Raw genomic sequence first — 115,343 nt, 5'->3', positions numbered from 1 at the left:
CGGGGGCTGGGAACTGGCGGCCGCCCGGGGCTGGATCGACCCGTTCTACGTCAGCCGGCCCAGTGCGATCGGCGGCCGGGTCCGCGAGTGGTTCGCCTCCGGCACGATCTGGCCGCACCTGCGGGTCACGGCGACCGAGGCACTGCTCGCGCTGGTGCTGGGGCTGGTCCTCGGGCTGGCGGCGGGCTTCCTGTGCGGCCGGTCCCGTACGGTCTCGGCGCTGGCGGGTCCGTACCTGAAGGTGCTCAACTCGCTGCCGCGCGTGGTGCTCGCGCCGCTGTTCCTCATCTGGTTCGGGCTGGGGATCTGGTCGAAGGTCGCCTTCGGCGTGACGCTCGTCTTCTTCGTGGTCTTCTTCAACGTCTACCAGGGCGTACGGGACGTGGACCCGGTGCTGGTGGAGCACGTGCGGATGCTGGGCGCGGGCCAGGCCGCGCTGCTGCGGCACGTGTATCTGCCCTCGGCGCTGACGTGGGTGTTCTCCAGCCTGCACGCGGGGGTGGGGTTCGCGCTGGTGGGCGCGGTGGTCGGCGAGTACCTGGGGGCGTCCGAGGGCGTCGGCTATCTCATCTCGCAGGCGGAGGGCGTCCTGGACACCACCGGCGTGTTCGCGGGGATGGCGGTCCTCGGGGCGCTGGTGATGGTGATCGACCTGGTGACGCGGGGCGCGGAACGGCGACTGCTGCGGTGGAAGCCGTCGCGATGAGGCCCCTCGTCCCTTCGGCGCCGTGCCCGCCGCCACGGCTTCCCCTTCTCCCGACTCCTCCGACATCCCCCCACACCTCAAGAAAGGCCGAAATCCCATGAGGCTCCTGCGACTTCCCCGCCTGCCGGTGCGACGTGCGCTCGCCGCCGGACTGGCCGTGACGACCGCGTTCGCGCTGGCCGCCTGCCAGGCGTCCTCCGCGGACAAGGCCGGCGGGCGGACCAAGGTCACGCTCGGCGTCGGCGGGCAGCCGCTGCTGCCGTACCTGCCGACGACGCTGGCCGAGCAGCTGGGCTACTACAAGGACGAGGGCCTCGACGTCCAGTTGCAGGACCTCAAGGGCGGGTCGAAGGCGCTGCAGGCGCTCCAGGGCGGCAGCGTCGACGTCGTCTCCGGCTACTACGACCACACCGTGCAGATGCAGGCCAAGGGCAAGGACGTCCGCGCCTTCGTCAATCTGCTGCGTACGCCCTCGCTGGTCCTCGCGGTCTCGCCGAAGGCGGGCCGGACGATCGAGTCGGTCAAGGACCTCAAGGGCGCCAAGGTCGGGATCACCGCGCCCGGTTCGTCCACCGACTTCTTCCTCAAGTACTTGCTGACGAAGAACGGCCTGCAGGCCGACGACGCCTCCGTGCAGGCGGTCGGCGGCGAGGCCGGCGCGGTGGCCGCGATGGAGTCGGGCCGCGTCGACGCCGCCGTGATGGTGGATCCGGCGGTCTCGCTGCTCCAGCAGAAGCTGGGCGGCAGCGAGAAGGTGCGGCTGCTCGCCGACACCCGCACCCCGGAGGGCGCCGAGCAGACCTTCGGGGTGAAGAGCTATCCGGCGGCGGTCTTCTACGCCGGCGGCTCCTGGCTGCAGCGCAACCCGGAGACCGCGCGGAAGCTGACGCGTGCGATGACGCGCACTCTGCGCTGGATCCAGGAGCACTCCGCCGCCGAGATCGCGCAGAAGATGCCCGCCGCGTACGCGGCCGGTTCGGTGGACGTCTACCGCGCCGCCGTGGATCACGCCAAGCCCGGTTTCTCCCCGGACGGGCTGACCGACGAGGCCGGGGCGCGGGCCGCGGCCGAGCTGCAGAAGTCGTTCTCGCCCGAGGTGTCCGGCAAGGACATCGACATCTCCCGTACCTACACCAACGAGTTCGTCGTTAGCGACTGATGCCGTTACCGACTCATGTCGTACCAACCGATGCCGTACCGACTGATGGGGAAACCGTGCTGATCGAAATCCTCCGGAAGGTCGCGCGATCCGTGGACTGGACGGCGCTGCGGTGGAGTCTGCCGTGTGTACCGGAGTTCGTGTTCGTGGAGCCGTGGGACGAGGAGTGGCCGGGGCCGGGCGGGGACGGTCAGCAACCAGAACGGCGCGCCGACGCCCGTGACCGGGCCGACGCGCGCGCACAGGAGAATCCGTGAATTTCGAGAGGAGTTGGCAGCAGTGAGAATCACACGCGGGCTCGGTCTGGTGGCGGCCGCGGCGGCCATCGTGATGACGGCCGGTTTCGTTCTGCCGTCGGATGCCGCGACCGCCTCGGAGCCGGAGGCCAAGGAGATCGCGGAGGGGCAGCAGCCGGGTCCGGTCGAGGTGAAGGTGGACGGGCCGGTCCAGGTCAATTTCCGGGAGATCACCATTCCGCCGGGCGGCTCCACGGGACAGCACTGCCACTACGGGCAGCTGGTCGGGGTCGTGAAGTCCGGCGAACTCACGCACAAGGCGCCGGACCACCCCGGCGGCGTCCATGTCTACAAGGCGGGCGATTCCCTCGTCGAGGGCAAGGGTTACATCCACGAGGGACGCAACGAGGGCAAGGAGCCCGTGGTGTTGTGGGTGACCTACATGACGCCGAAGGGGAAGCCGCTGGCGGAGTCGGACCTCACCAAGTGCGACAGCGGGAAGTGAACCCGCGCTGCCCGCTGGGGCGGTCAGCGCGGTGGGCCGGGGACGGCTGCGCGTCCCCGGCCCACCGGCCGTCCTTCAGGTCGAGCGGCGGCTTACCGCGTCACCGCTCGCCATGCATACGGATCCGAATACGGATCAGCCCTTGACCCACTGGCCGACCTTCGGGACGTTGGAGCCCTTCTTGTAGCCCCACTGCTGGGCCTTGGCGCCGTTCTTCGCCACGTCCTTGTTGTCGATCTCCAGGTTCTTGCCGTTCGCGGCATTCACAATGGAGTACGCGCCCTTGCCGAGGGCCTTCACGATCCACTGGCCGTTCTTCGGGACGTTGGAGCCCTTGTAGCCCCACTGCTGGACCTTGGCGCCGTCCTTGTTCACGTCCTTGTTGTCGATCTCCAGGTTCTTGCCGTTCGCGGCATTCACAATGGAGTACTTGCCGTTACCGAGACCCTTCAGGATCCACTTGCCCTGCTTCGGGGCGGGACTCCGCTTGTAGTCCCACTGCTGGACCTTCGCGCCGTCCTTCTGCAGCTCCTTGTTGTCGATCTCCAGGTTCTTGCCGCTGCCCGCGTTCTTGAACGTGACGGTGGAGGCGGCGCTGGCCGGGGCGGCCATGGCGGTGCTCACCGCGCACAGCACCGCAGCGGTCGCGACGGGGTAGGCAAAACGAGAGAGTTTCATTTTCCGCAAGGTCCTTTTTGTCTTGTGGACTGGGCTTGATCAAGCTACTGCGCTCAAGGTTCCCCCGCCTATCAGCAGTACGGCCGATCTTGTCGTGACCAAAAGAACTATCCGCGGCCCCAAAGAGGTTGAGCGCTGAATTGTCAGCGCACCCGGATTCCCTCGCGGAACACGGCTCTGACATCACGGAGTGCGGTGATGTCGGTGAGGAGACCGGGGCCGACCGCCAGCAGGTCGGCGTCCCGGCCCGGCGCGAGCATCCCCTTGCGGTCCTGCGCGCGGCAGGCGATCGCGGCCTCGGACGTGGCGGCGCGCAGCGCCTCGACGGGCGTCATGCCGATGCCGACGAGGGCCTCGATGCCGTGGGGGAGGACGTTGTGCGGCTTGTCGGGGGCTATGCCCGCGTCGCTCCCGGCGGTCATGCGGGCGCCTGCCGACAGCAGCCGTCTGCGGACCTCGCGGATACCGCTGCGGCGTGCCGCCGCGCCCGTGGACAGCGGCCGGGCTCCGGGGCGTTGGCCGACCGTGGTGCCGACGAAGACGCCGCTGCGCACGATCTTGTGGATCGCCCCGGCGTCCGCTGCGACGCCGTCCACGGTCATGAAGGTCACGTGCTCGATGCCGTCGAATCCGGCGTCCACGGCGTCGACGACGGCCTGTCCGCCGTGCACGTGCGCGACGGCGGGCAGCCCCAGCCGGTGGGCCTCCTCCACGGCGGCGCGCAGTTCCCGGGGCCCGTACTGGGAGAGGTGCGCGGCGCTGCCCGGTGTCATCACGCCGCCGCTGGCCATCACCTTCACCACGGAGCAGCCCCGCGCGTGGCGTTCGCGCACGGCGGCCCGTACGGCGTCGGCTCCCCGCGCCTCGCCGCCGAGGAAGTGGCAGTGGCCGCCGGGCACGGTGAGGGGCGGCCCGGAGGCGACGATGTGCGGGCCCGTCCCCGGGTGTGCCGCGATGTCGCGTGCCAGGGCCAGCGAGAGGTAGTTGCGGTCGCCCAGGTCCCGTACGGTGGTGACGCCGGCGTGCACGGCCGTACGGGCCGCGGCCCGCATGGCCGTGAGCAGGGTCGTGTCGTCGGTGTCCGGCAGTCGTCCCGCGACGTCGTCCTGGGCGTCGAAGCACAGGTGCACGTGCGTGTCGATGAGCCCGGGCAACAGCCAGGCCCCCGCGCCCAGATCGACGACCTCGGCGTGCGCGGGGGGCATGGATCCGCTGGTGTCGACGGCCGTGATGCGGCGGCCTTCGGTGAGTACCGTGCCCGGGCCGAGGGCGCGGCGGCCGTCGAAGAGGTTTCCGGCCCGGACGGCCAGGACGGCCGGGCGGGCCGGGCCTGTCCGCCCCCGGTCCGGGGGGCACGGCGCCCGGTCGTGCGGGGCGTTCTGCGGCTGGTCGCTGATCACTTGCGTCCTTCGGCGAGTGGAACGGCGGCGGCCCGGCCGCGGGACCGGCGTTCAACTACCGTTCGGTGTCGGCCAGTCCCGCGTCGTACGCGAGGATCGCCGCCTGTGTGCGGTTGTCGAGGGAGAGCTTGGCGAGCATGCGCGAGACGTACGTCTTCACGCTGGCCTGGGAGAGGTACAGGCGCTGTGCTATCTGAGAGTTCGTCAGTCCTGCGCCGATCAGCTCCAGTACGCGTCTCTCGCTGCCGCTGAGCTGCGCCAGGCGCTGCTGGAGGTCGGCACCGCAGGAGCGGTCGGGGGTGGTCGTCGCGCGGCGGACGAGGTTGTCGAGCACTTCCGGGGAGACGACGCGTCCCCCGGCGACGACGGTGCGCAGGGCGGCGGCCAGTTGCCGGGAGCAGAGGTCCTTCAGCAGGAAGCCGGAGGCGCCGGCCTCCAGGGCGTCGAGGACGCGGTCGTCGACGTCGAAGCTGGTGAGCATGAGGACCCTGGGCGGCCGGCTGAACCGCATGAGCTGCCGGGTCGCGGCGATCCCGTCGACGCCCGGCATGCGCACGTCCATGAGGACCACGTCGGGCCGGTGCGTGCGCGCTTTGCTCAGGGCCTCCGTGCCGTCGGCGGCCTCGGCGGTCACCTCGAACTCCGGTGTGGTGCCGACCAGCAGGCTCAGGCTGGAGCGGATCGACGCCTGGTCGTCGGCGATGAGTACGGACGCGGCCACGGGGGCTCCCTCGCTCGTCATCCCCCGTGAACGGCCTTGATCACGTCGAACACTGTCATGCCCCGGGAAGCGGGCATAAGGGACCTAAGACCCGGCCGTTCGCGCCGAAGGTCCCGGCGGTTCCACCGAACCGACCAGTAGGAATTTATTTGCGACTTTACGCAAGTGGTGAGCTAGGGTGGGAAATCCACCGGGCTTCCGAGGACATCGCGCTGACGGGTGTTCACATGTCCCGGGTGCGCGGGCTGTCCGTGCGGCGACCCCGCAACCCGGGGCGCCACGGCCAGAAGTCATGGGCCAGGGGCCATATCCGCCGTCTTCCGGCCGAGTTCATGACGCTTCGTGTTCGCACGGGCCGCAGGCCGACGTCCGGTTCGAAGAAACGCATCGCCATGACAACAGACCACCTTCGCCCTCCGGGCCGAGCCGTCGGCGTGTCCGACCGGCGGTCGCTGTGCGACCTCGGCATCGCGCTGCTCGTCGCCGTCGCCTCCTGTCTGCAGCTACACTCGCTGAGCGAGACGGGTCTGGTGCGCGGCTATCCCGCCTCCGCGGCCATCGCCGTCGCGGCCGCCGCCACCCTCGTGCTGCGCCGCCGGTGGCCCGAGATCTGTCTGCTCGCGGCACTGGGGGCGAGTCTGGCCTCCGACGAGCGCACCGCGCTGTTCGCCGCCGCGTACGCCGTGGCGCACTACGGCGGCCGGCTGCGGTTCGCGCTCGTCGCCGGGGCGGCCCTGTTCTATCTGCTGACCCGGCACGTCACGGGGATCGCCGACGCCGGTCAGGAGCGGCTGTACTACGGGGTCGTCGTCGAGATCGTCTTCCCGGCGGCGGCCGGCGCCCTCGTCCGGCACCAGCGTTCGCTGCGCGCCCTGCTGCACGAGCGGCTGGAGCGCGCGCAGAGCGCGGTGGACAGCGCGATCCGTTTCGCGCTGCTGGAGGAGCGCACCCGGCTGGCCTTCGACATCCACGACCACATCGGCCACCAGGCGACCTTCCTCGCGCTGCGCGCGGGCGCGCTCCAGCGGATGCCGGAGCTGCCGGAGGAAGCCCGCAAGGGCGCCCTCGCCGTACAGGAGTCGGCACACCAGGTGATGGCGGACCTGCGGCAGATGCTGGGAGTGCTGCGCGACGGCGACGGCCGGCAGGCCACCCTGAGCGGCCCCACCAGTTGCGCGGAGTTCCTGGCGGCGCTGGTGCGCAACATGTCCGCCGTGGGCATGGCCGCCCGCTGCCGGCTCAACGGCACGGCCCGCCCGCTGCCGCCCGCCACCGAGCAACTGCTGTTCCGGATCTGCCGCGAGGCGTTCACCAACGCCGCCAAGCACGCCCCGGGTGCGGAGGTACGGGCCGAGCTGTCCTTCGAGCACGAGCGGGTCGTCCTGGACGTGGGCAACGGACCGCCCGACGGGGCCGCCCTGCTGCGCAGCTCCGGCCGGATGGGGCTGACGGGGCTGCGGCTGCGGGTCGCGGACGCCGACGGGGAGCTGTCGGCCGGGCCGACGCCCGACGGCGGTTTCCGGGTGACGGCGGTCCTGCCCGTACCGCCGCCGGAGCCGGCGCCCGATCCCGCTCCCTGAAGACGTACGCACGCCGCCGCACCGACCGAGATCGAGAGGGAGCCATGCCCATCCGCGTAGCGATCGTGGACGACCAGGCCATCATCCGCATGGGGCTGACCATGCTGGTCGACTCCCACGAGGACTTCGAGGTCGTCTTCGAGGCGACGGACGGTGCCGAGGCCGTCGCCCAGGTCACCGCGCACCGGCCCGACATCGTGCTGATGGATCTGACCATGCCCCGTCTCGACGGCGTCGAGGCCACCCGCCGGCTCATGCGGCTGCCGGACCCGCCGACGGTGCTGATCCTCAGCGTCTTCGACACCGACGAGCGCGTCCTGGAGGCGCTCGACGCCGGAGCGGGCGGCTTCCTGCTGAAGGACCTGCGGCCGGAGGAGTTGTTCGCGGCGCTGCACACCGTCATCACCGGATGCCGGGTGATCGCGCCCGAGGTGCTCACGAGCCTGGTGCGCAAGGCCGCCGACCGTACTCCGGTGCGGGTGGGCGGTGCCGGGGAGAAGCTCGACCTGCTGAGCCCCGGCGAACGCCGGGTACTGGCACTGGTCGGGGCCGGCATGACCAACGCGCAGATCGCCCGCGCCCTGCAGCTGTCGGGGGCGAGCGTGAAGACGTACGTCTCGCGCACCCTGGCCAAGCTCGGTCTCGACAACCGCACCCAGGCCGCGCTGATCGCCTACGAGATGGGGCTGACCGCTCCCGTGCCCCGCGCGGGGTCCCCCGGAGGGTGACAGCCGGGTCGACCGTGGTCGACGACGACGTCACCAAGTGGTTGAAGATTGGCCCGCATCTTTCATCCTTTGCCCGACGCGCGCCCGCGCGCCGCATGTCAGCGTGGCGGGATGCGGATGCAGGCGACGAGGATGTGGCTGGCAGGCGGTGCGCACCGGTACGGGCACCCCTCGGACTTCGGCACGGCCGTGCTGGCGGCGGCGCTGACGTTTCTGGTCCTCTCCGACGAGGAGACGCTGGCCTCGGGGCTGGTGCACGACTACGGGACCTGCCTCGCGGTGGGGCTGGCCGGCTCGCTGTCCTTCCTGGTCCGCCGCCGGTGGCCGCTGCTGTGCGCGGCGACGGCCGTCGCCTCCACGCTCGTCACCGACGACCGCACGCTCATGGTCTTCGCCGTCTACGCCCTCGCGCTCTACGGCGGCCGCTTCCGCTATCCCGTCTGCGTGGCGATGGCCGTCGCCTATCAGGCTGTCCGGTACGGCACCGGGGCGCTGACGGGCTGGGAGGTACTGACCGACGTACGCGGCGTCGTCTCGATCGCCATCACGGCCGTGATCGGTGAACTCATGCGCCGCCGCAACGAGTTGATCGAGCTGCTGCGGCACAGGCTCGCGCAGGTGGAGCTGTCCGTGGAGCAGGCGGGCGAGCACACCGTGCTGCAGGAGCGTCACCGCATCTCCTCCGGCCTGCACGAGAACCTGGCCCACGAGGGGACGGCCCTCGTCCTGCACGCCGAGAACCTGCTGCGGCTGCCGGGCCTGCCGGAGGCGGCCCGGCCCTCGCTCCTGGCGGTGCAGGCGGGTGCCCGCCGGGTGATGGCGGACGTGCGGGAGTCCGCGAAGGTCCTGCAGGGCAGACGGGAGGAGCTCGACCCCGGTACCGTCGCGCGGATCTCCTACACCGAGCTGCTGGCGAGCATGGTCCGCAATATGGAGACCATCGGCGTCGACATGGCCTTCGAGTCCACCGGCACACCCCGGGAGCTGCCGGTGCGCGTGGAGCAGGCGATGTACCGGGTGGCGATGGAGGCTCTGGCCGGTGCGGCGAAGCACGCGCCGGACGCGCCGGTGGTGGTGCGGCTGCGATTCACCGACGACGTCACGGAGTTCGAGGTGGACAGCGGCGCTCTGCGCTCGCCCTGGCTGCCGGACGACCCTCTGGCCCGCGGCCTGGACGGGCTGCGGGAGGTGGTGACCGCGGCGGGCGGCACCCTCACCGCGTGCCGGGAGAACGGCGACAGGTACGTGCTGCGGGCACGGTTCGCGGTCGGGAGCCGGGCGTTCCCCGGCGCGGCGGTTCTCGACGCGCGGCAATGGGCGGCATCCGGTGCCGGGTGAGGCGGGGGCATGACGGACGGGCAATTCCCCTGTCCGGTTGAGGACTTTGGACCCGGTCCTTTACCGGGTGACCCCGTGCGAGACTTCCTGGTGAAGATCACCTCGCAGAGATGGGGCGGTATCCCATGCCCGGAAGCGAAGTCGTCACTGCACTGCGGAGAAATCTGCCGGGCCGGCAGCCCGTGCGATCCCGCGCCTACACCCCTCCACCGTCTCCCCTCCGGCACGCTCCGGCCCCCGCGGGCCAGGGGAAGGGCGGACTTTTCTCCTCGCACATGGCGAAGCTCCGCCAAGGCAACCATGAGGCGCGGTTCGCCGCGCTGAGCAGCAGAGCCGCGCAAGCGGTGGAAACCATGGACCGGCCGCTGCCGGCGGGCAGCCAGATAGTACGGCTGGGGGTCGTGCCCACCCTTTTCGAGATGGTGCACGCGGCGCTCCCGAAGGCCCTGCAAACGGACCAGAATTACGCCCTGTTGCAGCAGGAGCTGGACGGGGAACGCCTCGCGGAGAACGGCGCGCGTTTCATCGGCTCCGGGGAACACGTGCTGCCGCAGCTGGAGGGCAGCAGCACGACGTGGAACTACCGGTGCCGGGTACGGGTCTCGCTCAGCGTGGCGGAGCAGCCGGACCGGGTCACCGCGATGACGGGGGCGGGCATGGCGTACTCGCGCCGCGCGAACAGCGCGGTGACCCGGAACAAGGGGGTCACCAGCGGCCCCACCGTCTCCGCGTTGGCCGTGGCCGGCACCCAGCCGGGGATCGGCCAGCCCGGGGGCTCCGCGACCGCCAACGCCGCGTACAAGCGGGAGACCACGAAGGGCTTCAGCCAGACCCTGGGCCACGAGCGGTCCGACAACTTCACCTTCCCCGAAGGCGCCTCTCTCGTCGAGACGCAGGCCCGGCTGCGGGTGCGGATCGACTGGGACAAGCGGCCGCGGGCCCTCGCCACATGGGCCCGGGGCCAGGCTCACAAGGAGCTCACGATGGACGGGCTGGGCTGGTCCAGCTCCGACGGCACGAGGGCGCACGTCCTGGACTTCGAGAACATCTTCGCCAAGGTCCCGCTCACGTACGCCGCGCCGGGCGCGCCGAGTGTGGCGGAGGCGGGCACCAGCACGTCGGCCGAGGGAGAGATCTGGGTCTGAGCGGGCCCGGCCCGGGAAAGTCCGGTACCGCGTCGGCAGGTTCCTGCCGGACCTGCCGACGCGGCTCTCCGGCCGGTGCGTGCGGCCAGGTCCATTCTCCGCCGCTCCGGGGGCATTCACGGTCGGAGAAGGTTGACATGCACTGCCCACTGTTGATGGTCTCGAATTCAACGTATTCCGGCACGGATCCCGGGGTTTTGTAGGCCGAAAGTTGATCCCGGCTGAACCCTCGGTTGACAGATCTACGACTAACTGCCTCAGTTTCCGGATTCGTTTGACACGGCATCCGAACCTTGACCATGATCCAAGCAGAATCCACGGCCGGAACCGGCAATGAACCAGTCGTGCGGCAAGAGCAGTTGTGTCTCCAGCCCCGACGGATGACCGCCGCTGCCGCCCGTTTCCCGTGCGGGCGGTCGGCGTGGTCTGCGAATTGGATTCCCCCTCGGGACAACTCACGAGAAGGAGTGCTGGATGGCCACCTATTTGGCTCCCGGAGTGTTCGTCGAAGAGGCCGCGGGCGGCTCCCGGCCGGTGGAGGGCGTGGCCACGGCGGTCGCCGCCTTCGTCGGCTTCGCCGAGGAGGGCCCGCTCAACGAGCCGGTCCGTATCACCAACTGGAGCCAGTACACGAAGACGTTCGGCGACTTCGTCGAGGGCTCCTACCTCGCGCACTCCGTCTACGGCTACTTCGCCAACGGCGGCGGCACCGCCTACGTCGTACGCGTCGGCGGCAAGTCCGCGGACGCGGACGCCGTCGAGGGCACGCAGGCGGTGGGTTCCGCCGCCCCGGCGCAGGTGCTCGGCGGCTTCAAGGTCGCGGCCCTGCCCGCCGCCGCCGGCCGTGACATCGCGGTCGACGTGCAGCGCAAGCCGGCCGACCCCAAGGCCAAGCGCCCCGGCGCGGGCCCGGCCGACAAGACCAGGACGGGCAAGGACGGGTCGCCGGAGGCCGGCGCGGAGGACCTGTTCACCTTCACCGTGAAGGTGAACGGCGCCCCCACGGAGACCTTCGACGTCTCCACCGAGAAGTCCTCGGCCTCGTACGTCGTCACGCAGGTCAAGGAGCGCTCGAAGTTCGTGTTCGTGGAGGAGGCCACGACCGGTGCCGCGCTCGCGCTGCCGGAGTCCTCCACCCTGGCGCTGGCGGCCTCTCCCACCGCCGGCACCGCCGGGGACGCGACGACCGTCAAGGACGTCGTCGGCCGCTACGTCGGCAAGGTCAACGACCGCTCGGGCCTGTCGGGCCTGGAGGCCATCGACGACATCACCATGGTCGCCGCCCCCGACCTCATGGCCGCCTACCAGAGCGGCAACGTCAGCCGCGAGCAGGTCAAGGCCATTCAGCTGGCCATGATCAACCACTGCGAGAACATGGCCAACCGCATGGCCATCATCGACCCGCTGCCGGACATGAACCCCTCCGAGGTCTACGACTGGCGGCAGAACGAGGCGGGCTTCGACTCCAAGTACGCGGCCCTGTACTACCCGTGGATCCAGGTCGCCGACCCGACCAGCGGCAAGGGCTTCCTGATGCCGCCCTCCGGCCACGTCGCCGGCCTGTGGGCCCGCAGCGACGAGGCCCGCGGTGTGCACAAGGCGCCCGCCAACGAGGTGCTGCGCGGCGCCCTCGACCTGGGCGTGCAGGTCACCAAGGGCGAGCAGGAGCAGCTGAACCCGGCGGGCATCAACTGCATCCGCAGCTTCCCCGGCCGCGGCATCCGTATCTGGGGCGCCCGCACCCTTTCCAGCGACCCGGCGTGGCGCTACCTGAATGTCCGACGCCTCTTCAACTACCTGGAGGAGTCGGTCTATCTGGGCTCGCAGTGGGTGGTCTTCGAGCCCAACGACGAGCGGCTGTGGTCGACGGTCCGGCGCAACGTCAGTGCCTTCCTCCACAACGAGTGGCGCAAGGGTGCCCTGTTCGGGGCCGGCCCGGACGAGGCGTTCTACGTCAAGTGCGACGCGGAGACCAATCCGCCGGAGGTCATCGACGCCGGCCAGGTCGTCTGCGAGATCGGCGTCGCCCCGGTCAAGCCCGCCGAGTTCGTCGTCTTCCGCATCGCCCAGGAGTCCTTGGGTGGCGGTGGCGAGTAAGCCGTACCACCGTGCCCCAACCGATAACGAGTTCAAGGAGCAGTAATGGCTGATACGAAGACTCAGACTGGCGGCGCCTTCGCCGCCAACCGGTTCACCTTCCAGCTGGAGGGACTGCAGCTGGAGCAGCTCAAGAGCGTCAGTGGTGTGGAGATCGGCGTCGAGGTCCGCCAGGCCCCCGCGGTCGACGCCAAGACCGGCCTGTGGTCGATGCACAAGACCGCCGGTACGCCGAAGACTCCGAGCATCCGCATCACCCGGAGCATGGAGAAGAGCCCGACCGTCACCGACTGGATCAAGAAGGTCTACGGCCAGGGCAACGTCTCGGACGGTAAGAAGCAGGCCAGCATCGTCTTCATGACCGATGAGGGCGACAAGGGCCAGAAGATCACGGTCAACCTGATCAACGCCTGGGTCAGCTCGTGGAGCGCGAGCGACCTCAGCTCCGACAGCGCGAACGGCGTCGTCGAGGAGACGTTCGTCGTCGAGTGCGACCGAATCGAGATGGCGGCGTGAGGCGCGGGCGCGTTTCCGAGGCGGTGCCTCTCGCCTCCCATGGGCCCGCCGCGGACGACGCGCCCGCACCTTCGCGGGAGGCCGCGGGCCCGGAGACCGGGTCCGCGGCCCTCCGCACCGAGTTCTCCTTCACCCTGCCGCGAGGCTATGTCGACTCCGAGGGCAAAGTGCACCGGAACGGCACGATGCGACTGGCCACGGCCCGGGACGAGTTGGTGCCGCTGACGGACCTCCGGGTGCGGCAGAACCCGGCCTATCTTTCGGTCGTCCTGCTCGGCCGACTGATCACCCGGCTCGGCACCCTCAAACACGTGGACGCGGACGTCGTCGAGGGTCTCTTCGCCGCCGACCTGGCGTTCCTGCAGAAGTTCTACGAGAAGATCAACACGGATGGCTCCTCACTCGCCACGACCGTGTGCCCCAGCTGTGACCACGAGTTCGACGTCGACATGGGGAGCCGCCTGGGGGAATGAAAACGTACGCGGCCGAGGACCTGCGTTCTGAGCTCGCGTACATCGCCTACCACTTCCACTGGCCGCACGACCAGCTGCTCGACATGGAGCACATCGAGCGGCGTTCGTGGATCGGCCAGATCACCACCATCAACCAACGTCTTGCAGACGGGACCTGACAGACATGCTCGACCGGATCATCCGCACCGTCGGCCGCCACGCGGTGGCCTGGTCCGGTGCGGAAGCCGCGAACGGCACCGGGGCGGCGCGCGCGGTTCCCCGGGCGGGCGTGGTGTCCGGTGTGCCCGCGGTTCCCCGGGCGGGGGCTGTCGGTCCTGCGGCGCCGGAGGGCTCCGGGGACGGCAGGAGCACGGTTGCCGGCACCGGTGCGGGTGTGGGTACGGATGTGACGACCGGGGACGGTACGGACCTGCGCGGTGGTGCGGCTGCGGGCACCGACCGGCATGTCGGCCCTGATGCAGCGCCGGGCGCTGACGCGCATGGCGGTGCCGATGAAGTGTCCGGCGCGGATGCGGTCTTCTGCGCCGACTTCTGCGCCGACGCGGACGGTTCCGCCGGGCCGGATGTGCCGGCATCCGATGCGCACGCGGATCGCAGTGCCACTGCCGGGGCGGCCATGGAGACGGCAGCACCTGCGATGCTACGGGTTCCGGTGGTGCTCCCGGAGACGTTCCGCCCCGTCCCGGCGGGCGGGTTGACGCCGGTCACCGACGTACAGCGGATGACGGCACGGCTGACGTCATTCCGCGACCACCGGCTCAGCGGTGAACTCACCACGCTGATCGCCGCGGAAGCACCGTTGGTGTTCCGGGCGCGAGCGGGACTGTGGGACACGACGGGCCTGCCCGCTCGCCGGCCGGTGGCCGAGCTGTACTGGGGCTCCGCCGGCAGGGCGGAGCCCGAGGAGGCCACCGAGGCCGAGGACGAGTCGGGTGCTGCGAGCGCGGCGGCAGACGCGGAACGTGCGGGCGGCTCCGGGGCCGGGCGCGCCGCGGAGGCTGGGCGCGCCGCCGAAGCCGGGGGATCCACGGGTGGTGCCGGGGCCGTTCGCGCTGCCGCGGACGATGAGCGCGCGGAGGATGCGCGTGCCTCCACCCCTTCTGCTTCTTCCGCTCCGCTGTCCCACAAAGGTGCGATGCCGACCGGTGATCCACGCACCGGACACACGGAGGCCGCTCCGCCCTCGAACACCACTCAGGCGGCACCCGTGCCGGCCGTCGAGCACCAGCCGGATGCCGCTGAGAATCCTCATGGTTCTCGGCCCGGTCGCCGTTCCGAGGACTCCTCTCGACTCCGCCGTTCCCCGGAGCGCGACTCCCGTGCCCTGGCGACGCCCCGAGGAACGGCGGTTCCGGACGACGAGCGCGGTACGGGCCCGCGGACGGCGGACCCGGCATCCGCCGCAGAGCCGTCCGCGCAGGCCGACGTCCAGGACGCTCCGGGACGAGCCGCGTCCCGGGCCGGGGCCGCGATGGCTGCCGAAGGCAAGCGTGTGACGGCCCCGAAGTCGGAAGCCGGGCGCGCGGGTTCGGAAACGGAGACCGTGCGCCACACCGACGCACCGGGTGCCGACGCTCCGGCGACGACTCACGGCGGCGCGCACGCCGCGTCCGGTTCCCCGGTGGAGACGTCGTCGCACGCGCCGGCCGACACAACGGCCCCTGACAGCCGAGGCGTTGCCGAAGCCCCGGTGCCTTCGGCCGCGCCCGTCCGGTTCCCGGATGCCACGCCGGGCGCTCCGGGCGCGCCCCTGGCCCGGGCCCGGGCGAAGGCGGCGCTCCCCGGCGACACCGACACGGAGGTCGCGCAGGGGCCAGGAACACCGGGGAGCCCGGCGGGCTCCCCCGCGCCCTCCTCGCCGACCGGGGTACCGAACGCCCCTGAACACACTGCGCCGGAGGGCGCCCGGACCGCCTCGACGGCTCTGAGCGGCGAGCGCGACTCCCTGCCCAACGCCCCTTACGAGGCGCCGCGTCCGGACAGTACGCCGAACGTGACCAAGGCCACCGCGCAGGGCCGTACGTCCTCCGGCACCCCCGACCGGGCCGCGCCCTCCCCCCGGACCGTGGCAGCGGTCCAGGGCCAGGAGCACCCTTCGGCCGACGACGGCCCGGCGGACGGCATCGCACCTGTCTCCGCGCCGGACCACGGCCACGGCATGTCCAGGGAGACGGCCGTATCAACAGACCGGCGCAGCAAGGGCGTTGCCGGAGACGAGGGCGCGGCGCACGGGACCGTGTCCGCGCCGCAGGACAGTACGGTCCCGGGCCGGGCCGTGCCCTCCGCCGGGGCGCAGAGCGTGGCAACGACCGGATCCCCGGCGCCCGCAGCGGCAGTCATCCTGCCCTCCGGTACGCAGGGTGCCTCCGACCCGATGGCCGACGCCCTCTGGGTCGACGCGGGCGCCGCCCAGAGGCGCACAGCACTCGACGGGAACACGCCCGACGACCCGAGCACGGCCCCCGCCGAGACCAACGCGACGGGTCCTGCCCCCCGGCGCGACGGGGAGCCGACGAGCACTCCGAGGTCAACGGCCGTGACCGGCGCGCCGGAAGTCCCGGGCCGCACCGCGAATCCCGCCGAAGCCGGGACCGCAAGCTCCACCCTGCGCAACGGGGGCAGGGCCGACCACCCGACGTCTCCGGCCACGCCTGTATCCCCGGCCAACGCGTCGACTGCCCCCGCCAAGACCGGCACAGCACGTCCCGCCCACAAGCACGACGGGGAAACGGCCGGACACCCGACGCCCCCGACCACGCCCGTCCCCCCGGCCAACACGTCGACTCCCTCCGCCAAGACCGGTACAGCTCGTCCCACCCACAAGCACGACACACACGACAGCGACACGGCCGAACACCCGACGCCCCCAGCCTCGCCTATCTCCCCGGCCGCCGCGTCGACTCCCTCCGCCAAGGCCGGTACAGCCCGTCCCACCCACAAGCACGACGGGGAAACGGCCGAACACCCGACGCCCTCGACCACGCCCGTCCCCCCGGCCGACGGTTCGACCGCCCCCGGCCCCACCGGGGCCACCCCAACCGGCCCCGCAGATTCCGCCCCCGAGCACGACCTACGCCACGGGGGCACGGACGCGGCACCTTCAGCCGTACCCCTCCCGCCGACCAGCAGCCCGGGCACCCCGCACCGCACCGCCTCCTCGTCGGCCGGGACCACGGACATGGTCCCGGCCGACGAGCGCGTTGCTCCGCACGAGAACCCGGTTCGGCGTGCGCGGCAGTCGGCGCAGGAGCCGGTCGACGAACATGCGGCGCTGCGGCCGGAGTTCGCGGCGGAACCGCTCTCCGGTACGAATGATGTGCGGCCCACGGAGCGTGCCGACGAGGCACCGGCCACGGTCTCTTCGACCACCGACCGTCGGCCGGAGACCTCACGAGAGCAGACCGCTCCCGTGCGCCTCTCGCGCACCCCCCGGCCGACCGCAGACATGTACTGGCCCCGCCCCGACACACACGCCGTGCCCTCGGATCACGAGGCGCAGGAAGCCGGTTCCGGGCGGACCGTCGATGCGCCCGTGTCCCCGGCACGGTCGGACGCCGCGGTCCGGCGCACGGAGCCGGCCTCATCCGCCGACCCGGAGCGTACGGCCGCTTCCCCTGCCCGGACACGGCACGAGTCCGAGTCGGTGACGGCGCCCGACAGCCGCCGCGACCGGCAGGCACGGCCGTCGGCCGACGCATCGGCACCCGGACAGGCCGAACGGCATGGCACACCTCCCGCGAGCCCGGTGACCGGAGAGCCGACGCCCCCCGGCACGCAGGGCACGAACACGTCGCGGATATCGGATCCGGTACGCACCGCAGAGCGCCCGGCGAACGAACCGCTGCGGTCAACTCCGGCACAGAGCCACGGCGTTACCGTCGCAAACGAACATCTCTCGCCCACGGGCGCGCCCGTCAGCGAGGCGTCGACAGCCGGAGCGGCAGCCATCGGCTCCGCTCACGAGACCGTCGAGGACGAGACCGCACAGGCCAGTAACACGCAGAACCGTGACGCGGTGACGCCGTCCCGGGAGCGCACCGCCGGCCTTCCGGGGCAGCCGCTGCGCGCTGCCGCTTCGGGCGACGAGGACCGTACGCACGCCACCATTGCCGACCAGGCTGTGCCCATCCGTATCGTCCGGGCGGCACCCCTTGCCCCGGAGCAGCTTCCCCTCGCCGGGCGCCGGGCGGGCACGTCCGCGCACCGGGGCAGTGAGCCCGACGTGCCCGACGACGGGCACGGTACGGCCGCCGCCCGCCCGGCGGACCCGATCACCGACGCGAACCCCCGGCCCCCCGAAGGGCGAGGTCTCCACCCGCGCAAGGCCACCGAACCGCACGACGGCACGTCCCCGCCCACGCGTACGCCGGCGGGCGAACCGTCCCCGGTACGCATCGACCGCTCTCCCGGCGACCCCCGGAACACGGCCTGGCACGACCAACAACTGCTTGCCGCCCCCGCCTTGAACGATCCGGCCGCACCGGTGCCCGCGCAGGCCGAGGAGCGCCCCACGCGCCCTGCGGCCGAGGCCGCAGGCGAACGGTCCACCGACGCCCCGGCACAGGGCAAAGCCTCCCGGCTTCCCGTCGGCCCCGCAGCCGTACCCACCCGCAAACCGTCCTCCGACACCCCCGCACACGGCAACGCCGTACTCCCGCAAGCACACACACTCCAGCACAGCGATCCGACCGCACCGGTGCCCGCACGGGCCGAGGAGCGCCCTGCACCCCCTACGGTCGAGGCCGCACGCGAACGGTCCGTCGACGCCCCGGCACAGGACAGAGCCGCCCTGCCGCGGGTATATACGCCTGCACACAAGTCCGGCCAGGCCGACCAGCGTCCCGTCGGCCCCGCAGACGGCAATGCCGCCCGGCCTCAAGCACACGCACCCCAGCACGCCGATTCGGCCGCAGCGGTGCCCGCACGGGCCGAGGAGCGCCCCACAAGCCCCGCAGTCGAGGCCACAGTTGACCGGTCCCTCGACGCCCCGACACAGGACAAAGCCGCAAGCCTGCGGACGCACACGCCTGCACACCACGATCCGGCCGCACCCATACCCGGCCAGGCCGCCCCGCACCCCACACATCCTGCGGTCGCCCCCACCCGCAAACCGTCCGTCGACGCCCCCGCAAACGGCAACGCCACACCCCCGCCGGCGCACATATCCGCGCACAACGATCCGGCCGCCCCGTCCCGCCAACGGACCACCGACGCCCCGGCGACCGGTCACGCCGTGCCCCTCCAGTTGCACGGCCCCGCGCAGCCCGCCCCGGAACACCTCCCGCTCGCCGAGCGGCCCAGGCACCACAGGGCCGACCCGTCGCACTCCCCCGCCGGGGATCCGCAGGACGGCCTCACACACCCGCCGGCCAACAGTGATCCGGCGCCCCACTGTCAGGCCCCCGCGCCCGCAGCCGAGGTGCGCCCGCGTCCGGACCGTTCCGCCGACGCGCCGTCCCTCACGCACGGCGAGACCGCGACGACGCGCGAGCCCGGCCTGTCCGGCGGCCGGATGCCTCGCGAGCGGGATCACGCCGACACCGGGCAGGACCGGACCACGCCCGCTCCCCACGGGCCGAGCGCCGAACACTCCGATCGGCACCCCGTCGCACCCATCACCCGCAAGTCCGACGACGCCGGGACCGACACCGGCGTCGGCGCCGACGCCGTCGCCGACGCCGACGCCGGGCAACGACCCACCGCACCCCGGCACTACGAGCCGAGCGCCCCGGACACCGGCCGGCTCCCCATCGCACCCGCCTCCCCCACGTCGGGCCGTGCCGACACCGCCACCACGGAACCCCCTGCCCTTCCTGCTCCCCGCGCCCGTACCCGCCGCACCACAGCCGCACCGCAGCAGACCACGAACCGCTCCGCCAACACCGCAGGCCCACACCCGCGCCCCCGGCACCCCTTCGCCGGCCGACAGAGCAGCGGCACCCCGGCCACCGGAGCAGCGGCGCCGATATCCCTGTCCACCCCGGAGGCTGTCGAGCACAGGCCTCTGGGAGCCATGCCGCTCAGGGCACCCGGCAGCCAGTCCCCCGCCCGGCACCCGGGCGACGGTGGCCCCGAAGAATTCCACGCCCCCGCTCCGGCCCCCGCTCCCGTCCGCGAACCCGGCACCGCCCACCACCACCCCGCCGTGCCCGGCCCGCGAACGCTGCCCACGTCCCCCGCGGAGACCCGAACCTCCCTGCGCACCGGCCCGGTTGCCGCCGAGCCGTCCCCGCTCACGTCCACGCAGCCGCTCACGCTTCACGACCCCACGCACCACGACGCCGCCCACCCGGCCGAGCAACACCTCGGCACAGGCCCCCTCCCCACAGCGCACCTCTCCTTTCCCGAGGCGCCGTCCCACCCCCGCCGGGCCCTGGCCCCGCTCCCCGGTCCCCGAAGCGCGGCCGCTCACCACCCACAGACCGAGTCCGCAGCCCCCCTCCGGCCGGCCAGTCCTCCCCAAGTCGCCCCCGGCCACGCCGTGTTCCGCCGTATCGCCGCACACGCACCCGAGCCGGGCGGTCTGCGCGCGGACACCCCCACAGGTGCCCTGACCGGCACCGTCGAGAGCGCCGTGCCGACGACCGGCTGGGGCATCCCGCAAGCAGTTCTGCTCAAGGAATCGCAGGACATCATGAGAAACGGAGGCACAGGCCGTGCCCGCTGAGTCCAAGGTGACAACCGTCAGCCGGTTCTCGCTGTCGATCGACGGCAAGGACCTCGGCCTCTTCACGCGCTGCAGCAGACTCGCGCTGTCCGTGGAGGTGGACGAGGTCGCCGAAGGGGGCATCAACGATTCCCTGATGCACCTCAACACCCGGATCAGGTACGCGCCGTTGGTCGTGACCCGCCCCGTGAGCACGACCCCGGTGGACCTGTGCGAGTGGGTCCAGGAGTCGGTGCGCAAGCCGTCCCTGTCGACCGGGCAGATCACCGTCCTCGACGGCACCAGGGCAGTGGCCAAGTGGGAGCTGCGGAACGTGATGCCCGTGGCGTGGCGGGGGCCGGACCTGGACGCGGCGGACAGCGCGGCCGCCATGGAGGAGATCGAGTTCGTCCACGGCGGGTTCTTCCGCAAGTAGCCCGAGCAGCCGCCGCGCAGCACCATGACCCCACCCCCTTCATCCCGTAACACAACCGACCCCGAAAGGAGGGCACATGCCGGAGGAACAGATGATCAAAGCCACCCTGGAGATCTACAAACCGCCGATAGGCAGCCAGCAAGGGCCTGGCAGTCGCCTGGGTGACCCGATCAAGTTCCAGTTCAACCCGGCGGAGCTCTCCCTCGTCAAGGAGACCTCCTGGGCGCGGCACTCCTCACGCCTCGCGCCGAATGCTTCCGTGCCCGAGTTCCTGGGCAGCCACCCCGGCGTCCTCACCATGACCGTCGTCCTGGACAAGTCGAAGTCGAACGACGAATCCGTCGACGAGCGGGTCGGCAGGCTCCTCACGTGCTGCCGGCCGGAAGGGAACAGCCTCAGCAACAACCAGGCGTCCCCGCCCTGGGTCAGGTTCAGCTGGGGCCACTGCGAGACGGCACGGTTCTACGCGGTCATGAGACGGCTCGCGGTCCGCTTCACCCGTTTCTCCAGCGACGGCCATCCTTTGCGTGCCGTGTGCGAGCTCACCTTGGAGGAGATCGGCGAATGAGTACGTCACGTCAGGGACTCGCGTCGGGATCGCCCTCGTCACGGCAGTTCAGCGTGGTCGTGCGAGGGGACTCCCTCCAGTCCATCGCGGCGCACAGTACGGGCCGTGCGACCGACTGGCGGCAGATCGCCGAGCTGAACGGCATCGACGACCCGTCGAAGGTGCGGCCGGGAACGGTGCTGGTCCTGCCGAACGCCACGGACTGACCGTCCCGACGCCGCCGGACCCTCCGCTCCTCCCCTCACACGTAAGGAACCGACATGACTGGGCGTCACACCACCGGGCTGATCGTCAAGGCCGGAGGCCGCACCGTGCGCGGCACCGCCCTGGCGTGGGCAGTCGTGCAGGAGAACAGCCATACGTCGGCCACGGCCGAGATCGGCTTCCGCGACCCGCACAACGCGTCGCTGCTGGCCGAGCTGGGCGCCACCCTGGGCAGCACGCTCCAGCTGACCTCGGTGACCTCCGACGGCAAGCATCCCCTTTTCGAGGGCGAGGTCACCGACTGTGAGGCCAGGGCGAGTTCGGACGGCGGTGGTACGAACGGGGCCGGCGGGGTGTTCACCGTTCTGCGGGCCAAGGACCGCTCGCACCGGCTGCGCCGGGGCTACCGGGTCGCCTCCTACGCGAAGATGACGGCCGGTGACATCGTTCGCGAGGTGGCGAAGAAGGCCGGTGTCGAGATCAAGACCGTGGACGACACCCGGACCCGGTACGACTTCCTCACCCAGCCCGCCATGTCCGACTGGGACTTCCTGAGCCACCTGGCCCGGGAGAACGGGCGGGACCTGTTCTTCCAGGACGGCAAGCTGCACTTCTGCCGGCCCGCCCGGGCCTCCAGCGCTCCGGCGAAGGGCATGTCCGCCCGCAGCAGCCCGTTCGCCCTGCAGTTCGGCGCGAACCTGCTGAAGGTCAGTTCGGCGGCCTCCCTGGACGACCAGGTGGCCGAGGTCGCCGTGCGTGCCTGGGATCCCGACCGCAAGGCCGCGTTCGCCGCCACGGGCAAACCGGCCACGACGCGGCACAGCACCGCCTGGACCGCACCGTCCGGTGCGGTGTCGGGGCCGTCGATACTGCTGGCCGGACTGCCGCGCGGGAACCAGGACGAGGTCGAGACAGTGGCCACGAGCATGGCGCAGGAGGTCGCGGCCGGGCTGCCCCGGCTGCGTGCGGTGGTGCGCGGGGAGCCGCGGCTGCGGCTGCGCTCCGGGGTATCGCTGACCGGTCTCGGCGAAAAGTTCCAGGGCCAGTACACGGTCACGTCCGTCCGCCATGAGTACCACCCCGAGTCGGGCTATCTGACGGAGCTGACGGTGAACGAGGGGGAGGACCGGGCAGCGGTCGGGCGGCCCGGTGACGGGGAAGAGGGGCTGCGCCGCTTCTACGGGCTGATGCCGGCGACCGTCGTCAACATCAAGGACGACAGGAAGCAGGGCCGGGTGAAGGTCCAACTCCCTTGGCTGGACGGCACGTACGAGAGCAACTGGGCCCGCACCGTGCAGCTCGGCGGCAGCCGCGGCCACGGTGTGGTGCTGCCGGAGGTCGGGGACGAAGTGCTCGTCGGCTTCGAGCACGGCTGTCTGGACCGGCCGTACGTCCTGGGCGGGCTGTACAACGGCGTGGACAAGCTGGCCCAGCACAGACTCGACCTGGTCGACAATGGCAAGGGCGTCACCAACCGGCGGTCCTTCGCCTCCAAGAAGGGGCACCGGCTGGAGCTGCTGGACGCGGACGGTTCGGGGATGGGGGCGACCCTCGTCACCGGCGACGGCAAGCTCAAGCTCCAGCTCGACCAGCACAAGACGGTCATCTCCGTGCACAGCGACGGCAAGGTCGAGATCACCGCCGACAACGGCATCACCGTGGACGCGAAGCAGGGACCGCTGGAGCTCAAGGGCCAGAAGGTGACGGTCAACGCCACGCAGGCACTGGAGCTTTCCGGCATGAACGTCGACGTCAAGGCCACCGCGGGACCGGTCCAGGTCACCGGTCTGACGGCGAAGCTCGCCGGTAAGACCCTCACCGAGATCACCGGCCTCCCCGTCAAGATCAACTGACCGCCGGGATTCCCCGCCACCCGGAAAAGGAGAACCACCCCATGCCCGCCGCAGCCCGCGTCGGTGACGCGATCGCCTACATCCCCAACCCCGGCCCGGTTCCCGCGCCCGTGGGCCAGGGCACGCTCGCCCTGCCCGGGGTGCCCACCGTGCTGATCGGGGGCCAACCGGCCGCGACTCCTGGCTCGTTGTGCGCCTACGTCGTGCCGCCGCCCGGTTCGCCCGTCCCCCCGCCCCCGGTGCCCGTGGTGCCGCTGCCGCTGCCCAAGCCGGTGCTCATCGGCGGCCTGCCCGCCGTCGTCAAGGGCAGCGTGGCCGGGCCCGGCACGGTCACCGGCGGCTGCCCGACCGTCTTCATCGGAGGCTGAGCCGTGTCCGACTTCTTCATCGGCCGCGGCTGGGCCTTCCCGCTGGGTGTCAGCCCCTCGGGCGGGGTGGCGATGGCCGAGGGCTCCGCCGACGTCGAGCAGGCGATCCGGCTGATCCTGGGCACCGAGCCCGGCGAGCGGCCCATGCGGCCCGAGTTCGGCTGCGCGATCCGCGACCGCGTCTTCGGCTCCTTCGACGCCTCGGCGAGCGGGGCCATCGCCCACGAGGTGCGGCGGGCGCTGGAGCGCTGGGAGCCGCGCATCGTCGTCGACGACGTCATCGCCGCGCAGGCCGCCGGGCAGCAGGAAGTGCTGGAGATCCAGATCGCCTACCACCTGGCCGGCACCAACAGCCGCCGCAACCTGGTCCATCCGTTCTATGTGATCCCCGCCCACGAGGGCGAGGGACCCGACCGTTCCGAGCAGGCGGGCACCGTCCCGCAGGGGGATGACCATGCCGCTGCCTAGCCCCAACCTCGACGACCGCCGTTTCCAGGACCTCGTCGACGACGCCAAGCGCTTCATCCAGCGGCGCTGCCCGGAGTGGACGGACCACAACGTCTCCGACCCGGGCGTCGCGCTCATCGAGGCGTTCGCGCAGATGGTGGACCAGCTGTCGTACCGGCTCAACCGGGTACCGGAGAAAATCCACTTGGGGTTCCTGGACCTGCTGGGCGTGCAGATGACGGCGCCTCAGGCGGCGCGTACGGAGCTGACGTTCCGGCTCTCCGCCCCGCAGGAGGCGGAGGTGACGGTGCCCGTCGGCGCCGAGGTGGCCACGCCGCGTACGGGCAGCGGGCCCGCGCGCGTGTTCACCGTCAGCCGGCAACTCGACATCGTGCCCACCGCGCTGGCACACATCGGCTCCGCCCCGGCCGGGCAGACGCCCGAACTCGCCACCGAGCGCTTCGAGTCGGGCGAGCCGGTGACGTGCTTCACGGAGCCGCCGGTGCCGGGCGACGCCCTCCTGGTGGGGCTGACGCAGGCGGCGCCGCGCTGCGCGGTGACGCTGCGCGTGGACTGCCGTATGGACGGTGTGGGCGTGGACCCGCGCCGCCCGCCGCGCGTGTGGGAGGCGTGGTGCGGCGAGGGCTGGCTGCCCTGCGAGGTGGAGAGCGACAGCACGGGCGGGCTGAACCGGCCCGGCGAGATCGTCCTGCACCTGCCCGACGGGCATGTGCCCTCGCTCATCGGGCGGCGCCGCGCCGGCTGGCTGCGCTGCCGCATGACCGAGGCGGCGCCGGGGCAGCCCGCCTACTCCTCCTCCCCCAAGGTCGCCACCCTGGAGGCGTACACCTCGGGCGGGACCACGGGCGCGGTCGAGGGCGAGACGATCCCGCACGACGAACTCGGCGTCTCCGACGGCACGCCGGGGCAGTGCTTCACCCTGCACCGCACGCCCGTCGTCGCCGGTTCGCTGCGCGCGGTGGCGGTGGAGACCAAGGCCGGGCGGCAGGTGTGGAAGGCGGTGGAGTCGTTCGCGGACTCCTCGCCGACCGACCGGCACGTCACCGTCGACGAGGCCGGCGGCACGGTCCGCTTCGGCCCGTCGGTGCGGCAACCGGACGGCGAGATGCGGCAGTACGGGGCGGTGCCCGAGATCGGTGCCCGGATCACGGCGGGCGCCTACCGGCGCGGCGGCGGGCGCGGCGGCAATGTCGCCACGGCCACACTGACCGTGCTGCGCACCCCGATCTCACTGATCTCCCATGTGGAGAACCGCAAGCCCGCGACCGGCGGCGTGGACGCCGAGTCGGTGGACAGCGTGCGGCAGCGGGCCGGGCACTGGCTGCGCACCCAGGACCGGGCGGTGACCGCGTCCGACTACGAGTCGATCGTGCGCGCCGCGTGCCGGGAGGCGGGCCGCATCGAGTGCGTGGCCGAACCGGCGGGCTCCGAACGCGCCGGTCTCGTAAGGGTGTTGATCGTCCCGCAGATCGGTGACGTGCGGGACGAGAACAGCTGGCGGGACCTGGTGCCCTCCGAGGAGATGCTGTCCGCCGCCGCGCGGGCGGTGGAGGAGGCCCGGCCGCTGGGTGTGACGGTGTCGGTCAGCGGGCCCGCGTACCAGGGCGTCACGGTCGTCGCCGAGATCGAGGCGGCCAAGGGCGCGGACCGGGCCGAGGTCAAGGAGCGGGTGCTGCGCGCGCTCTACGAGTGCCTGAGCCCGCTGCCCTCCGACTCCGGCTCCGGCACGGGCAGCCGTTCCGGCTGGCCGCTGGGCCGGGCGCTGCGGCTGAGCGACCTGTACGCGGTCGCCGCCCGCTGCGAGGACGTGGAGTCGGTGAGCCGGCTGGAGATGTACCCCGCCGACCTCGGCACCGGTGAGCGGCAGGCCGCCACCGACCGGATCGACGTGGGTCCGGCGACGCTGTTCCTCTCCTTCCGCCACCAGGTGGCCGTGAAGAACGCCCGCTAGACCGCTGGAAGAAGAGCCACCGGAAGAAGAGGGAAGAAGAGAACGACTGATGGAGAGACTGCCCGCGGCGGCACCCGCACCGGTACCGGCCGTGCCCCCCGTGCCGCCGCTGGTGCCCGGGAGCCGGTCGCTGCGCGCGATCCTGCCGGAGAGCTACCGGCAGGGTGACTTCGCCGACCGGTTCATCGCCGGTTTCGACGACACGCTCGCCCCGCTGATCACCGCACTGGACTGCTTGGACGCCTATTTCGACCCGAGTACCGCGCCCGACGACTTCGTCACGTGGATGCTCGGCTGGAGCGACACCGCGCTGCCCGCCTGCGTCGGTACGACGGGCCGGCGCAACGCCCTGCTGCTCGGGCACCGTCTGCACGGTCTGCGCGGCACCCGCTCCGGACTCGACCTGCTGGTGCGGTACGTGCTGGGCGGACGCCTGGAGCTCGCCGAGTCGGGGGCCACGCACGTGGCGTCCGGCCCGGAGGACCCCTCGGTGCCCGCGCCGACGGGCAGTTGGGCGCGAGTGCGGGTGCTGCTGCCGTACGGGATGTCGGCGGGCCGCCCCGGAGTGGTGGAGGACGTCGAGGAGTTGGTGCGGGAGTGGCTGCCCGCGCACCTGACGGCCGTGGTGACGGTCGAGGACGACGAGGACCCGCTGCTCGTGCGGGGCATGACGGGGGGTGAGGGCTGATGGGCACCGACTCCTCCGCCCGCCGGGGCTGGCACATGCCCAGCGAGCAGGACATGTGCGGCAGTTGCGGGGTGGTGGCGTACCCGGGCGAGATGTTCTGCGTGTCGTGCGGCGCGTATCTGGGATGGGACGCGACCGGGGGGTCGCCGGTGCTGCGGGAGGGTGCGGCGCGCCCGGCGCAGGGAGCGGTGCCGCCTGCGGGGGGCGGTACGGGTCCGGGGTCCGCGCGGTCCGGCGGTGCGGGTCCGTCCTCCGCGACCTCCGGGGGCGGTTCCGGCCGGCCCGGGTCCGCACAGCCCGGGTCCGTACAGTCCGGGTCCGCACAGTCCGGCTCCGGAGCGCCCGGGTCCAGGCGGCACGCCGCGTCCGGCTTCGACGGCGCGGACGACTACGGCTTCGCGGGCGCGGGGCGCTCCGGTTCGGGGCAACCGGCGTTCGGAGCGGGGGGCGACGGTTTCTCCGGGACGGCCACCGGGCGGCACCGGTCGGCTGCGCCGGGCTTCGGTGACCTCGGTGACGTCGGTGGCCCGGGCCCGGCGGCGGCCGGGCGCGGTGGTTCCGGCGGGCCCGGGGGGCCTCCGTTCGTCGGTTCCCCGCCCATGGGTCCCGGCGGCGGTCCCCCCGGACCGCCCCCGCAGGACCTCTCCTGGGCCGACCCCCTCTTCGCGCCCCTGCCGACGGAGCCCGCGCCCCACACGGCCCGGCCCCAACCCGGGGGCCGCCTGCCCGACTTCGGCGGCGCCGAGCCGTACCCCACGTTCGCGGGAGCGCCCGGCACCGAGCCCGCGGCGGCGCGCACCCAGGTCATCAGCGGTGAGGTCGTCATGTGGACGAACCCGGCCGAGGAGGAGCCCGGCGCGGACGCGTCCACGCCCCCGGGCGGGGTGCCGTACGTGCTGGAGTGCCCGGAGTGCGGCGGGCCGAACGCGGAGTCGCGTACGTACTGCCACCCCTGCGGTGCCCTGCTGCGTCCCGAGCCCGAGGAGGAGGAACCTCCGCTGACCCGCTGGGAGCGGCTGCGCGAGCGGTGCTTCGACCGGCCGGAGGTGTGGCACTGGGACCGCCGCTGGGGCGTCGCGCTGGCGGCGCTGCCGCTGTGCCTGGTCGCCGGGGTGTCGGCGGGCAGCGCGGTGGCGGCCGCGCACGACGCCGTACCGAGGATCAAGGACCGTTTCCTGTCGCAGCACGCCGTCACCCCCGACGCGGTGGCCGCCTCCAGCTCGGCGAAGGGTTTCGAACCGGAACTGGCCACCGACGGAGTCGACAACCGGGCGTGGGCGCCGCAGGGCAGCGGCAAGGACGCCGTCGGCCAGTACTGGACGGCCAAGTTCAACTCCCCGTTCCGGCTGACCTCGCTCCTGATCATCAACGGGGCCGCCAAGGCCCCCAAACAGTTCGCCGAGACCGGAAGGCCCACGAAGATCAAGGTGACCGCGACCACGGGGCAGGGCACGGTGGAGAAGGAGATCGAGCTGGGCGGACAGCCCGGCCCGCAGCGTTTCGACCTGGGCATCGACGACGTCACCCAGGTACGGGTGACGATCGAGGCGATCAACCCGGGCCTCAAACCGGACATGCCGGTCGCCATGGCCGAGATCCAGTTCTTCAGCCGGCAGGACTCATGAGCGTACGTGCCGAACTCACCGTCCCCGAGGACGTCATCACCCCCGGCGGTTCGATCACCGCCCATCTGCGGGTGTGGAACGAGAGCCGGATCGTCGACGCCTACCGGCTGCGGCTGCTCGGGCCGCCCGCCGGCTGGCCCGACATCGACGCGCAACTGGGCAGGCTGCCCGTCTACCCCGGCAACCACGAGAAGATCAACATTCCGCTGACGCTGCCGCGTGACAGCGAACTCGCCCCCGGCAGACTGACGTTCGCGGTACGGGTCGCCTCCGTGGAGGACCCGGCGGCCGTGGCCGTGCCCGAAGCCGTCATCAACGTGGGCGAGTTCCACGACCTGGCGGTCGAAACGGTGCGCTCGCGGGTGGGCGGGGCCCTGTGGAGCAGCAACCTGATCGTGCTGGAGAACACCGGCAACACCACGACGGCCGTACGGCTGCGCGTGGCGCCGGAAGCCGACGACGCGCTCGTACGGCCGAAACTGCGGCGGGCCCGGCTGACCCTCGAACCGGGCGAACAGGCCCGGATCAGCATCATGACGCGCGTGACGAACCCGAAGTTCACGGGCGCGGCGACCCCCTGGAAGATCGGGGTCACCGCCGGCTGGGACGACGGGCAGGAACGCACCGTCTCCTACGTCCACCGGCAGCACCCGCTCGTCCCCAAGCCCGTGCTGAAGGCGCTCATCGCGGTGACGGCAGTCCTGATCACGCTCGTGACCCTGTGGTTCTCCCCGGTGGGCGGCAAGAAGCCGGAGGCGAAGACCGAGACGGCGAAGGGGCCCACGCAGCAGGAGGAGGTGAAGGAAGCGGAGAAGAAGGCCGAGGACAAGAAGAAGCAGGACGAGGAGAAGAAAAAAAAGGACGAGGAGAAGAAGAAGGAGGACGAGAAGAAGGCGGAGGCCGAGAAGGGCGCCCTGGAGAAGAAGCCGTTCCAGAAGTCGCTCGCCCTGGACACGAAGAAGAACAAGTCCAGTGACTCCTACACGGTGGCAAAGGGCTACCGGCTGGCGATCAAGACAGTGAAGATGAGCGCCTCCGGACCGGACAACGCCACGGTCTTCCTCAAGGCCGGCAGCGAGCAGTTGCAGAGCACGAACGTCAAGAACATCAAGGACTACACGCCGGCGGCGCCGCGCTCCCTCAAGGAGGGCCAAAAGCTGACCGTGCAGGTGGACTGCCCTGTCAACGCCCCCAACCCGAACCCTTCCCCCTCCGGCTCGCCCTCCGCTCCCCCTGCGGCGACCTGCAACGTCACAGCGGAGGTCGTCGGCGACCTGATCCCGCTGAAGGGCCCGAACGCCGAGCCGGAAACGCCCCCGGCCTCCTCCTGACCACACCCCCGTTCCACCATCGGAGTCCGAAAGTTGAGCATCGTCCAGCACGTAGACAGCACCCTTGAAAAGGAGTTGCGGCGCGGCCCCCTGAGCGGCGTGAACGCCGAAGTCGCCTTCGAGACGCCGAACTCCGACTGGGCCGCGCGGCGCTCGGGCCTGTGCGTCAACCTCTTCCTCCACAGCGTCGAGGAGGACCTCACCCAGCGGCAGACCGGCGACTCCAGCGTCATCGACGAACACGGCGTCGTCGTCGCCTACCACCGCCCCACCCGCTGGTTCAAGCTCGGCTACGCCCTCACGGTCTGGGCCCAGAACCCGCGCGACGAACACAGCCTCCTCGGCACGCTGCTGGAGTGGTCCGTCACCACGGAGAAACTCGCCCCCTACCGCGACGCGACGGCCGGCCCCCTGATCCTCAAACTCCGCGAGACCCCGGAGGGGGCGGAACCCCTCTCCGCCAAACTCTGGTCGAGCCTGGGCACTCCGCCCCGCCCCGTCCTGGACCTGCTGGTGACCGTTCCCGTCGTCGGCACGTCCACGACGGTGGAAACCGAGCCGATCAAGGGCGTCACCCTGCGGGCGGGGCGACTGGACCCGCCGATCGTGGCGGAGGAGCCGCCGGCCCGTCCGCCGCGGCCGCGCGGGACGCGGCGGCCGCGGCGGAATGTCGAGGAGATCGGCTGATGCGCCCGCACCTTCCTGGAGACAGATGATGTTCTCGCGCAAGCCGAGCCGCCAGGCACGCCCGGCCGTATCGGCACCGGTCCAGCATCGCCATCTGCTCGACGAGGAGGCGGAGCGCAAGGACACCTGGCACCGGCAGAGCCTCCTGCAACTCAGCCATCCTCATCTGACCGCACTGCAGTTGTGGGCACTGGGCAAAGCGACATTCGCCCATGCGCTGGACCGATCGGAGCTGGAGAAGGACGGCAATGTCGTCACCCAACGGAACATCGGGATCGAGCTGGAGGAGCAGCGCTGGAGAGTGACCGACGCGAGCGGGGCGAAAGTCCCCACGAAGACGGTCATCATCAAGCGCCCGCACTTCGAACTCCAGGCGGAGAGCTCGGGCGACACCGTGTCCGTCCTGGAGATGGTCACCGACTCGCCGGGGGTCACCCGGGCCGAGGAATGGCTGGCTATGAAGCGCGAAATGTGCGCTCTGATTGACGAGTTGAAGGCATCGGCGGGCAGCAAGAAGCGTGCGGTCAAGTCCGGCAAGCTCGTCGGCGGGGCCCCGGGGTATCTCATCCACCCGCCACAGCTTCCGGGAAAGGCAGCGGCCTGGAACCCCTTCCTCCAGGTCACTGCCGGGATTCCGCTGGCTGCCATCCCCCGACTGCTGCGCACCCTCAACGACGACCGACTGGCCACGGTCGTGCCGCCCGGCGTCCATGCCGAGGAGAAGCTGGCACGTCACCTCGCCCCAGTGTTCAGCAGGGACGGCCAGCCCTCAGCCGAACTCACAGGGCTGGCCGCCCTACTGGCCGCCATGCTGACCGAAGGAGCCTCACGCGGCTGCTCCAGCATCCCCTTCCTCAAGGGTGCGTTCGCCGTGATGCCGCGCACTGCCCTCCCGCACATGTTCATGCTGCTGCCCGCGGCGGACCGTGAGCTGCTGGCGCCGAACCCCGACGCATGGGTCGAGGCACTGGCCCGGATCAGCGGACGGTCTCCCGATGAGCCGGTCGTCTCCCCGTCGCTGGCCGCCCCGGGGACGACGCTGCCCGTCGCGCGGCTGACCACCAGCGTTGACACGTGGCTGCGCGCCATGCTTCCGCGCGTCACGGACCAAGGACTGTCCGCCGGTGTCGACCTCCTGACGGTCGAAGGAAAGCTGGCGGGTCTCTCCGACGACAGCGCCCGCGGCCGGGCGGCGGCTCTCTCCCGCGATGTCTCCGTGCAGTCCCCTTCGGACAACGCGTTCTCGCCCGTCTCGGTCCCCCAAGAGCCCGAACAGCTCCAGGAGTTGCTGAACCAGCTCCACAGGCTGCACGACGCGGGCTCGCTGGGCGGGCTCGGCGCCGTGCACGACACGGTGAAGTACTCCGGTGGCCACTCGCTGCCGGCCGCGGTGCTGGAGATTCGCCGCCCTGCCGAGAAGTCCTGGGCGCAGTACATGGACAGCTACCTCGACCGTGTCTACCAGGCAGTCGGTGACAGTCTGGCCGCGGTGGGCGGTTCGGGAAGGTGAACCGGCACATGCGATAGGGCGGGGCCGGACTCCCGGCCCCGCCCTACCACATCCACTCGGATTCAGGCCCGTGCGCGCACCGCCGCATTCACCCGAGCCCCCAACTCCAGCACCGCACTCCGCAAACCGTCCTTGCCCGTGATGCCGAGCGTACGGCCGTAGACCCCCGTCGCGATCTCGGACTTGTCCTCGGCGGAAGCCGCCGCGTACCACTCGTGGCTGCCCCGCATCGACAGCAGCGTGCCGTCGGCGGAGCTGATCTCCTCCAACTGGGTGAGGAGGGCGAGCTGTTCATCCGGCAGTGAGGCGCCGGTGGCGTCCAGGGCGCGGCGGGCGGCGGCCATCATGCGCTGGAGGTACTTGGCGCTGCGGTAGAACGCCTCGCCGGCGTCACCGTAGTGCTTCAAGTCCTTGAGCAGGTCGCCGAGTTGTTCGTTGAAGGACTGCAGGTAGTGCGCGCCGGTGACCTTCACGTCGCTCTTGGCCTGTTTGCCGACGACGTCGAGGACGGCGCCCTGCGAGTGGTAGGCCTCCATGGCGTGCCACAGGGAGTAGCTGGTCGCGGCCCGGATATCCAGGGCGAGGGCGTCGGAGGGTGCTTTCTCGTAGCGTTTCTGGGCGGCGCTGAGGCGCGCGGCGTGTTCGGCGTAGATGAGGTTGCGGGCGCGGACGACGGCGTCGGGACGGGAGTGTTCGAGTTCCTCGATGTAGGCCTCGTCGGTCGTTCCGGGCCGTACGTGCGCGGTCTCCTCGCGCAGCCGCCCGGCGAGTTCGGCCGTGGCGCGGCGGTGGACGGTGTCGGCGGCGCGGTGGCGGCGCAGGGTGTCGGCGCGCGCGCTGTCCGGTACGAGGGCCGCCAGCTGCTCCACGTACGCCTGCCATTCGGCGGCGTCCATGTACTTGCGGAGTTTGGTGAGGGCCGCGATGTCCTGGTCGACCTGGGCGAGGGCCCGGGCCACGGGGTCGCGTGGTTCGACGATGCCGGTGTCGGGCTGTTCGGGGCTGAGTTTGCGGCCGCCGTCCGCCTCCCAGGTGCCGTCCTCCTTCTGTTTCCAGGAGCGGGCCCGGCGCGCGTCCCCCTTCACCGGCGTCAGCAGTTCGCTGTCGTTCCAGAGCAGTCCGGGGGTGCCGGGGGCGTAGGGGAAGGCGAAGTTGCCGCGTTCGGGCATGAAGTCCTTGACGTAGAGGTTCACGTCGAAGACGGTGGCCGATTCCTTGCCCCACTCGCGGCGGAAGGACTCGTTGAACTCCGCGACCGCCTGCGCGGCGCCGGGACCGCTGACGGTGATGTCGTAGTCGGAGGTGGGGTTGGCGCTGCCGACGGAGCGGATCCGCAACTGCGGGTATACGGCGCGCAGTTGGAGGAGCTTGGCGTCGATGTAGACCTTGCGGTAGTGGAACAGGCTCCACATGCGGTCGGGCGCCTGGCCGGAGCCGCCGTAGCGCTCCTTCGCCGTCACCCAGTCGTTGTCGGCGGCTTCGAGCAGTCGGCGTGCCTGCTCGAAGGGGGTGCCGGTGGCGGCGGCCGGGTCCAGTCCGGGCGCCATCGTGCCGGGTGGGCGCACGGCCGGCTGCTGAGCAGAGAGGCGGCGCGCGGCGGCGGTCCGGAGCGGTGCTTCGGGGCGTGTCTCGGTCATCGTCGGGTCACCTGCGGGTACGCGGAGGGGCGGTCGGGTCGGTGAGGGCGATCCGGGTCGGTCGGGTCAGCCGGGTCGGTCGGGGCGATCGGGCCAATCGGGTCGGTCGGGTCGATCGGGTCGATCGGGGCGGTCGGGGCGGTCGGGGCGCCTCGGGCTGCGTAACGCCGTGAACGCCTAGACCTCCGCCCGCGTGAAGAGGCGCCCCAGCTTCCCGTACTCCGTCTCGACCCCTCGCAGCAGATCCTCGCCGGTCAGCGGGCGCTCCGCGGCGACGGCCGCGAAGACGGCGCTCTCGACGCAGGCCCGGATGCTGCCGCCGGCCAGGTCGTACGCCTCGGCGATGGTCTCGATGGGCAGGCCTTCGGCGGCCTCGCCGAGGAGGGAGCGCCACAGGACGGCGCGGACCTCGGGGCCGGGGCTCTCGAAGTGGACGACTTCGTCGAAGCGGCGGGTGAAGGCGGTGTCGATGTTGGCGCGGAGGTTGGTGGTGAGGATCGCGAGGCCGTTGAAGGCTTCGAGGCGTTGCAGCAGGTAGCCGCTCTGCATGTTGGCGTGGCGGTCGTTGGAGCCCTTGACCTCGCCCCGCTTGGCGAACATGGAGTCGGCCTCGTCGAAGAGGACGACGGCGTCGAGGGCGTCGGCGGCGGAGAAGATGCGTTCCAGGTTCTTCTCGGTCTCGCCGATGTACTTGGAGACGACGGAGGGCAGGCTGACGACGTACAGGTCGAGGCCGAGTTCCGCGGCCACCGCCTCGGCGGTCATGGTCTTGCCGGTGCCGGATTCGCCGGCGAACAGGGCGGTGGTGCCCTGTCCCCGGCCGCCGCCGCGGCGCAGTCCCCAGTCGCGGAAGACGGCCTCCCGGTGGCGGATGCGGGCGACGAGCATGTCGAGGCGGGTGCGCACTTGCTCGGGCAGGACGAGGTCCTGCCAGCCGACGGCGGGGGTGATGTGCCGGGCGAGGGCGCCGAGTTCGGCGGCGGAGCGCAGCCGGGCGGCGGTGTGGACCTCGTCGGGTGCGGGGGTGGTGGCGTTGAGGGCGGCGGCGCGGTGGACGCGTTCGGCGGCCGCCGAGGCGGCGGCGCCGAGCCGGTGGCGGGGGCCGCGGGCGTCGGCGGGGCGCAGGTCGGTCTCCGCGGGCAGGAGGGTGTCCCACTCGTACGCGGCCCAGGCTTCGCTGCCGTACAGCAGGAGCGGCAGCGGTGCTTCGTCGAGGACGGCGACGACGCGCTTGAGCAGTTCGGCGCGGTCGGGTGCGGCGGTGCCGGGCGGGGGCAGGGGGACGAGGACGGCGGCGCCGAGCAGCCGGGCCTCCAGGGCGGTGCGTTCGGCCAGCCGGTCGGGGGTGTCCTCGCCGAGGGCGAGTGCGTCGGGTTCGAGGAGCAGGGGTGTGCGTCCGAGGAGGGCGAGCGCGGCGCGGGCGGCGGGCAGGGCCTCGCCGCCGATGCCCTGCCGCAGGTAGCGGGTACGGTGCGGGTCGTCGGCGACGGCCACCGCCAACTCCCGTGCCTGCTCGTGGTGGTGGCCGTGCGCGTCCTCGGGGTGCTCCGGCAGTACCCGCAGCCAGCGGCTGCCGGCGGTCTGCGCGGTGTCACGACCGGCGTCACGGCTGGCGTCACGGCTGGCGTCGCGGCCGGTGTCGCGGCCGACGAGGAAGTCCAGCAGCCGGTCGGGGACGTTCAGCACGCGCTCGGGGAAGGCCGCCTCGGGGACGCCGTAGGTGACCAGGCCATCGGCCAGCAGGCGCGATCCTTCGCGCAGCAGGCCGTCGGCGATGGCGTCGGGGACGGAGATGCCGTGCACGGACAGGGCGACGGACACGGTGGGCCGGGAGGTGGGCAGCCCGCTCAGGAAGCGGAAGGCGGTGCCGCAGATCGGGTTGATCTCGGGCAGCAGGCAGGTGATCAGCAGGTCCGTCTCGCGTTCGGAGAGCGCGAACTCCCCGGCCAGGGCGGCGAGTCGGTCCCCGTCCGCGGCCAGCTCCGCCAGCCGCTCCGGCTCGGGCCACGGGTACGGGTCGGCGGGGAACGTCTCGGGGTCCGTCTCCGCCTCGTGCGCGTCACCGCCTTCGTGCCGCAGGTAGAGGCGGCGCAGCCGCTCCTCCGCCACCGTGAGTCGTTCCTCGAACAGGCTCTGGGTCATGGGAAAGCGGTGTCCTCCGACGGTCCGGGCACGTGGGCACTTCCCGCCGAGGCTAGACGCGGCCCGGGCAGCGGTCTGTCGACTCCGGTGGATGGTGCGGGGCCGAAAGTTGATCGCCGCGGGAGCGGGCGGACGGCAGGCGGACGGCGGGCGGAGGGGCGCGCGTCGTCCCGCGCGGTGGCGCGGGGACTGCTCCCACGCGCCGTGCGAGGCGGGCATACCGCACGGCGCCGGGGAAAGCATGGAGAGCGTCGCTCGGACGGCGCGTCCGCTGTCCGCGCACCGGGCCCGTGGAGGACAGATGAGGCCAAGCGCTGTGACGCCCGTCCCCCTGGCCCAGGGTTCCTTACCGGTCCTCGGGCACGGGCTGTCCCTGCTCCGTGACCCGCTGGGGTTCGTGTCCGCCCTTCCCGCCCACGGCGATCTGGTACGGATCCGCGTGGGATCGCGAGAGGTCGTCGTGGTGTGCCACCCCGCCCTGACACGTCACGTGCTGCTGGACGACCGCGTCTACGACAAGGGCGGGCCGATGTTCGACAGGCTCCGCGAAGTCGCGGGCAACGGACTGGCGACGTGCCCGTACGCTCTGCACCGGCGTCAACGACGGCTGTGCCAGCCCGCGTTCGCGCCGGGGCGGCTCCCGGGCTACGGCGCGGTGATCGCCGCCAGGGCGCGGGCAGCGGTCGGCTCCTGGCACGACGGCCAGATCATCGATGTGAACCGCGAGATGATGGCCCTGACCCTGCGGATCACGGTGGAGGCGATGTTCGCCACGGGATTCGCACCGGAGGCGGTGGAGCGCGTGCTCGACGACACCGTCACGTACTTCCGGGGCGTCCTGCGGCGGATGATCACGCCTGCGTTCGCCGACCGGATACCGACTCCGGCGAACCGGCGGTACCACCGGGCGCGTGCCCGGCTGCGCCGCGCGGTCGGCGACATCATCGTGGCCCGCAGCGCCGGCGGTGCCGACGGTGCCGACGGTGCCGACCACGGGGATCTCCTGTCGTCCCTGTTGAGCGCAGTGGACCCGGACAGCTGTGACGGCCACCCGGTGCTGAGCGAGGCGGAACTGACCGATGAGGTCCTGACGTTCCTCCTCGCCGGGACGGAGACGACGTCCAGCACGCTCGCGTGGGCACTCCATCTGCTGTCCGGGGACCCGGAGACCGACGACGAGCTCCACGCGGAGGCCGGCAGGGTGTGGGCCGGTTCGTCCGTTGCCTTCTCCTGTCTGCCGTCGCTGGAGACCGCCACCCGTGTGGTCTGCGAGACCCTGCGCCTGTATCCGCCCGCGTGGCTGTTCACCCGCGTCGTGACGGCGGACACCGAGCTCGGCGGGGTGCCGCTCACGGCGGGCACCACGGTCGCCGTCAGCCCGTACCTGATCCACCGTCGTCCGGACCTGTACAAGAACGCGGACGCTTTCGACCCGGGAAGGTGGTGTGCCGCGCCTCCCGACCGTACGTCCTACCTTCCCTTCGGCGCGGGCGCGCGCAAGTGCATCGGCGACCGGCTGGGCATGGCGGCGAGTGTCCTGATCCTGGCCGCCGTCGCCGCCCGCTGGCGGCTGGTCCCCCTCGGCGACGAGCCCGTACGCCCGGCGGTCAAGGCCTCGTTGGGGCCCCGGAACCTGTGGATGCGGGTCGTCGCCCGCGAGCCGGCGGACAGCGGTGCGGTGCGTCAGCCGTGATCCTCGGGCGTCCATGCGGCGTACTGCGGGGCCGTGAGATGCCACCTGATGACCCCTGACACATTGGATCGCAGCATCTCGGTGAAGGGTGCCACGGCGCTCTGTTCACCGGTGGGGAAGCCGACGGCCGACTCCCGGAGCAGCGTCGCGAAGTGTTCCAGGGTCCGGACCTGCTCGTTGCACATGCCGATGACGGTGGAGACCGCCTCGTGGAGGGTCGCCCCGTGCTGTCGCTGGACGATGAGGACAGCGTTCCCGTTGAGGTTCTCCAGGACGGACTCCTTCGCGTACCCCAGGATGTCGTTGACCAAGGCGTTGTGCAGAATGGCCGCCCGGACGGCACCCGCCGCGCACGCGTGCCGGAGAAAACGCGCCCGCGCGTGCACCCCTTGACTCATCAGCGCGAGGAGTACATGGGGCAGCGATCCGTAACTGTCCGGGCGCAGCCAGAGATAGGGCGTCAGCCCGGTGACCCGGCCGAGGGTGTTCTGTGTGGTTTCGAGGACGGACGCTTCCACGGTACGGGCGAACGCGTCGCCGAACTCCTGGCGCCATTCCGTTCCGTGCCGTCGCTCGGTCTCCTCCAGCAGTTCCGCAGTGCAGGTGACGGCTGCTGCCCAGGCTTTCGGCGTCAGCAGCCCGGTTCCGGGGCCGGTGCGGAACAGCCGGGCCAGTTGTTCTCCCAGTTTCCAGGTGCTCTCGTCCTGGCCGGGGCACGCTGTGACGGACTGGTCGAGGATCCATTCCAGAACGAGCCCCAGCCCGAGCCAGCGGTCCATGAGCCACTGTGTTTCCCGTTCCAGCACGTCGGGAAAGTTCAACGCCCGCCATTCGGTGAGCCGGTAGGCGGCGAAGACAACCGGCAGCCTGTTCCGCTGCTCGTCCGTGAGCGGGCCCGCCAAGCCGGTGTCCACGATCCAGGACACCAGCCGCTCCTCGGCGCGGGGATCACCGCTCGCCCGCCGCACCGGGAAGGGACACCACAGCTCCACGGACCGCTTGAGGATGTAGGCGCGGAGTCCGGCAGGATCGTCAACGGTCATCAGGGCACCCCCACGGAATCACACGATGATGGCGTGTCAGCGGCCGAAGCGGCGTCGGCGGCCCGCGTACCACTCCAGGGCCCTCACGAAGTCGTTCCTGGTGAAGTCGGGCCAGGTGGTCCACGTGAAGTACAGCTCCGCGTGAGCGGTCTGCCACGGCATGAATCCGGACAGACGCTGCTCTCCCGACGTGCGGATGACGAGCTCGGGATCGGGCTGCCCCGCAGTGGACAAGTACCGGCTCACCAGGCGCTCCGTGGCAGCGGCTTCGCCCGGTCCCGTACTCAGCAGGCCGTGCCGAGCCATGGCCTGCACCGCCTGCACGATGTCGTGCCTGCCGCAATAGGCGAGAGCGACGTTCAGCGTCGTCCCCTCTCCCCCGGCGGCCTCTTTCATGATGCGGTCGAGCTGTGCTTTGTAGCCGACGGGCAACTGGTCGGTGTCTCCTATGATTCTGACGGGGAAGCGGCGAGAGGCGGAGATGGCCCACAAGCCGGCGCACACCGCTTCGAGAACGGCGGAGACTTCGCCCGGACAACGCCCGAGATTGTCCTGCGAGAGAGCCCACACCGTGGCGTATCGCACCCCAGCCGCATCGCACCATCCCAGCAACTGCTGTACGCGCAGGGCGCCGAGCCGGTATGCCTCGATCAGTGGCCGTCCGTGGACAGCCGCCCAGCGCCGGTTGCCGTCGAGAATGACAGCGACGTGCCTCGGCACCGAAATATCCGCCGATAACCCCGCGTTCTCAGGACCGTTGACCGAATCGCGCAGCACTGACTTCCCTGACATATGCCCCCTCTTTATGCCGCATCAGAAGTGCGCATCGGCGTGTCCCTAAAGTTCCCCGGTCCCGGACGGCTGACACGCGGATAATCCGTAGATTCCCTACGTATTAGCCCGGTTGCCCGGGAGGGGCCCCTTCCGCCCCGGCAACGGACCCGCAAGCCGCTGTCTGTCGGCCCAAGTGGACTGTGCGCCGCCGAAAGTTGACGGTGCCCGGCCACAATCGGTCCTCGGGGCTCTGGCGTCCCGCCGAACTCCTGTGGAGCCTGGGAACCCATGAGCCGCTTCATGATCACGTGACGGACAGCCGGCTGGGAGGAGTTGTACGTCGTGTACGAACCCGCGCAAGAGAAGCTGAAGGCTTCACACGTGTCCCGACGACCGAGCACCACGCGAGGATCGTCTCCGCCGGGGGCACCAGGGGGCAGCACCGCTCATTCCCCGCATCCGCTCCCCCACGCGCGAAGCAGTGCATGGGAGCGCCGACTGGTACGGAACATCCGCAGGAAAGGAGGAAAGAAGGCCTACGACCACATGTACCGTGACGGCGTGCTGTGGCAGGCGAAGGATCCTCACGAAAGCCTGAACGTGGACGAATTGTCCTCGGCCAACATCAAAAGGCTCCGGAGTGCACTCCACCCCCTCCGGAAGGAGGAGCAGGACTTCTACCGGGAATTCCTGGCGGCGAAGTTCTTCGCCACCCACACCACCGGCGGTCCGGTACTGGACGAAGAGAAGCATCTGCTCAACCTGTTCTCGCGGCAGAAGCTGATCGAGCGGGGGGTGAAGTTCAATACCGCGAACTCCCCCCAGGAAGACATCGAGTTGCTGGGCAACGACGACTGCGTCTTCTTCTCGCTGGAGGTCGGCGAGGTGCCCAAGAAGCCCAGCAGCAGGTTCGGTGGACGCACTTTCCGCTTCGATTTCGCTCGCCCGGAGTTCACGGACACCGGGTGGATGAGCCTGGTGGAGATGCGGTTCGCCAGCACTCCGAAACTCCAGGGTCACATACCGGGCCTCCCTCAGGAGGACCACCAGGCCGTGAGCAGGCAGGAGCTCGACCGCTTCGGCATGGTGTTCTCCGGCGGGGACATGATCCGCGGCCTTGGGCTGTCCATCCTGGAGCGCATCCGCGGCATGTCGGACGAGGCGCAGGACACCCTGCTGAACATGCGCGACGAAACGGGCCTGAACAAGCTGGTGAACGGCTTGTTCCGCCCGGAGATCAAGGTGCCCCGGCACTTCTTCTCGACGAACTTCACGCAGGCAGCGGTGAAGAAGGACGACAAGGGGTTCTGATCGCGGGCCCGCAGCGAGGCGCCCCTGCCGTGGAGCAGGGGCGCCTCCCTCCGGTCAAGTGCCCTTGAGCGCAAGGGCTACTTGCCGACCGTCCACTCCTTCGTGTACTGGGCGACGGCCTTGGAGAAGTCGTACTTCTCCTGCTTGGCGCCGCTGCACGCGTTGTCGAACTGCACGGCGCCGTTCTTGCACTGCTGGTCGCGGCCGACGGACCACATCGAGAGCATGCCGATGTTCTTGTCGGCGGCGAACTTCTCGATCTTCTTCATGTCGGCGACGGACACGACGCCCTTGTCGCCGACGCCCTGCCCGCCGTCGCCGTTGTTCTTGCCGATGTTGGGCGTGATGCCGACCATGCGCCACAGCTCGGCGTCGGACTTGTTCGGGAAGAAGTCCTTGAGCTGCTGGTGCAGGTGTTCCCCGGCCATGATGACGGCGTCGCCGTACTTGCCCATGTCGGGGACGGACTGGCCCATCATCATGGCCATCACGTTGACCACGTCGGGCCGCGCGCCGGCGTCGGTGAAGGACTTGAGCACGTTCTTGCCGTCCTGGACCAGGCCGGTGGCCAGGCTCGGGAGCGTGAGGGAGACGTGCAGGGCCTTGCCGCTCTTCTTCGCGTTGTCCTGGAGGATCTTCACAGCCTCGGCGCGCCGCTTGTTGGCGGCGGTGTTGGTCTGGACGGAGCCCTCGACATCGAAGTCGATCTTGTTGATGTTGTAGCGGTCGATGATGCCCTGGTAGGTCTTCGCCAGTTCCTGGGCGGACTTGTGGTCGACCGCGAGCTCGTGGCCGTTCTCACCGCCGAAGGAGATGGCGACGTCGCCGCCGGCCTTGCGCAGGTCGGCGATCTGTTGGGCCATATGCTGGGCCGGGGTGAGGGCGTCGCTGCCCCAGCGCGGCAGGCCCTTGCCCTGGGTGTCGCCGACGACGAAGCCGAGGACGAACTGCTTGATGCCGGTGTCCTTGGAGATCTGCGCGAGGTCGGGCGTCGGGTAGGCGGCCGCGTCGATGAAGGGGGTGGCGCCGCGCCAGGCGGCGGCGGGCTTGCCCGCGTCGACCGGGGGACGGCCGTCGGGGCCGGGCTGGGTGGTGGCGACGGAGACCTTCGCGGAGGCGCCGGCCTTCAGCGGGGCCTTGCCCGTCAGCAGCAGGCGCTTGAGCTCCTTCTGCACCGTGGCCGAGGCGTCGCCCCAGGAGTCGCCGGGCTGGAGCCAGGCTTCGAGGCCGTAGGCGGCGGACCAGGAGGCCAGGTCCTTGGTACCGGTGTTGGTGATGGTGAAGTCGAGCTGGCCGGAGGTGCCCCAGTCCTTGAACTCGGCGCTCATCTTCAGGGACTTGTCGGAGACCCAGGTCTCACCGGGCTTCAGCTCACCGCCGGGCTGGGGGGTGGGCGGCTTCGACGGGTCCGGCGTCGGCGGCTTGGAGGGGTCCGGGGTCGGCGGCTTGCTCGGGTCCGGGCTGGGCGTGGGCGTGCTGCCGCCCTCCTTCCAGGAGGCGCCCTGCACGTCGACGGGCTTGCCGTCGAGCTTGAAGTTGGTCAGCTCGTACGAGGTCTGCTTGCCCGCCAGGTCCACGCCGAAGTTGAACTCGCCGCCCTGGTAGGTGTCCGGGGTGACCGTGACGTGCTTGCCGGAGACCGTGGTCCTGCCCTGGTAGATCTGCGGGACGGCCCCGTCCTTGACGTCGAACTCCAGCTTCCAGCCGGGCTTGGCGCCGGGGATGGTGACGCTGCCGGTGAGCCACCACTGGTTGCCGGACAGCTTGACCTTCACCGCCTGGGCGGAGGAGGACGAGGAGTTGGTGAGGGCGTCGGTGGCGAAGACCGTGGCGGGGACCAGGAGCCCGCAGGTGACCACGCCGGTGGCGACGGCTATGGCCGTGCGCTTGCGCATCTGCATGTGCTGGTGTCGCTTTCGGGTGTGAGGGGTTGGGGGTGGTGCGGTTGGGGGTGGTGCAGTTGGGTGGGTGTGGTAGTTGGGTGGGTGCGCCCGCGCCCGTACGAGCCGCCGGTACGCAGCGGATCAGTGACGGCGGGACGCGCGCCGGCGCAGGGCCGCCACGCTCACGCAGGCGGCGCCGATCGCGGTGACCGCGAGGGCGACCGGTACGAGCGCGGTGCTCTGCCCGCCGCCGGTGGAGGCGAGTTCGCCCTCCACGCGGTCGCCGCCGGCGGCGTGTGCAGGGGAGCCGGACGGGGTCCTCCCGGAGGGCGCCTCGGAGGGCTTGTTCCCCGAGGGCGCGGCCGAGGAGGTGGACGAGGAGCCGGAGGGCGCCTGGGGCTTCCCGCTCTGTCCGGACCCGGAAGCAGGCGCCGACGGGGCCGGCTTGCCGGGTGTCTCGGGCTGCTCCGGAGCGGGCGCGGCCGAACCGCCGCCCCCGCCGCCGGGCAGGCAGCCGGAGAAGGGCATCTGGTGCGTCTCCGCGCCGGGCACGGACGTCAACTCCTTGGCGATGACAGCGCCGTTGACGTGGCCGGGCCCCGTCGGACGGCTGCCGCTGCCGCCCTTGTCGCCCTTCTCGCCGAGCTTGACGGCCGCGTCGGGGGCGAGGATCGTGCCGGGCCAGGACGCCTCGTTCTTCTTCAGGGACGTGGCCTGCGGGAAGTTCCACAGCAGCTTGGAGCGGACCTCCTTGAACTTCGCCGAGCCGGCCCCGTAGTCGTCGAGGACGAACTTCTGCGTCTGCGGGTCCCAGATCTCCACGCCGTACAGGGAGGCCGCGCCCATGTCGTAGGCGCTGCCGAGCACGTTGACCAGGGTCGTGGAGCCGGAGGGCACCTTGAGGGAGATGCGGGAGGCCTTCTGCAGGTCGGCGGCCTGGACGGTGAAGACGTTGAGCTGCTCGTCCTTGCCGGTCAGCAGCACGGCCTTGCCGCCCTCGGGCCGGGTCAACGTGCCGTTGGCCTGCTGGGCGGCCCAGTTCTTGGAGGAGGCGCGCAGCGCGGTGAACTCCTTGCGGAAGTCGACCGGCGAGGGCCCCTTCGCGTGCGGGCCGTCGACCGCGAAGCCGCCGGGGCGGCTGGCGTCCTTCAGCTCGCCGTAGACACCGGCGCCCTGGGATATCACGACCTGATTGGCGGTCAGCTTCCCGTCGACGACGAGGGACTTGCCGCCGGGCAGGGCCGCCAGGTCCTTGCCGGAGAGCTTGCTGCCGACGGAGAAGCCCTGGCCGCTGCCGCTGTCGCCGAGCCGGGCGTCGCCGCCGACGGCCACCGCGCCCTCGGTGTCGGCGTAGCGGGTGGCGTCGCCCTCCACGAACTCGGCGTACTTTCCCGCCTCGCCGAGGGAGTTGCCGCCGCACCCCGGTGCCGCTGCCGCCGGGGTGACGGGTACCAGGGCGAGTGAGGCGACGGTACCGGCGGTGGCGAGGACGGCGGACGTACGCATACGGCAACTCCCGGTCGAGCAGGGCGAGTAGGGGTGTGGGGTGGTGACGGGAATGACCTTTCACCACCCTTGATCACGGCGTCAATCCTCCCGATTCCACCAAATTGGACATTAGGCTTTTAAATTCCTTAAGCGGACCTTAGGGAGTGAGGTACCTCACTCGGTGGGCTGCCGGCGGATCGACCGATGGGCGACCGCGGATCATCCTTCGGCGACCCGGCCGTCCGTCCGGGCCCGGTCAACGCGGACCCGGCAGCACTGACCGGTCGTCAGCGCGGCCCCGGCAGCCGCAGACCCGCGTCGTGGCCCATCCAGCTCCACGGGCCGCGCCGCGCCTCGTCCCCGCGGACGGGCGTGAGGTGGACCACCACCTCAGGGCCACTCCGCTTCACCCCGGCCACGCGGAAGAACGCGCGGTCGGGCACGACCGCTTCGCCCTCGCCGGTGCTCGACTCGTTCAGGGCCGTCTGCAGCCGGCGGCCGGGCGGGCTGTCGAACACGTAGAGCACCTTCACCTCGGTGGCGCCTCCATGGCCCGCGCGGTGGGTGAAGAAGTCCCTGGCCTTCGCCTCCTTCGAGGAGACCGAGGTGGGGGCCTGCGTGCGCAGCACGTCCCCCTGCCGGTGGCCGAAGCCGGAGAGGACTTCGGCGCGGTAGAAGGTCCCGGGCAGCTGCGACGCCGCCTTGAACTCGGCGCGGAAGTAGTTGGCGGCCTCCTCCTTGGGCATGCCCAGGATCTGCGCGAAGACCGGCATCATGGCCTGTACGTCGGCGTCGCGCCCCTGCCCTTCGAGGGTCTTGCGCAGTTCCCGCACGATGTCCTTCGCCGTGGGGACGTGCGGCAGCTCCTGTTCCGGGGCGCGGTTGCACAGCCGGAACAGCCGGGCGACATGGGCGCAGCCCACCTCGGTCCCGTAGAACCAGGCGGGCGCCTGCTCCAGCACACGCCGGGCGTGCTCCTGTTGCCGCTCCTTCCAGGCGGCCAGGCGCCGCTGGTCCGCGGCGCGCAGCTCCTCCTGCTCGCGCATCGCGTGGTCGAGGAGCTGACGCGCAAGATCCTTGCGGCCCTCGCCGGTGATCCCGTACGCGGCGCAGAAGCCGGCCAGTTTGGCTCCGGGCGTGTTCCCGGAGAAGACTCCGCCGCCACCCTTCTTGAGGTAGTCGCGGACCTTCGCGTCGACGTCGCGCGCCTTGCTGAGCGCCTTGGCCGGGCTCTGCTTTCCGCTGTAGGTCAGTTGCACGCCGGAGTCGGCGATGTTTCTCTTGTACGTGAAGCTGTACACCTGTCACCTAGCGCTGTTCCGTGGGGAGTTGGGGCAGGGGACGCCCCAGTTGATCTCACCCTCGCATGTGCGCCCACGGTGCCGGTTCGGCTTTTCGGCCGACTACCAATGCCGACTACGAATGTTGACAGGGCGACGGTGCCGGTGACAGTGCCGCGTCCGTTATCCGTCCAGGCCGAACGCCGCCCGGGTGTGCGGCCCGTAGATGCCGGACGGGTCGCCCCTCAGGTCGCGGTCGCTCTGCAGCTGCGCGACGCCGCGCCGGGTACGGTCGTCGTAGACGCCGGTGACCTCGACGTAGGTGAACCCCTGCCCGAACAGCCGCCGTTGCAGCGCGCTCACCTGTGCGCCGCGGTCGCCGGGGCGCAGGGTGCCATCGCCCGGCGGCGGGGAGGTGCGGGAGGAGGACTGCGAGGACTGTCCCGTGCCGGGCGAGGACTCTCCGGAGGACGTACGGCCGTCGCCTGCGCCGCTTCCGGGCGTCCGCTGCCGCGCCGCCTGGTCGCTCCCGGGGGACGAACCGCCGGGGGGCGCGCTCCCCGACTCCGATGCGGATCCGTGCGGATGGGTGCCGTCGGACGCGGACGGGCTGCCTTGGGACGACGGCGAGCCGCCGGACGGGGATGCCGTCCCGTCCGTCCCGTCCGTGCCGTCCGTACTGCCGGGCGACTCCGACTCCTGCCCCGGGAGCGCGTCGGGCGCCCCGGCACCGCGTCCGGCGGCTCCGGCCCGGGCTCCGGTGCCCTCGCCGCCGACGAGGTAGAAGACGGCCCCGGCGACGGCCGCGACGCCCACCGCGCTCAGCGGTACGCGCCAGCGGGCCGCGCGGGAACCACGGCGCCGGCTGGAGAGCCGGCGCACGTCCAGGACCACGGTCTCACCGTGCGCGGGCGGTTCCTCGGCGGGAAGGGGCTGCGACTCCTCGCGGGATGCCGGCCTGTCTGTCATCCAACTCACCGCCTCATGTCGGGATATGTACCCTCTCGGCGGTACAGGCTACCCGGACCGGACGGCTCGTCCGTCAGCCCGGTCTCGTTCGCGACGAGCGCGGCCTGCGTACGGTGCTTCAGGCCGAGCCGGGCCAGCAGCCGGGACACGGTCGCCTTGACGCTGCTGTGCGACAGTCGCAGCTCGTGCGCGATGCGCGCGTTGTCCAGCCCGTGGCCGAGCAGCCGCAGCACCTCCCGCTCCGTCGGGCCGAGGAGCGCCGCGCGCCGGTGGGCCACGGTGAACTGCGGTTGCGGGCGGGGCGGTTGGCGGGTGAGCGCGCCGACGAGCCGGGGGGCGGCGAAGGCGCAGCCGTCGGCGAGTACGTGCCCGAGGACGGCGTCCAGCAGTGCGGCGTCCAGCGTCCTGGTGACGAACCCGCACGCGCCGGCGTCCAGCGCGTCGGCCAGCCCCTCGCGGCAGCCTTCCTCGGCGACCAGGACGACCTTGGGCCGGCGGTCCGCCGGCAGTCCGCGCAGTTCCGCCCGCCGGGCCAGCGCGAGCTCCATGACGACGAGTCCGGGCCGGGTCTCCCGCAGCAGCCGCCCCGCCTCCGTGTCTCCCGCCGCCTCACCGACCACGGTGTACCGGCCGAGTCCTTCCAGAACGGTACGCAGGCCGGTACGGAATCCCGGGTCGCCGTCGGCGAGGAGGACGGTGGCCGGGGCCTTGCGTGCGGGGGTGTTCAGGGGGTCCGGGGTGGGCTCCATGGACACACAGGGTGGCGTACGCGTGCTCAATGGGGGCGTAACGGGACCTTAAGGAACCTTAAGCGCCCAGGAGTTCGGCGGATTCCCATCTTTCGGTCGCCGGGATTGTCTTTTGGGTGACACGGCCCGGGTGTGCGGGGGTGATTGGGTGTGGCGTGTCCGTTCTGGTGGCTGTCGGCCACTTCCCGACACGTGTGCTGATGAAAGGGGCTTTTTGTTGTGACTATGGCCAGTCCGGAACGGAAGCCGGTTCCGGGGAGATCCGGGAACGGGAGCGCCTTCTCGCAGCAGCGGAACCAGGCAGGCTCCACCTCCTGTCACAACGGTATCCCCGCCCCGCCACCACCGGGATTCCGTCCGGAGTTCCTGCCGCCGTGGCCCCCGGCCGGCGCCGTGCTGCCCAGTGCCCCGCCCGCGGAGCCCGGCTCCGTAGTGCCCAGTGCCCCGCCCCTGGAGTCCGCCGACGTCAGGGTGAGCCGCGTGGCGGAGCGGCCTGCGCGGCGGTTCAACACGACGGACCCGCTCGCTCCCGACCCGGCGGGGGACGACTGGGAGCCGCCGACACCGGCGTATGCCCTGGTGGACAACTTCAAGAAGGATTCCGACCATTATCGCCAGGAGTGCAAGAAGGGCGTGCTGGTCGAGGGGGTACATCAGCGTAATGCCGTTCTGGTGAACGGCGTCATGTCCGCCAACAAGGACTGTTCACTCCTGGCCTACGATTCGCAGTTCAAGGAGGGGCGGGGGCGCGCGGCGGTGGCCGTGGGCAACATGGAGACCGCCGAATATGTGGCGGTCCTGGTGCCGGGCATGGGAAGTTCACTGGAATCGCTGGCCGAGCTGGTCGGCCACGCGCGGAATCTGCGTGAGGAATGCCTGCGGATCGAGCCGGATGCCAAGGTGGCCGTCGTGGCCTGGGTCGGCTACAAGGCTCCGCAGGGCTTTCTGCAGGCCGCCTTCGAGAAACCGGCCGGAAAGGGCAGTGAACGCCTCCACGAGGATCTCGACACATGGCGTAAGTACTGGCGCAAGAGCGACGCCCGCATCCGTCATGACTTGAAGCCGTACCCTTTGCTGACCGTCAGCGGGCTGAGCTACGGAAGCGTGGTGGCCGGCCACGCGGCCGCGGGCGCCGGTACCGACACCACGGGCAGGCACCACATCAACAATCTCGTCCTCGCCGGCAGCCCCGGCAGCGGTGTCCGCGCCAAGCACCTCCACGTCGACAAGATCTTCACCACCGCCACGGGCACCGACCTCATCAGCAAGCTCGGTATGTTCAGCCAGGCCCCGACGCACAAGAACTACGCGAGCGGCAGCGACGTCACCCGCATGCGGGCCGACTACCAGTGGCGCCCGGAAGCCGGATTGTGGGGCAACCTCAGGAATGCGCACACGAGTTACTACAAGGACGGTACCGAGTCCCTGACCAATATCGCCCGCGTCGTCGTCAACAGACCTGAGGAAGTGTCCCAGGACAGAAAAGACACGGGTGTGCTGGGAGCCCACCGCATCCCGAACCTCGTCAGTGACCGGCCGGCGAAATCCCGAAAGAAGCGGGCAGCGGCCGACACCCCGGCGAGTGAAGAGGACGCGCTGACCGGCCTGTCCGCCAAGGGCGCTGCCGCGGTGCAGAACTTCTTCGCCAAACTGACGCAGGGCGCGGAGTCCCTGGAGCAGCGCGAGACCATCCGCAAGAACTACCTCGACGACACCGCCCGGAAGATCATCAAGGAGGTGAGCGGGGACCGGTCCGCGAAGACCGTGCCGCTGGACGGGGAGTGGACGGCCAAGGTCAGCCTCCCCGTGACGGCCGAGACCCTGGCGATGAACCACGGCGCGACCGAACTCGTGTGGAAGGTGACCACCCGGGAACTGGCGCTCGGCGAGCCGCACCGGAAGAACCCCGAGGTCTGGAAGCGGAGCAGGGTCGACCTCACTCCGCCGCGTGGCCTTCCCCAGTCGATCGTCGACGCGCTCAAGGGCTCCCGGGTCCGCGACGGGATCGCCGCACGGCTGAAGGCCGACGCCGAACAGGCCCTCGACGCAAAGGACTTCAAGAAGAACTTCAAGGAGTTCGCCGGCCCCCGGCTGCGGGGTACAGCAGCCCGTATCTTCGCGACCACACGCGACACCAAAACGCGCATGTTCACCTATGCGTGGCTCACCGGGCGGTTCACGAAAGAGATCCCGTGCAAGGAGACCCTGGTCGAGTTCAACGGCAAGGTGGTTCCCGGGCTGGTCGCCATCGGCCTCATCGACGAGCACCTGCTGATCTCGCTGGAGACCGGTGAGCACCACTTCTGGAAGTGGACCGACTCGGGCAGCTCGTACGAGCCCTTCATCCGCAAGCACCTGTCCCGCTTCGAGAGCGACGCGGCCAAGCCGATCGACTTCGAGCCCGCGAAGACCAGGGTCGGGCAGAAGATCGGGCGACTGAAGATGGTGTCGAGCGACGACACCCCCACCGCGCTGTGGCGGGCGGCCCGGGACCGGGTCCTGTCGGACCTCGACGGCCTGGTCTACACCTCGGCCGAGCACGAGAGCGAGGTCCACAACCGGACCATGCGCGACCTCATGATCGCGCTGGCCCTGGTGACGCTGCCGATCACGATCGGCGCGGGCGGAGGCATCGGATCGGCGGTGGCGCTCGGCGCCGGCGTGGGGTTCGGCCTGGCCGAGGCGCACTACGAGGAGCAGATCGCACAGAACACCGATCGCGGCGACGTCTACCGGCAGGCCATGGCGGACGCCGCGCTGGGCCGGTTCCTCTCCGTGGCGGGAGCCGCCGTCGACGCGGCCTTCATCATGAAGTCCCTCAAGGCCATCAAGCCCAAGCTGGCCCGCCTGCGCGCCAAACCCCGCAAGGGCCCCGCCAAGACCAATTCCGCCCCCGCCCCCGCCCAGCACAACCCGCCGAGGGTCCGCACCGAGCCCCGGCGCCCGAAGGTGGAGCCGAGTCGGCTGACGCCTGACGACCTGGCCCCGGAAACCGATGCGTTGGTCGATGCCGCCAACATCCCGGCGGCGGCGCAGCGGGCACGGGCGCAGGCGAAGGCGAAGGGCCTGTCCGACTTCGATGCCGATGTCGTGGAATCGACCGTGACCGAGCGGCTCAAGCAGATCGCCGACGCCGTCAAGAGCCCGAAAGCCAAGTGCTACGACATCCTCAAACCGGTCAAGGAGCACCTGGAATCGAAGGGTTTCACCAACTTCAAGTACCGGGGCATGGGCATCTGGCAGAGGGGGGACAAGGTCCCGACGACCAACCACTTCGCCGTGGTCGCCGACCGCGGCGGGAAGACGTACGTCGCCGACTTCTCGGCCCACCAGTTCCCCAACATCACCACCCCGATCCTCAGGCCGGAGGCCGAGTGGGCCCGAATCTGGCAGGAAAGCTCCAAGATGAGGCTGATCAAGTACAAGGACTTCAGCAAGATTCCGGAGGCGCAGCACCAGTTCGGCACCCTGACGCCTGGGCCGTTCGACTACATCGACGATGCGACTGTGCTCACGGCGCCCAGCTGGTTCGGGTGAACCTTCGGTTCGGGTGACTCCGTTGTCCCGGGCGCGGGCCCAGCCCCGCGCCCGGGACAACGGCGCCGTCGTTGCCGCTGTACGAGGACTTGAACCACATTGGTTCCAGGAGTATGTCCAGGGCACCTGGGTGACGCTTCATGGCGCCTTCAGCTCCTGCGCCAGTCGTTGCAGGAAGCCTTTCGTTTCGCCCGGCGGGAGTGCGCCTGCCCGCAGGGCATCAAACACGCGGTTGAACAACCTGAGATGACCGTACCCGTCGCTCATGCCCGCTCCACCAGCTTCGTCCACCTGAACGATGGAAGGCAGTGGCTTGCCGTAGTCAATCAGAGAGAAGTTGCTGCTCGACCGGTAAGTGGCGATGGCCATCGGCAGGATTTGTACGGTCACGTTGTCGAGCTTCGCAAGCCGGATGATCTCGTCGTACTGCTCAAGCATCAGTTCCTTGCTTCCCACGACTCGGCGCAATGCGGCCTCACACATGACAACGGTCATCTCCAGTGGACCGTCATCGCGTGTGAGTGCTCTCTTCCACTGCATGCGCAGCTCGGTCGTGCCCTGCACCAGTTCGGCGGTGGTTTGCAGCACCGGCTTCGCCCCCTGCATCAGCTCCCGGGCATAGCGTTCGGTCTGCAACAGGCCGTAGACAACGCTGGGTTGCCATACTCGGACCGATCGAGCCCGTCGCTCCAGTCCGGCGAAGATGGACGTGCCCGAGGGCATGGTGAGCCGGGGCTGCCGCCACCAACCACGGTTGAGGGACTCGCGGTGGATCTCGGCCAGGTACTCGACGTCCTCCTCATCGGTCACGCCGTACCGCCCCAGGAGATCCTTCAGGTCCGAGACCTTCGGCAAGGTCGTGAGTGCGCTCTCCACTCGGTCCAGCTTGCTGGCGGAGAACGTCAACCCGTCAACGGCCCCCTCCAGGGTGAATCCGCTCTTCTCACGCAGGAGTTTGAGTTCCCAGCCGAGCTGCATGCGCCGAAGTGTGGTCCCTGTTGGTGCTGCCACGAGTGCCCCTCCTGAAGCCCCGAGCCTGCCGTGTCGCGGTACGAGTCAAGATTGTGGCACCACCGGCCCACCTCGCGCAGCCGAGAGCCCGGTTCCTCGAATATGCCATTTGACGTGGGGTTTTCAGGAGCCCTTGCACGGCCCGGGCAAGCGCCGGATTCTGATCGCACAGGCGGGCCACAGTCACCCCCGCCGCCATCCCTCCCTCCGCAGGAGCACACCCATGCCCGTATTCCCCGGCACCGCCATGCCCCCGCTCGCCGTGCGCCGCCGTACCGAACCGCTGCCGGCGCCCTCGCACGAGGCCGGGCACGAACACCCGCACCCCCAGCGGGACATGGAGCTCTACTGGGACCTCACGGCGTCGATGCCGCTGCCGGACCAGGGCCCCGAGGAAGCGGACCGGTGACCGATCCCATCGACACCTACGAGGTGGTCCCGGCCGACGGCCCGGACCGCCTCGTCCCACTCGACATCGCCACCATCAAGGCCACCATCGCCGAGGCGACAGCCCTCACCTACCCCGCATCGCTCGCGAGCACGGCCCTCACCCTGTACGGCCACCTCGGCGTCCTGCTGGCGGCTGCCGCCGAGCAGCATCCCGACCTCATCGCCTCGGTCGGCAGACGGCTGACCCACGGCATCCCGGACGCCACCAAACACCCGGAACGCACCCGGCAATGGGTCGAGGAGTCCGCCCGCACCGCCGCGCAGCTCCTCGCACTCGTCACCGCCGACGAGGCAACGGAACTGCGGCACGCGGCTGCCCGGCAGTGAGCAGCTGTTCCCGGAGGTCTCGTACGGCCGACACCGACTCGTGGGGTCGGGCTTCGCGCGCGAGGTCGAGGAAGCGGCGGCGGACGCGGGCGGATTCGACGTGCGAGCCGACGCGGATGGCGCGCAAACCGGTGGCGCAGGCGGCTTCGAGGTCGTCGACGACCAGGAGGGCGCGGGCGGGCGCGATGGCGTCGAAGGCGCTGGAGCGGGCGCGGGCGCAGTCGCGTTCGGCGGCGGCGGTGCTCAACAGTTCCAGGGCGCTGGTGGCGTGCTGGGGTTGGCCACTGGTGCGGGAGAGGAAGAGCAGGACTTCGCCGAGGGTGGAGCTGAGTTCGGCGTGGTCGAGGTAGGCGATGTAGTCGGGCCGGTCCTCGACGGAGTGCTCGTGGAAGATTTCCTGGGCGTGGCGGACGCTGCGCAGGGCCTCTGGGGCCTCGCCCTGCAGGGCTGCGAAGCGGGCGGCCAGGGCGTGGAGGCCGGCGCGCAGGACGGGGTGGGCGTCATTGCGGGTGCCGTACAACGCGAGGGCGATGCAGTCGGAGGCGAGGTCGGGTCGGCCGAGGTAGCCCCAGATCCGGGCGAGGCACTGCAGCAGGTGGGCGGTGAGGTTACGGTCTCCGCTCTCGCGTGCGGCGTGGACGGCCATGGTGAGATAGCGGATGGCTGCGGGCCACTGGGCGACGTCGTGGGACATCCAGCCGACGCAGCCGGCGAGGTCGGCGAGCTCGCGGAAGAGGAGCCGGCCGGTGGCGTCGGTGTAGTGGCCGTCGCGGACGAGGCCGGTGGCCCAGGCCAGTTGGCCGGTGGCGGAGTGCAGGGTGCTGCCGCCGCCGTGGCGGTTGTCCAGCAGGCGGAATGTGCGGGTGTAGTCGGCAATCCGCGCAGCGTCTCCGGCGCCGAGCCGGGACCCGCCCCGATCGGCGCCGGGGAGGGTGTGGGAAGGGGCATAGGCCCATGTGTCCAGCGCAGGCAGGAGCCGTTCGGGCTCGTACGGGATCGCCGGACGCGCCTGCTGCCCGGCGTGTGGACCGGGCTCAGGGCTGGGCTGGGTGCTGTTGAGGAGCTCGGCAGAGGTCATGTGGCCGAGGTCGGCGAGGAGTTCGGCGGGGCCGCGGAAGCGGGTGAGGTCGTCGGGGTCCGCTTCGGCCAGCCCGAGGTCGGCTGCCGTCAGCCGACGGCCGATCTTCGCGGAGAAGACGGCAGCCAGCAGTTCGGGCACGGGCGGGCGCGGCGTCTCGCCGCCCAGCCAACGCCGTACCCGCGAACCATCGGGACGCACCTGCGGGTAGCCGGCGCGCTGTGCTTCCCGGGTGACGGCGGTGGCCAGCCCCTTCTTGGTGAAGTCGGCGATGCGGAACCAGTAGGCGAACGCGCTCTCGCCCGGCTGTGGCTCGTGCTGGGGAACGGCACCGGACGGCATGGCGGCCTCCGCAGGAATGTCTGCGCTGGAACCCTCACCGGCGACAGTAGGGCACCGCAACCCGGCCCGGTAGCGCCCCCGGTGATCCGCTCCCTTTCGCTCCCCCTTCTCCGCCCGCCTGCCGCCAGCCGAAAGCGCCACGCCCACGCCTCCTGCCTCCGCCCATCCGGCCTCGCCCACACTCCAGCATCAGCAAGGCGCGCAGGCCCACCGGGTGCAGCGGGCAGCGCGACCACCGACAGCCCGCCCCGGCTGTGAACGGTCGTGGGCAGCAGGGGAGGACCCCGTGGACATCCCGTACATCGTCGTGGATCAGCTCACCCCGCAGCAGCTGCGAACGTGGAAGACCTACTTCGGCGACGCCGACCGGCCCCGGTACATCGAAGAAGGCATCTGGCGCCGTACCCAGGAGAAGGCCACCGCAGGCCCCTCCGGCTGGAGCGGTGAGAGCGACGCCCGCCGCCGGGTGATCCACTACCGCTACCGGTACGGTCTGGTGCCGACCGCCGCCGCACCCGCGATCGGGCTGAGGGACCTGTACCTCTACCAGTCGGTGTCCGCACCCGCGGCCGAGATCGCGGACCACGAAGCCGTCGTCCAGGCCGCGTTCGCGACCGGCGGCTGGAAGCAGCAGCCCGGCGAGGCCGTTTGGGCGCGCCGCGACCTGCGGTGCCGGATCACCGCGTACCTCGTGCATCCCCAGGACGCGGCCGCGCGCCGCACGCTGCCCGTGGGCTACCGGAGCCTGGACGTGCGCATCACCTCCGCCGACTATGCGCCGCCGCCCGCCGTGCGGCAGCTTCCATGGGACGTCCTCGCCTCCGGCATCCGCGTCAAGGACCAGCCTGGCACGCCGACTTTGGTCCCCGACCTGGGGGGGCTGGCCGATTTCCTGCCGTTCCAGGTGGAGATCGGGTGCGGCACCAGCGTGGAGGCCGGCATCCCGCCGCTGCACCGGCTGCACGAGATCTACCGGGTCACCGACCGGCAGGGCGACGAGCCGCGCGAGCACCGCTTCACCCTCTCCCCGGCCGACGACCCGCTGCTGCCCGAGATCATCGAGCAGCCGGAGGAGAAGGCGGAGCAACTCGTTGAGATGTTCAAGGCATGCTTCCTGGCCGAGCCGACTCCCGCGATACAAGCCCTGAAGGAACTGCAGGACGCCGGGCACCTGGTCGGTCCGGTCATCACGCACAACTTCGATGTCCTCGCCGCGAGGGCCGGGCTGGGGGAGTGCTTCATGCGCCGCTACGACCAGGCCGTACCGGACGTCGAGTGGGCCGACGGCGCGAAGGCCCTTCTGGTCGTCGGGCTGCACGCCGACCGCCGCAAGGTCCAGGCCCGCGCCCGGAAGCGCGGCATGCAGGTCGTCTTCCTCGACCCCGAGGGCTTCCGACACGACAACCGGTTCCTTCCCTACCCGCTGGAAGGCCCGCAGGACAGCGACCTGGTGTGCCGCAAGAGCGCCGGGGAGGGACTCCCGGAGCTCGTCAACCTCCTTACGGAGAGCACCAACTGACCTACCTGCACCAAGCCGGTCCCGGCCGCTCGGGAGCGCTAGCGTGGCGCCCTTCGAACCGGCCCGGGCCGCCAGGCGGGCCAGACACGAGACCAAGGGGAAAGGAGCGCCGGCACCATGCGCGTATCCGTCATCGGCTGCGGCCACCTGGGCATCCCGCACGCCGCCGCGATGGCCGAGATCGGCCACGAGGTCCTCGGCGTGGACCTCGACCACACCAAGATCGACCGCCTCAACGCCGGCCAGTGCCCGATCTACGAGGACGGGCTGCCCGAGCTGCTGGCCACCCACACCTCATCCGGCCGCCTGCGCTTCACCACCGACATCACCGAGGCCGCCGCCTTCGCCGACGTTCACTTCCTCGCCGTCGGCACGCCCATCGACGCCGACGGCCGCAGCTACGACACCGGCCAGGTCTTCGGCGCCGCCCGCGCCCTGGCCCCGCAACTGCGGCGGCCCTGCGTCATCATCGGCAAATCCACCGTCACCGTCGGCACCACCCGCACCCTCGCCGCCCTCGTCGCCCGCCTCGCCCCCGCAGGAAGCGACGTCGAGGTCGTCTGGAACCCCGAGTTCCTGCGCGAGGGCCACGCCATCGACGACACGCTCCGACCCGACCGCATCGTCGCCGGTGTTCCTTCTCCGCACGCCGAGGACGTCGTCCGCAAGGTCTACGCACCGCTGCTGGAGAACAAGGTGCCCCTGTACGTCACGGACCCCGCCACCGCCGAGCTGATCAAGGGCGCCGCCAACGCCTACCTCGGCATGAAGATCTCCTTCATCAACGGCGTGGCCGACATGTGCGCCGCCGCCGGCGCGGACATCACCCAGCTCACGGAAGCCATCGGCCTCGACCCGCGCATCGGCCGCGGCGGCCTGAACTCCGGCCCCGGCTACGGCGGCGGATGCCTGCCCAAGGACATCCGTGCCTTCACCGCCTCCGCCGAAGCCCTCGGCGCCCTGGACGCCGCAGCGCTCCTGCACGCCGCCGAGCACGTCAACGAATCCCGCCCCGCCGCCGCCCTCCGCCTCGTCGAGCAGACCCTCGGCCGACCCGTCACGGGGGCAAAGGTCACCGTGTGGGGCGCCTCGTTCAAGGCCGGCACCGACGACGTCCGCGAATCCCCGGCCCTGGCCATCGCCACCCTCATGCAGCAGCACGACGCCGTGGTCACCGTCCACGACCCCCACGCGGTGCCCACCGCACTCGCCCGCTACCCCCAACTCGACTACGACCAGGACCTGGAGACCTCCGTCAAGGACGCCGAACTGATCGTGCTGGCCACCGAATGGAAGCACTTCCGCGACGCCGACCCCCGTCGTCTGGCCGCCTTCGTCGCCCAGCCCGTCATGGTCGACCTGCGCAACATCATCGACGCCGACACCTGGCGCGCCGCCGGCTGGACCGTACGCCAGCTCGGCCGGCCCGCCACCCACCCCTAGTTCCGCCGGCCCCGCCGTTGGGGGCCGGACCACATGAACGGGAGAACCGTCATGGACAACCTGTGGGACAACATCACCAAGCTCTCCGCCGTCTGCCGCAAGGCCGGTGAGCACCTGCCCGAAGCCGAGCTGACCAGCCTCCAGGTCGGCAAGGTCGCCGAGGAAGCCGGTGAGGCCATGCACGCCCTCCACGGTCTGAAGGGCCTGACCACCTGCGGCGACGACCACGGCTGGACGGAGGTCCAGAACGACCTCGTCGGCGCGGTCATCGCCGCCCTGCTCGCCATGCACTACATCGCCCCGACGGCGCCCGCACGGCCTTCGACGAGATCTTCCACCGGCGTACCCGCCGCGGTCGCGAAGCCGCAGCCGCCTGACCCGCAGCCCCCCGACCGGCGGCCGTATTCACGGACACGGCCGTCGGACCGTGTCATCGTCCCGTCCTCGACCACGCCGAAGGGACGATGACACCGGAAAGGGGAAAAGATGACCGACACCCAGCCCCCGGCACAGGCCGTCGCCCCCCGCACCGGGGTCTCCGCACTGATCACCAACCGGCGGGGCGAGTACCTGCTCCACCTCCGCGACGACATCCCCGGCATCTGCTGGCCCGGCTACTGGGCCCCCGTCGGAGGCCGACCCGACCCTGGCGAGTCACTCGATGCGGCCATCGCCCGCGAACTCCGGGAAGAGACCGGACTGACCGTCCCGCTCACGGCCTTCACCACAGTCGACCAGAAGAATCTCGAACACCCCGGCAAGGGCCCCATCGCCATCTACACCGGCCAGTGGGACGGTGACGCCCGCTCGCTTCCGCTCACCGAGGGCATCATGCTGCACTTCTTTCCCACGGCCGTGATGCCCCGCCTTCGCCTGCCTCCGTGGTGCAGGGAGGCCATTGAGCTCCACCAGAGCCAATAGAGCCTGTGGGGAGGGCCTGCGGCCGCCGTCGGCGAGGAGCCGCTCACCCTCGCGTCACGGCATCCTCCACTTGTCGGGGGTTACGGCACCACCAACCGATCAAGGACGACACCAGCCAGCCGGACCGCGCTCACCGGCGGCCGACCGCTGCTCGGCCCATGCGGCCAGCAGCCTCTCGCGCTCGGCGAGCGCCCGCTCCACCACGCGATCGAAGGCGTCACTCCCGGCGGCAGCCTTCCGGCGGTAGCCGTCGATCCGGGCGGCCGCCTTGTCCGACGACGTGACGGTCACCGGCACGGTATGTGGTGCGGGCGGCATGGCGGTGGCCAGCTCGGCGTGCAACTCGGCCAGCAGGCCCCCCACCGAGGCCGCCTGTACCAAGCTCCACGAGCGGGCGGGCAGCATTTCGCCCGGCGCCCAGCGGGTGAGCGCGTACGGGCGACCATCGACGACGGCGAGGGTGTCCCCCCGGGGCGTCGGCAATGGGGCTGGGACCGGCAGGCCGGCTGCGGCCAGAGCCTTCGTCGCGGCGTGCTGGCGCCGGGCGGCGTCCGGGCCGACGTCCAGGACCTCCTTCAGCATGTACCGAGCCCCGCCAGCGGTGCGGACGTCCCAGTTGCGGTTCATCAGACCCTCGGGGATCGGCCGTACCACCTCCGGAGTGGGCAGGCCGAACGCAGCCAGCACCCGCGTGCACAGCTGCAGATCCGCTTCCGCCGCGCTCTCCATGCGCGTTCTCCTCACCGGCCCCGCTGCTCCCTGGAGTGCCCGAGGGTAGCGAGCGCACCTGAGATCTGTTCCGACTGCCCCCGTCAACCAGGCGTCTTCCTCCGCAGTCTTCCGCAACACCCGCCCGGCCGCTGGCCGTTGCCTCACAGCCCGGGATCACTCGGCCACCACAACCGTGCTGCCCTCCTCTGCTGGCGCGTAGTCCTGGACGACCGCGGAGTCCTGATCAAGGCCCAGGAATCCGAGGAGGCACCGCCGGAAACCTGAGCCGGTTTCACACGGGCACCGTCCCGGTGATCGTGGCGAGGGCCTGCCGAAGGGCGGTTTCGGTCGGTGGGTTGTTGTGCCAGCGGGCGGCGATGTGGCCGTCGGGGCGGATCAGCAGTGCCCCTCGGGAGCCGAGGCCGCAGCGGTCGGTGTGCTCGCCGGGGAGGAGTTCGACGTGCAACGGCCATCGTGAGGCGGTGTGTTGCGTCCAGTACGCAGGATCCGGAGTCAGCAGCGTGAACCACTCGCCCACGGCATCGAGCGTGGAGCGTTCCCGTGTGAGCCAGAGGTGCGGCATGCGGTGGCCCGGGCGGGCGGTGGGGACGTAGTCCGTGCTCGTGTCGGACGGCTCGGGCGGTGGGGGGCTGTCGTCGGGGAGGACGGCGCCGGAGTCGTAGGCGACGCCTAGCACGAGGCCGAGTTGGGCGAAGAACCGCTCGGACCAGGGCAGTTCGATGTGGTCCGAGGGTACCCCGCCGGCCCGCAGGTGCTCGCGGCGCCGCTGCTGCACCTGGAGGAGGAGCCGGGTGTTGGCGACCGCTTGGCGGAGGGTGCGGTGGGCGACGGGCTGTCGTTCCGGCTCGTAGGTGTCCAGCAGGGGCGGTCCGGCCCACCCGTGGAGGACGCCCGCCAGTTTCCAGCACAGGTTGTGCGCGTCGGCGACGCCGGCGTTCATGCCCAGGCCGCCGATGATGGGGAGCCCGTGCGCGGCGTCGCCGGCCAGCAGGATCCGGCCGTGGCGGAAACGTTCGGCGACGAACGCGTTCATCACCCAGTGCTCCACCCGCAGCACGCGGGCCCGTACCGTACCGCTGGGGTCGAGCGCTCGTGAGAGGAGGTCGGTCCAGTCGGCGGGGCCGCCGTCCTCGGGTGTGGGGACGAACCAGGCCCAGCCGCCTTCGGGGTAGAGCGGGCCGAACAGGCCGTGCGCGGTGAAGTAGACCCCGGCGGGATACCGGTCGCACCAGCGGCCCAGGTCGGCGTCGAACACGACGGTGGTGAAGCGTCCCATCGCCCCGGGGCCCGTGGTACCGATGCCCAGCAGGTTCCGGACGGTGGAGTTCGCGCCGTCGGCGGCGAGTACGTATCGGGCGCGTACGCGCGTCTCGTCGCCGCTGCGGCGGTCGACGAGCGTGGCGACGACGCTGTCGGTCTCCTCGGCCAGGACGGTGAGCTCGGTGCCGAAGCGTACGGGTGCGTCCGTTGCCGCCGTCGCCGCGAGCAGGACGGGTTCCAGCCGGTCCTGCGAGGTGACCAGGCCGGTTTCGGGACTCTCGGGGACCGGAGCATTGACGCCGGCCATCGCCGCCGTGGCGAAGTCGTGGCCGCACAGGGCGTCGCGGAAGCGGATGCGGCCGTACCTCGGCGCGAACGCGCGGGCCCTGATCCCGGTGGCGAGCCCGAGCTGGTGGAAGATCTCCATCGAGCGCACGTTGACCAGCCGGGAGCGTGGGAACGGGGACAGCTCACCGTGTTTCTCGACGAGCAGTGTCCGTACGCCCCAGCGGTCCAGCAGGGCCCGGGCGGTGAGGCCGACCGGCCCGCCACCGACGATCAGGACCGCGGCTTCGGCGTCCGCCAGGGGCATGTCGGGCTCCTCCCGCTCACCGCTCATCGCTGACCGCTCATCACTGACCGCTCACCTCGGATCTGCCGAATGTTCCGCACGGCAGCGGGCCGCAACCTCCGTACACGGGGCCGAGTCAACTTTCGGCGGCACAGAATCCCCCTTTGGCCGGACAAAAGGTCTACACCAGACAGCTAACCTGCAACCGCCCGATTCCCCGCCCGGAAGTCAAGGTCTCCCGTGAACCGAGCCGGCCCCCGCCCGCCGCTGCCGTGGCGCAAGCGCGTTCTCGCCGACCTTCGCGTGCCGACCCGCATGCTGGTCGTCGTCCTCGTCCCCCTGCTGGCCGCGCTGGGCTTCTCCGGGCTGCGGGTGAAGGACGCCTGGGACCGGGCCGAGCAGTACCGGGGCACGGAGCTCATCGCGAAGGCGAGCCGTACGGGCACCTCGCTCATCGCGGCGCTCGCGAACGAGCGGGATCTGGCGGTCGACCCACGGGCGCGCGGGGACGCCGCCGGCTCCGACGCCAAGGGGCGGGCCGCCACGGACGCGAAGGCCCGTCAATTCCTCAAGGAACTCGGCGCGTTGCCGGGCGACGCCGACATGGAGCGGCAGCGCAAGGTCACCGCCACCGGCATCGACACGCTCACGAAGCTGCGCGCGCTCGCCGACGCGGGCGGCGCGCCCGCCGAGGTGGAGCACGGCTACGGCGGCGTCATCGTCTCCATCGCCAGCCTCTACAACCAGGTCGGCGGCCTCGGCGAGGACGCCCGGGGCGCGGGCTGGACCCTGTACACGATCGCCCTGAACAACGCCATGGTCACCAGCCAGCGCGCGGTGCTCGCCAGTGCCGAGCGCTCCGGCACGCTCAACCCGGGGCAGCAGGGCAACATCCTCTCCTCGCAGCTCGTCCGTGACATCACGGGCATGGAGTTCGGCCTGTACGCCAAGCCGGCGGAGGCCGCGGCCTTCCAGCGGGTCAACGGCGAGTCCTCCGCGCGGGACCTCACCGTCGCGATCCAGGCGCTCGGTACCGCGACCGGCCGGGTCGACCTCAAGAAGATGCTGCCCGGCACCTGGTACGCGGATCTGACGCGGACCAGCGAGGCGCTGACGCGGCTTCAGAAGGACGTGGAGAGCCGGGTCCTGGCCGGTGCGCTGCACCAGAAGGACATGGCCCACGAGCAGATGATCACCGACGCGGTGCTGGCCGCCCTGGTGCTGCTGCTCGCCACGGCGCTCGTCGTGGCGACCTCCCGGCACCTGGTACGGGGCCTTGGCTGGCTGCGCCGTTCGGCGACCGAAGTCGCCGACGTGCATCTGCCCGAGGTCACGCGCCGCTTGTCGCGCGGCGGCGCCGAGCTGCCGGCCGTACTGGAGGGCAAGGTCCTCGACCCCCGCACCAACGACGAGGTCGGGGATGTCGCCCGCGCCTTCGACCGCGTCTACCTGGAGGCCGTCCGGCTGGCCCGGGAACAGGCCGAGCTGCGCGCCGAGGTCAACCGGCTCTTCCAGAACCTCTCGCGGCGCAACCAGAGCCTCGTGCAGCGGCAGTTGGCGGTCATCACCGAGCTGGAGGGACGCGAGCAGTCCCCCGACGGGCTGTCCCACCTGTTCCAGCTCGACCACCTGGCCACGCAGATCCGCCGCAACAGCGAGAACCTCCTCGTCCTGGCCGGTGCGGAGATCACCGCGGAACGGCGCGAGACGACCGGGCTGCTGACGCTGCTGCGCACGGCGGCCTCGGAGATCGAGGAGTACCAGCGCGTCACCTGCCAGGCCGTCCCGCACACGGGAGTCGTCGGCTACGCGGCGGACGACCTCGTGCACCTCGTCGCCGAACTCCTCGACAACGCCGCGTCGTTCTCCAGCCCGGACACCTGGGTGATCGTCAGCGGACAGCTGATGCCGGACGAGCGGCTGCTGCTGGAGATCCGGGACACGGGGATCGGTATGAGCTCCGAGCAGCTCGCCGAGGCCAACGCGGTGCTGCAGCGCCGTACCAGTGGCCGGGACGGCCTCGGGGAGGGGGAGGCGATGGGTCTGCACGTCGTCAGCGCCCTGGCGCGCAAGCACGGCGTGGACGTACGGCTGTCCGCGAACGCGCCGTCCGGGGTCGTGGCCACGGTGATCCTGCCGAAGTCGATCCTCGGGGAGCCGCAGTCGACCACGGACGGGCGTGCACCACTGCCCCGGCAGCGGGCCGTTCCGGGCGGCGTCCCGGCGACCCCGCGAGCCGGGGTCACGGACGGCCCCCTGATGCCACCTGCGCCCGCGGCCGACCAACAGGACGCTCCCGGTGGTCCGTTTGTCCCGCCGGTGCCGCCTGCGGATGCCACCGGCCGACCGGCCGGACCGGGCGCCCCCGCTGGTCCGTTCGTCCCGCACCCGCGCCCGGGTGGTACGGCTGGTCCGGCCGGACCCGCTGGTACGTTCGTCCCGCACCCACGACCGGGTGGTACGGGCGGGGCGTCGCTGCCGCCCGCGCCCGCTCCCGGCGGACAGGCCGGCCCATCCGGCACTCCGCAGGCGCCGCCCCCACCGCCGCCCGGCCAACAGGCCGGACCTGACGGCCCGTTCGGGTCGCCGCCGCAGCAGTCCGCTACCGGCGGACCGGCCGGGCCGGGCTCTCGCCGGCAGGCCGCTGCCGGTAGCCCGGAGATTCCGCCGCAGGACGGTCCGGGCGGCCGACAGGTACCCCCGGTGCCCGGATCCGGCCAACAGGCCGGCCCTGGTGGCCCGTTCGCGGCGCAGCCGCAGACGCACCCGCAGCAGAACGCCCCCGGCGGGCAGGCCGCCCCCGGTACCCCGGGCCCGCCGCCGCACGGCGCACCGCACGGCGCACCGCACAACCGTCCCGCGTCCGACGCCCCGGCGCCCGGTGAGCCCGCCACCCGGTCCGGGCTGCCCATCCGGCAGCGCCGGCCCCGTGCCGGGAGCATCGACAACGGCGGCGGTACGGGGCAGGGTTCCGCCCCCCGGCCCGACCCCGACGAGATCCGCCGCCGTATGACCGGGCTGACCGACGGCATCGCCAACGCCCGCCCGGAGAAGGAGGAGTAGCCGTCATGCGGCCTTCGCAAGCCATTCAGCCTTCCCACGAACCGCAACAGTCCCCGCACACCCCCGGCGCGGCGGCGCCGCAGTCCCCCTCCCGCCCCGGCACCGACCGGGTCCGGGACTTCCACTGGGTGCTGCACCGGTTCCGCAACGACCTGCCCGGTGTCTTCGACGTGGCCGTGGTCTCCTCCGACGGTGTGCTCCTGGCCCGCGCGGCCGGGCCCGAGGCGCCCGCCCCCGAGCTGCTCTCCCCCATCGCGAGCGGCCTCGCGGCGCTCGGGCACGCGGCGGCGGACCTGCACGCCTCGGGCGAAGTGCAGCGCACCGTCCTGGAGATGCAGCACGGCATCCTCGTCGTGGTGGGGATCTCCGACGGCTCGTTGCTGGCCGTGGCGGCCGACGCGGGCACCGACCGCTCCGTGCTCGGCTACCAGATGACCCGGCTCGTGCGCCGGGTGGGCCATGTCCTGACGGCCGAACTGCGCTCGACGCTGAGGGACCATGCCGCGCCGGCCGGCTGAGGCGTCGGGGCCCGCGCCGCTGGCCCCGCGCCCGTACGCCCTGACCGCCGGACGGACGGTGAGCAGCCTCGACCTGCCGCTGGAGGCCCTGGTGCGCACCGCGCGCCGGCTGCCGCCGGGGGCGGGCCAGCCGGAGCACGAGCGGATCCTGCGGTTGTGCGTGCAGCCGACGTCCGTGGCGGAGGTGTCGGCGCGGGTGGGCGTGCCCGTGGGCGTGGCGCGCGTACTGATCGCCGACCTGTCCCGGACGGGGCTGCTCTCGATCGTCGAACCCGCCGGTGACGAACAGCCGAGTACCGAGCTGATGGAAAGGGTCCTCAGTGGACTTCGCAAGATCTGAGCACGCGCTCGCGCGGCCCTCTTCCGCCAAGATAGTCGTGGCCGGGGGTCCCGGCTGCGGCAAGACCACGCTGATCGGCAGCGTCTCGGAGATCGAGCCGCTGCGGACCGAGGCCGTCGTGACCACGGCCCCGGTGGCCGCCACGGTCCCAGCCACCACAGTCCCAGCCCCCGCCGACCCCGCTGCCTCCGCCGCCCCCGCCGCGCCCGCTGCCGGCGGTCCGGACGGCGCCCGGACGACCACCATGGTCATGGACTTCGGCCGGGTCACCCTGGCCGGCTCCCTGGTGCTGCACCTGTTCGGCATGCCGGGCCAGGACCGCTTCCGGTTCCTGTGGGGCGACGTGGCGCGCGGCTCGACGGGCGCCGTCGTCCTCGTGGACGGACGGCGCCCGGACGGCTCCCGCGCGGCGGCGGACTGGTTCGCGGAGTACGGCATCCCGTACGTCATCGCGGTCAACCAGGCCGACGGTCAGGGCGAGTTGGACGCGCAGGAGGTCCGTACGGCCCTCGGTGCCGGTCCGCGCGTGCCCGTCGTGCACACCGACGCCCGTCGGCGCGAGGACGTACGACGCACCCTGATCCGCGCGGTCGAGCACGCGCTGGAACGAAGCCTCCCCGACGCCTCACCGGCAACCGCCCGCCCTCTCCCCCTCCCCCGCCCCCTTCGACACCGGAGAAACGCGCCATGAAGCAGTCAGCCGACGACCGCTCCCTGGAGGTCCGTACCGTCGTCCAGGAGCACACCGCGGCGACCCCGGGCATCGAACGGACCGTGCTGCTGTCCACCGGCGGTCTCGTCCTGTGCGCCGACGCAGCGACCGACCGGGCGAAGGCGGACGCCGAACGGCTGGCGGCCCTCTCGTCGAGCCTGATGTCGCTGACGAAAGCGGCCGCCCACGCGTACGGCGGCGGCTGGGTGGGCGCGACGGTCATCACCATGCGCCGCCACCACTTGTGCATGGCGCCCGTCGACGACCGCACCGCTCTGGTCGTGCTCGCCGGATCGGACACCGACACCGGTCAAGTGATGTACGCCGCCGCCGTCATGGCCCAGGAGATCTCCGCGCTGCTCGACCACGAGACCCGCGAGCACCTGGGCCGGTTCTTCCTCCAGCCCGGCTGAGACCGGCCGCACGTACGTACCGACGACGGGGACCGACGATCATGAACTGGCTGCGCCGCAGACGGCTCGGCACGACGATGGCCCTGGTGCTGGCCCTGCCGGTCGCCCTCGCCGTCGCGCTCGCGGTGCTCCAGCTGCGTGACGCCCGCGCGGCGCACGCCGCCCAAGTCACCGACAGCGAACGCGCGGTGCTGGGTGTCGCCGCCGCGGCCCTCGCGCGTGACCTGCGCAACGAGCGGGACGCCCTGGCGCTGGCCGGCGGCAAGGTGACCGACGATGTGAACAAGCGGCGGGCAGCCACGGACACCGCGCTCAACGCGTACCGCGAAGCCGCCGCCCGCAGCGCGGCCGACCGCCCGCTCGCGGACCGGCTCGCGCGGGCCGGTGCGGCGGTCGAGCGGCTGCCGCAGGTGCGCGGGAGCGACATGGGCAAGCGGGCGGGGCTGCTGCCCGCGACGGACGCCTACACGTCCGTCGTCGCGGCGCTCGACGCGCTGCTGCCCGACGGGGGTCCCGGGGCCGGCCGGGCCGCGCAGGCGATCTCGGCCGGGGCGAGCGCGCTGTCCGCCCAGCGTTCGCTTCTCAACTCCCCTCTCGGGCAGGGCACTTTGACAGCCGATGAGAAGACATTCCTCGCCGAGCAGGAGGGGGTGCGCCGCTTCATGGCCGAGGAACTCGGCCGGTCCGATCCCGGCTCCGCCGTCGACGACTCCTGTCTGTCGGGGCCGCTGACGCAGGCCCTGGGCGGCAAGCGGCCGCCCGCCGCGGACTGGGTGACGTGCAGTTCGCGGGTCCTGGACCGGATGCACGAGGTCCAGTCCACGCTTCTGGAACGGGACCTGACGGACCGTACGCGGGCGGAGGACGCCACCCGGCAGTCGATGGTCAACCGGTCCGTCGCGGCCGCCGCCGCCCTGCTGGTCTCGGCCGTCCTCGCGGCCCTGGCCGTCCGCAGGCTCGTCCGGCGGCTGCACCGGCTGCGGCGGTCCGCGCTCAAGGCCCAGAACGAACTCCCGCTCCTCACCCAGCGGATGGCCCGCGCGCACGACCCGGCGCGGGTCACGCTGGACGTGACACCCGTCGGACCGGCATACGGCGACGAGGTCGGCGAGGTGGCGCGGGCCTTCGACGCCGTCGTACGGGAAGCGGTGCGGCAGACCTCGCAGCAGGCGGTACTGCGGGCCGCCGTGCACACCAAGCTCGCGTCCCTCTCCCGGCGCCGTCACGTACTGGTCGGTCTGCAACTGGAGTTGCTGTCGTCGTTGCAGATGGCCGAGCAGAACCCGGCCGTCCTGGAGGCGCTGTTCCGGCTGGACCACCTGGCCACGCAGATGCGCCGGCACGACGAGACGGTCCTGGCGCTCGCGGGCGAGGACCCGGCCCGCAGCCACCGCGAGGACGCCCCCCTCGTGGACGTGCTGCGCGCGGCGGCCGCCGAGGTGGAGGACTACACCCGGGTCGCCGTCGAACCGGCCTATCAGGCCGTGTACGTGCGGGCCCACGCCGTGCACGGCGTGACGCACATGATGGCCGAGCTCATCGAGAACGCGCTGCGGTTCTCGCCCTGGGACCGCTCCGTCCGCGTGGCCGTCGAGTACGCCCAGGACGGCGGCGCGGTCGTGCGCGTCATGGACCAGGGCGAGGGCATTCCGGCCGACCGGCTCGACGCGCTCAACGTGGCCCTGCAGAGCGAACTGCCCGTCGACTGGGTGCAGTCGGACCGTACGGGCCTGTACGTCGTCAACTGTCTGGCCTCGCTGCACGGCGCCCGTGTCTGTCTGGACTCGACGGAGCGGGGCACCACGGTGGTGGTCTCGCTGCCGGCGGAGCTCGTGGTGACCGAACCTTTCACTGAACAACCCTTCATGGAGCAGGCGCTGTGACCGTACGCGTTCTTGTCGCCGACGCCCAGGCCATCGCACGCTCGGGGCTGCGGATGATGGTCCGCGCGTCGGACGACTTCGTGGTGGCGGGCGAGGCCGCCGACGGGGCGGAGGCCATCATGCAGGCCCGGCTGTGGGAACCCGACATCGTCCTGATGGACCTGCGGATGCCGGGTGGACTCGACGGCATCCGCACCCTGCGGGTGCTGCGGGATCTCCCGTCCCCGCCAAGGGTGTTGGTCATCGGTACGACCGCCGACGAGGAGCAGGTCCTCGAAGCGCTCGACGCCGGGGCGAGCGGCTTCCTCCTCAAGGACCTCCAGTGCGAGGAGCTGCTGTCCGCCCTGCGCGTCGTCGCCTCCGGCGGGCAGGTCTTCGCCCCGGCGGTCCTGGGCCGACTCCTGCGCCTCGCCGCGCACCGGCCCCCGGACCGCATCACCGCCGCCGGTTCCCGGCTCGCTTCCCTCACCGGGAGCGAACGGGACGTGCTGCGGCTCATCGGCGCGGGCATGACCAACGACGAGATCGCCCGCGAACTGCACCTGGCCGCCACGAGCGTGAAGACGTACGTCTCCCGCACCCTGGCCAAACTCGGCCTGAGCAACCGGACGCAGGCGGCGGTGCTGGCCTACCGTGCGGGGCTGATCGGGGGTGAGGGGGAGGAGGGGGCGGGCTGATCGGAGGGGAGGCGCCCCCGGGTCACCCCGCCCGTGTCCGTACGCCCCGGCGGCTTCCGCCGCGTTCCGCGCGGCGGCCGCGTGGGCCTCGGGTGCGGTGGGAACGGCGGCTGCCCCTCGGGGGGTTCGCGTCGCGGGGGATGCGCACGCTGATCTCCGCGCCGCCGAGGACCGCCGAGCGGCCGACGGCGATGTCGCCGCCCGCCGACTCGGCCAGCCGGCGCACGATGTCGAGGCCGAGGCCCGTGGAGCCGGGGCGGTCGCCGTCGTTGCCGCGCCGCAGGGCCGCTTCCGGGTCGGCGATGCCCTCGCCCGCGTCGGAGACGAGGACGATGACGCTGCCCTCGCCCGGGTGCACGTCGACCGCGAAGGCGGTGCCGGGCGGGGTGTGCCGGAAGACGTTGCCGAGCATCACGTCGAGCGCGGAGGCCAGTTCGGCGCGGGGCACGGGCAGGTGCACGGGCTCGGTGACGCCGGCCAGCCGGGTCTCGCGCTCCTCGTCCTCGGCCAGCGCGGACCAGAACTCCATGCGTTCGCGGACGACTTCGGCCGCGTCGCAGCCCGTGACGTCCACGGCCGGGCCGTGGGTCCGGGGCCGGTGCGCGCGGGCGGTACGGATGATCGTGTCGACCTCGTGCTCCAGCTGCTCGACGGCGGCCCTGGTCTGTTCGGCGGCCGGTCCTTCGCCCAGGGAGGCCGCGTTCAGGCGCAGTACGGTCAGCGGGGTGCGCAGCCGGTGGGAGAGGTCGGCCGCCAGCTCGCGCTCGTTCTCCAGCAGTTCGACGACCTGGTCGGCCATGGAGTTGAACGCGACGGCCGCCGAGCGCAGTTCCGTCGGCCCTTCCTCCGTCACGCGTTCGGCGAGCATGCCCTCGCCGAAGCCCTGCGCCGCGTGCGCGAGCCGTTCGGCGGGCCGCACCATGCGGCGGCCGAGCCGGTCGGCGACGGCCACGGCGCCGACGAGCAGGGCGCCCGCGACCCCGGCGAGTACGAGCCAGGCGGAGCCCACCCCGGCCGTGGTCTCCCCCTTGGGCACGAACACTTCGACGACGGCCATCCGCCCGGCCTCCAGGGCGATGGGCTGGAGCACGACCCAGCCGCCCTTGACCGCCGCCCGGGACAACTGCCCGTGGTGCCGGGCCGTTTGGACGTCCTCGGTACGGGCCCGGCTCTCGCCCAGGTCCCGCGCGTTGCCGCCGGACGTGCCCGGATCACCGGGCAGGTGCACCGCCATGCGCCGCTGGGCGCCGGACTGGGTGGAGGCGATCGCCCGCTCCAGCTGCTGCCGGTCGGTGGTGACGGTGAGGACGGGGCCGATCGTGGCGGCCTGCCGTTCGGCGTTGGTGAACGCCTTGTTGCGGGCCATGTCCTGCACGGCGACACCCAGGGGCACCGCGAAGGCGGCCACGACCATGACGGTCACGGCCAGGCACACGCGGACCAGCTGCCACCTCACGGGCCGTGGAGCGCCGTGGGGGCGGGGAGGGCCGGGGCTTCGAGCTTGATGCCCACGCCCCGGACGGTGTGCAGATAGCGCGGCCGGGCCGCCGTCTCCCCGAGTTTCCGGCGCAGCCAGGACAGATGGACGTCGATGGTCTGGTCGTCGCCGTACGCCTGCTGCCACACCTCGCTCAGCAGGGTGCGGCGCGAGACCACCACGCCGGGCCGCCGGGCGAGGAAGGCGAGGAGGTCGAATTCGCGGCGGGTCAGGTCGAGGAAGTTCCCGGCGAGTGCCGCTTTCCGGCGCGAGGCGTCGATGCTGAGGTCGCCCACGCGGATCAGTTCGTCGTGCGGCTCCTGCACACCGCCGGCGCGTGCCGATTGCTGCGGAGCGCACTGGGTACGGCGCAGTACGGCACCCAGCCGTGCGGAAAGCTGCTCCACCGAGAAGGGCTTGGTGAGATAGTCGTCGGCGCCGTTGTTGAGGAGCCGGACGATTTCGGCTTCGTCGTCGCGCGCGGTCGCGATGATCACGGGGATGTCGGTGACGCCCCGCATCATCTTCAGCGCCTCCGCCCCGTCGAGATCGGGCAGGCCCAGGTCGAGGATGACGACGTCCAGGTACTGGGCCGCCACTTCGCGCAATGCCTCAAGTGCTGTTCCGACACTGCGAACCGTGTGGTGCGCTTCGGAGAGATGGCGGATGAGCGCGGAGCGCACTGCCGGATCGTCTTCGACTACGAGCACGCTTGCCATGGGCGGAAGTGTACGGCACTTTGTGGCGGGGGCGTTGTACGGGTAACCGCTGTAAGCGAATGGGGAATTCTCAGTCGCGGTATCGGATTACCCATGGTCACCGGGCTCCGGATAATGTGGTGGAATGCGACGAGGATTCCTGCGCAGTTCGGTCTGGCTGCTGGCCATGGGGGCTGCGGTCGCCGTGTCCTGGTGGGGAATACGCGGGGTGATGTCGGGGACGCTGGGGGATCCGCCGCACGCGCTCGTGATCGACGGGAAGGGGAACTCCGCCGATGACGGCCCCGTGGCGGACGCGCCGTCCTCCGCCGCCGCGCCGGGTGCGTCCCCTCTGGCCTCCTCCGCAGGTGGCGGCACGCCGAACTCCGCGACCGGTACGCCTTCTTCGGGGCCTTCCTCTTCCGGGCGCCCGGCGGGGCCCTCGCAGCACACCCCGGGCGGCGCGACTCCCGGGGCGGCGTCCCGGACGCCGGGTTCCGGCCCGTCGTCGCGGAATTCCTCCGCTCCGCCGCCGCACCGGGACCCGCAGGGCGGCGGATCCGTCAAGCCCGTGGACGTCGACGGCGGCCGTGTCGTCTTCGACATGGGGGCCTCGTCGGCGACCCTGGTCTCCGCGACGCCCGCCGCCGGCTGGCAGATGCAGACCTGGGACCAGAGCGGCCAGGGGTGGATCCGGGTGACGTTCACGAAGGGGTCGCGGGAGATCTCGGTGTTCTGCACGTGGCACGACCATCCGCCGATGGTGGAGACGCAGGGGGCGTGAGCGGCGGCCGCCCGTCGCCTCCCCGCCAATTGCGCGGCCTCCGTGCCGCCGGCCCGGAGGCCGGAAAGCGCCGGGGGAGGTATGCGGTCCCCGTCGGGATCGGGGGCACGTCCGGTGTGGAGAATCCGGTCGCGGTGTGAATGCCCCGTGAGGGGCCGGTTCTCTCGGGGAGTCGAGGCGCTGGACAGCGGATCGGTCCGAAGCCCCGCCTTACTTACCGACGTTCTAGTCGGATTTCGTGGTGCCTTCCGGAAACCTTCGGTCCCGGGACCGCGTACTGGCCGGTTCCGCTTGGCACAGGCCCGGCTCAAACGGCACTCGCGGGCTGTTGCCGACGGAGTGTCGGCGCAAGGCTGTGCGCTCTTGGCTTCCGTCGACGGACGAAAGGCGGTGTGGCACATGGTCGGGGATCTCAAGTCCATCGCGGGGATGCACCGGAACCGTGGGGCGGCGCGTGTCGAGAAGCGTGGCCGGCGCCTCGTGGTCGAGCTCACGCGCGAACAGTACGAGGCGCTGGAGAAACGGGGCGGGGGCGCCGAGGTCCGCCTCGTGCTGAACGTGGGCGGGGAGACCGTGGGCACCTTTCCGGTGCGGCTCCCGGACTGAGCGCCGGAGGCACCGGCACGTATCCGAACTCCTCTGGTTTCACCTCTGCTTGGGAGGGAACTGTGAGCGTACTTTCCGTTCCGCGCCTGTTCTTCAAGGGCGCGGCCACATGGACACCGGCGACCGGCAACAACAACGACCAGTGGCCGGTCTACGACTTCGTGAACAACGAGCTGAACTGGCCGTTCCTGGAGCAGTACGGCATCACCCCGGACAACGTCCGGGACAAATTCCCGCAGTGGGCCCTTCAGTTGCAGCCGTTCGACGACGGGCAACGCACGTGGGTGCAGAACCCCGGCGAGTGGGGCTACTTCGGCGGCATGGAGTGGTATCTCCACGACGGCTCGGCGAACACGACCATCACCGGGGCGCAGCAGGCGTACGGAGCCGATCTGGTGACGGGCGGGGATCCGCTGATCAACGCCGTGATCGACATCGCCGGTGACGCCTTCCCCGGGCACAGCACGTTCAACACCGCCGGACGCATCGTCGACAACAACCCGGACGCCTGGTGGGGGACGAACTTCTACCTGCGCAAGGTCAGGGTGGGCACGTCCACCGCGCCGGAGTGCTACCTCGTCGGCGATGTCGCGCCGGGATCGTACGCGAATTCCCGGTGGATGAGCCTGCAGCGCAACCTCAATGAGGACGGTGAGCTCCAGATCGCAGGCGTCGGCGGTGCGGTGCTTCAGGTGTGTCTGCCGAAGGACACCCTGGACTTCGGGACCCAGTCGGGACTCCTCCAGGAGTTCAAGCAGAAGGTCCAGGACGCGGACTGCCAGGGGCTCATGGTGCGATGCACCGTGTACATGACGCAGTACTTCACGGCGGATGTGTTCGCCGACTGCAAGAAGATCCCGGACACCGGTTCCGGTCCGGACGAGCGGCTCTCGTGCCAGTACGCGAAGCTGACCGCGCTGTGGGACAGTCAGATCGAGGCGGGGCTGACGCCCTCGCAGAATCCGTGTGTTTCCAGGGTGGTTGGGACCATCGGGCTCTGGCACAAGGACGATCCGCTGACCAGCGCACCCGGTGGCCGAATTCTCCTGCCGCAGCAGGCGTACGACGCACCCGGGGGGGTGTGTCGATACCTCGGGCCCGCCGCACTCGAAGTCCATTCCACGGAGAACCGCGTCACCATCGATCTCGGCAACACCATCCCGGAAATCAACTCCACGGGAGAGAAGAAGAATTTCGGGAGCCTGGAGCTGAAGCTGCGGATCCCCGGATCGGACACGCTGAAGGACGTCGCGACCATCGACCCAGACCGCTACGACAAGGACTGGTACGAATCGCACGCCGGCCTCGTCGATCTCAGCCTCCCGGCTTCGCTGCCGGTCGAGACCGCCGACTTCGAACTGCATTACCGGCCGTCATCCAGCGTGGACCCGATCGTGGTACTGCGCGAGAGCCAGTTCACGACCGAGACGGACCAGCGAAGCATCTATCTCGATCAACACGGCACAGCCCACTTGACCGTGCACGTCAGGCAGCGCGGGCAGATACCCCAATCCGCGGTGCGGCTGCGGCTTCAGCAATACATTCCCTACCCGACGCCTCCCCTCGCCGGTGGTGAATCCTGGCAACTGCCAACAGCGTCCAAGGACAGGGGTCCGGTGGTCGCGTTCCAGAGCGACATCGAGGTTCCGGCGGGCTCGGGCCAAGCGACCATCGACATCACGCCGGTCAAGCCGGGCTGCGCGACTATCGCCTTCTTCCCGTCACTGCTGGAAGCCATCGACCCGCCCAATACGGTCGGCCCGTTCGTGCAGCCGCCAGGGGTGCCACATGTGGGGCCCTGGGACGCCGCCGTCAACTCCGTCTCCTACACCTGCGTCCGGGTCCTCCCCTTCCACGACGGCCTGCCCGAACAGTTCAACCAGGCATGGCAGCGCCAGTACTCGCCCCAGGACGCCTGGGACTTCCTCTACAAGAACGTCCTCTACACCCACGACGTGCTCTACCCCGCCATGAAGTACTACGCCTCCCTCGACCTGGGCGACAAGGACTCCGTGGACCGCAACATCGACCAGATCGTCCAGCTCGCCGAACCCGCACTCGCCGCGCAGGGTTCGACCCTTTACATGCCCGTCACGCGGGAACTCTCCGCCGGCCAGCGCGAGGTCCTCAAGAGGTACCAGACCCTCGTGCACAACGGCTGGAAGCACATGAAGCTTGAGGAGATGCAGTGACCGGGAAGGACAGCGACACCGTCGTCGGAAGCGTCGCGGGCGCCACGGTCGTCGCCGCCTCGGTGGACACCGGACGTACGGTCCTCAAGGCGCACGACGCCTTCGTCGACCAGCAGAGCCCCTTCGACCGGCAGGCCCGGCTCAACCTCCGGCCGGAGGTCGCCACGGTCACCGTGGACGCCTATCTGGACTACGTGGCCAACCAGGTCATTCCCTGGACGGACGACGAGACAGCCGCCCTCAGGGACATCGCGACCGAGATCAACACCCTTTTCGCGTCCTGGTCGTTCACCCTTCCGCCAGAGGTCCGGCTCGTGAAGACCACCGGCCAGGAAGAGGGGCGCGCCGCCTACACCCGGCACGTGGACACGATCGTCATTCCGGCCGGCAAAGTCGAGACGCTGCTCATGGCGTCGCCCGACAGCGATCCGCTGTTCCCCGCCCGGAACACCACGAGCCTGCGGAACATCCTGATCCACGAGTTCTTCCACCTGATCAGCAAGAACAACCAGGCCCAACGGGACACGCTCTACCGGTCCATCGGGTACACCCGGCTCGACAGTCCCGTACAACTGCCGGACGTGCCCTGGCCCGACGCTTCCTCGAAGACGTCGATGCCGGCTCTGAAAATCACCAACCCGGACACCCCGCTCCTCGACGTCCGTATCTCCCTCGACGTCCCGAAGTTCCCCGGCGAAGGGCCGGAGTCGGGCACCGTGACCCGCGAACTGCTCCCGGTGCTCCTGGCGAAAGGGCCGTACGAAGGAGGCAACTTCTTCCAGTACCTCCAGTGGTACTTCATGGCGATCGAGCAGTCCGGCGACGCATGGATCCCGGTGCTCGACGCCGGAGGCCGGCCGCTCATGTACCTCGTCCCGAACGACCCGGACCCCAAACCCGCGTGGTGGGACCAGTACCTCCAGAAGATCGGTCGCAACACGGACTCCGAACTCTTCCACCCCGACGAGGTCATCGCGCAGAACTTCGTGTTCTCGGCGCTGCTGCCGACACCGGAGCTGCTCGCCGGTATCGACCGTGTGCTCACCAAGTGAACCCGCCCGGCACAGGGAGGAAGTGACCGTCATGCTGCGCAAACCGCCGCCCAGTGAGCCCCCGCCGATTACGGACATCGAGACCCTCCGCGACAAACTCCAGGACGCCATCCAGCTGGAATTCACCACTATCCCCGCCTATCTGTCGGGGTGGTACTCGGTCAAAAACCGCAGGGACGACAAGTTCCAGGACTTCGCCGAGGCCATCCAGTGGATCGTCGTCACCGAGATGCGCCACATGTCGATCGCCTGCAACATCCTGATTGCCTTCGGCGGTACACCGGAGATCGCCAAGCGTGCCCCGGTGTACCCCTGCGCGATCCCGGACATGGACCAATCCGGGCTGGTCCACCTGATGGGCTACGGTTCCGACTTCGTGAAGCTGGGGCTGTTCATAGAGAAGCCGGCCAGCCCGCCCCCCTGTCTCAAGGTCCGCGGCGGAGTCGACCGGAATCGGCTTCCCGGTGGGATCCCCAGGCTGGTCGACCCCTACCCGTCCATTGGCGCGTTCTACAGCGCTCTGATCACAGCCCTTGACGGAGGCATCCCGAACATCGAGCAGTACCTCGATCCTCAGTCGCTCCCACGGCAGTACATCCGGTTCGGCGGCCAGGACTACATCGGGGTCGACAGCGTCAAGCAGGCCGTCGCGCTGATGCACGACATCATCGACGAAGGAGAGGGATCGGACAACCAAGACGGCCACTACGACCTCTTCGACGAGAACGGCGATCTGTCCCACTTCTACTCGTTCGCCGCGCTCAAGAACGAGCAGGGCTACACACCGGGAGACGACCCCTGCAAGCCCAGCGGACCCGCGCTGACCCGGTTGCCCAAGCCCGGGGACGTCGTGAACATCCCGTCAGACCCCATGATGTGCAAGTACACGGACTATCCCGATGCCTGGAAAGCCGCCGACGCATTCAACCAGTTCTACGCCAGGATCGTCGACGACCTGGACACCGGCTTCAAGAGCCACCCGCACCAGATCGACTCCGCCATCGGCCGCATGCATCAGCTCGAAGCCCTCGCGGACAAGGTGCTCGCACAGAAACTGGCCGGCGACACCTTCGCCGCCCCCACCTTCGAGCTCAAGCCCTACCGCACCGAGCCCCCGCAACTCCCCAAGCGCTGAGTCACGCCCCACGGCGGAGCCCCGGCTCCGCCGTTCCCGCTCGGCAACCGCCCGCCCCGGAGGAAGACTTGCCCGCAACACCGCCCAGAACGGGCGTCTGGCTGATCGGAGCCCGAGGCTCCGTCGCCACCACCACCGTCCTCGGCGCCGCCGCCCTCCGGGCCGGTCTCGCCGAGCCCACCGGCTGCGTCACCGAACAGCACGGGTTTCCCCAGGAGCACCTCCCACCGCTCGGCTCACTCGTCTTCGGCGGCCACGACATCACCGACACCCCGCTCCCCAAGAGGGCCGCCGAACTCGCCGCGTCCGGCGTCTTCCCGGAGCGATTCCTCGCCCCGCTCGAAGACGAACTCGCCACCGCCGACAGGGAGATACAGCCCGGCCACCAGGGCGCAACCACCGCCCCCCAGGCCCGTACCGCCGACGCCCTCTCCGCCGACCTCACCGCCTTCCGCGACCGCCACCGCCTCGGCCGCGTCGTGGTCGTCAACGTCGCCTCCACCGAACCTCCCGCCCTCCCCCGCCCCGAGCACCACGACCTCGCCACCCTCCGACGTGCCCTGCGCAGCAGACCCGATGTACTGCCCCCCAGCTCGCTGTACGCCTACGCCGCCCTGACCGCCGGCTGCCCGTACATCGACTTCACCCCCTCGACCGGGCTGCGGCTGCCCGCCCTGGACCAGCTCGCCGGTGAGCTACGCCTGCCGTACGCGGGCAGCGACGCCAAGACGGGCGAGACGCTCCTCCAGTCCGTGCTGGCCCCCATGTTCGCGATGCGGGCGCTGCGCGTACGGGCCTGGTCCGGCACGAATCTGCTGGGCGGCGGGGACGGGGCCACCCTCGCCGACCCACGAGCCGCGCTCAGCAAGACCTCCTCCAAGCGGAGCGGGCTGGGCCGCATGCTGGGGCGCCCCGTCGAGGGGGAGGTGCACATCGACTGTGTGCCCTCGCTCGGCGAGTGGAAGACGGCCTGGGACCACATCGCCTTCGAGGGCTTCCTCGGGACGCGGATGAGCGCCCAGTTCACGTGGCAGGGCTGCGACTCGGCGCTGGCCGCGCCGCTGGTGCTGGACCTGGTCCGGCTGGTGGCGGCCGCGCACGCGGCGGGGGCCTCCGGGCCGCTCGGGGCGCTCGGGTTCTTCTTCAAGGACCCCGTCGACTGCGCGGATCACGGTCTGGCGGCCCAGTACGCGCGGCTGCTCCGCTTCGCGGCCGATCCGGGAGCGATCTCGTGATGCGGCTCCCTGCGCCCGTACGGGCCGCGACCGCGCTCGCCCGTACCCCCGCCGTACGCGCCGCCGCCGAACTCGTCCGGGCGCCCGCCGCCCTGACCGTCCCCGGCGACAGCCTCGCGGGCGCGGTGGCGGCGGGCCGTGAACTCGGGGCCGCCGCAGTGCCGTTGACGGCCCTGTCCTCCGTCGCCCTCTACTGGGCGGGCATGGCCCTCAACGACTTCGCCGACCGCGAGACCGACGCCGACGAACGGCCCGCGCGCCCGATCCCGTCCGGCCGTGTCACCCCGGGCGCCGCGCTGGCCCTCGCCACCGGGCTGACGGGCGCGGGCCTGGCCCTGGCCGGGGCGGCGGGCGGGCGGCGTACGCTCGCGGTCGCCGTGCCGCTGGCCGGCACGGTGTGGGCGTACGACCTCGTCGCCAAACAGCATCCGCTGGCCGGTCCCGCCACCATGGCGGCAGCACGGGCGCTGGACGTGCTCATGGGCGCGGGCTACGGGCGGCTGCGTGCCGCGCTGCCGGCGGCCGTGGCCATCGGCGCGCACACCCTGGTCGTCAGTGTGCTCAGCAGCCGTGAAGTGGAGGGCGCCGAAGCCCCGTTGCTGTGCGCGACGCTCGCCGCCACCGGGGGCGTCACCGCGCTGGCCGCCGTCCCCGGTCCGTATCGCGGCGGCCCCCGGCAGGCGGTGCGCGCGGCGGCGCTCGGCCTGTACACGGCCGGGTTCGGAGGGGCCCAAGCCACGGCCGGCGGCCGTGATCCGCTGCGGGTGCGGCGGGCCGTGGCGGCGGGCATCGCCGGTCTGCTGCCGCTCCAGGCGGCGTGCGCCGCCCGCGCGGGCGCGGCTCCGGTGGCCGCCGGGCTGCTGGCCGTACTGCCCCTGACCCGCCGGCTCTTCCGGAAGGTGTCGCCCACATGACCGCGCCCGACAGAACACCCCGCACGACCGCCCGGCCCACGCCCCCGTCGACCACACCGCCCCGAACCGGCCCGGCCACCTCCCGCGCGAGCGGGCCCGGCACGCCTCCCCCCGGCCCGGCAGCCTCCTGCACGAGCGAGCCCCGCACCACCGCGCCCCGCCCGATCCCGCGTGACCGGACCGCGCCCGGCACCACCCCGCCCGGCGCCGCCGGGCTCCGTTTCGGCTACGGCACCAACGGATTCGCCGGGCACCGGCTGGCCGATGCCCTGTCCCTGCTCTCCGACCTCGGCTACCAGGGGGTGGCGCTCACCCTCGACCACTGTCATCTCGACCCCTTCGCACCCGGCCTGCCGCAGCGGGTCGCCTCCACCGCGCGGCAGTTGGAGCGGCTCGGGCTCGCCGTCGTCATCGAGACGGGCGCCCGGTATCTGCTCGACCCCTGGTACAAGCACGCCCCCACACTCCTCGACGACGATCCGCGACGCCGCAAGGAGTACCTCGCGCTCGCCATGCGCGTGGGCGCCGACCTCGGGGCGGAGGCCGTCTCCTTCTGGAGCGGCGCGCCCGCGCCCGGCCTCTCGCCCGTGACCGCCCGGCAGCGGCTGCTCGACGGCTGTGGCTGGGCCGTCGAGGAGGCCGAACGGCACGGCGTGGTGCTCGGGTTCGAGCCGGAGCCGGGGATGCTCGCGGACACGCTGGACTCCTATTTCGAGCTCAGCGCCGGGCTCGGGGATCCGCCCCGGTTCGGGCTGACGCTGGACATCGGCCACTGCCGCTGCCTGGAGCCGCTGCCCGTACCGGAGTGCGTACGGCGCGCCGGGCCGCGCCTGGTGAACGTCCAGATCGAGGACATGCGTCAAGGCGTCCACGAACACCTGGAGTTCGGCACGGGCGACATCGACTTCCCGCCCGTGCTGGCCGCGCTCGCCGAGACCGGGTACAGCGGGCTGACCAGTGTCGAGCTGCCCCGGCACAGCCACGCCGCGCCCGTGACCGCCGCCGCTTCCCTGGTCTTCCTGCGGGAAGCCGCCGCGCGCGCCCCGCAGGAGGCACGATGAGCTTCGGCAACGCCGCGTCCGTCTCCCCCGCGCGGCTCCGCACCGAACTGGCCGTACGCCTCGACGGCGCTGCCGCCGCCTGGCTGGAGGACGCCGTCGCGGCGGTAGCACGGCAACCGGCCCTGCTGCACCGGCTGTTCCCCGAAGCGGGACGTCGCTGCGGCCGTACCGTGATGGCGGACGAGCCCCTGGTCTGCGGGGGCACACCGGCCGAGGTCCTGTGGTGGACCGTGGACGACGCCGTCCGCGCCCTGCTGCTCGCCGCGGTCCCCTCCCCCGCGCTCTGCCCCGAGGCCGAGGCCCTCTACCACGGCGGGGACGCGGGCGAACGCCGCGCCGTGCTCCGGGCGTTGGGCGCCGTCGCCCCCGGGGGCGGGGCCGTCGCGCTCGCCGCCGACGCGCTGCGCACCCACGACAGCCGGCTGGTGGCCGCCGCCCTCGGCCCGTACGGGGCCCGGCACCTGGACCCGCACACCCACCGGCACGGCGTCCTCAAGTGCCTGCACCTGGGGATCCCGCTGCACGCGATCGCCCTGCCCCGCGCACGCCGCGACGCCGAACTCGACCGCATGGCCCGCGCCCACGCCCGGGAACTGAGCAGCGCGGGCCGTCCCGTGCCCGCCGACCTGTGGCTCCTCGTCCGCCCGCACTCGATACCGGGGAACCGATGCGCATCTTCGACCCGCACATCCATATGACCTCGCGCACCACCGACGACTACGAGGCCCTGCGCGACGCCGGTGTCCGGGCCGTCGTCGAACCCGCCTTCTGGACGGGCCAGCCGCGCACCAACCCCGGCAGTTTCACCGACTACTTCGACTCGCTGATCGGCTGGGAGCCCTTCCGGGCCGCCCGGTTCGGTGTCCGCCACCACTGCACGCTGGCCCTCAACCCCAAGGAGGCCAACGACCCGCGCTGCGTGCCCGTCCTCGGCCTGCTGCCCCGCTATCTGGCCAAGGACCAGGTCGTGGCCGTCGGGGAGATCGGCTACGACTCGCTGACCCCCGAGGAGGACCGCGCGCTGGAGACCCAGCTGGGGCTGGCCGAGGAACACGGGCTGCCGGTGCTGGTGCACACCCCGCACCGCGACAAGGAGACGGGCGTCCGGCGCACCCTCGACGTGCTCCGGCACTGCGGGCTCCCGCCCGAGCGGGTGCTGATCGACCATCTCACCGAGCTGACGGTCGGCCTCGTCGCCGGCTCCGGCTGCTGGATGGGTTTCTCCATCTACCCCGACACCAAGATGGACCCGCGCCGCATGGTCGCGGTCCTCGCCGAGTACGGCACCGAGCGGATGGTCGTCAACTCGGCGGCGGACTGGGGGCGCAGCGATCCGCTGGCCACGTACCGTACGGGGCTGGCGATGCGGGACGCGGGGTTCTCCGCGGACCGCGTCGATGAGGTGCTGTGGCGCAATCCGGTCGCCTTCTACGGGCAGAGCGGGCGGCTCGTGCTGCCGGATCCGGACGCGGACGCGGAGCGGGGGGAGGGCGAGGACCGCTCCGCCACGTACTTGGGGAACTCCGTGCTCCGCGGCCGCTGACTCCCCGCCCTCGCACTCCTTCTTCCACCGGCAGAACGGATCACGATGCGTCTGCGCCATCCCGACGGCAGCACCGTCCACCTCGCGTACTGCACCAACGTGCATCCCGCCGAGGACCTTCCCGGCATCCACCGTCAACTCGCCACGTACGCCGAGCCGGTACGGGAGCTGCTGGGCACCGGCCGGCTCGGCGTCGGGCTGTGGCTGCCCCACGACGCGGCCGAGGCCCTCGACACGGACCCGGCGGCGGTGAAGCGGCTGCGGGCCGAACTCGCCGCGCGCGGGCTGGACGTGGTGACCCTCAACGGCTTTCCCTACCGCGGCTTCCACGAACCGGTCGTGAAACGGGCCGTGTACGCGCCCGACTGGACCGACCCCCGCCGGCTCGCGCACACCCTGCGGCTGGCCCGTGTCCTGGCGGCCCTGCTGCCCGACGACACCCCGCGCGGCAGTGTCTCCACACTGCCCCTCGGCTGGCGGCACCCCTGGACCGCCTACCACCGCCACGCCGCCCACCGTGCCCTGCGTGAACTCGCCGCCGGGCTGGCCGGTCTCGCGGAGACGACCGGCCGGGAGATCCGCGTCGGCTTCGAGCCCGAGCCGGGCTGCGCGGTGGGCACCGTCGAGGACGCGTGCGCCGGCACGAACGCGCTCGCCGGCCTCGACACCCGGTACCTCGGCGTGTGCCTGGACACCTGCCATCTGGCCGTCGACTTCGAGGAGCCCCGCACCGCCCTGGACCGGCTCCGGACGGCCGGACTGCCGGTCGTCAAGGCCCAGTTGTCCAACGCCCTGCAGGCCGACGCCCCGGCGGACCCGGCGGTACGCCGGGCACTGGAGGGCTTCCGTGAGCCGCGCTTCCTGCACCAGACCCGCGCGCAGGGCGGCGCCCGCCGCTGGGACGACCTGGCCGACGCGCTGGACGATGCCGTCGATGCGGGCGCCGGTCACGGATCGCGCCCGGGACCCGGCCCCGGACCGCATGCCGGCGCGGACGCCGGACCGGCCCACGGACACGCCGGGGAACCGGACCGGCGAAGCCGTCGACCCAAGCTCCCCGGCCACGCACAGAGCACCGGACCGGGAGCCGGAGCAGGTGCCGCACGCGCCGTGGAGCCCGACCACGCGCCGAGCTTCGGCCCGGAAGCCGGACCGGACGCCGCACACGCCGCAGAGCCCGGCCACGCGCCGGGCACCGGACCGCAGGCCGGACCGGACGCCGCACACGCCGCGGAGCCCGGCCACGGACCCCGCGCCGGAGCGGGCACCGGTCCGAAGGACGACCCGTGGCGCGTCCACTTCCACATACCCCTGCACCGCGAGCCGGACCCGCCGCTCGCCTCGACCCGGCCCGTTCTCGTCGACGCCATCGGGCGGCTCGTCGGCGGCGCCCATCCGGTCACCGGGCATCTGGAGGTCGAGACCTACACGTGGTCGGTGCTGCCGGAGTCGGCCCGGCCGGCCGGCGAGCGCGGGCTGGTCGAGGGTATCGCCGCCGAACTCGCTTGGGCGCGTGCCCAGTTGCTGTCGCACGGACTGACGGAGGAGACCACGTCATGAGCGTCCCCCGCCCCCGGCCGCTCCTCGTCCTCGACGTGGCCGCTCTCACTCCCCGGCTGCTGCGCCACATGCCCCGGCTGCGTTCGCTCGCCGAGGACGGCGGTCACCAGGCGGCGCTGCGGCCGGTGTTCCCGGCCGTCACGTGCCCCGCGCAGTCGAGCATGCTGACGGGCCTGTCCCCGGCCCGGCACGGCGTCGTCGCCAACGGCTGGTACTTCCGTGAGCTGGGCGAGGTCCTGCTGTGGCGGCAGCACAACGGGCTCGTCTCCGGGGAGAAGGTCTGGGAGCGGGCCCGCCGCCGCTTCCCCGGCTACCGGGTCGCCAACGTCTGCTGGTGGTACGCGATGGGTGCGAGCACCGACATCACCGTGACCCCGCGTCCCGTCTACCACGCGGACGGCCGCAAGTCCCCCGACTGCTACACCGTCCCGCCCGGTCTGCGCGACGAACTCACCGCCCGCTTCGGGCCGTTCCCGCTGTTCGACTACTGGGGTCCGCGTGCCTCGCTCGCCTCGACCGAGTGGATCGTGCGGACCGCCCGGCATCTCCTGCTCTCCCGGGAGCTGGACCTGACGCTCGTCTATGTCCCGCACCTGGACTACGACCTTCAGCGCCACGGCCCGTACTCGCCGCAGGCCGTCGCCGCCGCCAAGGCCCTGGACCGGGCGCTGGCTCCCCTGCTGGATCTGGCCCGTGAGCGCGGGACGACCGTCGTGGCCCTGTCCGAGTACGGGATCACGCCCGTCAGCCGTCCCGTGCACATCAACCGGGCCCTGCGCGAGGCCGGGCTGCTGGCCGTGCACACGCAGGCGGGCATGGAGTACCTCGACCCGTGGACGTCGCGGGCCTTCGCCGTCGCGGATCACCAGGTGGCGCACGTGTACGTCGCCGACCCGGCGGACCTGCCGCGCGTGCGCGCGACGCTGGGCGCGCTGCCCGGTGTCGGGCATGTGTGGGGCGGTCCGGACAAGGCCGCGCACGGGATCGACCATCCGCGCTCCGGGGAGCTGATCGCCGTCGCGGAGCGCGACGCGTGGTTCACGTACTACTACTGGCTGGACGACGCGCGGGCCCCCGACTTCGCCCGGTGCGTCGACATCCACCGCAAGCCCGGCTACGACCCGGCGGAGCTGTTCCTGGACCCCGCCGATCCGCTGGTGCGGCTGCGGGCGGGTGCGGCGCTCGTCCGTAAGCGGCTGGGGTTCCGCTCGGCGCTGTCCGTCGTGCCGCTCGACGCGACGCACGTGCGGGGCAGTCACGGCCGGCTGCCGGAGGATCCGCAGGACGGGCCGGTACTGGTGTGTTCCGGGCGCGGTGTCGTCGCGCGGGCGGAGTACCGGGCGACGGACGTGCCCGGTCTGCTGCTGGACCTCGCGGGGTTCGGGGACCTCTCCCCCAGCGGTCCCCTGCCGGACGTCAGCGGGTCCGGCGCCTGAACCACCGCTGTGCGTAGGCCTCCAGGCCCGGCAGGTCGTCCGTGCGGGTGCGCAGGCCGAGGTAGCCGTCGGGGCGGACGAGCAGCAGGGTGCGGTCGGGGAGCGTGCGGTGCCGGGCCCGGGTGTCGGTGCGCGGGCGGATCCGGAACAGGGCGACCGGTACCGCGTACTGGTCCAGGAGCTCCTGGGCGGCGGCCGCGTGCTGCCGGGTGCCGCCGACGAGGAGCAGGGACCAGCGCTGGTAGGACAGCAGGTCGTGCAGGTGCGCGGGGCCCGTGGTGCTGGTGACGGCGAGGTCGGGTACGCGGTCGCCCGGGCGCGGCCCGGTGCGGTCGCCGCCGGTTCCGGTGGTGGAGAGGGTGCTCGTGCGGTGGTTCCTGGCGAAGTCGCTGAGGAGCAGCGACCCGCGCCGGGAGAGGGTCGCGCTGCGCAGGACGTGCGGCAGGAGGAGGCCGATCGCGGTGAGGGTCGGGCGGTCCGGGGGGAGTTCGAGGATGTTGCGGCGCATGTGGCGCATGACTTCCTGTGCGAGGCGGCGTTGCTCGGTGGAGTAGGTGTCGAGCAACTCCTCGTCGCACCAGCCGTGGTGGACGGCGGCGAGTTTCCAGCCGAGGTTGTGCGCGCCGAGCAGGCCGGTGTTGAGGCCGCGGCCGCCGATGGGGGCCCACAGGTGGGCGCTGTCGCCGACGAGGAGGGCGGGGCCCTGGCGGAGGGTGGCGGCGAGGCGGTCCTGGAAGCGGGAGCGGTTGGCCCAGTGCGGTTCGGTGGGCCGGAGCCGGATGTGGTCGATGCCGGTGGCCCTGGCGACCACGGCGGTCATGTCCTCGGTGGTCGGCGGGGTGGTCGGCGGGTCCTCGGTCCCGGGGGTGGTGTCGGGGCAGAAGGCGAAGAAGCGGATGGCGCCGCCGGGGACGGGGTTGGTGATGAGGGTGACGCCGTGGTTGATGAAGATGCGGGTGATCGGCGGGTGTTGGGGGTGGTCCCAGTCGGCTGTGGCGTTGAGTTGCAGGCATTGGAGGTTGGTGCGCTGTTCCCCTTCGAAGGGGATGCCCAGGGTGGTGCGCAGGAGGCTGCGGGAGCCTTCGCAGCCCACGACCCAGCGGCAGTTTACGGTGCGCGGGGGTCCGTCGGGGCCGTGCAGGTCGATCTGGGCGCCGTGGTCGGCGCGGCGGACGGCCACGGCCTCGGTGGACCATCGCACGTCGGGGCCCAGGCGGCGGAGCCGTTCGTGGAGGACGCCTTCGACGGTGTCCTGCTCGATGGAGAGCGGGCCGGGGAAGGCGGTGTGCGGCATGCGCATGTCCTGGATGCCGGCGAGGTGTCCGCGTACGTGGAACTCGGCTGTGGTCAGGGGCAGTCCGCGGCCGGTCATGGCGTCGGCGCAGCCGAGGTCGCGCAGGGCTTCGAGGGCGCGCTGCCAGATGACGCTGGCGCGTGGTTCGCGTTTGGTGGAGGGTGCTTTTTCGACGACGGTGGTGTCGAGTCCGTAGCGGCGCAGGGCGATCGCCAGGGCCAGCCCGGTGGGGCCGGCCCCGATGACGACGGCGTCCCGCACGTCCTGGAAGGTGTTCACGGAAGGCGGCTCCCTCCCCTTGGGGGGTGACGGCAATGGGCCGTCGTTGTCCTGATTGTGGAGCCGTCTTGTGTTTTGCGGCAATCCCGCCGTTGCTTCGGTAAGCGCATGGAACGTCCCCGTGCGGGGAGTATGAGGGGGAGACGGCTTGTACGGGGGAGTCAGCCGATTTCTCACGCATGCCGTGAGGGGGAGGTGGCGGTCATGAGCGCGCGGGTGACGGTCCTGGGGCTGGGGCCGATGGGCGGGGCACTGGCCGGTGCTTTCCTGGCCGCCGGTCACCGTACGACGGTGTGGAACCGTACGCCGGGCCGGGCGGACGCGCTGGCCGGGCGTGGCGCGGTGGTGGCGCCGTCGGCCGCGGCGGCCCTGGCCGCGAGTCCGGTGGGCGTGCTCGCTCTGGCGTCGTACGACGCCGTCCGCGAGGTCCTCGCTCCGGTGGCCGCCGGGCTCGCGGGCTGCACGCTGGTCAATCTCACCTCGGGTTCCCCGCCCGACGCGCGGGAGACGGCCGCGTGGGCCGAGGCGCGCGGTGCCGCCTATCTCGACGGTGTGGTGATGACGACGCCGTCGGGTGTCGGCGACCCCGACTTCCTTCAGCTGTACGGCGGTTCGCGTGCGGTCTTCGAGACCCATCGCGCCACCCTGGCCGCTCTCGGCTCGCCTGTGCACCTGGGTCCCGACCCGGCCTTGTCCTCCGTGTACGACACGGCGCTGCTGGGCCTGCTGTGGTCCTCGCTCACGGGCTGGCTGCACGGGGTGGCCCTCACGGGCTGCGAGGGCCCCGGCGGAAGTGTCCCGGCGACGGCGTTCACGGAGGTCGCCGGCCGGTACCTGAAGGCGGTCGGCCTGTTCATGTCCGCCTACGCCCCGCAGATCGACGCGGGCCGCTACCCGGCCGCCGGTTTCCCCCTGGACCTCCACCTCATGACCATGGATATCCTCGTCCACGCCAGCGAGCTGGGCTCGGTGTCCACCGGTCTTCCGCGGCTGCTGCGGGAGTTGGCGTCCCGGGCGGTGGCCGCCGGGCACGGCGGGGACAGCTACGCGCGGCTGATCGAGTACGTGCGCGGGGGCGGTGCGGGGGGCGGTGCGGCGGGCTGAGCGCTCCCGGGCGCGCGCCCGCCGCACCGGCGGCCTCCGTCGACCGCCACGGCAGCGGTGACAGCGGAGACAGTGGTGACAGCCGTTACAGCCGCTCGAACCCCCGCACCCGCTCCCAGTCCGTCACCGCGCTCTCGAATGCCTCCAGTTCGGCACGCGCCGCCGTGGCGAGGTGTCCGACGACGTCCTCGCCGAAGGCCTTCGCGGCGGTCTCGCTGTGCTCCCAGCGGCGCAGGGCCTCGGTGAGGGTGCCGGGCAGCCGGGGGACGGCCGGGTCGGCGAGGGCGTTGGAGGCGTGGGGTTCGGGCAGCGGCAGTTCGTTCTCGATGCCGTACAGGCCGGCGGCGATGACGGCGGCCACCGCGAGGTAGGGGTTGGCGTCGCCGCCGGGCACGCGGTGCTCGATGCGCAGGGAGGAGCCGGTGCCGACGACGCGCACGGGGCAGGTGCGGTTGTCGCGGCCCCAGCCGATGCCCGTCGGCGCGAAGGCGCCGGGGCGCAGCCGCTTGTAGGAGTTGATGTTGGGGGCCATCAGCAGGGTGAAGTCGGCGAGGCAGGCGAGCTGTCCGGCGATGAAGTGCCGCATGAGGTCCGACATGCCGTCCTCGGCCTGTGCGTCGGCGAGGACGGGGGTGCCGTCGGTGCCGCGCAGGGAGAGGTGGATGTGGCAGGAATTGCCTTCGCCCGCATCGAACTTGGGCATGAAGGTGACGGCGCGGCCTTCCTGTGCGGCGATCTGCTTGACGCCGTTCTTGAAGAAGACGTGGTTGTCGCAGGTCGTCATCGCCTCGTCGTAGCGGAAGACGATCTCGTACTGGCCGGGGTGGACCTCGGCGCGCGCGGTCTCCATGCGCAGTCCGGCGGCGGTCATCTCGCGGCGGATGCGGCGGACGAGGGGTTCGATGCCGTCGAGGCCCTGGAGGGAGTAGTCGACGTTGTAGCGGGTGGCGGGTTTCAGGTCGTGGTAGTGGTTCTCCCAGGCGGTGGCGTAGGAGTCGTCGAAGACGAGGAACTCCAGCTCGGTGCCGGCGAAGGCGGCCAGGCCTCGGGCGGCGAGCCGGTCGAGCTGTTCGCGCAGGACGCGGCGGGGGGCGACGCGTACGGGGGCGCCGCCGGGCCAGTGCGCGTCGGCGAGGACGACGGCGGTGCCGGGGTCCCAGCCGGGGGTGCGGACGGTGCCGGCGTCGGGGCGCAGGACAAAGTCGCCGAAGCCGGACTGCCAGGCGTCGATGGCGTAGCCGGGGCCGGTGTTCATCTCGGCGTCGGTGGCCAGGAGGTAGACGCAGGCGTTGAAGCCGTTGGCGGCGGCCTCGTCGAGGAAGTAGGGGGCGGCCAGGCGGCTGCCCTGGAGGCGGCCCTGGAGGTCGGGGACGGCGACGACGACCTCGTCGAGGCGTCCGGCCGCGGCCTCGGTGCGCAGCCGGTCGAAGGCGGGGGTGTGCGCGGGGGTGTTCGGGGTCACTTGTCCTCCCCGGTCGTGGCGAGCGGGTTGGCGACGCGGCCGTGGACGACGTCGAAGCCCTCGTCCTTCTCGGCGCGGTCGTGGAAGCCGCCGCCCAGGAGCTGTTCGCGGTTGAGGGCGACGCGGTCGAAGTCGGCGGCGAGGAGGCCGAAGTCGGCGGCGCGGTCGGCGAGTTCGGGGAAGCGGGCGTGGTAGCGGTCGATCTCGGCGCGGACCAGGGCCCAGAAGGTGGTCTCGGGCACGTCGAGGTGTTCGGCCACGAGCGGGGCGAAGAAGCGGAAGTGTCCGGCGAAGACGGCGCTGAGCAGGGAGTGGGCGAGCTCGTGGGCGGGCCAGCGCAGCAGGATGCGGTCGGCGCGTTCGGTGAGGGACGCGTACTCGGGGCGGTTCTCCGGCAGGAGGTTGACGTCCTCGGCGAAGTCCTTGACGGCGATGCCGAGGGGGATGTCGTGGGCGTCGTAGAGGACGACGGTGTTCTCGCCGTGGGGGCAGAAGGCGGTGCCGTAGCGGTAGAGGTAGTGCAGCAGGCCGGGCAGCAGGGCGGCCAGGAAGCGCTCCAGCCAGGCGCGGGCCTCCAGGCCCGAGCGGTCGACGAGTTCGGTGACCAGGGCGCGGCCGTCGGAGCCGGTCTTGAGGAGGGCGGCCATGGTGCGGGCCTGTTCGCCGTCGCGAAGGAGGGCGCCGACGGGTTCGCGCCAGACGGCGCCGAGGAGTTCGTGGAAGCGGTAGGGGGCGTCCTCGACGGCGTCGTACAGGGGGTGGGCGACGCTGACGGCGGCGACCTCGCCGAGCGGGTGGAAGCGCAGTTCCTCGCTCAGGTAGGGGTCGTCGGCGCGGATGCCGTGCAGCCAGGCGCTGACGTCGGGGGCGGCGTGGGTGGGCTCGGTCTTCAGTCCGCGCCACACCAGGGTGTTGCGGATGAGGAGGGGCACCTTGACGTTGCGGCGGTGCGGGTGGTCGAGGTTGGCGAGGGTGCGGATCGACTGCAGGGGGCGGTAGCGGTCGGGGCTCTCGCCGAGCCGGACGATGCGGCCTTCGGCGAGGTAGGAGGCGAAGAGGGTCTCGACGGCCTCGTCCCAGTGGAAGGGGTGGACGGGCAGCCACACGAAGTCGTCGGCCGCGTAGGGGCTTTGGGCGCAGGCCTGCTCCAGGGCGCGGGTGAAGCGCTCGCGGACGTCCTCGTCGAGTTCCTCGCGCAGCAGCGTTCCGGCGTCGAGGCCGGGCACGCCGGAGTAGGCGGCGAGGCTGGTGTGGACGGCGACCCAGGTCAGATGGACGGCGTCGGCGGTCTCGGGCGCGTAGGCGGCGGCGTCGGCGGCGGAGAAGCCGAGGCGGCCCTTGTTGAGGAGCATGCAGGGGTGGCCGTCCTGGTGCGCCTCCAGGTCGAGGTGGTCGAGGTCGGCGAGCTGTGCTGCGGGCAGGGCGCGGGCGAGGGAGACGGCGTCGGTGCGGCGGGTCGCGGTCAGCTCGCGCAGGACCTCGGCGGTGGTGGGGCCGTCCCAGCCGAGCACGCCCCGGGCGTCGAGGAGGAAGCGCTCGGGGCCGGCCTCGCCGTCCTCGGGGGCGGGGTGGCGTACGGGCGGACCGGCCAGGCGCCAGGTGCCGAAGGTGCCGCGCGCGGCGTGGAACGTCCAGTGCGCGCCGCCGTCGAAGTCGAGCCGCCAGGCGTCCTCGCCGGCCGTCTCGTCGGGCTTGGGGGTGAGGAGTTCCTCGTAGGCGAACTCCTCGACGGCCTTGATCAGCAGTCGGCGTCCTGCCTCGGCCCAGGTCTGACGGGTGGCGTTCATCGGTCGTACTCCTTGGCGGGGACAGTGACGGGACGTTCGGGGGCGGCGGGGGCCGGGGGCGGGCCGGTACGGGCCGGGGCGGGGGCGGCGGCCCGCAGGAGGGAGGCGGCGGCGACGCAGCCCAGGGCGGCGGCGGCGATCGTCAGGGGCAGGGCCAGGTCGTGGGTGACGGCGGCGGCCGAGACGAGCGGGGCGGCGAGGAGGCCGGCCGAGCGGACGGTCTCCACGGCGGTGAAGGCGGGTCCGGCGGTGCCCGTGGAGTGGAACATGCGCATTTCCACGGCGACTTGGAGCAGTCCGAGGCCCACGCCGGCGAGGAGGCGGCCGCACACGAGGGGGACGAGCCCGTCGGCGAGGTACTGCCAGACGAAGCCCGCCGCGCACACGACGGCGGCGGCCGGCAGCAGCCGGTGGCCGTACCGGTCGTGGCAGTGGCGGGAGGCGGGCAGGACGGCGAGGGCCGCGAGGGACGGCAGGAAGAAGAGCACGGCGCCGCCGATGGAGCCGCTGCCCATGCCCTCGGCGAGTTCGGTGAAGAAGGGGCGGGCGACCGCGATGGCGAAGTCGAAGGCGACGCCGATCACGGCGGCCTGGGCCAGCAGCAGCCACCAGCGGCGGCCGCCGCGCTGCCGCACCGGGGCGGTGGAAGGTTTCTGCTGCTTGCGTTCGTCCGGGAGCCGGCGCAGGACGCGCACGATCAGCGCGGCGAGCAGCACGTCGACGACGGCGAAGCCGGAGACGCCCAGGCGCGGGTCGGGCAGGGCGAGGACGCCCGCGCCGACCAGGGTCGCGGCGACGGCGGCGACGTGGAAGACGACGACGATGGAGCGTACGGCGGCCAGTTCGGCGTGCTCGGCGTCGCTCTGCTCCTCCGCGGCCTTGCGGGTGTGCTCGGCGATGAACGCCGGATAGGCCAGCAGCAGCGCGGCGTTGGCGGCGACGGAGGCCGCCGACAGGGCGGTGAAGGCGGTGTAGCTGGGTGCGAAGCCCAGCAGGACGTCCACGACGGCCGCCGCGCACAGTCCGGTCACGACGAGCTGGTGCAGGGGGCGGCGGCGGGCCGCGAGCCCCCACAGCGGCAGGGCGATCAGGCCGACGATCCGGCAGACCCACAGGTACAGGCCCGTGGCGCCGGGGTCGTCGATGCCGTAGAGGTGCGCGAAGAGCTGGGGCAGGAACGGGGCGAGGGCGGTCTCGGCGATGAGGTAGAGCGCGATCACCGCGATGAGGACGGCCCGCAGCGGCAGTCCGCGCCGTGCCGTCGCCGGGTGGGCCACGGTCACGACGGGCTGCCGATCGGATCCGGCTGCCGCTCGGCGGTGTACGGACCGTCCTGGTGGGCGGGGGCGGTGCGCGGGGCGCCGAAGGTGGTCCAGGCGGTCTGCTCGGGCACGTCCAGTACGGTGCGCCCGCACACCGCGTTGAGGATCTTCGCGGCGCGCCAGGCGCCGAGGGTCAGGTCGGGGGCGCCGACGCCGTGCGTGTGCGTCTCGGCGTTCTGTACGTACAGGCTGCCGCCGACGCGCGGGTCGAGGGCGACGCGGTAGTCGCCGTCGACGCGGTAGCGCTGCCGCTCGTCCCAGTCGACGAGCTCGCCCATCGCGTCGAGGAAGGCGGGGCGGGTCGCGGCGTAGCCGGTGGCGGCGACGATCGCGGAGGTGCGGACGGTGAACTCGCTGTCCTGCTGGGCGTGGTGACAGGTGAGCAGGTAGCCGTCGCCGTCGGTCTCGACGGCGCGCACCGCGGTCCCGGGGTGCAGGTCGGCGCGCGGGCGGCCGCCGCCGATGGTGCGCTCGTACAGCTCGTCGTGGATCTCGCCGAGGGTGGCGGCGCTGACGCCCTTGTACAGCTGCCACTGTTCGCGCACGAGCTGTTCGCGGCGCTCCTCGGGCAGGGCGCGGAAGTAGTGGATGTAGTCGGGGGTGAAGTGCTCCAGGCCGATCTTGGAGTACTCCATGGGCGCGAAGGCGGGGGTGCGGGCGAGCCAGCGGGTGTACGGGCCGCCCCGGCCCTGGCCGTCCTGACGGCGGATCAGGTCGAGGAGGACCTCGGCGCCGGACTGGCCGGCGCCGATGACGGTGACGTCGTCGAGGGCGGCGAGGCTCTCGCGGTGGGTGCGGTAGTCGGCGCTGTGCAGGACGCGGCCGCGGTGTTCCTCGGTGAGCAGGGGCCGCAGGGCCTCGGGCACGACGGGGTTCGTGCCGACGCCGAGGACGACCTGGCGGGCCAGGACGCGGCCGGTGGTGCCGTCGGCGGAGCGGTGGGTGACGGCGAAGGCGTCGGCGCTCTCGTCCCATTCGACGGCGGTGACGCGGGCGTCGAAGCGGCAGGAGGGGAGGTGTTCGGCGACCCAGCGGCAGTAGTGGTCGTACTCGCGGCGCGGGATGAGGAAGCGCTCGGAGAAGAAGAACGGGAACATGCGCCGGTGCGAGCGCAGGTAGTTCAGGTAGGACCAGGGGCTGGTGGGGTCGGCCATGGTCACCAGGTCGGCGAGGAAGGGCACTTGGAGGGTGGTGCCCTCCATGAGCAGGCCGGGGTGCCAGGAGAACGCGGGTTTCGCGTCGAGGAAGAGGGCGTCGAGGCCGTCGACGCCGTCCGCGAGGGCGGCGAGCGACAGGTTGAACGGGCCGATACCGACGCCGACGAGGTCGTAGGGGGTGTGGGTGCTCAACGCCGGTCCTCCGCGAGGGGGTTGGGAAGGTCGATGTAGACGGACTGGGTGTGTACGTCGCCGACGAGTTCGTCGAGCCCGTCCACGCAGGTGAGGTAGTTGCCCTTGCAGCGCAGCACCGGGGCTTCCAGCAGCAGGTCCAGCAGGCTCTTCGCGCCGGGTTCGGCGGCGCGCAGCTTCTCCAGCCGGGTGCGCAGGACGGCCAGCAGGTCGTGCTCGTCGGCCAGGCCCTGGGCGCCCATGGCGCCGATCAGGCCGAGCAGGTTGCTGATGTACAGGTAGTAGCCGACGCGTTCGTCGACGAAGGCGTCGTCGAAGACGAGCTCGACGCCGTCGGTCGCGCCGGGCAGCAGCTGCTCGATGTCGGCGGCGCGGGAGCGGGTGAGGTAGTAGCCCTGGCTGTCGCGGTACCAGCCGAAGTCGGGCAGTCCGTCGGCGCCGAGGGCGACGAGGGTGTTCTGGTGGTGCGGTTCGAGGGCGATGCCGTAGCGGGCCTGGAGCCGGATCAGGGGGACGGCGAGGACGTCGAGGTAGCGTTCGAGCCAGCGGGCGGCGGCCTCGGCGACGGAGGTCTCGTGAGTGAGGGAGGCGCGCTCGACGGACTCGGCGAGCAGCGAGCGGTGGCGGGGGGCGGTCCCGTCGCCGGGGCCGGTGCGCTCGGCGAGCAGGCCGGCCACACAGAGTCCCTCGCGGCCGTCGCCGTGGAAGGGGTTGTCGCGGATCGCGGTCTCAAGGCCGGTCTCGGCGCCGGAGGTTCCGGCGGAGATCCAGGCGAAGTCGCGCAGGATCGCGAAGTCGGGGTGTTCGGCGCGCAGCCAGTCGGCGGGTCCGGCGGCCAGCAGCCGGGCCGCGCTGACGCCGAGGCACATCTCGCCGCGCAGGTTGTTGCGGCGGGAGTTGGTGATGCGCATGCCCAGGGAGAGTTTGAGCATCACGTCGGCGTCGGGGCGCTGGACGGTGCGGACCGAGGAGGTGGGGTGCCAGGGGGCGCCGCCGGGGCCGAGGGGGATCAGCAGTCCGCCGTCGATGAGTTCGCGGACCTCGGGGCGGCCGGTGATCTCGCGGGCCTGCCAGGGGTGTGCCGGTACGGGCACCATGCCCTCGGGGACGGCGACGCCGTCGGCGAGGGGGCGCAGCACGTCGGCGACGTCGCCCCGGTCCCAGCTCTCGCCGACGACGATGTCGGGGTGGGCGGCGAACCAGTACAGGGCGAAGGAGCCGCGCAGCTCGGGTGAATAGGCGGCGAGTTCGGCCTCGGTGGCCTCCTCGCGGCTCTTGGGCGCGGGGTGGAAGGGGTGGCCCAGGAGCAGGGCCTGTTCGGAGTCGAGGAACGGGGTCGCCCCGGTGGTGTTCGCGTCCTCCGCGCGGCGGGCGGTGAGGTGGGCGGCGACGCGGGCGGCGGAGTTCAGGACGCGGGCGGCGGCGTCGGTGCCCAGGTGGGCGGGCAGGCCCCGGCCGGTGGTGGACTCGCGGACGGCCGCGGAGGCGACGAGGGTGACGTCGGCGGGCGGCGGGGTGTCCGCTCCGGTGCCGAGGACGACGGGTTCGCCGAAGCGGTGCCAGCCGGTGGCCGAGCGGTAGCGGACGGGCACGCTCAGCCGCAGGCCGGTGGCGGGCAGTTCGAGCAGCAGCTCCTCCCCCGCCGGGGGAACCTCGGTGGCGGTCTCGCGGACGTAGGCGCGCAGCAGGGTCTCGGTGGCGGCGGAGTCGGCGGCGCGCAGCGGGTCGGGGTGGTCGAGGGGGTCCGGTCCGGGCGGGTGCGGCGGGAGGGTCATCACGGGGCTTTCGGGGCGGGGGCTGTCAGAGCATGACGCGGTCGGCGACGGGGTGGCCGAGGAAGGAGTGCATGGCGAACTCCCAGCCGTAGGAGCCCGCGTAGGGGAAGACGGCGAGGTCGCCGGCGCGGACGCGGTCGACGCGCACGTCGCGCAGGAGGGTGTCCTCGGGGGTGCACAGCTCGCCGACGAAGGTGACGCGGGTGTTCTCGGCGGCGGGCCGGGGCAGGTCCTCGGGCCAGGTGTCGACGGGCAGGACGGCGACGTTGTGGACGATGTCCCAGGAGGTGGGGAGCTGGAAGTGGTTGATGCCGCCGCGCAGGGCGGCGAAGGACTGGCCGTAGGAGTGCTTGACGTCGGTGATCTCGGCGGCGTACCAGCCGCAGTCGGCGACGAGGAAGCGGCCGGGTTCCAGGGCGACCTTGACGCCGTCGGGGACGGGGACGGCGGCGACGAGTTCGCCGAAGCGGGCCACGTCGAAGGGTTTCTCGCCCTCGAAGTTGACGCCGATGCCGCCGCCGACGTCGATGTGGCGCAGGTCGACGCCGTGCTCGGCGGCGGTGGCGACGCTCCATTCGACGCACCAGCGCACGTAGTCGGCGTGGGTCCCGGCGTCGAGGTTGTTGGAGGCGGCGTGGATGTGGAAGCCGATGAGGTCGATGCCGGGGAGCTGCTGGGCGGTGCGGACGGCTTCGGCGACGGCGTTCTCGGGGATGCCGAAGGCCGAGGGTTCGCCGCCCATGTGGAGCGAGCCGGTGACGGGGATCCGCGCGGGGTTGACGCGCAGGGCGACGCGGGCGGTGGTGCCGCGCTCCTGGGCGATGCGGCTGATGCGGTGCAACTCCAGGGGGCTCTCGGCGTTGATGGCCTCGGCGCCCGCCGCGACGAGCCCGGTCAGGACGGGCACGGACTTGGCCGGTCCGGCGGCGACGACGGGGGCGACGGTGCCGGAGGGGACGGGCTTGGCGGTGGTGGCGAGGGCGAGTTCGGAGAGCGAGGCGACCTCGAAGCCGTCGACGTGCGGGGCGAGGGCCTCGATGACGCCGGGGAAGGAGTTGGCCTTGACCGCGTAGTAGACGGCGGCCCAGGCGGGCAGGGCCTCGCGCAGTTCGCGGGCGCGGGCGGCGGCGATGTCGCCGTCGTAGAGGTAGGCGGCCAATGGGCGCTCGCCGGCGGCGAGTTCGTGCAGGCGGTGCCGTACCCGCTCGGGCAGGACGTCCTGGGGGTAGGTGGAGCGGGGTGCTGCGGACGGCGGGAGTTCTATGGACACGGCGCTGCCTTGCTGCGGTCGAGGGGACGGGGGTGCGGGGCCAAGGGGTGTGGGGTCAGGGGTGGCGCAGGGGGCGCACGATCATGGTGTGGGGGCGCCAGCCGGGGTAGGGCTCCATCGTGCCGACGGGGGTGAAGCCGTAGCGGATGTAGCGGTCGAGGACGAGGTCGTTGCCGTCGGCGACGAGGGCGGCGGCGCGTTCCTCGGGGCGGTCCGCGAGGAGGGTCTCCAGCAGGGTGCGGCCGATGCCGGTGCGCCGCCAGGGGGCGCGGACGAGGACTTCGCAGACGCCGAGGGTACGGGCGGGGTGTTCGCGGACGAACTCCGGTGCGGGCTCGGGGGTGAGGCCCTCCCACCACAGGGTGTCCTCGGGGAGGGTGTAGCCGTAGGAGAGGCCGGCGACCTGCTCGCCGTCGAAGGCGGCGACGAGGGCGAAGCCGGGGCGGTCGCAGTGGCGGGCGAGGCGGTCGGCGATCGGGGGGTCGTTGTGGTCGCTGAGGGCGAGGGCGTGGGCGTAGACGTCCTCGTAGGCGCGGACCCACGCGTCGAGGCGGTGCCTGGCCGACGGACCGTCGAATCGCTCAAGGCACAGGCCGGTCGGGTTCGTTGCGGACGGTCTGGATATACCGGCGGTGTTCGTGGTCATGGTTCCCCCTGGGAGGCCCGGGGTGTCCGGCGGTCGGAGGGGGTGACCGCCGGACACCCCAGGCAGGTTAGGCGAGGCTAAGCTAATTCATCTGGGTGGCTTTTCCAAGCCATGGCGCGTCCGCGCTCAGCGGGCTCGACGAGCTCCGGTGGCGTCCGGGTGGCGCCCCGAAGGGCACGGGACGGCCGGGTGGTGCGGCTCCGCCGCGCGGGCGCGGCCGCCACGACGCATCCGCAGATGACGTACCGGCCGCCCAGCGCTCAGCGGCTGCGCGCACGCTCGGCGACCAGCTTGAGCAGGGTGTCGAGCCCGTCCGCGGTGGTCTGCGGGTGCAGGAGGGTCACCTTCAGCCACAGTCGCGTCGTGCCGTCGTCGTCGGGCACCAGGGCGCGGCCGAGCACCGCCTGCCCTTCGGCGAGCAGTTCGCGCCGTACGGCGGCGACGAGTTCGTCACCGGCCTCGCCGCCGAGCGTGTCGGCGGCCACCGGCCGGAACAGCACCGTGCTGATGCCGACTTCGCCGGAGCGGCGGCGCAGCGCCGGGTGCGCGTCGACGGCGCCGGCGAAGTCCGCCGCGGTCGCCACGCAGTGCTCGACGGTGCGGGCCAGTCCCCGGCGGCCGAGGGCGCGCAGGGTCGCGGCGATCTTCAGTACGTCGGGGCGGCGCGAGGTGCGGATGGAGCGGCCGAGCAGGTCCGGCAGTCCGGCCTCGGTGTCGTCGTCGGCGTTGAGGTAGTCCGCGGTCAGCGACAGCGGTTCCAGCAGGGAGGCGTCGGCGACGGCGAGGACTCCGGCGGCGACGGGCTGCCAGCCCAGCTTGTGCAGGTCGTAGGTGACCGACACCGCGTGCTCGATCCCGGCGAGGCGGGGCGCGAGGCGTTCGCTGAACAGCAGGGGTCCGCCGTAGGCGGCGTCCACGTGCAGCTCGGCGCCGAAGGTGCGGGCCACGTCGGCGAGTTCGGGCAGGGGGTCTATCAGGCCCTCGTCGGTGGTGCCGGCCGTGGCGACCACCAGGGCGGGTCCGCCGCCGCTCTCGGCGAGCGCCCGGTCCAGGGCGGCGGGGCTCATCCGGCCGCCCGGGCAGTCGACGAGGACCGGGGTGGGCAGGCCGAGCATCCAGGCGGCGCGGCGCACGCTGTGGTGGGCGTTGGCGCCGACGAACACCTGCAGGGGGCGGGCGCCGGTGGCGCGGGCCCGTTCCCGGGCCAGCAGCAGGGCCACGAGGTTGGACTCGGTGCCGCCGGAGGTGACGACCGCGTCGGGGCCGGGCCGGCCCGCGTACACCAGGCGGGCGAGGGCGGCGGTGACGTCCTCCTCGATGACGGCGGCGGCGGGCGCCTGGTCCCAGGAGTCCATCGAGGGGTTGAGCGCGGAGGCCACCAGGTCGGCGGCGGCCGCGACGGCGAGCGGCGGGCAGTGGAGGTGGGCCACGCAGTGCGGGTCGGAGGGGTCGGCGGCGCCCTCGGCGGCGGCGCGCGCCACCCCGTACAGGGCGTCCTCCGCGCCGAGGCCCTCCTCGGGCAGGACCGGGGAGCACAGGGCGCGGGTGCGCTCGGCCACCTGCTCGGGGCCGCCGGCGGGCAGCGGGCCGCCGCGGGCGGCGGCGCCCTCGGCGAGCGCGTCGAGGGCGATCTCCGTGAGGCGGCGCAGGGCGTGGGGCTGTGCCGGGTCGGCGACGGCGTCGGGGCGGATCTCGGTCACGCGGCACGCCCCTTGGCGGCCTCGGCGGCGGCCTCGGCGATGCGGCCGAGGACGGAGTCGGCCTGCTCGTCGGTGAGGACGAGCGGGGGCAGCAGGCGCAGTACGGTGTCGCCGCGGCCGCCGAGTTCGAGGATCAGTCCGCGCTCCAGGCAGGCGACCTGGAGGGCGCGGGCGAAGACGGGGTCGCCGGGGCGGGAGCCGAGTTCGTCCGCTTCGGCGTCGGGGTCGACGAGTTCGGCGCCGATCATCAGGCCGCGGCCGCGCACGTCGGCGAACTGCGGGTACTGCTGAGAGAGTTCGCGCAGTCCGGCGCGGATGCGCTCGCCGAGCTTCGCGGCGTGTTCGGCGAGCTGCTGCTCGGCGATCGTGCGCAGGGTGACCTCGCCGGCGGCCATGGCGAGGGTGTTGCCGCGGAAGGTGCCGGTGTGGTCGCCGGGCTGCCAGGTGTCGAGGTCGGGGCGGTAGGCGATGAGGGCGAGCGGGAGTCCGCCGCCGACGGCCTTGGAGGTGACGAGGATGTCGGGGGTGACGCCGGCGCGTTCGCAGGCCCAGAAGGTGCCGGTGCGGCCGATGCCGGTCTGCACCTCGTCGATGACGAGGAGGATGCCGTGCTCGGCGGTGATGCGGCGCAGCTCGCGCAGCCAGGAGTCGGGGCCGGGGACGACGCCGCCCTCGCCCTGGACGACTTCGAGGATGACGGCGGCGGGCTTGCCGACGCCGCTGCTGGGGTCGGTGATGTAGCTCTCCATCAGCCGGGCGGAGAGCCGGCCGGCCTCCTCGGCGCCGACGCCGAAGGGGCAGCGGTAGCCGTAGGGGTAGGGCAGCCGGGTCACCGGCTGGGCCTCGGCGGGGCCGAAGGCGGCCGGGCCGCGCCGCATGCGGCCGGGGCCGGAGACGGAGGAGGCGCCCAGGGTCATGCCGTGGTAGGCGCCGGTGAAGGCGAAGACGCCCTGGCGGCCGGTGGCGGTGCGGGCGAGTTTGAGGGCGGCCTCGACGGCGTCGGTGCCGGCGGGGCTGCAGAAGTGCAGCTTGGCCTGCTGGTTGAGGGTGCCCGGGAGCCGCTTGAGGAGTTCCTCGCTGAAGGCGTCCTTCTGCGGGGTGATCATGTCGAGGGCGTGCAGCGGGGCGCCGGAGGCGAGGACCTGCTGGAGGGCGGCGACGACGTCGGGGTGGTTGTGGCCGAGGGCGAGGGTGCCCGCGCCGGAGAGGCAGTCGAGGTACGTACGGCCGTCGGCTCCGGTCACCTGCGCGCCGGAGGCGGCGACGGGCGCCACGGGGATGGACCGGGCGTAGGTGCGGGCAGCGGACTCACGTTGCGCCTGTCGGTCGAGGAGACGAGTACGCAGCATGGGGGAATCCTTCGGTCACGAGCGGGGGTTGGCAGGCACTGCAGTCGGGTGGTGGGGGGCGATTTCTCGCCACCCCCATCCGACTTAGGTAAGCCTAACCTAGTGCGCTGTGAGGGCAACCCCCGCGGACGTGGGGTGCCTCACGCCCCGTCAACGGAGGGCGCGTCGTGGCGGCTGAGCGGGATCACCAGCGGGGCGCCGGTCACCTCGTCGAGCCGCACGCGGGCCCGTAGCCCGAACACCTCGCGCACGAGCTCCTCGGTCAGCACCTGCCGGGGCGCGCCCTGGGCGACCACGCGCCCGTCCTTCATCGCCACCAGCCGGTCCGCGTACCGCGCCGCGAGCGAGAGGTCGTGCAGGACCACGACCACGGTGCGGCCCGTCGTCAGGTGCAACTCGCGCACGAGGTCGAGGACTTCGATCTGGTGGGACAGGTCGAGGTGGTTGGTCGGCTCGTCCAGCAGCAGCAGCGGCGTCCGCTGGGCGAGGGCCATCGCGATCCAGGCGCGCTGCCGCTGCCCGCCGGAGAGCTCGTCCAGCGTGCGCTCCGCCAGCTCGTACATCCCCGTGGCGCGCAGCGCCTCCTCGACGGCGCTCTCGTCGTCCGAGGACCAGCGCCGGTACCAGCTCTGGTGCGGATGGCGGCCGCGCGCGACCAGGTCGGCGACGCTCAGCCCCTCGGGGGCGGCCGGCGACTGCGGGAGCAGGCCCACGCGTTCGGCGACCTCCCGCGTGGGGATGCGGTGGACGGGCCTGCCGTCGAGCAGGACCTGTCCGCCCGTGGGTTTCATCAGCCGGCCGAACGCGCGCAGGAGCGTGGACTTCCCGCAGCCGTTGGGCCCGATGATCGCCGTGAACGTCCCGTCCGGAATGTCCAGGTCGAGTGCGTGGACGACGGTGCGGTTCCCGTAGGAGAGCGTCAACGCCTCCGCGCGCAGCCGCACTTCGGGGCGGCCCGCGGCCGGAGCCTTCGGGGTCGCGATGCGGGTGGTGTCGGTCATGACGTACGGGCCCTTCCGCTCCGGATCAGCAGGTACAGCAGGTAGGGGGCGCCCAGCGCCGCGGTGAGGATGCCGACGGGCAGCTCGACGCTCCCGAAGGCCGTCCGCCCCAGGACGTCCGCCCACACGGTCACCGTCGCGCCGATCACCGCCGAGGCAAGCAGCGGTGGCGCGCCGGTGCGCGACAGCCGCAGGGCGAGCTGCGGGCTCGCCAGGGCGACGAACGCGATCGGGCCGGCGGCCGCCGTCGCGGCGGCGGTCAGCAGCACGGCCGTGAACAGCAGTGCCGCGCGCGTCGCCGTCATCCGTACGCCCAGTCCGCGCGCGGTGTCCTCGTCGAAGACGAGCGCGCCGAAGGGGAAGGACAGCAGCAGGGCCAGCGGCATGAGCACCAGCAGCGCCCACATCGTGGGCTTGAGGGTGTCCCAGTTGGCGCCGTTGAGGCTGCCGTTGAGCCACCGCAGGGCGCGCCCGGCGTCGACGATGTCGGCCTTGAGCAGCAGCCAGGACAGCGCGCTGGTGAGGAAGGCGTTGACGCCGACGCCGACCAGCAGCACCCGGTAGCCCGACAGTCCGCGCCGCACGGCCAGCAGATAGACGACGGCGGCGGCGAGCAGGCCGCCGGCGGTCGCGGCGACGGGAACGCCGACGCCCGCCAGCGTGCCGCCCACGGCACCGTTCGCCCCGCCGAGGACGATGACGCCCACCGCACCCACCCCCGACCCCGCCGTGATGCCCAGAACGTCCGGGCTGGCAAGGGGGTTGCGGGCCAGGCCCTGCAGGATGGCCCCGGCCATCGCGAGCGCCGCGCCGACCAGCAGCCCGGTCAGGGCCCGGGGCAGACGCAGCTCGGTGACCACCATGCGGCCGGCCTCGTCGCCGCCGCCCAGCAGCGCCTTGGCGACGTCGCCGACCGGGATGGGCACGTCCCCGCGCGCACAGTCGACGACGACCGCGAGGAAGAGCAGGCCCAGCGCCAGCAGCGGCACGAGCAGGGTGCGCGGCCGCCACACGGCGGAGACGGGACCGGCCCGCAGGGGCGTACGCCCGGGGACAAGTGTCTTTCCGGCCACTGACTTTCCCGCTGTCTTTCCTGCTGTCTTCCCCGCTGTCTTTCCGGCCACGGCCGGGGTGTCCGTACGGCTCATATCCTCACCGCCTCGCGGCGGCGCACCAGATGGATGAAGACGGGCGCGCCGATGATGGCCAGCATGATGCCCACCTGAAGTTCGCCCGGGCGTGCCACCAGCCGCCCGAGGGTGTCCGCCGTGAGCATCAGGACCGCGCCGAGCAGCGCCGCCTGGGCGACGATCCAGCGGTAGTCGGGGCCGGAGAGGTGGCGGGCGATGTGTGTGCCCACCAGTCCGACGAACCCGATGGGCCCGCACACGGCGACGGCCGTTCCGGTCAGCAGCGTGATCGCGGCCATCCCGACGGCCCGGGTCAGCCCGACGCGTACGCCCAGCGTCCGCGCCACGTCCTCACCCAGCGACAGGGCGTTGAGTCCCGAGGTGTTCAGCGCCGCCAGCAGCAGCCCCACCCCGATGAACGGCAGCGCCTGCAACGTGAGATGGAGGGGCTGGCCGCTCACCGAGCCGACCGTCCAGAACCGGTAGGTCTCCAGGGCCTGGCGGTCGAAGAGCACCATCCCGGCGGTGAGCGCGGTGAACAGCGCGTGCGCGGCGGCTCCGGCGAGGGCGAGGGTCACGGGTGTCGCCCCGCCCTTCGCGAGGGCCCCCACCGAGTACACCGCGGTTCCGGCGATCGCCGCCCCGAGGAAGCCGAACCAGACATAGCCGTACAGGCTGCTGACGCCGACGAGGAACAGCGAGGCCACGACCCCCATGCCGGCCCCGGCGCTGATGCCGAGCACCACCGGGTCGGCGATGGGGTTGCGGGTGTGTCCCTGCATCAACGCCCCGGCGGCGCCCAGCGCCAGACCGGCGACGAGCGCGGTCACGGTCCTCGGCAGGCGCAGCGAACGGACGATGATGTCCCCCTCCAGGCCGGAGGCGTGCCACAGTCCGTGCCAGACCTGTGCCGGACTGAGTGGTTCCGCGCCGAGCGCGATGCTCAGCGCGACCGCCACCAGCAGCAGCCCCAGCAGGGCAACTGTCCATATTCGCCGCTTTTTTCCCCTGTCCGACGCGACCTGCCTGGTCCGTCTCGTCACGGGTGGCGCAGGTAGCGCTTCGGTCACGATCCCCTCCACGGCGCATTTTGGATACTTAGGCGAGCCTATCCTTAGAGGTGCAACGCGCTACAGAAGGGACCCCCGCCGATGAGAGCCCGCTGGATCGGCCGTTTCCGCCGACAGGTCGGAGTCGCCGCCGTCACCGCAGGTCTGCTCGCCACTGCCGCCTGCGGCGGCGGCAGCTCGGACAAGGATACGGACGCCAAGAGCGACAAGAGCCCGGCCGCCGTCGGCGCCGCCTTCCCGCGGACCGTCGAACACGCCATGGGCAAGACGGAGATAAAGAAGGCTCCCAAGCGTGTGGTCGCCCTCGACATGACCTTCGTCGACGCCACCCTGGCCCTGCAGTCCAACCTCGTGGGCTACACCACCTTCTCCTCCCCCGACGAGAAGCTGCCCGCCTACTTCGGCGGCGACACCGCCAAGTTCGCGGCCGAGGCCACCCCCGTCGGCACGCTGGAGGAGCCCAGCCTGGAGAAGATCTACGCGCTCAAGCCCGATCTGATCCTCTCGGCCAAGGTCCGCCACGAGAAGCTGTACAAGCAGCTGTCGCAGATCGCGCCGACCGTCTTCACCGAGGACACCGGCGCCACCTGGAAGGACAACCTCAAGGTCGTCGGCAAGGCCCTCGGCAAGGAGAAGCTCGCCGACGAGAAGATCGCCGCCTTCGACAAGCGCGCGAAGACCGTCGGTGACAGCGTCCGCGCGAAGAAGGGGTCCAACCCCTCCGTGTCCGTCGTCCGCTTCCTCGACGGCCCGACGCGCCTGTACAAGGAGGACACCTACATCGGCGGCATCGTGAAGGACCTCGGCTTCGACAAGCCCGAGGACGCCAAGGGCACCGGCTTCAACGCCGACATCTCCGAGGAACAGATCAAGAAGGTCGACGCGGACGACATCTTCGTCACCGTCTACCCCGACCCCAAGGGCGCGGGGCAGAAGAGCAAGGAGAAGTTCCAGTCCAACCCGCTGTGGAAGCAGCTCAAGGGCCAGGTCCACGAGGTCGACGACGTCACGTGGATGCTCGCCGTGGGGCTGTACGGCGCGAACTCCGTCCTGGACGACGTCGCCAAGACGTACGGGGTGGACGCGGCCCGCGCCTGACCCCTCACGCGTCAACGGCGAGGGCCGGAACTCCTTCGAGGAGTTCCGGCCCTCGCCGTTGCTGTCTTCGGTTCGGAGGCTATCCGCAGGTGCGGCGCGGGCACGTGGCGCACAGCTTCTGCGGGGTGACGGTGTACCACAGGCAGCAGTTGACCCGCGTGCGCGTGGCCTCCGTGCCCAGGCCGGACTCCTCCTCCCCGCAGGGGCGGAAACCGGCCGCGCCCACGTACGGGGCGGTGCCGCCGGGCAGCAGCGCGTCGGCGTCCCGCACCGCGCGGCCCTCCTGCCCCAGGGTCCGGCCCAAGTACCAGATGCCCTCGGCGAGTTCGTCCGTGGCCAGCCCCCACACCGCCCGGGGCCCCCGGCGCAGCAGCGGGCGGAACGCCTCCAGCACGGGCCCGAGGTGGGCGGCCACCGCGCTGCGCAGCTCCGCGCGCAGCTCCTCCTCGTCCGCCGCGACCCGCACGCCCGGCGCGCCCGCCACGCGGTCGCCCGGCAGGCAGGTCAGGGCGGAGGGGTCCACGGTGAGGGTGGCCGAGGACTCGTCGTAGCCGATGCCTCCGGGCGCGAGCCGGGGCACGCGCCGGTCGAGGAACCAGGGGCCGCTCATGGCCACGGTGGCGAAGAAGGCGTACTGGTGCAGCACTTCGAGGGCCGCGACATCGCGCCGGGGGTCGGTCCCGTGGGCGTCGCGCATCCGCCGCCCGGCCACGTCGACGAGCCATTCGCGCAGCGCGGCGTCGTTCACGAGCCGTTCGCCAGTGACCTGTTCTCCGCTCGCGCAAGGCCGCATCTCGACCCGGGCGAGCGGACTCAGTGCCTCGCCCAGGCGCGCGTAGGTCTCCTGGAGAGCCTTGTCACGGGCCGACGGCCGGCGTACACCGACCGTTTCGGGAACAGCGACCGCGATTGCCACGGAACCCCCACCGGATGAGTTCGACATCGACACAGATACCGAATAGGTAAGCCTTACCTTAACAGTATCCATGCGTGCTGCGGGAGATCACAGCGGGGTTCCGGGGCGCGAGCGAGACCGGAATCACACGCCGGTGGCACCGGATCCGCCGCGAGGACCGCGCGCCGCGCGCGGACCACCTCACCCCCGACGAGGTGGTCCCCACGCGGCCGCGCGGCCGGGGAGGGCGACGCACACGACGTTAACGGGGGCCTGTGGTCACGGGATTGGAAAAATGTAGGATCGGCGGTACGGGGAAATCCGGTGTTCTGCGCTTCCGGAGGGAGCCGTGGCATGGACGACCAGACAACGGTGACCGCCCTGCCGTCGTCCGATACGGCCGAACTCGCCTCCCGTACCCCGCATCCCCTGCTCGCCGGCCACGCCGTGGGCTACACGGGGCAGGACTTCCAGTTCTCGCAGCCGCTCCTGCGGCGGGTGACGGCACTCGCGACGGTGGTCGTCGTCATCGACTTCGAGCACCCGGACCGGCACTACGTCACCGACGCCGCAGGGCGCACGCCGAGGACCCTGCTCTCCCCGGTGACCGGGCTGACCGACCGGCCCACGGCGATCCTGCAAGGCGGACACGAGTACGGCCTCACGGCGGTGTTCACACCGCTGGGGGCCCGAGCGCTGTTCGGCCTGCCCCTGAGCGAACTGGCCAACAGGAGCGTCGGGCTGACCGACCTGCTGGGCGCCGACGGCAGACGGCTGACCGAGCGGCTCGCCGAGGCCCCCGGCTGGGCGGCCCGATTCCGGCTGCTGGACGACTACTTACTGGCCCGCATCGGCTCGGGACCGGAACTGCCCGTGCCGGTGCGCCACGCCTGGCACCAGCTCACGGCACTCTCCGGGAACGTGACGATCGGCGCGCTGGCGGACGAAGTGGGCTGGTCCCGGCAGCACTTGAACGCACGCTTCCGCCAGGAGACGGGACTGTCCCCCAAGACCGTGGCCCGTATCACCCGGCTGCAGCGGGCCGTCTCCCTCATGCACGCCGCCGGACCGCGCTCCTGGGCCGAGACCGCGGCGCTGTGCGGCTACACCGACCAGCCGCACCTCAACCGGGACTTCCGGCTGCTGACCGGCCATGCGCCGGGCGCCTTCCACGAGCTGACCGGAGACTGGAGCGGCGTCGTCATGGGCGACCCGCGCCTGTACACGGTCGATCCGGGATACCCCCGGCTGGAGAGGCCGGACCGGGGGGCGTAGGGCCTGCCCCCGCTTCGGTCAGGCGTCGACGTAGGCCGCCAAGTGCTCACCGGTGAGGGTGGAGCGGGCGGCGACGAGGTCGGCGGGGGTGCCCTCGAAGACGACCCGGCCGCCGTCGTGGCCCGCGCCGGGCCCGAGGTCGATGATCCAGTCGGCGTGCGCCATGACCGCCTGGTGGTGCTCGACGACGATGACCGACTTGCCGGAGTCCACGAGCCGGTCGAGCAGGCCGAGCAGTTGCTCGACGTCGGCGAGGTGCAGACCTGCCGTCGGCTCGTCGAGGATGTACACGCCGCCCTTGTCGGCCATGTGTGTCGCCAGCTTCAGGCGCTGCCGCTCGCCGCCGGACAGCGTGGTGAGCGGCTGGCCCAGGGTGAGGTAGCCGAGCCCGACGTCGGACAGCCGCCGCAGGATCCGGTGGGCGGCCGGGGTACGCGCCTCACCGGCGCCGAAGAACTCCTCGGCCTCGACCACCGGCATCGCGAGCACCTCACTGATGTCGCGGCCGCCGAGGCGGTACTCCAGCACCGAGGCCTGGAACCGCTTCCCCTCGCACTCCTCACAGGGGGCGGCGACCCCGGCCATCATCGCGAGATCGGTGTAGACGACGCCGACGCCGTTGCACTCGGTGCACGCGCCCTCGGAGTTGGCGCTGAACAGCGCCGGCTTGACGCCGTTGGCCTTCGCGAACGCCTTGCGTACCGCATCGAGCAGTCCGGTGTACGTCGCCGGGTTGCTCCGCCGCGAACCGCGGATCGGGCCCTGGTCGACCGACACCACGCCCTCGTGCGACGCCCCCGACGGTCGGCACAGCGAACCGTGCACCAGCGAGCTCTTGCCGGAGCCGGCGACGCCGGTGACGACGGTCAGGACTCCGAGCGGGATGTCGACGTCGACATCCCGCAGGTTGTGCGCCGTCGCACCGCGGATCTCCAGCGTGCCGGTGGGCTTGCGCACCGTCTTCTTCAGGGCGGCCCGGTCGTCGAGGTGCCGGCCGGTGAGAGTACCGCCGGCCCGCAGCCCCTCGACGGTGCCCTCGAAGCAGACGGTGCCGCCCGCCGTACCGGCACCGGGCCCGAGGTCGACGACATGGTCGGCGATCGCGATCACTTCCGGCTTGTGCTCCACGACGAGCACCGTGTTGCCCTTGTCCCGCAACCGCAGCAGCAGCTTGTTCATCCGCTGGATGTCGTGGGGGTGCAGCCCTGTGGTGGGCTCGTCGAAGACATAGGTGACGTCGGTCAGCGAGGAACCGAGGTGGCGGATCATCTTGACGCGCTGCGCCTCGCCGCCCGACAGCGTGCCCGACGGGCGGTCGAGCGAGAGGTAGCCCAGCCCGATCTCCACGAACGAGTCCAGGGTGTGCCGCAGCTTGCCGAGCAGCGGGGCCACCGAGGGCTCCGTGAGGCCATGGACCCACGCGGCCAGGTCGCTGATCTGCATCGCGCAGGCGTCGGCGATGCTGACGCCCTCGATCTTCGAGGAGCGGGCCCCCGCGCTGAGCCGGGTCCCCTCGCACTCGGGGCAGGCGGTGAAGGTGACCGCCCGGTCCACGAACTCCCGCACGTGCGGCTGCATCGCCTCACGGTCCTTGGAGAGCATCGACTTCCGGATCCGCGGGAGCAGCCCCTCGTAGGTCATGTTGATGCCCGCGATCTTCATCCTGGTCGGCTCGCGGTGGAGGAAGTCGCGCAGTTCCTTCTCGGTGTACTCGCGGATCGGCTTGTCCGCGTCGTAGAAACCCGACTCGCTGTAGAGACGGTAGTTCCAGCCGCCCGCCTTGTAGCCCGGGATGGTGAGCGCGCCTTCGGCCAGCGACTTGGAGTCGTCGTACAGCTGGGTGAGATCGAGGTCGGAGACCTCGCCCCGGCCCTCGCAGCGCGGGCACATGCCGCCCGTGCGGTTGAAGGTCACCTTCTCGGCCTTGCGCGCACCCCGGTCGACGGTGATCGCGCCGCTCGCCCGGACCGAGGGGACGTTGAAGGCGTACGCGCTGGGCGGGCCGAGGTGCGGCTGCCCGAGCCGGCTGAAGAGGATGCGCAGCATCGCGTTGGCGTCGGTGGCGGTGCCGACCGTGGAGCGGGGGTCGGCGCCCATCCGCTGCTGATCGACGACGATCGCCGTCGTCAGCCCGTCGAGGACGTCGGCCTCGGGCCGCGCCAGGGTCGGCATGAAGCCCTGCAGGAAGGCGCTGTAGGTCTCGTTGATCAGCCGCTGCGACTCCGCGGCGATCGTGTCGAAGACCAGGGAGCTCTTGCCCGAGCCGGAGACGCCGGTGAACACCGTCAGCCGGCGCTTCGGGATCTCGATGCTCACGTCCTTGAGGTTGTTCTCGCGCGCGCCGTGCACGCGGATCACGTCGTGGCTGTCGGCAGCGTGCTGCTGCGCGGACGCCCGCGTACGGGTCCTCGGGGCCGTGCTCATCGTCTCTCCATCTGTCGGGCGGTCCGTGATCCGCCTTCCGCCTCACCGGCGGTGCCGGCTGCGGGCGCGCTCGGTGCGAGAACCCAGGCATCCTAAGCGGGCGGCGGGCGCGGTGCGAAAGGTCCTTGGACCTGGAGGGCCACGCGGAACGTCCCGCCACCCGATGCCGTGATCACGGCCGGGGCCCCGTCGGGGAGCCGCTGGGTGCCCCGGCGCGACCGGTGCGGCTCCGGCTCCCGGGCCCGGCCGACGCTGCCGGCGCTGCCCACGCTGCCGACGACGGCCCAGGACGGTACTTCCCGCGCCGACCGACGGCGCCGGCCGCGCGCCCCGCCCTCCCTCAGGTGATCACCAGCGTCGTCGGGCCGTTGATCACCTCGACGCCCTTGTCCGTGAGACAGCCCAGCGGGTCGAGGGTGAGCTGCGCCCCGGGAGAGCCCACCGACTTCCCTTCGTACTTCCCCTCGACCACGGTCCCCTCGACGAGGGAGACGACCTCACCGCCTGCCGCCTGGACGAGGTGGCGCGTGCGGTAGAGCACCTTGCTGTGTTCGCCGGTGTTCCAGGTGACGAGCTCCACCGCCGTGGCGTCGATCGAGACACAGCCGGCCTCCCCGCCGCCCTTGATCACGGACTTGGCCCAGGTGATGCGGGGGTCCGTGCCGGTGCAGGTGTACCCGGCCCAGCCGCTGATGTGCGAGTGCCGGGTCCGCAGGGTCAGCCCCGGCTCGAAACGGACGACGGCGCTGCCCGCGCAGGCCACCAGGGCTCGGGACCTCTCCCCCGGATGGGCCGACGCGGGGAGCACCGCCCACCCTGTCGCCAGGGCCGTGGCCACGGCAACACACCCCAGGCTCCTGCGCCAAGAACGCTTCATATCCACCCCTGTCACCACGAGAACGGCACACCGACCGGCATCCTGCCCTCTCCCTGCGCCCCGCCCGAGGGTTTCCCCCAGGAAGGCACACGCGACCGCAGCGTTCACCTGCCGCACGGCGCCATGGGCACCCCACGCGCCCCGGGGCGCACGAAGGCACGACAGCGGCTGAACACAGGCCACTTGACGGGGCATCCGCGACGGCCGGTACGGGCTCGTCACCGCCGAGCTCTGGGCCCGGCTGCTCGCCGAGCCCCGTACCGGCTGCACCCCGAGGCGATGTCGTCGCCCGACGACCACAAGCCCGCCGACGTGCTGGAGGAGTGGTGGGAGCGGTACGCCGCCGATGAAGTCCCTTCCGACATCGCGCCGTTCGGGCGCGCTTGGCCAGATCTCGCCCCCGGTATCAGGCCGGACATCGACCCCGATCGGGCAGCCGTCGACTACGCCCGGGACTTTCTCTCGCGTCGCCCCCACGCGCGCCTCGGCCTCGTCGCCGCCGCCTCGGGCGCGTACGCGCTCACTACGGCGGGCTGGTCCGGCCCCATGAACCATGAGAACGACACCGCCAGGTTCTCCGCCGTCGTCCGCGACTGGGAGGAGCACTTCGGCGCCCGCGTCGTGGCCGTCGGCTTCGACACCCTGTATCTGAGCGTCGCCGCTCCCCCGCTCTCGGCGGGCGACGCTCTGCTCCTGGCCGCCGAGCACTTCGCCTTCTGCCCGGACACCCTGTGGCAGAGCTGCCACACCCTCGCCGACCACGCCGGACGTCTCATGGGCGCCGGCCACTGGGAATTCTGGTGGGACTGAGGCGGCGGTGGTCCCGAGTGTCGCCCCGTGCCGATGTGTGCGAGCCTGGGGTGAGGTGTGAGGCGTGGCCGAGGAGCGCCCGATGCCGGGTGCGGGGCCGGGGCCGATCGCCCAGGGGGTCCGGCTGTAGTCACCTTGTTGCACGGGGAGGCCGAGTGCCATGAGTTTCTCCCCCGATGACCCGCACGGCGAGTTGTACGGCCGCCTGGGTCTTCTCGCGAACGCCGGCTGGCAGGTACTGCTGAGCGCCGGGGTGGCGTCCATCGCGCTGGGTGTGGTGGTGCTGGTGTGGCCGGCGCGCACCCTGACCGTGGTGGGGGTGCTGTTCGGCATCTATCTGCTGGCGATCGGCGCGTTTCAGCTGGCGGGCGCCTTCGGGGCGCACATCCCGGGCCATATGCGGGTGCTGGGGTTCGTCAGCGGTGGACTGTGCGTGCTGCTGGGGCTGTTGTGCTTCCGGGGGCCGGCGCAGTCGCTTCTGCTGCTCGCGTTGTGGATCGGTTTCGGCTGGCTGATGCGCGGAGTGATGCTGACGGGTGTCGCGCTGTCCGCGCGGGTGCTGCCGGCCCGGGGCTGGCAGGTGTTCCTCGGGATCGTCAACTTCCTCGCGGGCATCGTGCTGATCGTCTCGCCGTTCCGGTCGCTCGGGGTGCTCGCGCTGGTGGCGGGAATCCTGTTGATCGTCATGGGAGTTGTCGAGGTGGTCCACGCGATCCGGCTGCGGAAACATCTGACGGGACGCCCGGCGTCCGGTGCGCAGTCGGCCGACGAGGGGCGCGGTCCGGGGCACACGGGGCATCTGCGCGGGGTCGCGTAGAGCGAGGGTCGCGTAGGGCCGGGGCGCGGGGGCCGGGGGCGGGCCGGGGCGCGTACGGGCGCTCCGGCGCGCACCCGGCACGGGGAAAGGATTCAACCACTCCGCTTGTGCGGCGTTCCGGACGGGCATGCTCCCCTCGGGGCTGCTCTGCCGGGGTGCAACGGCCGTCCTCCGCCGCCCCACCCCGGCAGGCATCTCCTTTCGCGCGCCGGCCTTTTCGCGCCGGCGCGGGCGCCGGTCAGCCGCCCAGCAGCGGCAGCGCCGCGAACGGATGCCCCTGCCAGATCCCCCGCGACGCCTCCTCCGGGTATCCGGTCACCGTCGGTCGCGCGTCGAGGACGCGCGTCAGGCGCTGCTCCGCGTCGTAGGCGGGCCAGCCCGGGTCGCCCGTGGCCGCGAAGGCGGCCCAGGAGGTACGGAAGCGGGCGGACAGCTCCTCCGCCTCCGGGGAGGGCTCGGGCCCGAGGAGGAGACGGCCCGTGTCGGAGGCGAAGGTGCCGAAGACGAGGGGCACGTCCAGGCCGTGGCAGGCGCCGAGGGCGCCGCCCTGGGCGGGGGCGGGCCACGTGAGCTCGTAGAGGTACGCCCGGCCGCCGCCCGCCGCGTGTGCCTCGGCGAGGTGCAGTGAGGGCATGCGGAACAGCCAGTCGGACCAGACGCGTTCGAAGAGCAGGTCGGGTCCGGCGGCGGGGTACGCCTGCCGGTAGGCGCGTTCCCCGTCGGGGCCGGGTGCGAAGGCGCGCAGGGCCGCTGCCGCCTTCTCGTCGTCGATTCCGGCGAGGATGCCGGTCGGCACGAAGAACAGCCGGCACTCGTCGCGGTTGTGGCCGGCGAGCAGTTCGACGTCGCGGGCGGCGCCCCGGGCCAGGGCGGTCCAGGGCGTCTCCGGCAGGACGTCGCCGTCGACGACGGGCGCGAAGGGCATCGCGGTGTGCGCGTACGCCCCCCAACGGTCCTCGTGCTGGAGCATCTTCATGGTGAGGCCGTCCCCGGCGCCGGTCAGCCGGCGCGGTTCCACGGCGGAGAGGCCCTCGACGGTCGCGGGCAGGCCGAGTCCGGCGGCGAGGGCGGTGCCGACGTCGCGGGCCAGTTCCGGCGAGAGATACGGGCCCGGCGCGCTCTGGGCGACGGCCCGCCGGAACAGGCCCGCCGCGCGCGGCATGGCCAGCAGCGCGGCGACGGATCCGGCTCCGGAGGACTCGCCGAAGACGGTGACGTTCCCGGGGTCGCCGCCGAAGGCCGCGATGTTCTCCCGCACCCACTCCAGGGCGGCGACCTGGTCGAGCAGGCCCCGGTTGTCGGGCGCCCCCTCGATGTGGGCGAAGCCCTCCATGCCGAGCCGGTAGTTGAGGGTGACGACGACGAGCTCGCCGTCGCGGGCGAGGCGGGAGCCGTCGAAGTCGGAGCTGCCGGACCAGCCCACGACGTAGGCTCCGCCGTGGATCCACACCATCACGGGCCGCCGGGCCGCCGGATCGGCCTGCGGGGTCCAGATGTTGACGGTCAGCCAGTCGTCACCGTTCAGGGTCTCCGGGGGCCCGGGCATCGGGGTCGTGCCCTGCGGGGCGGGCGGGCCGAAGGCGTACGCCTCGCGCACCCCGTCCCAGGGGCGTACGGGCCTCGGTGGCGCGAATCGCGCGTCGCCGACGGGCGGCTGGGCGTACGGGACGCCGCGGAAGACGGCCAGGCCGTCCTCGTGGCGGCCCCGCACCGTACCGGACGCGGTACGGGCCTCGGGCACGGCGGGTATCCCGGACTCGGCTGCGGTCATGGGCAACTCCCCTCGGGGCAGCGGCTGTCGGACACCATTGTGGACCAGGCCCTTTCGGCACTTCAGGGCAGGGGTGCCCCGCCCGTACCGCGTGTGAGCGCGCCGCCCCCGCTACGGCACCCGCCGTGCCCCCGCCGCGCGCAGTGCGGCCGGGCTCGGATGGCCGTCGACCGCCATGAACAGGTCCAGTTCGGCCAGCAGGGAGCGCAGTTGGTGGACGAGGCCGTCGGTGCCGCCGACGGCGAGGGCGTAGGCGTAGGGCCGTCCGATGCCGACGGCGGTGGCGCCGAGGGCGAGGGCCTTGGCCGCGTCGGTGCCGCTGCGGACGCCGGAGTCGAAGAGGACCGGCAGGCCGTCGGCGGCCCGTACGACCTCGGGCAGCAGGTCGATCGCGGGGATTCCGCCGTTGGCCTGCCGGCCGCCGTGGTTGGAGCAGTAGATGCCGTCCACGCCGTGGTCGCGGGCGCGGCGGACGTCGTCGGGGTGGCAGAGGCCCTTGACGAGGAGGGGCAGCCGGGTGAGGGAGCGCAGCCAGTCCAGGTCCTCCCAGCGCAGGGCGTTGCCCCAGATGCCGGTCCACTCGCGGACCGCGGCCCTGGGGTCCTCCTCGGGGGAGCGGTCGAGCCGGGCCCGGAACGTTTCGTCGCTGAAGTAGTTGGCGAGGCAGTGGCCGCGCAGCTGGGGGAAGTTGCCGGTGTTGAGGTCGCGGGGGCGCCAGCCGGCGGTCCAGGCGTCGACGGTGACGACGATGCCCCGGTAGCCGGCCCGTTCGGCGCGCCGTACGAGGCTCTCGGTCAGGTCCTTGTCGCGCGAGGTGTACAGCTGGAACAGGCCGGGGGTCGTCCCGGCGTGCGGGGCGACCTCCTCCATCGCGTCCATGGTGAAGGTCGAGGCCACCATCGGCACGCCCGTTCTCGCCGACGCCTCGGCGGTGCGGATGTCGCCGTGGAAGTCCTGGGAACACAGTCCTATCACCCCGATCGGGGCCAGGAACAGCGGGGAGGGCAGGTCCATGCCGAACAACGGGACGGACAGGTCGCGCTGTTCGGCCCCGTTCAGCATGCGCGGGACGATGCCCCAGTGCTCGAAGGCGCGGGCGTTGGCGCGCTGGGTGTGCTCGTCGCCGCAGCCCCCGGCGACATAGGAGTACACCCACGGCGGCAGGGACTCGGCCGCCTTGCGCTCCAAGGAGGCGAAGTCCACCGGGTACTTCGGCGTCCGTCCTTCGAGGGCGTCGAGGTAGATCTCGTACTGGAAGTCCCCGAACTGCTGTGACACGGTGAGAGGCTCCAATCGTGGCGGTCCGTCACGGAATGTGCGTACCGGCGCGGGGCGCGCGCCCGCCGCCCCCGTCAGCCGGCCGTACCGCGCCCGAACACCAGCGACACATTGTGCCCGCCGAAGCCGAAGGAATTCGCCAGTGCGTGCCGCCAGTTGCCGGTGCGGGCGGTTCCGGCCGCGATGTCAAGGGATATTCCGGACGCGAGGTGTTCGAGGTTGCGGGTGGGCGGTACGGCACCGTCCCGCAGGGCGAGGAGGGCCGCGAGCGCGCCGAGGGCTCCGGAGGCCCCGAGCAGATGGCCGGTCATGGACTTGGTGGCGGTGACGACCGGGTGTGTGCCGATCGCGGTGGCGATCGCCTCGGCCTCGGCGAGGTCGCCCTGCGGGGTGGAGGTGGCGTGCGCGTGCACGTGGCCGATGTCGGAGGGGGCCAGGCGCGCGTCGCGCAGGGAGAGCTCGATGGCACGTATCTGTCCCGCCGTGTCGGAGGCGGTGATGTGTGTGGCGCTGGAGGTGGTGCCGGCGCCGAGGAGGGTGCCGTGCGGGGCGGTGACGCCGCGGGCCCGCGCGTGGCCGGCACGTTCGAGGACGAGGACGGCGGCGCCCTCGCCGAGCACGAAGCCGTCGCGGGCGGCGTCGAAGGGGCGGCACGCGTGCTCGGGGTCGTCGTTCGCCGTGGACAGCGCCATCATCCGCGCGAACGCGGCCAGGGGCAGCGGCAGCACGCCCGCCTCGGCCCCGCCCGCCACGACCATGTCCACGCGGCCGGAGCGGATCAGGTCCAGGCCGAGCGCGAGGGCCTCGGCGCCCGAGGCGCAGGCGCTGACGGGGGCGTGCGCGCCGCCGCGCGCGCCGAGGTCCATGCTGACCCAGGCGGCCGGGCCGTTGGCCATCAGCATGGGGACGGTGTGCGGGGACACGCGCCGGGGGCCGGCGTTCTCCCGGGTCCGCTCCTGGGCGAGGAGCGAGCCGATGCCGCCGATGCCGGTGCCGATGGCGACGGCCAGCCGTTCCGGGTCCGTGCCGGGTGTTCCGGCGTCGGCCCAGGCCTCGCGGGCGGCGACGAGCGCGAGTTGCTCGCAGCGGTCCAGCCTGCGGGCCTCGGTGCGGGCCAGCGATGCGGCCGGGTCGCAGGGGAGCGTGGCGGCGATACGGACGGGCAACTCCCGTGCCCAGTCCTCGGTCAGCGCGCGGACGCCGTTGCGCCCGGCGAGCAGGGCGGACCACGTGGATTTCGCGTCGGCGCCGAGGGGGGTGAGGGCGCCGATTCCGGTGACCCATACCTCGTCGGTGGCGGCGGGCGCGGCGGCGGTCGCGTCGGTGGCGGCGTGGTCGATTGCGTGGTGCATGCGGCGGGACGCTAGCCAGGGGATTCGCGCGTCGGCAAACCCCTGACGGGGGTCCGGGTTCCCTTGCCCGGGGGCGGTAGGGGACCCCTACGGGCCCTGGGGCGCGCGGCCGGCGGGGTCGTGGCCGCGCGCGGTTCCAGCAGATGTCCGGACTACCGGCATGCGCTGTTTCAGGGGACCCGTGTTTTCATCTACGGGCTCGTGTGACGCGGCCGCCGGGCGGCGGCCGTACCGAAGGGGAAGGGCCGGTGAGGACGGTGGAACGGGACGAGGCGCGCACCCTGCTCCGGGAGCTCCTCGCCTCGGCGGCGGGCGGCTCGGGCCGGGCCGTCCTCGTCCTGGGGGCGCCCGGGGCGGGCAGGACCACGCTGTTCCGGGACGTACGGGCCGCGGCCGCGGAAGCGGGGGCGACGGTGCTCGCGACGGCGGGGGCTCGGGCCGAACGGGGGCTGCCGCTGGGCCTGGTGGGTCGGTTGTTCGCGGGGACGGGCGGGCCCGCCGGGCCGTTCGGGGCACCGCTCCCGGCGGACGCCGGGGAGTCCGGCTTCGTGGCCGGAGAGCCCGGTCGCGACGGCACCCGGCCCCCCGCCGCCGCCCACTCCGTCCACCGCCACGTCCACGAACTCGCCGCGCGGGCCCCCGTCCTCCTGCTCGTCGACGACGTGCAGGACAGCGATCCGGCCTCGCTGGAGTGCCTGCTCCATGTCGTGCGGCGGCTCGCGGGCGAGCGCGTGCTCGTCGTACTCGGCGGGAGCGGCGGGGAGCCGGCGGTCACGTCGTCGCTCACGGCCGAGTTCCTGCGGACACCGGGCTGTGAACTGGTGCGGCTGACGCCACTGGACGTGCCCGCCGTCGCCGCGCTGCTCGCTCCGCGCCTGGGCCGGGCACAGGCGCACGCGGCCGCGCCCGCGTGGCAACGGCTCACCGGCGGCAGCCCATTGCTGCTGCACGCGCTGATCAAGGACACCGACGCGCTCCCCTCCCCCACCTCCGAAGCCCCCGGCACCCGCCAGGCACAGGCACACACGGCCACCCCCGCACGGCAACAGCCCACCGGCGGCAACCCGTCGCTGCTGCACGCGCTGGACGAGGGCACCGACACGGCCCTCTCCCCCCCCCCCCCCGCCCCCGC

95 protein-coding genes and 1 pseudogene (1 of these 96 running past the window's edge) are annotated in these 115,343 nt (G+C 72.0%); 59 read left to right on the top strand and 37 right to left on the bottom strand.

The window, feature by feature from the left end; translation table 11 throughout:
* The 4 genes from ACFP1Z_RS19240 to ACFP1Z_RS19225 all read left to right on the top strand — a co-directional run.
* A protein-coding gene (locus ACFP1Z_RS19240; RefSeq protein ID WP_390317688.1) for an ABC transporter permease crosses the window boundary here: on the top strand, positions 1-706 show its 3' portion. Its footprint begins 74 nt before the window's first position; 706 of the gene's 780 nt are visible here — the last part of the coding sequence; its start codon lies beyond the left edge, outside the window; it ends in the stop codon at positions 704-706.
* Positions 707-803: 97 nt separating this feature from the next.
* The gene (locus ACFP1Z_RS19235) at positions 804-1,865 is read left to right on the top strand and encodes an ABC transporter substrate-binding protein (protein ID WP_390317687.1); all 1,062 of its coding nucleotides are present in this window, start codon (positions 804-806) and stop codon (positions 1,863-1,865) included.
* Positions 1,866-1,921: 56 nt separating this feature from the next.
* Positions 1,922-2,122, top strand: a complete 201-nt coding sequence (locus ACFP1Z_RS19230) for a hypothetical protein (protein WP_390317686.1) — start codon at positions 1,922-1,924, stop codon at positions 2,120-2,122.
* 22 nt (positions 2,123-2,144) lie between these two features.
* Positions 2,145-2,606 carry a cupin domain-containing protein gene (locus ACFP1Z_RS19225; RefSeq protein ID WP_390317685.1) on the top strand — a complete coding sequence of 154 codons (462 nt, stop codon included), beginning with the start codon at positions 2,145-2,147 and terminating at the stop codon, positions 2,604-2,606.
* 135 nt (positions 2,607-2,741) lie between these two features.
* Here the strand turns inward: ACFP1Z_RS19225 and ACFP1Z_RS19220 are convergent, their stop codons facing one another.
* The 3 genes from ACFP1Z_RS19220 to ACFP1Z_RS19210 form a co-directional block, all read right to left on the bottom strand.
* The gene (locus tag ACFP1Z_RS19220) at positions 2,742-3,284 is read right to left on the bottom strand and encodes an RICIN domain-containing protein (protein ID WP_390317684.1); all 543 of its coding nucleotides are present in this window, start codon (positions 3,282-3,284) and stop codon (positions 2,742-2,744) included.
* A 143-nt stretch (positions 3,285-3,427) separates the two neighbouring features.
* Positions 3,428-4,684, bottom strand: a complete 1,257-nt coding sequence (locus ACFP1Z_RS19215) for an amidohydrolase family protein (protein ID WP_390317683.1) — start codon at positions 4,682-4,684, stop codon at positions 3,428-3,430.
* Between the two features lie 55 nt (positions 4,685-4,739).
* Positions 4,740-5,405: a response regulator gene (locus tag ACFP1Z_RS19210; RefSeq protein WP_390317682.1), complete on the bottom strand. Its 666-nt coding sequence runs from the start codon at positions 5,403-5,405 to the stop codon at positions 4,740-4,742.
* Positions 5,406-5,839: 434 nt separating this feature from the next.
* Between ACFP1Z_RS19210 and ACFP1Z_RS19205 the strand changes: the two genes are divergently transcribed.
* From ACFP1Z_RS19205 to ACFP1Z_RS19105, 21 genes are all read left to right on the top strand, one after another.
* Positions 5,840-6,985 (top strand): sensor histidine kinase, encoded by a 1,146-nt coding sequence (locus ACFP1Z_RS19205; RefSeq protein WP_390317681.1) that lies wholly within the window; start codon positions 5,840-5,842, stop codon positions 6,983-6,985.
* Between the two features lie 44 nt (positions 6,986-7,029).
* Positions 7,030-7,713: a response regulator gene (locus ACFP1Z_RS19200; RefSeq protein WP_390317680.1), complete on the top strand. Its 684-nt coding sequence runs from the start codon at positions 7,030-7,032 to the stop codon at positions 7,711-7,713.
* A gap of 111 nt (positions 7,714-7,824) precedes the next feature.
* Positions 7,825-9,051 carry a sensor histidine kinase gene (locus tag ACFP1Z_RS19195; protein ID WP_390317679.1) on the top strand — a complete coding sequence of 409 codons (1,227 nt, stop codon included), beginning with the start codon at positions 7,825-7,827 and terminating at the stop codon, positions 9,049-9,051.
* 275 nt (positions 9,052-9,326) lie between these two features.
* Complete coding sequence (locus ACFP1Z_RS19190) at positions 9,327-10,196, top strand: hypothetical protein (RefSeq protein ID WP_390317678.1); 870 nt, start codon at positions 9,327-9,329, stop codon at positions 10,194-10,196.
* Between the two features lie 474 nt (positions 10,197-10,670).
* Positions 10,671-12,293 (top strand): phage tail sheath family protein, encoded by a 1,623-nt coding sequence (locus tag ACFP1Z_RS19185; RefSeq protein ID WP_390317677.1) that lies wholly within the window; start codon positions 10,671-10,673, stop codon positions 12,291-12,293.
* Positions 12,294-12,338: 45 nt separating this feature from the next.
* Positions 12,339-12,809, top strand: a complete 471-nt coding sequence (locus tag ACFP1Z_RS19180; protein ID WP_390317676.1) for a phage tail protein — start codon at positions 12,339-12,341, stop codon at positions 12,807-12,809.
* Positions 12,806-13,282, top strand: coding sequence for a hypothetical protein (locus ACFP1Z_RS19175; protein WP_390317675.1), 477 nt, complete (start codon positions 12,806-12,808; stop codon positions 13,280-13,282). The genes ACFP1Z_RS19180 and ACFP1Z_RS19175 overlap by 4 nt, the downstream gene beginning before the upstream one ends.
* Positions 13,279-13,440 (top strand): DUF6760 family protein, encoded by a 162-nt coding sequence (locus ACFP1Z_RS19170; protein ID WP_390317674.1) that lies wholly within the window; start codon positions 13,279-13,281, stop codon positions 13,438-13,440. Before ACFP1Z_RS19175 ends, ACFP1Z_RS19170 begins: the two co-directional genes overlap by 4 nt.
* Before the next feature lie 3,857 nt (positions 13,441-17,297).
* Complete coding sequence (locus ACFP1Z_RS19165) at positions 17,298-19,949, top strand: hypothetical protein (protein WP_390317673.1); 2,652 nt, start codon at positions 17,298-17,300, stop codon at positions 19,947-19,949.
* Positions 19,939-20,364, top strand: a complete 426-nt coding sequence (locus ACFP1Z_RS19160; protein ID WP_390317672.1) for a phage tail protein — start codon at positions 19,939-19,941, stop codon at positions 20,362-20,364. The genes ACFP1Z_RS19165 and ACFP1Z_RS19160 overlap by 11 nt, the downstream gene beginning before the upstream one ends.
* 76 nt (positions 20,365-20,440) lie before the next feature.
* The gene (locus ACFP1Z_RS19155; RefSeq protein WP_390317671.1) at positions 20,441-20,932 is read left to right on the top strand and encodes a CIS tube protein; all 492 of its coding nucleotides are present in this window, start codon (positions 20,441-20,443) and stop codon (positions 20,930-20,932) included.
* Positions 20,929-21,138: a LysM peptidoglycan-binding domain-containing protein gene (locus tag ACFP1Z_RS19150; RefSeq protein WP_390317670.1), complete on the top strand. Its 210-nt coding sequence runs from the start codon at positions 20,929-20,931 to the stop codon at positions 21,136-21,138. Before ACFP1Z_RS19155 ends, ACFP1Z_RS19150 begins: the two co-directional genes overlap by 4 nt.
* A gap of 54 nt (positions 21,139-21,192) precedes the next feature.
* Positions 21,193-22,989 carry a VgrG-related protein gene (locus ACFP1Z_RS19145; protein WP_390317669.1) on the top strand — a complete coding sequence of 599 codons (1,797 nt, stop codon included), beginning with the start codon at positions 21,193-21,195 and terminating at the stop codon, positions 22,987-22,989.
* Between the two features lie 41 nt (positions 22,990-23,030).
* On the top strand, positions 23,031-23,357 hold the full coding sequence (locus ACFP1Z_RS19140) for a PaaR repeat-containing protein (protein ID WP_390317668.1): 327 nt from the start codon (positions 23,031-23,033) through the stop codon (positions 23,355-23,357).
* Between the two features lie 3 nt (positions 23,358-23,360).
* On the top strand, positions 23,361-23,825 hold the full coding sequence (locus tag ACFP1Z_RS19135; protein WP_390317667.1) for a GPW/gp25 family protein: 465 nt from the start codon (positions 23,361-23,363) through the stop codon (positions 23,823-23,825).
* Positions 23,812-25,776 (top strand): putative baseplate assembly protein, encoded by a 1,965-nt coding sequence (locus ACFP1Z_RS19130; protein ID WP_390317666.1) that lies wholly within the window; start codon positions 23,812-23,814, stop codon positions 25,774-25,776. The genes ACFP1Z_RS19135 and ACFP1Z_RS19130 overlap by 14 nt, the downstream gene beginning before the upstream one ends.
* Before the next feature lie 49 nt (positions 25,777-25,825).
* Positions 25,826-26,464 carry a hypothetical protein gene (locus ACFP1Z_RS19125; protein WP_390317665.1) on the top strand — a complete coding sequence of 213 codons (639 nt, stop codon included), beginning with the start codon at positions 25,826-25,828 and terminating at the stop codon, positions 26,462-26,464.
* 599 nt (positions 26,465-27,063) lie between these two features.
* Positions 27,064-28,089: an NADase-type glycan-binding domain-containing protein gene (locus ACFP1Z_RS19120; protein ID WP_390317664.1), complete on the top strand. Its 1,026-nt coding sequence runs from the start codon at positions 27,064-27,066 to the stop codon at positions 28,087-28,089.
* Positions 28,086-29,420, top strand: a complete 1,335-nt coding sequence (locus ACFP1Z_RS19115) for a COG1470 family protein (RefSeq protein WP_390317663.1) — start codon at positions 28,086-28,088, stop codon at positions 29,418-29,420. The genes ACFP1Z_RS19120 and ACFP1Z_RS19115 overlap by 4 nt, the downstream gene beginning before the upstream one ends.
* A 33-nt stretch (positions 29,421-29,453) precedes the next feature.
* Positions 29,454-30,107 carry a Pvc16 family protein gene (locus ACFP1Z_RS19110; protein WP_390317662.1) on the top strand — a complete coding sequence of 218 codons (654 nt, stop codon included), beginning with the start codon at positions 29,454-29,456 and terminating at the stop codon, positions 30,105-30,107.
* A 28-nt stretch (positions 30,108-30,135) separates the two neighbouring features.
* Positions 30,136-31,617, top strand: coding sequence for a hypothetical protein (locus ACFP1Z_RS19105; protein WP_390317661.1), 1,482 nt, complete (start codon positions 30,136-30,138; stop codon positions 31,615-31,617).
* Between the two features lie 62 nt (positions 31,618-31,679).
* Here the strand turns inward: ACFP1Z_RS19105 and ACFP1Z_RS19100 are convergent, their stop codons facing one another.
* Both ACFP1Z_RS19100 and ACFP1Z_RS19095 read right to left on the bottom strand, forming a co-directional pair.
* A complete protein-coding gene (locus ACFP1Z_RS19100; RefSeq protein WP_390317660.1) occupies positions 31,680-33,254 on the bottom strand; it encodes a hypothetical protein in 1,575 nt (524 codons plus the stop codon).
* A gap of 177 nt (positions 33,255-33,431) precedes the next feature.
* Positions 33,432-35,396, bottom strand: coding sequence for an ATP-binding protein (locus tag ACFP1Z_RS19095; protein WP_390317659.1), 1,965 nt, complete (start codon positions 35,394-35,396; stop codon positions 33,432-33,434).
* A gap of 301 nt (positions 35,397-35,697) precedes the next feature.
* Between ACFP1Z_RS19095 and ACFP1Z_RS19090 the strand changes: the two genes are divergently transcribed.
* Complete coding sequence (locus ACFP1Z_RS19090; RefSeq protein WP_390317658.1) at positions 35,698-37,089, top strand: cytochrome P450; 1,392 nt, start codon at positions 35,698-35,700, stop codon at positions 37,087-37,089.
* On the opposite strand, the gene ACFP1Z_RS19085 is transcribed toward ACFP1Z_RS19090, so the two are convergent.
* Together ACFP1Z_RS19085 and uppS are read right to left on the bottom strand one after the other, a co-directional pair.
* Positions 37,080-38,132 (bottom strand): terpene synthase family protein, encoded by a 1,053-nt coding sequence (locus ACFP1Z_RS19085; RefSeq protein WP_390317657.1) that lies wholly within the window; start codon positions 38,130-38,132, stop codon positions 37,080-37,082. The genes ACFP1Z_RS19090 and ACFP1Z_RS19085 overlap by 10 nt on opposite strands.
* Before the next feature lie 36 nt (positions 38,133-38,168).
* On the bottom strand, positions 38,169-38,909 hold the full coding sequence (gene uppS / locus ACFP1Z_RS19080) for a polyprenyl diphosphate synthase (protein WP_390317656.1): 741 nt from the start codon (positions 38,907-38,909) through the stop codon (positions 38,169-38,171).
* Positions 38,910-39,467: 558 nt separating this feature from the next.
* Here uppS and ACFP1Z_RS19075 point away from each other — a divergent pair.
* Positions 39,468-40,217, top strand: a complete 750-nt coding sequence (locus ACFP1Z_RS19075; protein ID WP_390317655.1) for a hypothetical protein — start codon at positions 39,468-39,470, stop codon at positions 40,215-40,217.
* Positions 40,218-40,294: 77 nt separating this feature from the next.
* Here ACFP1Z_RS19075 and ACFP1Z_RS19070 read toward each other — a convergent pair whose 3' ends face one another.
* The 5 genes from ACFP1Z_RS19070 to ACFP1Z_RS19050 form a co-directional block, all read right to left on the bottom strand.
* The gene (locus tag ACFP1Z_RS19070) at positions 40,295-42,112 is read right to left on the bottom strand and encodes a chitinase (protein ID WP_390317654.1); all 1,818 of its coding nucleotides are present in this window, start codon (positions 42,110-42,112) and stop codon (positions 40,295-40,297) included.
* Positions 42,113-42,241: 129 nt separating this feature from the next.
* Positions 42,242-43,606, bottom strand: a complete 1,365-nt coding sequence (locus ACFP1Z_RS19065; protein ID WP_390317653.1) for a choice-of-anchor A family protein — start codon at positions 43,604-43,606, stop codon at positions 42,242-42,244.
* A gap of 269 nt (positions 43,607-43,875) precedes the next feature.
* Entirely contained in the window at positions 43,876-44,889 is a 1,014-nt protein-coding gene (locus tag ACFP1Z_RS19060) for a hypothetical protein (RefSeq protein ID WP_390317652.1), read from the bottom strand.
* Positions 44,890-45,051: 162 nt separating this feature from the next.
* A complete protein-coding gene (locus ACFP1Z_RS19055; protein WP_390317651.1) occupies positions 45,052-45,837 on the bottom strand; it encodes a peptidoglycan-binding domain-containing protein in 786 nt (261 codons plus the stop codon).
* Between the two features lie 5 nt (positions 45,838-45,842).
* Positions 45,843-46,586: a LuxR C-terminal-related transcriptional regulator gene (locus ACFP1Z_RS19050; RefSeq protein ID WP_390317650.1), complete on the bottom strand. Its 744-nt coding sequence runs from the start codon at positions 46,584-46,586 to the stop codon at positions 45,843-45,845.
* A gap of 480 nt (positions 46,587-47,066) precedes the next feature.
* Here ACFP1Z_RS19050 and ACFP1Z_RS19045 point away from each other — a divergent pair, with 480 nt between their 5' ends.
* Positions 47,067-50,123 carry an alpha/beta hydrolase gene (locus ACFP1Z_RS19045; RefSeq protein WP_390317649.1) on the top strand — a complete coding sequence of 1,019 codons (3,057 nt, stop codon included), beginning with the start codon at positions 47,067-47,069 and terminating at the stop codon, positions 50,121-50,123.
* Between the two features lie 138 nt (positions 50,124-50,261).
* Here the strand turns inward: ACFP1Z_RS19045 and ACFP1Z_RS19040 are convergent, their stop codons facing one another.
* Positions 50,262-51,101, bottom strand: coding sequence for a helix-turn-helix domain-containing protein (locus ACFP1Z_RS19040; RefSeq protein ID WP_390317648.1), 840 nt, complete (start codon positions 51,099-51,101; stop codon positions 50,262-50,264).
* 256 nt (positions 51,102-51,357) lie between these two features.
* On the opposite strand from ACFP1Z_RS19040, the gene ACFP1Z_RS19035 reads away from it, so the two are divergent.
* A complete protein-coding gene (locus tag ACFP1Z_RS19035; protein ID WP_390317647.1) occupies positions 51,358-51,543 on the top strand; it encodes a hypothetical protein in 186 nt (61 codons plus the stop codon).
* Complete coding sequence (locus tag ACFP1Z_RS19030; RefSeq protein ID WP_390317646.1) at positions 51,540-51,911, top strand: hypothetical protein; 372 nt, start codon at positions 51,540-51,542, stop codon at positions 51,909-51,911. Before ACFP1Z_RS19035 ends, ACFP1Z_RS19030 begins: the two co-directional genes overlap by 4 nt.
* Here the strand turns inward: ACFP1Z_RS19030 and ACFP1Z_RS19025 are convergent.
* Complete coding sequence (locus tag ACFP1Z_RS19025; protein WP_390317645.1) at positions 51,862-53,331, bottom strand: transcriptional regulator; 1,470 nt, start codon at positions 53,329-53,331, stop codon at positions 51,862-51,864. The genes ACFP1Z_RS19030 and ACFP1Z_RS19025 overlap by 50 nt on opposite strands.
* Positions 53,332-53,617: 286 nt before the next feature.
* Here ACFP1Z_RS19025 and ACFP1Z_RS19020 point away from each other — a divergent pair, with 286 nt between their 5' ends.
* The 4 genes from ACFP1Z_RS19020 to ACFP1Z_RS19005 all read left to right on the top strand — a co-directional run bounded on the left by ACFP1Z_RS19020 (position 53,618) and on the right by ACFP1Z_RS19005 (position 57,214).
* Entirely contained in the window at positions 53,618-54,850 is a 1,233-nt protein-coding gene (locus tag ACFP1Z_RS19020) for a hypothetical protein (RefSeq protein ID WP_390317644.1), read from the top strand.
* Between the two features lie 117 nt (positions 54,851-54,967).
* On the top strand, positions 54,968-56,293 hold the full coding sequence (locus ACFP1Z_RS19015) for a UDP-glucose dehydrogenase family protein (RefSeq protein WP_390317643.1): 1,326 nt from the start codon (positions 54,968-54,970) through the stop codon (positions 56,291-56,293).
* A 51-nt stretch (positions 56,294-56,344) separates the two neighbouring features.
* Positions 56,345-56,761 carry a MazG-like family protein gene (locus tag ACFP1Z_RS19010; protein ID WP_390317642.1) on the top strand — a complete coding sequence of 139 codons (417 nt, stop codon included), beginning with the start codon at positions 56,345-56,347 and terminating at the stop codon, positions 56,759-56,761.
* Positions 56,762-56,779: 18 nt separating this feature from the next.
* Positions 56,780-57,214, top strand: coding sequence for an NUDIX domain-containing protein (locus tag ACFP1Z_RS19005; protein WP_390317641.1), 435 nt, complete (start codon positions 56,780-56,782; stop codon positions 57,212-57,214).
* Between the two features lie 99 nt (positions 57,215-57,313).
* Here ACFP1Z_RS19005 and ACFP1Z_RS19000 read toward each other — a convergent pair whose 3' ends face one another.
* Positions 57,314-57,943: a phosphotransferase gene (locus tag ACFP1Z_RS19000; protein ID WP_390317640.1), complete on the bottom strand. Its 630-nt coding sequence runs from the start codon at positions 57,941-57,943 to the stop codon at positions 57,314-57,316.
* A gap of 274 nt (positions 57,944-58,217) precedes the next feature.
* A complete protein-coding gene (locus tag ACFP1Z_RS18995) occupies positions 58,218-59,798 on the bottom strand; it encodes an FAD-dependent monooxygenase (protein ID WP_390317639.1) in 1,581 nt (526 codons plus the stop codon).
* Positions 59,799-60,017: 219 nt separating this feature from the next.
* Here ACFP1Z_RS18995 and ACFP1Z_RS18990 point away from each other — a divergent pair, with 219 nt between their 5' ends.
* From ACFP1Z_RS18990 to ACFP1Z_RS18960, 7 genes are read left to right on the top strand one after another with little or no spacing between them, the layout of a single operon-like run.
* Positions 60,018-62,840, top strand: coding sequence for a sensor histidine kinase (locus ACFP1Z_RS18990; protein WP_390317638.1), 2,823 nt, complete (start codon positions 60,018-60,020; stop codon positions 62,838-62,840).
* 5 nt (positions 62,841-62,845) lie between these two features.
* Positions 62,846-63,358 carry a roadblock/LC7 domain-containing protein gene (locus tag ACFP1Z_RS18985; RefSeq protein ID WP_390317637.1) on the top strand — a complete coding sequence of 171 codons (513 nt, stop codon included), beginning with the start codon at positions 62,846-62,848 and terminating at the stop codon, positions 63,356-63,358.
* Complete coding sequence (locus ACFP1Z_RS18980) at positions 63,339-63,698, top strand: DUF742 domain-containing protein (protein WP_390317636.1); 360 nt, start codon at positions 63,339-63,341, stop codon at positions 63,696-63,698. Before ACFP1Z_RS18985 ends, ACFP1Z_RS18980 begins: the two co-directional genes overlap by 20 nt.
* Before the next feature lie 37 nt (positions 63,699-63,735).
* Entirely contained in the window at positions 63,736-64,389 is a 654-nt protein-coding gene (locus ACFP1Z_RS18975) for a GTP-binding protein (protein ID WP_390317635.1), read from the top strand.
* On the top strand, positions 64,386-64,823 hold the full coding sequence (locus tag ACFP1Z_RS18970) for a roadblock/LC7 domain-containing protein (protein WP_390317634.1): 438 nt from the start codon (positions 64,386-64,388) through the stop codon (positions 64,821-64,823). Before ACFP1Z_RS18975 ends, ACFP1Z_RS18970 begins: the two co-directional genes overlap by 4 nt.
* Before the next feature lie 41 nt (positions 64,824-64,864).
* Positions 64,865-66,706 (top strand): sensor histidine kinase, encoded by a 1,842-nt coding sequence (locus ACFP1Z_RS18965; RefSeq protein WP_390317633.1) that lies wholly within the window; start codon positions 64,865-64,867, stop codon positions 66,704-66,706.
* Complete coding sequence (locus ACFP1Z_RS18960; RefSeq protein ID WP_390317632.1) at positions 66,703-67,383, top strand: response regulator; 681 nt, start codon at positions 66,703-66,705, stop codon at positions 67,381-67,383. Before ACFP1Z_RS18965 ends, ACFP1Z_RS18960 begins: the two co-directional genes overlap by 4 nt.
* Positions 67,384-67,405: 22 nt before the next feature.
* On the opposite strand, the gene ACFP1Z_RS18955 is transcribed toward ACFP1Z_RS18960, so the two are convergent.
* The gene (locus tag ACFP1Z_RS18955; protein WP_390317631.1) at positions 67,406-68,839 is read right to left on the bottom strand and encodes a HAMP domain-containing sensor histidine kinase; all 1,434 of its coding nucleotides are present in this window, start codon (positions 68,837-68,839) and stop codon (positions 67,406-67,408) included.
* Positions 68,836-69,579 (bottom strand): response regulator transcription factor, encoded by a 744-nt coding sequence (locus ACFP1Z_RS18950; protein ID WP_390317630.1) that lies wholly within the window; start codon positions 69,577-69,579, stop codon positions 68,836-68,838. The genes ACFP1Z_RS18955 and ACFP1Z_RS18950 overlap by 4 nt, the downstream gene beginning before the upstream one ends.
* A 124-nt stretch (positions 69,580-69,703) precedes the next feature.
* On the opposite strand from ACFP1Z_RS18950, the gene ACFP1Z_RS18945 reads away from it, so the two are divergent.
* From ACFP1Z_RS18945 to ACFP1Z_RS18890, 12 genes and pseudogenes are all read left to right on the top strand, one after another.
* On the top strand, positions 69,704-70,342 hold the full coding sequence (locus ACFP1Z_RS18945; RefSeq protein WP_390317629.1) for a hypothetical protein: 639 nt from the start codon (positions 69,704-69,706) through the stop codon (positions 70,340-70,342).
* A 399-nt stretch (positions 70,343-70,741) separates the two neighbouring features.
* Positions 70,742-70,948 carry a hypothetical protein gene (locus tag ACFP1Z_RS18940; protein WP_390317628.1) on the top strand — a complete coding sequence of 69 codons (207 nt, stop codon included), beginning with the start codon at positions 70,742-70,744 and terminating at the stop codon, positions 70,946-70,948.
* 62 nt (positions 70,949-71,010) lie between these two features.
* Positions 71,011-73,140 carry a hypothetical protein gene (locus ACFP1Z_RS18935; RefSeq protein ID WP_390317627.1) on the top strand — a complete coding sequence of 710 codons (2,130 nt, stop codon included), beginning with the start codon at positions 71,011-71,013 and terminating at the stop codon, positions 73,138-73,140.
* Positions 73,137-74,192, top strand: coding sequence for a hypothetical protein (locus tag ACFP1Z_RS18930; RefSeq protein ID WP_390317626.1), 1,056 nt, complete (start codon positions 73,137-73,139; stop codon positions 74,190-74,192). The genes ACFP1Z_RS18935 and ACFP1Z_RS18930 overlap by 4 nt, the downstream gene beginning before the upstream one ends.
* 31 nt (positions 74,193-74,223) lie before the next feature.
* Positions 74,224-75,327 (top strand): ferritin-like domain-containing protein, encoded by a 1,104-nt coding sequence (locus ACFP1Z_RS18925; protein ID WP_390317875.1) that lies wholly within the window; start codon positions 74,224-74,226, stop codon positions 75,325-75,327.
* 68 nt (positions 75,328-75,395) lie between these two features.
* Complete coding sequence (locus ACFP1Z_RS18920) at positions 75,396-76,562, top strand: inositol-3-phosphate synthase (protein WP_390317625.1); 1,167 nt, start codon at positions 75,396-75,398, stop codon at positions 76,560-76,562.
* On the top strand, positions 76,562-77,476 hold the full coding sequence (locus ACFP1Z_RS18915) for an SCO3242 family prenyltransferase (protein ID WP_390317873.1): 915 nt from the start codon (positions 76,562-76,564) through the stop codon (positions 77,474-77,476). The genes ACFP1Z_RS18920 and ACFP1Z_RS18915 overlap by 1 nt, the downstream gene beginning before the upstream one ends.
* Positions 77,473-78,537 (top strand): sugar phosphate isomerase/epimerase family protein, encoded by a 1,065-nt coding sequence (locus tag ACFP1Z_RS18910; RefSeq protein ID WP_390317624.1) that lies wholly within the window; start codon positions 77,473-77,475, stop codon positions 78,535-78,537. Before ACFP1Z_RS18915 ends, ACFP1Z_RS18910 begins: the two co-directional genes overlap by 4 nt.
* Entirely contained in the window at positions 78,534-79,235 is a 702-nt protein-coding gene (locus ACFP1Z_RS18905; RefSeq protein ID WP_390317623.1) for an EboA domain-containing protein, read from the top strand. The genes ACFP1Z_RS18910 and ACFP1Z_RS18905 overlap by 4 nt, the downstream gene beginning before the upstream one ends.
* The gene (locus ACFP1Z_RS18900; RefSeq protein ID WP_390317622.1) at positions 79,205-80,080 is read left to right on the top strand and encodes a TatD family hydrolase; all 876 of its coding nucleotides are present in this window, start codon (positions 79,205-79,207) and stop codon (positions 80,078-80,080) included. The genes ACFP1Z_RS18905 and ACFP1Z_RS18900 overlap by 31 nt, the downstream gene beginning before the upstream one ends.
* A 45-nt stretch (positions 80,081-80,125) precedes the next feature.
* Positions 80,126-81,007, top strand: a pseudogene (gene eboE, locus ACFP1Z_RS18895) (metabolite traffic protein EboE); the annotation flags it as partial.
* A gap of 629 nt (positions 81,008-81,636) precedes the next feature.
* On the top strand, positions 81,637-83,076 hold the full coding sequence (locus tag ACFP1Z_RS18890) for an alkaline phosphatase family protein (RefSeq protein WP_390317621.1): 1,440 nt from the start codon (positions 81,637-81,639) through the stop codon (positions 83,074-83,076).
* On the opposite strand, the gene ACFP1Z_RS18885 is transcribed toward ACFP1Z_RS18890, so the two are convergent.
* Entirely contained in the window at positions 83,057-84,649 is a 1,593-nt protein-coding gene (locus tag ACFP1Z_RS18885) for an FAD-dependent monooxygenase (protein ID WP_390317620.1), read from the bottom strand. The two genes, ACFP1Z_RS18890 and ACFP1Z_RS18885, sit on opposite strands and share 20 nt — an antisense overlap.
* Before the next feature lie 204 nt (positions 84,650-84,853).
* Between ACFP1Z_RS18885 and ACFP1Z_RS18880 the strand changes: the two genes are divergently transcribed.
* Complete coding sequence (locus ACFP1Z_RS18880) at positions 84,854-85,753, top strand: NAD(P)-dependent oxidoreductase (protein WP_390317619.1); 900 nt, start codon at positions 84,854-84,856, stop codon at positions 85,751-85,753.
* 85 nt (positions 85,754-85,838) lie between these two features.
* Here ACFP1Z_RS18880 and ACFP1Z_RS18875 read toward each other — a convergent pair whose 3' ends face one another.
* From ACFP1Z_RS18875 to ACFP1Z_RS18820, 12 genes are all read right to left on the bottom strand, one after another.
* Positions 85,839-87,215 carry a glutamine synthetase family protein gene (locus ACFP1Z_RS18875; protein WP_390317618.1) on the bottom strand — a complete coding sequence of 459 codons (1,377 nt, stop codon included), beginning with the start codon at positions 87,213-87,215 and terminating at the stop codon, positions 85,839-85,841.
* The gene (locus ACFP1Z_RS18870; RefSeq protein ID WP_390317617.1) at positions 87,212-89,002 is read right to left on the bottom strand and encodes an IucA/IucC family protein; all 1,791 of its coding nucleotides are present in this window, start codon (positions 89,000-89,002) and stop codon (positions 87,212-87,214) included. Before ACFP1Z_RS18870 ends, ACFP1Z_RS18875 begins: the two co-directional genes overlap by 4 nt.
* Positions 88,999-90,285, bottom strand: a complete 1,287-nt coding sequence (locus tag ACFP1Z_RS18865; protein ID WP_390317616.1) for an MFS transporter — start codon at positions 90,283-90,285, stop codon at positions 88,999-89,001. The genes ACFP1Z_RS18870 and ACFP1Z_RS18865 overlap by 4 nt, the downstream gene beginning before the upstream one ends.
* On the bottom strand, positions 90,282-91,673 hold the full coding sequence (locus tag ACFP1Z_RS18860; RefSeq protein ID WP_390317615.1) for a lysine N(6)-hydroxylase/L-ornithine N(5)-oxygenase family protein: 1,392 nt from the start codon (positions 91,671-91,673) through the stop codon (positions 90,282-90,284). Before ACFP1Z_RS18860 ends, ACFP1Z_RS18865 begins: the two co-directional genes overlap by 4 nt.
* Entirely contained in the window at positions 91,670-93,448 is a 1,779-nt protein-coding gene (locus tag ACFP1Z_RS18855) for an IucA/IucC family protein (RefSeq protein ID WP_390317614.1), read from the bottom strand. Before ACFP1Z_RS18855 ends, ACFP1Z_RS18860 begins: the two co-directional genes overlap by 4 nt.
* Positions 93,449-93,473: 25 nt before the next feature.
* A complete protein-coding gene (locus ACFP1Z_RS18850) occupies positions 93,474-94,718 on the bottom strand; it encodes an alanine racemase (RefSeq protein WP_390317613.1) in 1,245 nt (414 codons plus the stop codon).
* A 55-nt stretch (positions 94,719-94,773) separates the two neighbouring features.
* A complete protein-coding gene (locus tag ACFP1Z_RS18845; RefSeq protein ID WP_390317612.1) occupies positions 94,774-95,364 on the bottom strand; it encodes a GNAT family N-acetyltransferase in 591 nt (196 codons plus the stop codon).
* Between the two features lie 260 nt (positions 95,365-95,624).
* Entirely contained in the window at positions 95,625-97,064 is a 1,440-nt protein-coding gene (locus ACFP1Z_RS18840; protein WP_390317611.1) for a pyridoxal phosphate-dependent decarboxylase family protein, read from the bottom strand.
* Complete coding sequence (locus ACFP1Z_RS18835; RefSeq protein ID WP_390317610.1) at positions 97,061-98,413, bottom strand: diaminobutyrate--2-oxoglutarate transaminase family protein; 1,353 nt, start codon at positions 98,411-98,413, stop codon at positions 97,061-97,063. The genes ACFP1Z_RS18840 and ACFP1Z_RS18835 overlap by 4 nt, the downstream gene beginning before the upstream one ends.
* A gap of 140 nt (positions 98,414-98,553) precedes the next feature.
* The gene (locus ACFP1Z_RS18830; protein WP_390317609.1) at positions 98,554-99,414 is read right to left on the bottom strand and encodes an ABC transporter ATP-binding protein; all 861 of its coding nucleotides are present in this window, start codon (positions 99,412-99,414) and stop codon (positions 98,554-98,556) included.
* Positions 99,411-100,487 carry a FecCD family ABC transporter permease gene (locus tag ACFP1Z_RS18825; RefSeq protein ID WP_390317608.1) on the bottom strand — a complete coding sequence of 359 codons (1,077 nt, stop codon included), beginning with the start codon at positions 100,485-100,487 and terminating at the stop codon, positions 99,411-99,413. The genes ACFP1Z_RS18830 and ACFP1Z_RS18825 overlap by 4 nt, the downstream gene beginning before the upstream one ends.
* 71 nt (positions 100,488-100,558) lie before the next feature.
* Positions 100,559-101,587 (bottom strand): FecCD family ABC transporter permease, encoded by a 1,029-nt coding sequence (locus tag ACFP1Z_RS18820; RefSeq protein WP_390317607.1) that lies wholly within the window; start codon positions 101,585-101,587, stop codon positions 100,559-100,561.
* Positions 101,588-101,695: 108 nt separating this feature from the next.
* Here ACFP1Z_RS18820 and ACFP1Z_RS18815 point away from each other — a divergent pair, with 108 nt between their 5' ends.
* Entirely contained in the window at positions 101,696-102,712 is a 1,017-nt protein-coding gene (locus ACFP1Z_RS18815) for an ABC transporter substrate-binding protein (protein ID WP_390317606.1), read from the top strand.
* 79 nt (positions 102,713-102,791) lie between these two features.
* On the opposite strand, the gene ACFP1Z_RS18810 is transcribed toward ACFP1Z_RS18815, so the two are convergent.
* Positions 102,792-103,628: a (2Fe-2S)-binding protein gene (locus ACFP1Z_RS18810; RefSeq protein ID WP_390317605.1), complete on the bottom strand. Its 837-nt coding sequence runs from the start codon at positions 103,626-103,628 to the stop codon at positions 102,792-102,794.
* 333 nt (positions 103,629-103,961) lie between these two features.
* Here ACFP1Z_RS18810 and ACFP1Z_RS18805 point away from each other — a divergent pair, with 333 nt between their 5' ends.
* Positions 103,962-104,882: a helix-turn-helix domain-containing protein gene (locus tag ACFP1Z_RS18805; protein ID WP_390317604.1), complete on the top strand. Its 921-nt coding sequence runs from the start codon at positions 103,962-103,964 to the stop codon at positions 104,880-104,882.
* Positions 104,883-104,900: 18 nt separating this feature from the next.
* On the opposite strand, the gene ACFP1Z_RS18800 is transcribed toward ACFP1Z_RS18805, so the two are convergent.
* Both ACFP1Z_RS18800 and ACFP1Z_RS18795 read right to left on the bottom strand, forming a co-directional pair.
* Positions 104,901-107,306, bottom strand: coding sequence for an ATP-binding cassette domain-containing protein (locus ACFP1Z_RS18800; protein ID WP_390317603.1), 2,406 nt, complete (start codon positions 107,304-107,306; stop codon positions 104,901-104,903).
* A gap of 340 nt (positions 107,307-107,646) precedes the next feature.
* On the bottom strand, positions 107,647-108,144 hold the full coding sequence (locus tag ACFP1Z_RS18795) for a hypothetical protein (protein ID WP_390317602.1): 498 nt from the start codon (positions 108,142-108,144) through the stop codon (positions 107,647-107,649).
* A 318-nt stretch (positions 108,145-108,462) separates the two neighbouring features.
* On the opposite strand from ACFP1Z_RS18795, the gene ACFP1Z_RS18790 reads away from it, so the two are divergent.
* Together ACFP1Z_RS18790 and ACFP1Z_RS18785 are read left to right on the top strand one after the other, a co-directional pair.
* Complete coding sequence (locus tag ACFP1Z_RS18790; protein WP_390317601.1) at positions 108,463-108,993, top strand: DUF4253 domain-containing protein; 531 nt, start codon at positions 108,463-108,465, stop codon at positions 108,991-108,993.
* Between the two features lie 160 nt (positions 108,994-109,153).
* A complete protein-coding gene (locus ACFP1Z_RS18785; RefSeq protein WP_390317600.1) occupies positions 109,154-109,810 on the top strand; it encodes an HdeD family acid-resistance protein in 657 nt (218 codons plus the stop codon).
* Positions 109,811-110,048: 238 nt separating this feature from the next.
* On the opposite strand, the gene ACFP1Z_RS18780 is transcribed toward ACFP1Z_RS18785, so the two are convergent.
* The 3 genes from ACFP1Z_RS18780 to ACFP1Z_RS18770 all read right to left on the bottom strand — a co-directional run bounded on the left by ACFP1Z_RS18780 (position 110,049) and on the right by ACFP1Z_RS18770 (position 114,211).
* Complete coding sequence (locus ACFP1Z_RS18780) at positions 110,049-111,581, bottom strand: carboxylesterase/lipase family protein (RefSeq protein WP_390317599.1); 1,533 nt, start codon at positions 111,579-111,581, stop codon at positions 110,049-110,051.
* Positions 111,582-111,692: 111 nt separating this feature from the next.
* Positions 111,693-112,859, bottom strand: a complete 1,167-nt coding sequence (locus ACFP1Z_RS18775) for an alpha-hydroxy-acid oxidizing protein (RefSeq protein WP_390317598.1) — start codon at positions 112,857-112,859, stop codon at positions 111,693-111,695.
* A gap of 74 nt (positions 112,860-112,933) precedes the next feature.
* Positions 112,934-114,211: a beta-ketoacyl-[acyl-carrier-protein] synthase family protein gene (locus tag ACFP1Z_RS18770; protein WP_390317597.1), complete on the bottom strand. Its 1,278-nt coding sequence runs from the start codon at positions 114,209-114,211 to the stop codon at positions 112,934-112,936.
* Positions 114,212-114,459: 248 nt separating this feature from the next.
* Between ACFP1Z_RS18770 and ACFP1Z_RS18765 the strand changes: the two genes are divergently transcribed.
* A partial coding sequence (locus tag ACFP1Z_RS18765; protein ID WP_390317596.1) for an AAA family ATPase occupies positions 114,460-115,343 on the top strand: 884 nt, incomplete at its 3' end.

The organism is Streptomyces gamaensis (genome assembly GCF_042656465.1).
GTDB lineage: Bacteria > Actinomycetota > Actinomycetes > Streptomycetales > Streptomycetaceae > Streptomyces > Streptomyces gamaensis.
The sequence above is the reverse complement of the archived record's forward strand: the minus strand, read 5'-3'. Positions and strand labels throughout refer to the sequence as shown.

Coding starts and splice junctions, on each gene's coding strand:
- ACFP1Z_RS18945 (WP_390317629.1), top strand. CDS start 69,704: ATGCGACGAGGATTCCTGCGCAGTTCGGTCTGGCTGCTGGCCATGGGG.
- ACFP1Z_RS18940 (WP_390317628.1), top strand. CDS start 70,742: ATGGTCGGGGATCTCAAGTCCATCGCGGGGATGCACCGGAACCGTGGG.
- ACFP1Z_RS19185 (WP_390317677.1), top strand. CDS start 10,671: ATGGCCACCTATTTGGCTCCCGGAGTGTTCGTCGAAGAGGCCGCGGGC.
- ACFP1Z_RS18805 (WP_390317604.1), top strand. CDS start 103,962: ATGGACGACCAGACAACGGTGACCGCCCTGCCGTCGTCCGATACGGCC.
- ACFP1Z_RS19140 (WP_390317668.1), top strand. CDS start 23,031: ATGCCCGCCGCAGCCCGCGTCGGTGACGCGATCGCCTACATCCCCAAC.
- ACFP1Z_RS19090 (WP_390317658.1), top strand. CDS start 35,698: ATGAGGCCAAGCGCTGTGACGCCCGTCCCCCTGGCCCAGGGTTCCTTA.
- ACFP1Z_RS19000 (WP_390317640.1), bottom strand. CDS start 57,943: ATGGAGAGCGCGGCGGAAGCGGATCTGCAGCTGTGCACGCGGGTGCTG.
- ACFP1Z_RS18950 (WP_390317630.1), bottom strand. CDS start 69,579: ATGGCAAGCGTGCTCGTAGTCGAAGACGATCCGGCAGTGCGCTCCGCG.
- ACFP1Z_RS19150 (WP_390317670.1), top strand. CDS start 20,929: ATGAGTACGTCACGTCAGGGACTCGCGTCGGGATCGCCCTCGTCACGG.
- ACFP1Z_RS19180 (WP_390317676.1), top strand. CDS start 12,339: ATGGCTGATACGAAGACTCAGACTGGCGGCGCCTTCGCCGCCAACCGG.
- ACFP1Z_RS18870 (WP_390317617.1), bottom strand. CDS start 89,002: ATGAACGCCACCCGTCAGACCTGGGCCGAGGCAGGACGCCGACTGCTG.
- ACFP1Z_RS18780 (WP_390317599.1), bottom strand. CDS start 111,581: ATGACCGCAGCCGAGTCCGGGATACCCGCCGTGCCCGAGGCCCGTACC.
- ACFP1Z_RS19200 (WP_390317680.1), top strand. CDS start 7,030: ATGCCCATCCGCGTAGCGATCGTGGACGACCAGGCCATCATCCGCATG.
- ACFP1Z_RS19040 (WP_390317648.1), bottom strand. CDS start 51,101: ATGCAGCTCGGCTGGGAACTCAAACTCCTGCGTGAGAAGAGCGGATTC.
- ACFP1Z_RS19155 (WP_390317671.1), top strand. CDS start 20,441: ATGCCGGAGGAACAGATGATCAAAGCCACCCTGGAGATCTACAAACCG.
- ACFP1Z_RS18890 (WP_390317621.1), top strand. CDS start 81,637: ATGAGCGTCCCCCGCCCCCGGCCGCTCCTCGTCCTCGACGTGGCCGCT.
- ACFP1Z_RS19100 (WP_390317660.1), bottom strand. CDS start 33,254: ATGACCGAGACACGCCCCGAAGCACCGCTCCGGACCGCCGCCGCGCGC.
- ACFP1Z_RS19190 (WP_390317678.1), top strand. CDS start 9,327: ATGGCGAAGCTCCGCCAAGGCAACCATGAGGCGCGGTTCGCCGCGCTG.
- ACFP1Z_RS18835 (WP_390317610.1), bottom strand. CDS start 98,413: ATGCTGCGTACTCGTCTCCTCGACCGACAGGCGCAACGTGAGTCCGCT.
- ACFP1Z_RS19070 (WP_390317654.1), bottom strand. CDS start 42,112: ATGCGCAAGCGCACGGCCATAGCCGTCGCCACCGGCGTGGTCACCTGC.
- ACFP1Z_RS18855 (WP_390317614.1), bottom strand. CDS start 93,448: ATGACCCTCCCGCCGCACCCGCCCGGACCGGACCCCCTCGACCACCCC.
- ACFP1Z_RS18915 (WP_390317873.1), top strand. CDS start 76,562: ATGCGGCTCCCTGCGCCCGTACGGGCCGCGACCGCGCTCGCCCGTACC.
- ACFP1Z_RS18785 (WP_390317600.1), top strand. CDS start 109,154: ATGAGTTTCTCCCCCGATGACCCGCACGGCGAGTTGTACGGCCGCCTG.
- ACFP1Z_RS18925 (WP_390317875.1), top strand. CDS start 74,224: ATGCTGCGCAAACCGCCGCCCAGTGAGCCCCCGCCGATTACGGACATC.
- ACFP1Z_RS18985 (WP_390317637.1), top strand. CDS start 62,846: ATGCGGCCTTCGCAAGCCATTCAGCCTTCCCACGAACCGCAACAGTCC.
- ACFP1Z_RS18995 (WP_390317639.1), bottom strand. CDS start 59,798: ATGCCCCTGGCGGACGCCGAAGCCGCGGTCCTGATCGTCGGTGGCGGG.
- ACFP1Z_RS19120 (WP_390317664.1), top strand. CDS start 27,064: ATGGGTCCCGGCGGCGGTCCCCCCGGACCGCCCCCGCAGGACCTCTCC.
- ACFP1Z_RS18970 (WP_390317634.1), top strand. CDS start 64,386: ATGAAGCAGTCAGCCGACGACCGCTCCCTGGAGGTCCGTACCGTCGTC.
- ACFP1Z_RS19105 (WP_390317661.1), top strand. CDS start 30,136: ATGTTCTCGCGCAAGCCGAGCCGCCAGGCACGCCCGGCCGTATCGGCA.
- ACFP1Z_RS18880 (WP_390317619.1), top strand. CDS start 84,854: ATGAGCGCGCGGGTGACGGTCCTGGGGCTGGGGCCGATGGGCGGGGCA.
- ACFP1Z_RS19005 (WP_390317641.1), top strand. CDS start 56,780: ATGACCGACACCCAGCCCCCGGCACAGGCCGTCGCCCCCCGCACCGGG.
- ACFP1Z_RS19195 (WP_390317679.1), top strand. CDS start 7,825: ATGCGGATGCAGGCGACGAGGATGTGGCTGGCAGGCGGTGCGCACCGG.
- ACFP1Z_RS19095 (WP_390317659.1), bottom strand. CDS start 35,396: ATGACCCAGAGCCTGTTCGAGGAACGACTCACGGTGGCGGAGGAGCGG.
- ACFP1Z_RS19065 (WP_390317653.1), bottom strand. CDS start 43,606: ATGCGTACGTCCGCCGTCCTCGCCACCGCCGGTACCGTCGCCTCACTC.
- ACFP1Z_RS19010 (WP_390317642.1), top strand. CDS start 56,345: ATGGACAACCTGTGGGACAACATCACCAAGCTCTCCGCCGTCTGCCGC.
- ACFP1Z_RS19055 (WP_390317651.1), bottom strand. CDS start 45,837: ATGACAGACAGGCCGGCATCCCGCGAGGAGTCGCAGCCCCTTCCCGCC.
- ACFP1Z_RS19015 (WP_390317643.1), top strand. CDS start 54,968: ATGCGCGTATCCGTCATCGGCTGCGGCCACCTGGGCATCCCGCACGCC.
- ACFP1Z_RS18905 (WP_390317623.1), top strand. CDS start 78,534: ATGAGCTTCGGCAACGCCGCGTCCGTCTCCCCCGCGCGGCTCCGCACC.
- ACFP1Z_RS19145 (WP_390317669.1), top strand. CDS start 21,193: ATGACTGGGCGTCACACCACCGGGCTGATCGTCAAGGCCGGAGGCCGC.
- ACFP1Z_RS18900 (WP_390317622.1), top strand. CDS start 79,205: ATGCGCATCTTCGACCCGCACATCCATATGACCTCGCGCACCACCGAC.
- ACFP1Z_RS19125 (WP_390317665.1), top strand. CDS start 25,826: ATGGAGAGACTGCCCGCGGCGGCACCCGCACCGGTACCGGCCGTGCCC.
- ACFP1Z_RS18815 (WP_390317606.1), top strand. CDS start 101,696: ATGAGAGCCCGCTGGATCGGCCGTTTCCGCCGACAGGTCGGAGTCGCC.
- ACFP1Z_RS18845 (WP_390317612.1), bottom strand. CDS start 95,364: ATGACCACGAACACCGCCGGTATATCCAGACCGTCCGCAACGAACCCG.
- ACFP1Z_RS18790 (WP_390317601.1), top strand. CDS start 108,463: ATGTCGTCGCCCGACGACCACAAGCCCGCCGACGTGCTGGAGGAGTGG.
- ACFP1Z_RS19025 (WP_390317645.1), bottom strand. CDS start 53,331: ATGCCGTCCGGTGCCGTTCCCCAGCACGAGCCACAGCCGGGCGAGAGC.
- ACFP1Z_RS19115 (WP_390317663.1), top strand. CDS start 28,086: ATGAGCGTACGTGCCGAACTCACCGTCCCCGAGGACGTCATCACCCCC.
- ACFP1Z_RS19130 (WP_390317666.1), top strand. CDS start 23,812: ATGCCGCTGCCTAGCCCCAACCTCGACGACCGCCGTTTCCAGGACCTC.
- ACFP1Z_RS18910 (WP_390317624.1), top strand. CDS start 77,473: ATGACCGCGCCCGACAGAACACCCCGCACGACCGCCCGGCCCACGCCC.
- ACFP1Z_RS19050 (WP_390317650.1), bottom strand. CDS start 46,586: ATGGAGCCCACCCCGGACCCCCTGAACACCCCCGCACGCAAGGCCCCG.
- ACFP1Z_RS18980 (WP_390317636.1), top strand. CDS start 63,339: ATGCCGCGCCGGCCGGCTGAGGCGTCGGGGCCCGCGCCGCTGGCCCCG.
- ACFP1Z_RS18770 (WP_390317597.1), bottom strand. CDS start 114,211: ATGCACCACGCAATCGACCACGCCGCCACCGACGCGACCGCCGCCGCG.
- ACFP1Z_RS18800 (WP_390317603.1), bottom strand. CDS start 107,306: ATGAGCACGGCCCCGAGGACCCGTACGCGGGCGTCCGCGCAGCAGCAC.
- ACFP1Z_RS19220 (WP_390317684.1), bottom strand. CDS start 3,284: ATGAAACTCTCTCGTTTTGCCTACCCCGTCGCGACCGCTGCGGTGCTG.
- ACFP1Z_RS19085 (WP_390317657.1), bottom strand. CDS start 38,132: ATGACCGTTGACGATCCTGCCGGACTCCGCGCCTACATCCTCAAGCGG.
- ACFP1Z_RS19235 (WP_390317687.1), top strand. CDS start 804: ATGAGGCTCCTGCGACTTCCCCGCCTGCCGGTGCGACGTGCGCTCGCC.
- ACFP1Z_RS19170 (WP_390317674.1), top strand. CDS start 13,279: ATGAAAACGTACGCGGCCGAGGACCTGCGTTCTGAGCTCGCGTACATC.
- ACFP1Z_RS18830 (WP_390317609.1), bottom strand. CDS start 99,414: ATGACCGACACCACCCGCATCGCGACCCCGAAGGCTCCGGCCGCGGGC.
- ACFP1Z_RS18965 (WP_390317633.1), top strand. CDS start 64,865: ATGAACTGGCTGCGCCGCAGACGGCTCGGCACGACGATGGCCCTGGTG.
- ACFP1Z_RS19035 (WP_390317647.1), top strand. CDS start 51,358: ATGCCCGTATTCCCCGGCACCGCCATGCCCCCGCTCGCCGTGCGCCGC.